At 72.7% G+C, this 111171-nt stretch carries 117 protein-coding genes and 6 pseudogenes (2 of these 123 only partly in view); 68 read left to right on the top strand and 55 right to left on the bottom strand.

Annotated features, from left to right (window positions below; all coding sequences use genetic code 11):
* Together ABT006_RS11695 and ABT006_RS11700 are read right to left on the bottom strand one after the other, a co-directional pair.
* Positions 1 to 751: the 5' portion of a 5'-3' exonuclease gene (locus ABT006_RS11695; RefSeq protein WP_350705683.1), read on the bottom strand. The gene continues 149 nt to the left of window position 1, outside the view; the window shows 751 of its 900 coding nt (coding positions 1-751); its start codon is at positions 749 to 751; its stop codon lies off the left edge, out of view.
* 84 nt (positions 752 to 835) lie between these two features.
* Entirely contained in the window at positions 836 to 1063 is a 228-nt protein-coding gene (locus ABT006_RS11700; RefSeq protein WP_350705396.1) for a hypothetical protein, read from the bottom strand.
* 116 nt (positions 1064 to 1179) lie between these two features.
* On the opposite strand from ABT006_RS11700, the gene ABT006_RS11705 reads away from it, so the two are divergent.
* Positions 1180 to 2277 (top strand): DUF4037 domain-containing protein, encoded by a 1098-nt coding sequence (locus ABT006_RS11705; RefSeq protein WP_350705398.1) that lies wholly within the window; start codon positions 1180 to 1182, stop codon positions 2275 to 2277.
* A gap of 16 nt (positions 2278 to 2293) precedes the next feature.
* Here the strand turns inward: ABT006_RS11705 and ABT006_RS11710 are convergent, their stop codons facing one another.
* On the bottom strand, positions 2294 to 3562 hold the full coding sequence (locus tag ABT006_RS11710) for an MFS transporter (protein ID WP_350705685.1): 1269 nt from the start codon (positions 3560 to 3562) through the stop codon (positions 2294 to 2296).
* An 84-nt stretch (positions 3563 to 3646) separates the two neighbouring features.
* Between ABT006_RS11710 and ABT006_RS11715 the strand changes: the two genes are divergently transcribed.
* The 4 genes from ABT006_RS11715 (at position 3647) to ABT006_RS11730 (ending at position 7506) form a co-directional block, all read left to right on the top strand.
* Positions 3647 to 4528, top strand: a complete 882-nt coding sequence (locus ABT006_RS11715) for a winged helix-turn-helix transcriptional regulator (protein ID WP_350705399.1) — start codon at positions 3647 to 3649, stop codon at positions 4526 to 4528.
* A gap of 121 nt (positions 4529 to 4649) precedes the next feature.
* Entirely contained in the window at positions 4650 to 5765 is a 1116-nt protein-coding gene (locus tag ABT006_RS11720; protein WP_350705401.1) for a M24 family metallopeptidase, read from the top strand.
* Positions 5762 to 6904 carry an acyl-CoA dehydrogenase family protein gene (locus tag ABT006_RS11725; protein ID WP_350705402.1) on the top strand — a complete coding sequence of 381 codons (1143 nt, stop codon included), beginning with the start codon at positions 5762 to 5764 and terminating at the stop codon, positions 6902 to 6904. Before ABT006_RS11720 ends, ABT006_RS11725 begins: the two co-directional genes overlap by 4 nt.
* A 95-nt stretch (positions 6905 to 6999) precedes the next feature.
* Entirely contained in the window at positions 7000 to 7506 is a 507-nt protein-coding gene (locus ABT006_RS11730) for an Lrp/AsnC family transcriptional regulator (protein WP_350705403.1), read from the top strand.
* On the opposite strand, the gene ABT006_RS11735 is transcribed toward ABT006_RS11730, so the two are convergent.
* Positions 7436 to 8047 (bottom strand): histidine phosphatase family protein, encoded by a 612-nt coding sequence (locus ABT006_RS11735; RefSeq protein WP_350705405.1) that lies wholly within the window; start codon positions 8045 to 8047, stop codon positions 7436 to 7438. The genes ABT006_RS11730 and ABT006_RS11735 overlap by 71 nt on opposite strands.
* A 171-nt stretch (positions 8048 to 8218) precedes the next feature.
* Between ABT006_RS11735 and ABT006_RS11740 the strand changes: the two genes are divergently transcribed.
* Complete coding sequence (locus ABT006_RS11740) at positions 8219 to 8413, top strand: CsbD family protein (RefSeq protein ID WP_350705407.1); 195 nt, start codon at positions 8219 to 8221, stop codon at positions 8411 to 8413.
* Positions 8414 to 8565: 152 nt separating this feature from the next.
* On the opposite strand, the gene ABT006_RS11745 is transcribed toward ABT006_RS11740, so the two are convergent.
* From ABT006_RS11745 to ABT006_RS11775, 7 genes and pseudogenes are all read right to left on the bottom strand, one after another.
* Positions 8566 to 9966, bottom strand: coding sequence for a phenylacetate--CoA ligase family protein (locus tag ABT006_RS11745; protein WP_350705409.1), 1401 nt, complete (start codon positions 9964 to 9966; stop codon positions 8566 to 8568).
* Between the two features lie 323 nt (positions 9967 to 10289).
* Positions 10290 to 10928: a methyltransferase family protein gene (locus tag ABT006_RS11750; protein WP_350705411.1), complete on the bottom strand. Its 639-nt coding sequence runs from the start codon at positions 10926 to 10928 to the stop codon at positions 10290 to 10292.
* 4 nt (positions 10929 to 10932) lie between these two features.
* On the bottom strand, positions 10933 to 11649 hold the full coding sequence (locus tag ABT006_RS11755) for a cation efflux transmembrane domain-containing protein (protein WP_350705412.1): 717 nt from the start codon (positions 11647 to 11649) through the stop codon (positions 10933 to 10935).
* Positions 11649 to 11978, bottom strand: a complete 330-nt coding sequence (locus ABT006_RS11760; RefSeq protein ID WP_350705414.1) for an ArsR/SmtB family transcription factor — start codon at positions 11976 to 11978, stop codon at positions 11649 to 11651. Before ABT006_RS11760 ends, ABT006_RS11755 begins: the two co-directional genes overlap by 1 nt.
* A 415-nt stretch (positions 11979 to 12393) precedes the next feature.
* Positions 12394 to 12493 (bottom strand): annotated as a pseudogene (locus tag ABT006_RS35095) (cation transporter); the annotation flags it as partial.
* Complete coding sequence (locus ABT006_RS11770; RefSeq protein WP_350705416.1) at positions 12494 to 12823, bottom strand: ArsR/SmtB family transcription factor; 330 nt, start codon at positions 12821 to 12823, stop codon at positions 12494 to 12496.
* A 146-nt stretch (positions 12824 to 12969) separates the two neighbouring features.
* On the bottom strand, positions 12970 to 14379 hold the full coding sequence (locus ABT006_RS11775) for a KamA family radical SAM protein (RefSeq protein WP_350705418.1): 1410 nt from the start codon (positions 14377 to 14379) through the stop codon (positions 12970 to 12972).
* Positions 14380 to 14521: 142 nt separating this feature from the next.
* Between ABT006_RS11775 and kdd the strand changes: the two genes are divergently transcribed.
* The 6 genes from kdd to ABT006_RS11805 all read left to right on the top strand — a co-directional run bounded on the left by kdd (position 14522) and on the right by ABT006_RS11805 (position 21301).
* A complete protein-coding gene (gene kdd / locus ABT006_RS11780; protein WP_502890912.1) occupies positions 14522 to 15583 on the top strand; it encodes an L-erythro-3,5-diaminohexanoate dehydrogenase in 1062 nt (353 codons plus the stop codon).
* A gap of 5 nt (positions 15584 to 15588) precedes the next feature.
* A complete protein-coding gene (locus ABT006_RS11785) occupies positions 15589 to 17157 on the top strand; it encodes an amidohydrolase (RefSeq protein WP_350705420.1) in 1569 nt (522 codons plus the stop codon).
* Positions 17158 to 17224: 67 nt separating this feature from the next.
* Positions 17225 to 18787, top strand: coding sequence for a lysine 5,6-aminomutase subunit alpha (gene kamD, locus ABT006_RS11790; RefSeq protein ID WP_350705422.1), 1563 nt, complete (start codon positions 17225 to 17227; stop codon positions 18785 to 18787).
* Positions 18788 to 18807: 20 nt separating this feature from the next.
* Entirely contained in the window at positions 18808 to 19578 is a 771-nt protein-coding gene (gene kamE, locus ABT006_RS11795) for a lysine 5,6-aminomutase subunit beta (protein WP_466023471.1), read from the top strand.
* Complete coding sequence (kal, locus tag ABT006_RS11800) at positions 19575 to 19967, top strand: 3-aminobutyryl-CoA ammonia lyase (protein WP_350705426.1); 393 nt, start codon at positions 19575 to 19577, stop codon at positions 19965 to 19967. Before kamE ends, kal begins: the two co-directional genes overlap by 4 nt.
* Complete coding sequence (locus ABT006_RS11805; RefSeq protein WP_350705428.1) at positions 19964 to 21301, top strand: glutamate mutase L; 1338 nt, start codon at positions 19964 to 19966, stop codon at positions 21299 to 21301. Before kal ends, ABT006_RS11805 begins: the two co-directional genes overlap by 4 nt.
* A 525-nt stretch (positions 21302 to 21826) precedes the next feature.
* Here the strand turns inward: ABT006_RS11805 and ABT006_RS11810 are convergent.
* Positions 21827 to 22528 carry an alpha/beta fold hydrolase gene (locus ABT006_RS11810; RefSeq protein ID WP_350705429.1) on the bottom strand — a complete coding sequence of 234 codons (702 nt, stop codon included), beginning with the start codon at positions 22526 to 22528 and terminating at the stop codon, positions 21827 to 21829.
* Positions 22525 to 22695 (bottom strand): hypothetical protein, encoded by a 171-nt coding sequence (locus ABT006_RS11815; protein ID WP_350705431.1) that lies wholly within the window; start codon positions 22693 to 22695, stop codon positions 22525 to 22527. The genes ABT006_RS11810 and ABT006_RS11815 overlap by 4 nt, the downstream gene beginning before the upstream one ends.
* Before the next feature lie 125 nt (positions 22696 to 22820).
* On the opposite strand from ABT006_RS11815, the pseudogene ABT006_RS11820 reads away from it, so the two are divergent.
* From ABT006_RS11820 to ABT006_RS11835, 4 genes and pseudogenes are all read left to right on the top strand, one after another.
* Positions 22821 to 23066, top strand: a pseudogene (locus tag ABT006_RS11820) (winged helix-turn-helix transcriptional regulator); the annotation flags it as partial.
* Positions 23067 to 23351: 285 nt separating this feature from the next.
* Positions 23352 to 25121: pseudogene (lnt, locus tag ABT006_RS11825) on the top strand (apolipoprotein N-acyltransferase); the annotation flags it as partial.
* A complete protein-coding gene (locus ABT006_RS11830; protein ID WP_350705433.1) occupies positions 25115 to 25924 on the top strand; it encodes a polyprenol monophosphomannose synthase in 810 nt (269 codons plus the stop codon). The pseudogene lnt and the gene ABT006_RS11830, both read left to right, overlap by 7 nt.
* A 70-nt stretch (positions 25925 to 25994) precedes the next feature.
* Entirely contained in the window at positions 25995 to 26522 is a 528-nt protein-coding gene (locus tag ABT006_RS11835; RefSeq protein ID WP_350705435.1) for an FxsA family protein, read from the top strand.
* A 183-nt stretch (positions 26523 to 26705) separates the two neighbouring features.
* On the opposite strand, the gene ABT006_RS11840 is transcribed toward ABT006_RS11835, so the two are convergent.
* Positions 26706 to 27047 (bottom strand): RNA polymerase-binding protein RbpA, encoded by a 342-nt coding sequence (locus ABT006_RS11840; RefSeq protein ID WP_046564157.1) that lies wholly within the window; start codon positions 27045 to 27047, stop codon positions 26706 to 26708.
* A 221-nt stretch (positions 27048 to 27268) separates the two neighbouring features.
* On the opposite strand from ABT006_RS11840, the gene ABT006_RS11845 reads away from it, so the two are divergent.
* Positions 27269 to 28750 (top strand): peptide MFS transporter, encoded by a 1482-nt coding sequence (locus tag ABT006_RS11845; protein WP_350705437.1) that lies wholly within the window; start codon positions 27269 to 27271, stop codon positions 28748 to 28750.
* 113 nt (positions 28751 to 28863) lie between these two features.
* Here the strand turns inward: ABT006_RS11845 and ABT006_RS11850 are convergent, their stop codons facing one another.
* Both ABT006_RS11850 and ABT006_RS11855 read right to left on the bottom strand, forming a co-directional pair.
* Positions 28864 to 29454, bottom strand: coding sequence for a pyridoxamine 5'-phosphate oxidase family protein (locus tag ABT006_RS11850; RefSeq protein WP_350705439.1), 591 nt, complete (start codon positions 29452 to 29454; stop codon positions 28864 to 28866).
* A 195-nt stretch (positions 29455 to 29649) separates the two neighbouring features.
* Entirely contained in the window at positions 29650 to 30807 is a 1158-nt protein-coding gene (locus ABT006_RS11855) for a coiled-coil domain-containing protein (protein ID WP_350705441.1), read from the bottom strand.
* Positions 30808 to 30912: 105 nt separating this feature from the next.
* Between ABT006_RS11855 and ABT006_RS11860 the strand changes: the two genes are divergently transcribed.
* Positions 30913 to 31422, top strand: a complete 510-nt coding sequence (locus tag ABT006_RS11860; protein ID WP_350705443.1) for an NUDIX hydrolase — start codon at positions 30913 to 30915, stop codon at positions 31420 to 31422.
* Positions 31423 to 31491: 69 nt separating this feature from the next.
* On the opposite strand, the gene ABT006_RS11865 is transcribed toward ABT006_RS11860, so the two are convergent.
* Positions 31492 to 32142, bottom strand: coding sequence for a LysE family translocator (locus tag ABT006_RS11865; RefSeq protein ID WP_350705445.1), 651 nt, complete (start codon positions 32140 to 32142; stop codon positions 31492 to 31494).
* A 33-nt stretch (positions 32143 to 32175) separates the two neighbouring features.
* Entirely contained in the window at positions 32176 to 33165 is a 990-nt protein-coding gene (locus tag ABT006_RS11870; RefSeq protein ID WP_350705447.1) for an NAD(P)/FAD-dependent oxidoreductase, read from the bottom strand.
* A 219-nt stretch (positions 33166 to 33384) separates the two neighbouring features.
* On the opposite strand from ABT006_RS11870, the gene ABT006_RS11875 reads away from it, so the two are divergent.
* Both ABT006_RS11875 and ABT006_RS11880 read left to right on the top strand, forming a co-directional pair.
* Positions 33385 to 33915, top strand: a complete 531-nt coding sequence (locus ABT006_RS11875; RefSeq protein WP_350705449.1) for a GNAT family N-acetyltransferase — start codon at positions 33385 to 33387, stop codon at positions 33913 to 33915.
* A gap of 94 nt (positions 33916 to 34009) precedes the next feature.
* Positions 34010 to 34489, top strand: a complete 480-nt coding sequence (locus ABT006_RS11880) for a DnaJ family domain-containing protein (RefSeq protein ID WP_350705450.1) — start codon at positions 34010 to 34012, stop codon at positions 34487 to 34489.
* Positions 34490 to 34495: 6 nt separating this feature from the next.
* Here ABT006_RS11880 and ABT006_RS11885 read toward each other — a convergent pair whose 3' ends face one another.
* The gene (locus ABT006_RS11885) at positions 34496 to 35071 is read right to left on the bottom strand and encodes a maleylpyruvate isomerase N-terminal domain-containing protein (protein ID WP_502890914.1); all 576 of its coding nucleotides are present in this window, start codon (positions 35069 to 35071) and stop codon (positions 34496 to 34498) included.
* Between the two features lie 317 nt (positions 35072 to 35388).
* Here ABT006_RS11885 and ABT006_RS11890 point away from each other — a divergent pair, with 317 nt between their 5' ends.
* From ABT006_RS11890 to ABT006_RS11900, 3 genes are all read left to right on the top strand, one after another.
* Entirely contained in the window at positions 35389 to 36219 is an 831-nt protein-coding gene (locus ABT006_RS11890; RefSeq protein WP_350705452.1) for a nitroreductase/quinone reductase family protein, read from the top strand.
* 164 nt (positions 36220 to 36383) lie between these two features.
* Positions 36384 to 36848 carry a DUF6194 family protein gene (locus ABT006_RS11895; protein WP_350705454.1) on the top strand — a complete coding sequence of 155 codons (465 nt, stop codon included), beginning with the start codon at positions 36384 to 36386 and terminating at the stop codon, positions 36846 to 36848.
* A gap of 277 nt (positions 36849 to 37125) precedes the next feature.
* A complete protein-coding gene (locus ABT006_RS11900) occupies positions 37126 to 37713 on the top strand; it encodes a hypothetical protein (RefSeq protein WP_350705456.1) in 588 nt (195 codons plus the stop codon).
* 798 nt (positions 37714 to 38511) lie between these two features.
* Here the strand turns inward: ABT006_RS11900 and ABT006_RS11905 are convergent.
* Complete coding sequence (locus ABT006_RS11905) at positions 38512 to 39684, bottom strand: erythromycin esterase family protein (protein ID WP_350705458.1); 1173 nt, start codon at positions 39682 to 39684, stop codon at positions 38512 to 38514.
* A gap of 68 nt (positions 39685 to 39752) precedes the next feature.
* On the opposite strand from ABT006_RS11905, the gene ABT006_RS11910 reads away from it, so the two are divergent.
* Complete coding sequence (locus tag ABT006_RS11910; protein WP_350705460.1) at positions 39753 to 40550, top strand: TioE family transcriptional regulator; 798 nt, start codon at positions 39753 to 39755, stop codon at positions 40548 to 40550.
* Positions 40551 to 40651: 101 nt separating this feature from the next.
* Here ABT006_RS11910 and ABT006_RS11915 read toward each other — a convergent pair whose 3' ends face one another.
* The 5 genes from ABT006_RS11915 to ABT006_RS11935 form a co-directional block, all read right to left on the bottom strand.
* Positions 40652 to 41833 carry an RNA polymerase sigma factor gene (locus ABT006_RS11915; RefSeq protein WP_502890924.1) on the bottom strand — a complete coding sequence of 394 codons (1182 nt, stop codon included), beginning with the start codon at positions 41831 to 41833 and terminating at the stop codon, positions 40652 to 40654.
* 50 nt (positions 41834 to 41883) lie between these two features.
* The gene (locus ABT006_RS11920; RefSeq protein ID WP_350705463.1) at positions 41884 to 42207 is read right to left on the bottom strand and encodes a YciI family protein; all 324 of its coding nucleotides are present in this window, start codon (positions 42205 to 42207) and stop codon (positions 41884 to 41886) included.
* Between the two features lie 48 nt (positions 42208 to 42255).
* Positions 42256 to 42864, bottom strand: a complete 609-nt coding sequence (locus ABT006_RS11925; protein ID WP_350705465.1) for a dihydrofolate reductase family protein — start codon at positions 42862 to 42864, stop codon at positions 42256 to 42258.
* Between the two features lie 166 nt (positions 42865 to 43030).
* Positions 43031 to 43321, bottom strand: a complete 291-nt coding sequence (locus ABT006_RS11930; RefSeq protein WP_350705467.1) for a site-specific integrase — start codon at positions 43319 to 43321, stop codon at positions 43031 to 43033.
* Positions 43322 to 43346: 25 nt separating this feature from the next.
* Positions 43347 to 44129: a transposase family protein gene (locus ABT006_RS11935; protein WP_350705469.1), complete on the bottom strand. Its 783-nt coding sequence runs from the start codon at positions 44127 to 44129 to the stop codon at positions 43347 to 43349.
* 180 nt (positions 44130 to 44309) lie between these two features.
* On the opposite strand from ABT006_RS11935, the pseudogene ABT006_RS11940 reads away from it, so the two are divergent.
* The 6 genes and pseudogenes from ABT006_RS11940 to ABT006_RS11970 form a co-directional block, all read left to right on the top strand.
* A pseudogene (locus ABT006_RS11940) lies at positions 44310 to 44405 on the top strand (hypothetical protein); the annotation flags it as partial.
* Positions 44406 to 44466: 61 nt separating this feature from the next.
* Positions 44467 to 44880 (top strand): annotated as a pseudogene (locus ABT006_RS11945) (hypothetical protein); the annotation flags it as partial.
* 464 nt (positions 44881 to 45344) lie between these two features.
* Positions 45345 to 45782 carry a hypothetical protein gene (locus ABT006_RS11950; protein ID WP_350705471.1) on the top strand — a complete coding sequence of 146 codons (438 nt, stop codon included), beginning with the start codon at positions 45345 to 45347 and terminating at the stop codon, positions 45780 to 45782.
* 125 nt (positions 45783 to 45907) lie between these two features.
* A complete protein-coding gene (locus ABT006_RS11955; protein ID WP_350705473.1) occupies positions 45908 to 46366 on the top strand; it encodes a hypothetical protein in 459 nt (152 codons plus the stop codon).
* 303 nt (positions 46367 to 46669) lie between these two features.
* Positions 46670 to 47710: pseudogene (locus ABT006_RS11965) on the top strand (tyrosine-type recombinase/integrase).
* Positions 47707 to 48042 carry a helix-turn-helix domain-containing protein gene (locus tag ABT006_RS11970; protein WP_350705478.1) on the top strand — a complete coding sequence of 112 codons (336 nt, stop codon included), beginning with the start codon at positions 47707 to 47709 and terminating at the stop codon, positions 48040 to 48042. Before ABT006_RS11965 ends, ABT006_RS11970 begins: the two are co-directional and overlap by 4 nt.
* 10 nt (positions 48043 to 48052) lie before the next feature.
* Here ABT006_RS11970 and ABT006_RS11975 read toward each other — a convergent pair whose 3' ends face one another.
* Entirely contained in the window at positions 48053 to 48367 is a 315-nt protein-coding gene (locus ABT006_RS11975; RefSeq protein ID WP_350705480.1) for a hypothetical protein, read from the bottom strand.
* 50 nt (positions 48368 to 48417) lie between these two features.
* Here ABT006_RS11975 and ABT006_RS11980 point away from each other — a divergent pair, with 50 nt between their 5' ends.
* The 3 genes from ABT006_RS11980 (at position 48418) to ABT006_RS11990 (ending at position 49517) form a co-directional block, all read left to right on the top strand.
* Entirely contained in the window at positions 48418 to 48663 is a 246-nt protein-coding gene (locus ABT006_RS11980) for a hypothetical protein (protein ID WP_350705482.1), read from the top strand.
* A 297-nt stretch (positions 48664 to 48960) separates the two neighbouring features.
* A complete protein-coding gene (locus tag ABT006_RS11985; RefSeq protein WP_350705484.1) occupies positions 48961 to 49137 on the top strand; it encodes a hypothetical protein in 177 nt (58 codons plus the stop codon).
* The gene (locus ABT006_RS11990) at positions 49134 to 49517 is read left to right on the top strand and encodes a hypothetical protein (protein WP_350705485.1); all 384 of its coding nucleotides are present in this window, start codon (positions 49134 to 49136) and stop codon (positions 49515 to 49517) included. The genes ABT006_RS11985 and ABT006_RS11990 overlap by 4 nt, the downstream gene beginning before the upstream one ends.
* A 189-nt stretch (positions 49518 to 49706) precedes the next feature.
* On the opposite strand, the gene ABT006_RS11995 is transcribed toward ABT006_RS11990, so the two are convergent.
* Complete coding sequence (locus tag ABT006_RS11995; RefSeq protein ID WP_350705487.1) at positions 49707 to 50180, bottom strand: Clp protease N-terminal domain-containing protein; 474 nt, start codon at positions 50178 to 50180, stop codon at positions 49707 to 49709.
* 6 nt (positions 50181 to 50186) lie between these two features.
* Positions 50187 to 50390 (bottom strand): helix-turn-helix domain-containing protein, encoded by a 204-nt coding sequence (locus tag ABT006_RS12000; RefSeq protein ID WP_350705489.1) that lies wholly within the window; start codon positions 50388 to 50390, stop codon positions 50187 to 50189.
* A 72-nt stretch (positions 50391 to 50462) separates the two neighbouring features.
* On the opposite strand from ABT006_RS12000, the gene ABT006_RS12005 reads away from it, so the two are divergent.
* Both ABT006_RS12005 and ABT006_RS12010 read left to right on the top strand, forming a co-directional pair.
* Positions 50463 to 51131: a DUF998 domain-containing protein gene (locus ABT006_RS12005; RefSeq protein ID WP_350705491.1), complete on the top strand. Its 669-nt coding sequence runs from the start codon at positions 50463 to 50465 to the stop codon at positions 51129 to 51131.
* Positions 51132 to 51398: 267 nt separating this feature from the next.
* Entirely contained in the window at positions 51399 to 51935 is a 537-nt protein-coding gene (locus ABT006_RS12010; RefSeq protein WP_350705493.1) for a site-specific integrase, read from the top strand.
* Between the two features lie 6 nt (positions 51936 to 51941).
* Here ABT006_RS12010 and ABT006_RS12015 read toward each other — a convergent pair whose 3' ends face one another.
* From ABT006_RS12015 to ABT006_RS12025, 3 genes are all read right to left on the bottom strand, one after another.
* Positions 51942 to 52412, bottom strand: a complete 471-nt coding sequence (locus ABT006_RS12015; RefSeq protein WP_350705495.1) for a hypothetical protein — start codon at positions 52410 to 52412, stop codon at positions 51942 to 51944.
* Positions 52413 to 52654: 242 nt separating this feature from the next.
* A complete protein-coding gene (locus ABT006_RS12020) occupies positions 52655 to 53332 on the bottom strand; it encodes a response regulator (protein ID WP_350705497.1) in 678 nt (225 codons plus the stop codon).
* A gap of 41 nt (positions 53333 to 53373) precedes the next feature.
* On the bottom strand, positions 53374 to 54255 hold the full coding sequence (locus tag ABT006_RS12025) for a sensor histidine kinase (protein WP_350705499.1): 882 nt from the start codon (positions 54253 to 54255) through the stop codon (positions 53374 to 53376).
* 76 nt (positions 54256 to 54331) lie between these two features.
* Here ABT006_RS12025 and ABT006_RS12030 point away from each other — a divergent pair, with 76 nt between their 5' ends.
* From ABT006_RS12030 to ABT006_RS12055, 6 genes are all read left to right on the top strand, one after another.
* The gene (locus tag ABT006_RS12030) at positions 54332 to 55024 is read left to right on the top strand and encodes an ABC transporter ATP-binding protein (protein WP_350705501.1); all 693 of its coding nucleotides are present in this window, start codon (positions 54332 to 54334) and stop codon (positions 55022 to 55024) included.
* Positions 55021 to 57390, top strand: a complete 2370-nt coding sequence (locus tag ABT006_RS12035) for an ABC transporter permease (RefSeq protein WP_350705503.1) — start codon at positions 55021 to 55023, stop codon at positions 57388 to 57390. The genes ABT006_RS12030 and ABT006_RS12035 overlap by 4 nt, the downstream gene beginning before the upstream one ends.
* A gap of 323 nt (positions 57391 to 57713) precedes the next feature.
* Positions 57714 to 58154 (top strand): hypothetical protein, encoded by a 441-nt coding sequence (locus ABT006_RS12040; RefSeq protein WP_350705505.1) that lies wholly within the window; start codon positions 57714 to 57716, stop codon positions 58152 to 58154.
* Positions 58155 to 58493: 339 nt separating this feature from the next.
* Positions 58494 to 59966 (top strand): SMI1/KNR4 family protein, encoded by a 1473-nt coding sequence (locus ABT006_RS12045; RefSeq protein ID WP_350705507.1) that lies wholly within the window; start codon positions 58494 to 58496, stop codon positions 59964 to 59966.
* A gap of 650 nt (positions 59967 to 60616) precedes the next feature.
* A complete protein-coding gene (locus ABT006_RS12050) occupies positions 60617 to 61030 on the top strand; it encodes a hypothetical protein (protein ID WP_350705509.1) in 414 nt (137 codons plus the stop codon).
* 518 nt (positions 61031 to 61548) lie between these two features.
* Positions 61549 to 61773 carry a hypothetical protein gene (locus ABT006_RS12055; protein ID WP_350705691.1) on the top strand — a complete coding sequence of 75 codons (225 nt, stop codon included), beginning with the start codon at positions 61549 to 61551 and terminating at the stop codon, positions 61771 to 61773.
* Positions 61774 to 61789: 16 nt separating this feature from the next.
* On the opposite strand, the gene ABT006_RS12060 is transcribed toward ABT006_RS12055, so the two are convergent.
* Complete coding sequence (locus ABT006_RS12060) at positions 61790 to 63511, bottom strand: leucine-rich repeat domain-containing protein (protein WP_350705511.1); 1722 nt, start codon at positions 63509 to 63511, stop codon at positions 61790 to 61792.
* 455 nt (positions 63512 to 63966) lie between these two features.
* On the opposite strand from ABT006_RS12060, the gene ABT006_RS12065 reads away from it, so the two are divergent.
* Together ABT006_RS12065 and ABT006_RS12070 are read left to right on the top strand one after the other, a co-directional pair.
* Complete coding sequence (locus ABT006_RS12065; protein WP_350705512.1) at positions 63967 to 64218, top strand: DoxX family protein; 252 nt, start codon at positions 63967 to 63969, stop codon at positions 64216 to 64218.
* Positions 64215 to 64337 (top strand): hypothetical protein, encoded by a 123-nt coding sequence (locus tag ABT006_RS12070; RefSeq protein ID WP_350705514.1) that lies wholly within the window; start codon positions 64215 to 64217, stop codon positions 64335 to 64337. The genes ABT006_RS12065 and ABT006_RS12070 overlap by 4 nt, the downstream gene beginning before the upstream one ends.
* Positions 64338 to 64484: 147 nt before the next feature.
* On the opposite strand, the gene ABT006_RS12075 is transcribed toward ABT006_RS12070, so the two are convergent.
* Together ABT006_RS12075 and ABT006_RS12080 are read right to left on the bottom strand one after the other, a co-directional pair.
* Complete coding sequence (locus ABT006_RS12075) at positions 64485 to 66524, bottom strand: amylo-alpha-1,6-glucosidase (RefSeq protein WP_350705515.1); 2040 nt, start codon at positions 66522 to 66524, stop codon at positions 64485 to 64487.
* A complete protein-coding gene (locus ABT006_RS12080) occupies positions 66521 to 66898 on the bottom strand; it encodes an SCP2 sterol-binding domain-containing protein (protein ID WP_350705517.1) in 378 nt (125 codons plus the stop codon). The genes ABT006_RS12075 and ABT006_RS12080 overlap by 4 nt, the downstream gene beginning before the upstream one ends.
* 210 nt (positions 66899 to 67108) lie before the next feature.
* On the opposite strand from ABT006_RS12080, the gene ABT006_RS12085 reads away from it, so the two are divergent.
* Positions 67109 to 67486, top strand: coding sequence for an SCP2 sterol-binding domain-containing protein (locus ABT006_RS12085; protein WP_350705519.1), 378 nt, complete (start codon positions 67109 to 67111; stop codon positions 67484 to 67486).
* On the top strand, positions 67483 to 69546 hold the full coding sequence (locus ABT006_RS12090; RefSeq protein WP_350705521.1) for an amylo-alpha-1,6-glucosidase: 2064 nt from the start codon (positions 67483 to 67485) through the stop codon (positions 69544 to 69546). The genes ABT006_RS12085 and ABT006_RS12090 overlap by 4 nt, the downstream gene beginning before the upstream one ends.
* Positions 69547 to 69629: 83 nt before the next feature.
* Here the strand turns inward: ABT006_RS12090 and ABT006_RS12095 are convergent, their stop codons facing one another.
* From ABT006_RS12095 to ABT006_RS12110, 4 genes are all read right to left on the bottom strand, one after another.
* Complete coding sequence (locus ABT006_RS12095; RefSeq protein ID WP_350705523.1) at positions 69630 to 71090, bottom strand: hypothetical protein; 1461 nt, start codon at positions 71088 to 71090, stop codon at positions 69630 to 69632.
* A 159-nt stretch (positions 71091 to 71249) separates the two neighbouring features.
* Positions 71250 to 72803, bottom strand: a complete 1554-nt coding sequence (locus ABT006_RS12100) for a glycosyltransferase family 39 protein (protein ID WP_350705525.1) — start codon at positions 72801 to 72803, stop codon at positions 71250 to 71252.
* Positions 72804 to 72890: 87 nt separating this feature from the next.
* On the bottom strand, positions 72891 to 73571 hold the full coding sequence (locus tag ABT006_RS12105; protein WP_350705527.1) for an ABC transporter ATP-binding protein: 681 nt from the start codon (positions 73569 to 73571) through the stop codon (positions 72891 to 72893).
* Positions 73568 to 74638 (bottom strand): ABC transporter permease, encoded by a 1071-nt coding sequence (locus ABT006_RS12110; protein WP_350705529.1) that lies wholly within the window; start codon positions 74636 to 74638, stop codon positions 73568 to 73570. The genes ABT006_RS12105 and ABT006_RS12110 overlap by 4 nt, the downstream gene beginning before the upstream one ends.
* A gap of 178 nt (positions 74639 to 74816) precedes the next feature.
* On the opposite strand from ABT006_RS12110, the gene ABT006_RS12115 reads away from it, so the two are divergent.
* Together ABT006_RS12115 and ABT006_RS12120 are read left to right on the top strand one after the other, a co-directional pair.
* A complete protein-coding gene (locus tag ABT006_RS12115; RefSeq protein ID WP_350705530.1) occupies positions 74817 to 76016 on the top strand; it encodes a sensor histidine kinase in 1200 nt (399 codons plus the stop codon).
* Positions 76013 to 76645, top strand: a complete 633-nt coding sequence (locus ABT006_RS12120; protein WP_350705532.1) for a response regulator — start codon at positions 76013 to 76015, stop codon at positions 76643 to 76645. The genes ABT006_RS12115 and ABT006_RS12120 overlap by 4 nt, the downstream gene beginning before the upstream one ends.
* Before the next feature lie 56 nt (positions 76646 to 76701).
* On the opposite strand, the gene ABT006_RS12125 is transcribed toward ABT006_RS12120, so the two are convergent.
* Positions 76702 to 77976 carry an MFS transporter gene (locus ABT006_RS12125; protein WP_502890916.1) on the bottom strand — a complete coding sequence of 425 codons (1275 nt, stop codon included), beginning with the start codon at positions 77974 to 77976 and terminating at the stop codon, positions 76702 to 76704.
* 11 nt (positions 77977 to 77987) lie between these two features.
* Here ABT006_RS12125 and ABT006_RS12130 point away from each other — a divergent pair, with 11 nt between their 5' ends.
* The 6 genes from ABT006_RS12130 (at position 77988) to ABT006_RS12155 (ending at position 81149) form a co-directional block, all read left to right on the top strand.
* A complete protein-coding gene (locus ABT006_RS12130; RefSeq protein ID WP_350705536.1) occupies positions 77988 to 78485 on the top strand; it encodes a MarR family winged helix-turn-helix transcriptional regulator in 498 nt (165 codons plus the stop codon).
* 56 nt (positions 78486 to 78541) lie between these two features.
* Positions 78542 to 79060: a DUF2087 domain-containing protein gene (locus ABT006_RS12135; RefSeq protein ID WP_350705538.1), complete on the top strand. Its 519-nt coding sequence runs from the start codon at positions 78542 to 78544 to the stop codon at positions 79058 to 79060.
* A 52-nt stretch (positions 79061 to 79112) separates the two neighbouring features.
* Positions 79113 to 79586, top strand: a complete 474-nt coding sequence (locus ABT006_RS12140; protein WP_350705540.1) for a MarR family winged helix-turn-helix transcriptional regulator — start codon at positions 79113 to 79115, stop codon at positions 79584 to 79586.
* 76 nt (positions 79587 to 79662) lie between these two features.
* On the top strand, positions 79663 to 80076 hold the full coding sequence (locus ABT006_RS12145; RefSeq protein ID WP_350705542.1) for a DUF6069 family protein: 414 nt from the start codon (positions 79663 to 79665) through the stop codon (positions 80074 to 80076).
* 58 nt (positions 80077 to 80134) lie between these two features.
* Complete coding sequence (locus ABT006_RS12150; RefSeq protein ID WP_350705543.1) at positions 80135 to 80647, top strand: GNAT family N-acetyltransferase; 513 nt, start codon at positions 80135 to 80137, stop codon at positions 80645 to 80647.
* A gap of 70 nt (positions 80648 to 80717) precedes the next feature.
* Positions 80718 to 81149 (top strand): Hsp20/alpha crystallin family protein, encoded by a 432-nt coding sequence (locus ABT006_RS12155; protein WP_350705545.1) that lies wholly within the window; start codon positions 80718 to 80720, stop codon positions 81147 to 81149.
* Between the two features lie 50 nt (positions 81150 to 81199).
* Here ABT006_RS12155 and ABT006_RS12160 read toward each other — a convergent pair whose 3' ends face one another.
* Complete coding sequence (locus ABT006_RS12160) at positions 81200 to 82192, bottom strand: helix-turn-helix transcriptional regulator (RefSeq protein ID WP_350705547.1); 993 nt, start codon at positions 82190 to 82192, stop codon at positions 81200 to 81202.
* A gap of 24 nt (positions 82193 to 82216) precedes the next feature.
* Here ABT006_RS12160 and ABT006_RS12165 point away from each other — a divergent pair, with 24 nt between their 5' ends.
* Both ABT006_RS12165 and ABT006_RS12170 read left to right on the top strand, forming a co-directional pair.
* A complete protein-coding gene (locus ABT006_RS12165) occupies positions 82217 to 82375 on the top strand; it encodes a hypothetical protein (protein ID WP_350705549.1) in 159 nt (52 codons plus the stop codon).
* A 47-nt stretch (positions 82376 to 82422) separates the two neighbouring features.
* On the top strand, positions 82423 to 83421 hold the full coding sequence (locus ABT006_RS12170; RefSeq protein WP_350705551.1) for a tyrosine-type recombinase/integrase: 999 nt from the start codon (positions 82423 to 82425) through the stop codon (positions 83419 to 83421).
* Positions 83422 to 83526: 105 nt separating this feature from the next.
* Here the strand turns inward: ABT006_RS12170 and ABT006_RS12175 are convergent, their stop codons facing one another.
* The 4 genes from ABT006_RS12175 to ABT006_RS12190 all read right to left on the bottom strand — a co-directional run bounded on the left by ABT006_RS12175 (position 83527) and on the right by ABT006_RS12190 (position 87327).
* The gene (locus ABT006_RS12175) at positions 83527 to 83898 is read right to left on the bottom strand and encodes a VOC family protein (RefSeq protein WP_350705553.1); all 372 of its coding nucleotides are present in this window, start codon (positions 83896 to 83898) and stop codon (positions 83527 to 83529) included.
* Between the two features lie 63 nt (positions 83899 to 83961).
* Positions 83962 to 84447, bottom strand: coding sequence for a cation:proton antiporter regulatory subunit (locus ABT006_RS12180; protein ID WP_350705555.1), 486 nt, complete (start codon positions 84445 to 84447; stop codon positions 83962 to 83964).
* Positions 84447 to 85973 carry a potassium/proton antiporter gene (locus ABT006_RS12185; protein ID WP_350705557.1) on the bottom strand — a complete coding sequence of 509 codons (1527 nt, stop codon included), beginning with the start codon at positions 85971 to 85973 and terminating at the stop codon, positions 84447 to 84449. The genes ABT006_RS12180 and ABT006_RS12185 overlap by 1 nt, the downstream gene beginning before the upstream one ends.
* A gap of 55 nt (positions 85974 to 86028) precedes the next feature.
* Positions 86029 to 87327, bottom strand: coding sequence for an ArsB/NhaD family transporter (locus ABT006_RS12190; RefSeq protein ID WP_350705558.1), 1299 nt, complete (start codon positions 87325 to 87327; stop codon positions 86029 to 86031).
* A gap of 473 nt (positions 87328 to 87800) precedes the next feature.
* On the opposite strand from ABT006_RS12190, the gene ABT006_RS12195 reads away from it, so the two are divergent.
* From ABT006_RS12195 to ABT006_RS12205, 3 genes are all read left to right on the top strand, one after another.
* The gene (locus tag ABT006_RS12195) at positions 87801 to 88757 is read left to right on the top strand and encodes a HAMP domain-containing sensor histidine kinase (RefSeq protein WP_350705560.1); all 957 of its coding nucleotides are present in this window, start codon (positions 87801 to 87803) and stop codon (positions 88755 to 88757) included.
* The gene (locus ABT006_RS12200) at positions 88754 to 89401 is read left to right on the top strand and encodes a response regulator (RefSeq protein ID WP_350705562.1); all 648 of its coding nucleotides are present in this window, start codon (positions 88754 to 88756) and stop codon (positions 89399 to 89401) included. Before ABT006_RS12195 ends, ABT006_RS12200 begins: the two co-directional genes overlap by 4 nt.
* Positions 89402 to 89543: 142 nt before the next feature.
* Positions 89544 to 90002 (top strand): Rv0361 family membrane protein, encoded by a 459-nt coding sequence (locus ABT006_RS12205; protein WP_350705564.1) that lies wholly within the window; start codon positions 89544 to 89546, stop codon positions 90000 to 90002.
* Between the two features lie 5 nt (positions 90003 to 90007).
* On the opposite strand, the gene ABT006_RS12210 is transcribed toward ABT006_RS12205, so the two are convergent.
* The 4 genes from ABT006_RS12210 to ABT006_RS12225 form a co-directional block, all read right to left on the bottom strand.
* Positions 90008 to 90721 carry a thymidine kinase gene (locus ABT006_RS12210; protein ID WP_466023435.1) on the bottom strand — a complete coding sequence of 238 codons (714 nt, stop codon included), beginning with the start codon at positions 90719 to 90721 and terminating at the stop codon, positions 90008 to 90010.
* 58 nt (positions 90722 to 90779) lie between these two features.
* Positions 90780 to 92168 carry an MFS transporter gene (locus ABT006_RS12215; protein WP_350705566.1) on the bottom strand — a complete coding sequence of 463 codons (1389 nt, stop codon included), beginning with the start codon at positions 92166 to 92168 and terminating at the stop codon, positions 90780 to 90782.
* 17 nt (positions 92169 to 92185) lie between these two features.
* Positions 92186 to 92953: a glycerophosphodiester phosphodiesterase family protein gene (locus tag ABT006_RS12220; RefSeq protein WP_350705568.1), complete on the bottom strand. Its 768-nt coding sequence runs from the start codon at positions 92951 to 92953 to the stop codon at positions 92186 to 92188.
* A gap of 225 nt (positions 92954 to 93178) precedes the next feature.
* Positions 93179 to 93955 carry a lysophospholipid acyltransferase family protein gene (locus ABT006_RS12225; protein WP_350705570.1) on the bottom strand — a complete coding sequence of 259 codons (777 nt, stop codon included), beginning with the start codon at positions 93953 to 93955 and terminating at the stop codon, positions 93179 to 93181.
* A gap of 196 nt (positions 93956 to 94151) precedes the next feature.
* Here ABT006_RS12225 and ABT006_RS12230 point away from each other — a divergent pair, with 196 nt between their 5' ends.
* From ABT006_RS12230 to ABT006_RS12245, 4 genes are read left to right on the top strand one after another with little or no spacing between them, the layout of a single operon-like run.
* A complete protein-coding gene (locus ABT006_RS12230) occupies positions 94152 to 95567 on the top strand; it encodes a cytochrome ubiquinol oxidase subunit I (RefSeq protein WP_350705572.1) in 1416 nt (471 codons plus the stop codon).
* A gap of 15 nt (positions 95568 to 95582) precedes the next feature.
* Entirely contained in the window at positions 95583 to 96581 is a 999-nt protein-coding gene (gene cydB / locus ABT006_RS12235) for a cytochrome d ubiquinol oxidase subunit II (protein ID WP_350705574.1), read from the top strand.
* Between the two features lie 25 nt (positions 96582 to 96606).
* Positions 96607 to 97644, top strand: a complete 1038-nt coding sequence (locus ABT006_RS12240) for an NAD(P)H-dependent flavin oxidoreductase (RefSeq protein ID WP_350705575.1) — start codon at positions 96607 to 96609, stop codon at positions 97642 to 97644.
* A gap of 30 nt (positions 97645 to 97674) precedes the next feature.
* Complete coding sequence (locus ABT006_RS12245; RefSeq protein ID WP_350705577.1) at positions 97675 to 98319, top strand: MarR family winged helix-turn-helix transcriptional regulator; 645 nt, start codon at positions 97675 to 97677, stop codon at positions 98317 to 98319.
* A 61-nt stretch (positions 98320 to 98380) separates the two neighbouring features.
* On the opposite strand, the gene ABT006_RS12250 is transcribed toward ABT006_RS12245, so the two are convergent.
* On the bottom strand, positions 98381 to 99070 hold the full coding sequence (locus tag ABT006_RS12250; RefSeq protein WP_350705579.1) for a hypothetical protein: 690 nt from the start codon (positions 99068 to 99070) through the stop codon (positions 98381 to 98383).
* A gap of 71 nt (positions 99071 to 99141) precedes the next feature.
* Complete coding sequence (locus ABT006_RS12255; protein WP_350705581.1) at positions 99142 to 99603, bottom strand: peroxiredoxin; 462 nt, start codon at positions 99601 to 99603, stop codon at positions 99142 to 99144.
* Positions 99604 to 99764: 161 nt separating this feature from the next.
* Between ABT006_RS12255 and ABT006_RS12260 the strand changes: the two genes are divergently transcribed.
* Positions 99765 to 100493: an SDR family NAD(P)-dependent oxidoreductase gene (locus ABT006_RS12260; RefSeq protein WP_350705583.1), complete on the top strand. Its 729-nt coding sequence runs from the start codon at positions 99765 to 99767 to the stop codon at positions 100491 to 100493.
* Between the two features lie 220 nt (positions 100494 to 100713).
* Entirely contained in the window at positions 100714 to 101682 is a 969-nt protein-coding gene (locus tag ABT006_RS12265; protein ID WP_350705585.1) for a peptidoglycan-binding protein, read from the top strand.
* A gap of 126 nt (positions 101683 to 101808) precedes the next feature.
* Here ABT006_RS12265 and ABT006_RS12270 read toward each other — a convergent pair whose 3' ends face one another.
* On the bottom strand, positions 101809 to 102642 hold the full coding sequence (locus tag ABT006_RS12270) for an SCO4651 family lipoprotein (protein WP_350705587.1): 834 nt from the start codon (positions 102640 to 102642) through the stop codon (positions 101809 to 101811).
* A 254-nt stretch (positions 102643 to 102896) separates the two neighbouring features.
* Between ABT006_RS12270 and ABT006_RS12275 the strand changes: the two genes are divergently transcribed.
* The 3 genes from ABT006_RS12275 (at position 102897) to ABT006_RS12285 (ending at position 106495) form a co-directional block, all read left to right on the top strand.
* Positions 102897 to 103340: a helix-turn-helix transcriptional regulator gene (locus ABT006_RS12275; RefSeq protein ID WP_350705589.1), complete on the top strand. Its 444-nt coding sequence runs from the start codon at positions 102897 to 102899 to the stop codon at positions 103338 to 103340.
* Positions 103341 to 103350: 10 nt separating this feature from the next.
* Positions 103351 to 103761 (top strand): VOC family protein, encoded by a 411-nt coding sequence (locus ABT006_RS12280; protein ID WP_350705591.1) that lies wholly within the window; start codon positions 103351 to 103353, stop codon positions 103759 to 103761.
* Between the two features lie 340 nt (positions 103762 to 104101).
* Positions 104102 to 106495 (top strand): ATP-binding cassette domain-containing protein, encoded by a 2394-nt coding sequence (locus ABT006_RS12285; RefSeq protein ID WP_350705593.1) that lies wholly within the window; start codon positions 104102 to 104104, stop codon positions 106493 to 106495.
* 126 nt (positions 106496 to 106621) lie between these two features.
* On the opposite strand, the gene ABT006_RS12290 is transcribed toward ABT006_RS12285, so the two are convergent.
* Entirely contained in the window at positions 106622 to 107830 is a 1209-nt protein-coding gene (locus ABT006_RS12290; RefSeq protein ID WP_350705595.1) for a saccharopine dehydrogenase family protein, read from the bottom strand.
* On the opposite strand from ABT006_RS12290, the gene ABT006_RS12295 reads away from it, so the two are divergent.
* Entirely contained in the window at positions 107789 to 108745 is a 957-nt protein-coding gene (locus ABT006_RS12295) for a helix-turn-helix domain-containing protein (RefSeq protein WP_350705597.1), read from the top strand. The two genes, ABT006_RS12290 and ABT006_RS12295, sit on opposite strands and share 42 nt — an antisense overlap.
* Before the next feature lie 591 nt (positions 108746 to 109336).
* Here the strand turns inward: ABT006_RS12295 and ABT006_RS12300 are convergent.
* From ABT006_RS12300 to ABT006_RS12310, 3 genes are all read right to left on the bottom strand, one after another.
* The gene (locus ABT006_RS12300) at positions 109337 to 109915 is read right to left on the bottom strand and encodes a TIGR03086 family metal-binding protein (RefSeq protein WP_350705599.1); all 579 of its coding nucleotides are present in this window, start codon (positions 109913 to 109915) and stop codon (positions 109337 to 109339) included.
* A gap of 51 nt (positions 109916 to 109966) precedes the next feature.
* Positions 109967 to 110770 (bottom strand): ArsR/SmtB family transcription factor, encoded by an 804-nt coding sequence (locus ABT006_RS12305; protein WP_350705601.1) that lies wholly within the window; start codon positions 110768 to 110770, stop codon positions 109967 to 109969.
* A 92-nt stretch (positions 110771 to 110862) separates the two neighbouring features.
* Positions 110863 to 111171: the 3' portion of an AAA family ATPase gene (locus ABT006_RS12310; protein WP_350705603.1), read on the bottom strand. Its footprint extends 294 nt past the window's final position; 309 of the gene's 603 nt are visible here — the last part of the coding sequence; its start codon lies beyond the right edge, outside the window; the stop codon is at positions 110863 to 110865.

The raw sequence follows: 111171 nt of genomic DNA on the forward strand, positions 1-111171 counted from the left end.
GGACCACCTTCGGCGCCACGGCCAGGTAGTCGCGCGCGGCGGCGAGCTTGGTGCGCAGCCCGGGGGCGAAGCCGGAACTCGGGTCGTCCAGGGCGGCCAGGATGCCCGCGATGTCGCCGTAGCGCTCCACGAGCCGGGCGGCCGTCTTCTCGCCCACGCCCGGCACCCCGGGCAGCCCGTCGCTCGGGTCCCCGCGCAGGGCGGCGAAGTCGGCGTACCGGGCGGCCGGCACCCCGTAGCGGGACCGCACAGCGTCGTCGTCGCAGTCCTCCAGCTTGGCCACGCCCCGCCCGACGTAGAGCAGCCGCACCGGGCGGTCGTCGTCGACGAGCTGGAACAGGTCCCGGTCGCCGGAGACGACCTCGACCGGCGCCGGCTGGGTCACCGACAGCGTGCCGAGCACGTCGTCGGCCTCGTAGCCGGCCGCGCCGACGTGGGTGATGCCGACGGCGTCGAGCACCTCCAGGATCAGCGGCACCTGTGGGCTGAGCGTGTCGGGCACCACCTCGCCGCCCTCGGGCGCCAGCCGGTGCGCCTTGTACGACGGCAGCAGCGCGACGCGCCACTCGGGTCGCCAGTCGTGGTCCATGGCGCAGACCATCCGGTCGGGCCGGCGGGTGCGGATCAGGGCCGCCAGCATGTCGAGGAAGCCGCGCACCGCGTTGACCGGGCTGCCGTCGGCGGCGCGGGCCGCGGACTCGGGGATGCCGAAGAAGGCCCGGAAGTAGAGGCTGGGCGCGTCGATGAGCATGATCGGGGATCGCTGTGCCACGCCCGACAGCCTGGCACACCGCGCCGACGTTCGGGGGGTACGGCACGGCGGGACAGCCGACGGTCAGGGGCGCTCGTCGCTGGAGTAGAGCGTCTCGCGGCGGGCCAGGTACTGCACCGCGTAGCTCGCGACCAGCAGCGCGACCGCGAGCGCCACCTCGATCCAGGCCGCCGTGCCGTTGGCGATCGTCAGGCCGACGATCAGCAGCACCAGGCCGGCGACCGCGAGGATCCCGGACCAGAGCAGCCGGCGGCGGCGCGCCGCGGCGCGGTCCGGGTCGTTCGGTGCCACGGCTGTCGCTCCTCTCCGCCGGCGAGGCGCTCGCGGCTCCAGGCTATCGGCACGACCGGCCGGCCGCGCCGGAACCGTGCTGCGAGCGCCCCGACGAGGGGCGCAGACTGGCCGGTGTGACGTTCCTTCCCGGCCTGACGCTCGGCCGACGGTTCCACGCCGAGGTGCTCGCGCCGATCCTGCGCCGGCGCTTTCCCGGCCTGCGCTACGCGGCCGGCCTGCTCGACGGCGGCTCGGAGCTGCTCGGGCTGGACACCGCGCGCTCCACCGACCACGACTGGGGGCCGCGGGCGCAGCTCTTCGTGGCGGCGGCCGACGCGTGGCGGATCCCGCGACTGCACGCCGCGCTGGACGCCGACCTGCCGGCCGACTTCCTCGGCTGGCCGACCCGGTTCGCCGGCCACGGCCGCCTCGGCGTGGTCGACCCGGCGGGGGTCCGGCACGGGGTGAAGATCGACGAGCTGGTCGGCTGGTGGCGCGACCGGCTCGGCTTCGACCCGGCCGCCGGGGTCACCACGGCCGACTGGCTGGCCACCCCGACGCAGCGGCTGGCCGAGGTGACCGGCGGCGAGGTCTTCCACGACGGCCTCGACGGGGCGCTCACCGGGGCACGGGGCGCGCTGCGGTGGTACCCGGACGACGTGTGGCGGTACGTGCTCGCCGCCGGGTGGACCCGCGTCGCCCAGGCGGAACACCTGCCCGGCCGCTGCGCCGAGGTCGGCGACGACGTCGGCAGCCGGGTGGTCACCGCCGGGCTGGCCCGGGACGTGATGCGGCTCGGCCTGCTGCTGCGTCGCCGCTGGCCGCCGTACGACAAGTGGCTGGGCACCGTGTTCGGCCGGCTGCCCGGCGCGGGACCCGTGGTCGCGGCCCTGGCCGACGCGCTGGGCCCGGGCGACTGGCCACGCCGGGAGGACGGGCTGGTCCGGGCGCTGGAGACCGTCGCCGCCTGGACCGACGACACCGGACTGGCGGCGCCGGTGCGCGCCCGGCCGCGCCCCTTCCACCGCCGGCCCTTCCTGGTCCTGGACGCCGGCCGGGTCGCCGCCGCACTGCACGCCGCCGTCACCGACCCGGCCCTGCGCGGTCGGCCGCCGGTCGGCGCGGTCGACCAGTTCGTCGACAGCGTGGACCTGCTGACCCACGCCGACCGGGCCCGCCGGCTGGCCGGCGCGCTGCCCGACGTGCCCGACGGGCCGGACGGGCCGGGCTGAGCGCGGGGTCGGGCCGTCAGCGGCCCGCCGGCGCGGGGCTCGCCCGGCGGTCGCCGGCCGCCCGGTCGTGGTCGGTGAGGTCGCGCAGGCGCCGGACGGGGGACAGCAGCAGCGCCAGGGGCGCGCAGACCGCCGCGAACGCGAAGACCAGCAGGGCGGCGCGGGTCCCTGCGACGCCGGCGAGTGCGCCCGCGAGCAGGCCACCGACCGGGATGGCTCCCCAGGAGACGAACCGGACGGTCGCCATCACCCGGGAGAGCAGCTCGGGCGGGCTGGCGATCTGGCGGTAGGTCCGGGTGGTCACGCTGAGCACCACGACGCCGGCCGCGAAGACGACGTTGCCGACCGCGAAGGCGACGTACGCCGGCCAGCCGGTGCCCCAGGGGACGACGAACGCGCCGCCGACCGACACGAAGCCGGCGACGACCAGGGCCCGGGCGGTCCCGATCCGGGCGGTGATCCGGGACGTCAGCGCGGCCCCCACGAGCGAGCCGATCCCCTCGACGGCGAGCAGCAGGCCGACCAGGCCCGCCGGGGCGTGCAGCTCGCGTACCAGGTGCAGCGGGTAGAGCGCGAGCTGCGCCCCGCAGACGAAGTTCACCGCCGTCGCGGCCCACATGCCGGGGCCCATCACCGGGTGGTACGCCACGTAGCGCCAGCCCTCGCGGATCATCTCCCCGACCGGCGGCCAGCGGTCCGGCGCGTCGACGCGGCGGGCGGGCAGGGAACGGAGCAGGGCCGCCGAGACGAGGTAGCCGGCGGCGTCGACGAGCAGGGTCGGCACCGCGCCGAGCGCCTGCACCGCGAGGCCGCCGAGCGGCGGCCCGCCGAGCTGGGTGGTGGCGTGCGTGGCGGAGGTCAGGCTGTTGCGGGACTGGAGCTGGTCCCGGTCGACGATGCTCGGCAGGAAGGTCGAGTTGGCCACGTCGAAGAGCACCGTGGCGAAGCTGACCACCAGCGCGGTGACCACCAGGTGGGCGACGGTCAACCGGTCGGACCACCATGCGACCGGCACCGACGCGACGGCCAGCGCGCGGGCCAGGTCGGCGCCCACCTGCGTCCCGCGCAGCGGCAGCCGCTGCGTGAGGACGCCGGCCGGCAACCCGATCACGAGCCAGGCGACGTAGCTGGCCGCCGCGATGAGGCCCATCTCGAACGCGGTGGCGTCGAGCACCGTCAGCGCGGTCAGCGGCAGCGCCACGGCGCCGACCGCCGACCCGACCGCGCTGGTCGTGCCGGCGGCCCACCACCGCCAGAACACCCCGGCTGCATGCCCGACGCCCATGTCGTCCGCCCCCGTCCGCGAGCCAGTGAGTTCCAATCTGAAACGGACTATAGTCGAGGGCGACGGAGCGGACGGGGGTGGGATGTGCGGCGGGCCGACCTGGCGGACGCGGACTGCGGCATCGCGCAGGCGCTCGGCGTCCTCGGCGACTGGTGGACGTTCCTCATCGTGCGCGAGGTCGCCGGCGGGACCACCCGCTTCGACGCGCTCCACCGCGAGCTGGGCGTCAGCCGGCGGGCGCTGACCGAACGCCTGGCCGGGCTCGTCACGCACGGCGTGCTGGAGAGACGGCCCTACTCGGCGCACCCGCCCCGCTTCGACTACCTGCTCACCGCCAAGGGCGAGGGCCTGTTGCCGGTGCTCATCGCCCTGCAGGACTGGGGCACCCGGTACGTGATGGGCGATGGCGACCTCACCGCGACCGCCGACGCCGCCTCCGCCGAGGCGCGCCGCGTGCACGACCTCGTCGGCCGGCGGCTGCCCGACGTCGTCCTGCCCGGGCACGACGGCCGGCCGGTCGCGCCGGCCGACGCGCCGGGCTGGAGCGTGCTCTACTTCTTCCCGGGGGCGTTCGCACCCGGGGCGCGGGCCCTTCCGCCGGGCTGGGGGGAGATTCCCGGCGCGGCCGGCTGCACGTTGGAGTCCACCAGCTACGCCGCCCGACACGCGGACTTCCGGGCCGCCGGCGCGCGCGTCCTCGGAGTGAGCACCCAGCGACCCGACCAGCTCGCCGACTTCGTGGCGCACGCCGAGCTGCCCTTCCCGCTGCTGTCCGACCAGGACGGCCGGCTCGCGGCGGGCCTGTCGCTACCCACCTTCCGCGCCGGCGGCGTCGAGCGGTTCAAGCGCCTGACCCTGCTGGTCGGCTCCGACGCCGTCGTCCGCGCGGTGCAGTTCCCGGTGACCGATCCCGCCGGCTCCGTCGACGAGATGCTCGCCCTCGTCCGGCGCCGGGCCGCCTCCTGAGCGTCCGGCCGGGAAGTGCCCGTCGGCGCGTCGGGCCGCCGCCCGCGCCTCGTCCGGGGAGCGCCCGCCGGAGCGCCGGGTGGGCTGGGTCGGTGCCCGAACGACCGTTAAGCTGGCCGGTGTGGGATCCGAGAAGCTGTACCCGCCGCAGCGGCTGGCCGCCGCGCAGCGCGCCACCGCCGCCGCCGGGCTGGACGCGCTGCTGCTCACCCCCGGCTCAGACCTGCGCTACCTGACCGGCTACGACGCGCACGCCGGCGAGCGCCTGACCTGCCTGGTGCTGCCCGCCGAGGGCGAGCCGACGCTGGTCGTGCCCACCCTGGAGCGGCCGGCCGCCGAGGCGTCCCCGGCCCCGGCCAACGGCGTGCGGATCGTCGACCACGCCGACGGTACGGACCCGTACCCCCTCGTCACCGCCGCCCTCGGCGGGCCGGTGGCGGCGGTCGGGCTGGCCGACCGGATGTGGGCCGAGCAGGTCCTCGCCCTGCGCGCCACGTTGCCCGGCGCCACCCAGCGGCTGGCCTCCGAGGTGCTGCGCGAGCTGCGCATCCGCAAGTCCCCGGCGGAGGTGGCGGCGCTGGCCGAGGCGGGCGAGGCGATCGACGCGGTGCACGACCGGATGGGGGAGTGGCTGCGGCCGGGGCGCACCGAGACGGAGGTCGCCGCCGACATCGCCGCGGCGATCCGGGCCGCCGGGCACGTCACCGTCGACTTCGTGATCGTCGCCGCCGGCCCGAACGGCGCCAGCCCGCACCACGGCACCTCCGACCGGCCGATCGGCGCCGGCGAGCCGGTGGTGGTGGACATCGGCGGCACGATGCCCTCGGGCTACCGCTCCGACTGCACCCGCACCTACGTCGCCGGTGGTCCGCCGCCGGCCGAGTTCGCCGACTACTACGAGGTGCTGCGCGCCGCACAGGCGGCGGCGGTGGCCGCGGTCCGCCCCGGGGTGACCGCCGAGGCCGTCGACGCCGCCGCGCGGGAGCCGATCGCCGCCGCCGGCCACGGCGCGGCGTTCCTGCACCGCACCGGCCACGGGATCGGCCTGGACGGCCACGAGGAGCCGTACGTGGTGGCCGGCAACGCCCGCCTGCTGGAGGCGGGGATGGCGTTCTCCGTCGAACCGGGCATCTACCTGGCGGGCCGGCACGGCGCCCGCATCGAGGACATCGTCGTCTGCACCACGGACGGCGTGCAACGGCTCAACACCACCCCCACGGAGCTCATCGCGCTATGACTGTCGACCGGATCCTCCCCACCGACGAGGCCCACGACCTGCTCGACCTCGCCGCCGAACTCGCCGACCGGGAGCTCGCCCCGAAGGCGGCCGGGTTCGAGGAGCGCGCCGAGTTCCCCCGCGAGGTGCTGCGCACCCTCGGCCGGGCGGGCCTGCTCGGCCTGCCGTACGCCGAGGAGCACGGCGGCGCCGCCCAGCCGTACGAGGTCTACCTGCAGGTGCTGGAGATCCTGGCCAGCCGCTGGCTCGCGGTCGCCGAGGCGGTCAGCGTGCACACCCTGTCCTGCTACCCGCTCGCCCAGTTCGGCACCGACGAGCAGCGCAAGCTGCTGCCGGACATGGTCGGCGGGGAACTGCTCGGGGCGTACTGCCTCTCGGAGCCGCAGGGCGGGTCGGACGCGGCCAGCCTGACCACGAAGGCCGTACGCGACGGCGACTCCTACGTCGTCACCGGCACCAAGGCGTGGATCACCCACGCCCGGGTCGCGGACTTCTACAACATCTTCTGCCGCACCGGCGGGCCCGGCCCGAAGGGCATCTCCTGCCTGCTGGCCGACCGGGGCACGCCGGGCATCGCCCCGCAGGCCGCCGAGCGGACGATGGGCCTGCACGCCTCGCCGGTGGCACAGGTCGCCTTCGACGACGCCCGTGTGCCGGCCGAGCGGCTCATCGGCGGGGAGGGGATGGGCTTCACCATCGCCATGTCCGCCCTGGACTCGGGGCGCCTCGGCATCGCCGCCTGCGCGGTGGGGCTGGCCCAGGCGGCGCTGGACTACGCGGTGGGCTACGCGAAGGAACGGCAGCAGTTCGGCCGGGCGATCATCGACTTCCAGGGGCTGGGCTTCACCCTCGCCGACCTGGCCACCCAGATCTCCGCCGCCCGGGCGCTGATGCTCTCCGCGGCCCGGCTGCGCGACGCCGGCCGGCCGTACTCGATCGAGGCGGCGAAGGCGAAGCTGTTCGCCACCGACGTGGCGATGCGGGTCACCACCGACGCGGTGCAGGTGCTCGGCGGCGCCGGCTACGTGACCGACCACCCGGTGGAGCGCTACATGCGCGAGGCCAAGGTGCTGCAGATCGTCGAGGGCACCAACCAGATCCAGCGGCTGGTCATCTCCCGGGCGCTCGCGAAGGGCTGACGGTGCCCCGACGGGCCGGCACGACACGTGCGCCGCGTCGTGCCGGCGGGGGTGCGTCGTCGCAGCCGGGCGGTTTTCCCGGTAGGTTGCACGCCGTGGAGGAGATCGACCGCGCCATCGTCGCCGCACTGACCGCTGACGGTCGGCTGTCGTACACGGATCTGGCGGAGAGGGTGGGCCTGTCGGTGTCCGCGGTGCACCAGCGGGTGCGCCGGCTGGAGCAGCGCGGCGTGATCAAGGGGTACGCCGCCCGGGTCTCCTTCGAGGCCCTGGACCTGCCGCTGACCGCGTTCGTGGCGATCCGGCCGTTCGACCCGTCCCAGCCGGACGACGCGCCGGAGCGGCTGGCCCACCTGCCGGAGATCGACTCGTGCTACTCCGTGGCGGGGGAGGACTTCTACCTGCTGCTGGTGCGGGTGGCCAGCCCGACCGACCTGGAGCGGGTGCTCCAGGAGATCCGGACGGCGGCGAACGTGACCACCCGCACGACGGTGGTGCTGTCGACGCCGTACGAGAACCGGCCGCCGAAGATCAGTGCCGAGCTCCAGGCTCGGGCGCGTTCCCGTTCGGCGGGGGAACCGGCTGGTTCCACCGCTGGATGACCCGCCGGCCGTGCTCGTGGCCGAGCACGCTGACGGTGGCGGTGTCCAGCCGCAGCAGCCCGCCGGCCGACGGCGGCAGGCCGACCCAGCGGGCGCCGAGCACCCGCAGGCTGTGGCCGTGCCCGACGAGAGCCACGGTGCCCCGGTCGAGCAGCGGGTGGACCCGGGCGAGCACCCGGTCGACGCGCTCGCCGACCTCGCTGGGGGACTCCCCGCCGGGGCAGCCGTCCGTCCAGAGGTTCCAGCTCGGGTGGTCGTCGTGGATGTCGGCGGTGGTGCGGCCCTCGTAGTCGCCGTAGTGCCACTCGGCGAGGTCGTCGTCGGTGCCGGTGACGGGGAGGCCGGCGAGTTGCGCGGTGCGCAGCGCCCGGGCCCGGGGGCTGGTGAAGACGGCGGCGACGTGCCGGCCGGCGAGGAACTCGCCGAGGGCGCGGGCCTGCCGTTCGCCGTCGGGGGTGAGCGGCAGGTCGGTGTACGAGGTGTGCCGGCGGCTGGCGCTCCAGGTGGTTTCGCCGTGCCGGATCAGCAGGATCTCTCCCATTCGTCCAGTCAACCAGAAGCCCGTCACTCCCGTTCACCTAGTGTCCTAGGATGCCTTAGGGGGTGTGCACCCCACCACACGGCACAGCCCAGGTTTCCACCCGCCGGGTCCGGGCACGCAGTCGGACGAGGGCGCGGAAGGCCCGGCCCGGCGCAGGAGCAGGGAGGCGACATGAGCTTCACCGAGAAGGCGAAGAACAAGGTCGAGCAGCTGACCGGCGCGGCCAAGGAGCGAATCGGCGACGTCACCGACAACGAGCGGCTGCGGGGCGAGGGCGCCACGCAGCAGAGCGACGCGCGTGCCCGGCAGGCCGGCGAGCGCATGAAGGAAGCCGGCCGCGACGCGAAGGACGCCTTCACCCGGTGACCCGTGTGCGGTGACGGCCCCCGGCGCACATGCCGGGGGCCGTCACCTCGTCCGGGGGACCGGTCGTAGCTTCCAGCGAAGATGCAACGACTAGGCAATTGACCTTGGTTGGAAGGTCGCGGGCGTCGTGGGCGAGGCTGTCGTGGCAATCGTCATGGGGTGTCGACCGCGGACCTGGAGGTGGGCGCGGCGGCAGGGATGACGGCGCGGTATTTGCCGCCGGCGTTCTGTTGCGGCGGCTCGCTGGCGCGCTCGATGGCGACGTGGCCGAGGCCGTGGCGGGCCAGCAGGTCGCGCATGCGGGTCTCGACCTGGTGCCAGAGGGCGTCGGAATCGGCGCCGGATGCGGGGAGCAGCCGGATACGCAGTGTGGTCGGCGCGGTCTGGACGATCTGGAACAGTTCCAGGCCGGGTACCGCTTCCAGCAGCGTGGCCAGCGGGAGTGGGGCGAGGACGACCGGCGCCTCTTCCCCCGCCCCGGCCCGGCGAGGGAAGGTGAGCAGGTCGGCGGCGCGGCCCTGGACGCGGACGGCCGGGCCGGGGTTGCCGCACGGGCAGGCGTCGGGGCGCGCGAGGACGGCGTCGCCGAGGTCGTAGCGCAGGATCGGCTGCACGTGGTTGGCCAGGTTGGTCAGCAGCACGGTATGCGACGGCTCGCCGGGCGTCACCGGCTGATGCTGTTCGTCAACGGGCTCGAGGATGGCCCAGTCGGCGTTGAGGTGCATCCAGCCTTCGGAGCAGCCGTAGCTGAGGAACGGGCACTCGTTGCAGGCGTAGCTGGTGCGCACCTTCGCCCTGAGCGCGGTCGCGATGCGCGCGTACTCCGGGGTGGGCAGGCCTTCGGCGCTGAGCGTCACGAGGGCGGGGTTGATGTGCAGCCGTCCCGCCTCGGCCTCGCTGGCCAGCAGCGCGCCGATGCTGGCGTACGGGGCCAGCACCGTCGGGCGGAACGCGTTGAGCTCGGCCACGAGGTCGTCCAGCGGCTGGTGCACGCTGAAGGCGGCGACGCGGGAGCGACCGCGCAGGCGGGCAGCGGCCACGGTGGAGGCGAAGTGCCCGCCGACCGGCGCCACCAGCGCCATCCGGGCGCCGCCGCGCATGATGTGGGCCACGTCCCGGATGCTCAGCCAGCTGGCCAGCATCCGCGCCATCATCGCGGAGGTCACCGCGCCCGCGCGGGCGTCCTGCAGGAAGATGCCGTGCGTGCCGGTGGTGCCGGAGGTGGTGGTGAGCGTGTAGCGGCCGGCGAACGGCTCCCCGACGCGCGCGGGGTCGTCGGCGAACGCTCGCGCCTGCGCCAGGGTGACGGCCGGGTCGGTGACCCAGTCGTCGAAGGCGGCCATCAGCTCGCTCTTGGTTGTGGCCGGCAACAGGGCCACGTCGTTCGCCCCGGCCGGTAGGCCCCGGTACAGGTGCCGGTAGTAGGGCGAGTGGGTGCGCGCCCAGGCTACGAGCTCGGTCAGGCGGGCTCGCTGCCGGGCGGCCATCGCCTGCTCGCCGCCGGCCTTCGCGGAGCGGGCGTCGGCCAGCAGCCGCAACTTTGAGACCTTCATGTGCTGTGGTGTCCTTCCTCGTTGGCACCGTTGGTGGTGGCGCTGGACGTGGTGCGGTGGGCGACGGCAGGCAGTTAGTCGCCGCTGCTCCGGGGTGGCTTGCCGCTTGCCGGGGTGCAGGCCGTGCCGAGGCAGCTCGGTCAGGAACTCTTTGGCGGTGGACCGATCGCGTGATCGAACCGGGGCGCGGTAGGCGGGCCGGGCCGGCACCACCGTGGCTCCCCGGTCGGCCATCTGTTGTGGCCACCGTGCAGTCGGTCGGCTCGGGTGTGGCCGGGCCTGACCGGCCACCGTCTCCGTACCTGTCAGGTCGGGGACGGCTCCTACCGGCGGCCGGCGACCTTGGCGGGTTTGGCGGGTTTGGCGAGGCGGCCGATGCCGGGCAGGAACCGGCCCACCCGCGAGGCATAGGCGGCGTAGGCGGCGCCGTGCGTGCGGGCGAGGTATGGCTCCTCCACCGCGCGGACCTGTAGCTGGATCGACACGACCAGGACCACGGTGGCGGCGAGGGAAATCGGATTCGGCGCCATCAGTGCCAGTCCAAGGCTCGTCACGATCATCGCGGTGAAGATCGGGTTGCGGGCCAGCGCGAACGCGCCTCCGGTGACCAGGTCGGTACGTTCGCCAGGGTCGACCCCGACCCGCCACGAGGTGCCCATGCCTGTCTGCGCGGCCAGGGTGGCGATCACTCCGGCGACGGCGAGCAGCAGTCCGATGGTCCGCGTCGTGGGCCGGTCGAGAGTGTCGACCGGGTTCATGCCGGCGAGCGCGGCGACCGGGCCGGCTGTGCCGAGCAGCAGCGCGGCGACGAAGAGCAGTTTGGCCCACCAGCGCAGCGTGCCGGCCGGTCCGGCGTCCAGCCGCAGTCCCGTGTCGCCGGTGCGGCGCCACTGCGCGAGACTGCGCCACCCGAACGCCAGTCCGAGGGCGAACAGGTAGATCGGTAGGGCGATGGCGGCCATCGGCTCACTCCCTGCCGGCGCAGCAGTCGTCACCGCAGCCATGCACGGGCGCGGAGGGGGCGGTTACGGCGGATACTGTGGTGGCCGGTGCGCAGCAGGCGTTCCCGCGCCACGCCTCGCGGCCTTCCTTCACCGCGACGGCGGCGATGACGAGGGCGGCGACCGGGTCGGCCCACCACCAGCCGAACAACGAGTTGACGGCCAGGCCGACCAGCAGCACCGCGGACAGGTAGGTGCACAGCAGGGTCTGTTTGGAGTCGGCCACCGCCGAGGCGGAGCCGAGTTCACGGCCGGCGCGGCGCTGCACGGCCGACAGCACCGGCATCACGACCAAGGACAGCGCGGCCAGGATCAGGCCGACGGTGGAGTGCTCAGCTCGGTCGGCGCCGGTCAGAGCCCGCGCCGACTCCACCGTCACGTAGGCCGCGAGGGCGAAGAACGACACTGCGATGATCCGCAGCGTGGTGCGTTCGCGGCGTTCGTGGTCGGCGGCGGAGAACTGCCACGCCACGGCGGTCGCCGAGACGACCTCGATGACCGAGTCCAGCCCGAAGCCGATCAGTGCGGTCGACGACGCGAGAGTCCCCGCGGTGGTCGCCACCACCGCCTCGACGACGTTGTAGGTGATGGTCGCGGCGACCAGCAGCCGCACCCGCCGGGCAAGCACCGTCCGCCGGGTCGCCGGCGGCCCGGCGGGTGCCAACCGGATCGGGGTGGCCATCAGCAGCATCCCTGCTCGGCTGCGACGGGACACGCCGCCGGATCCACCGCCAACACCAACCCGAGCAGGTCGCCCAGAGCATGGGCCAGCCGGGCGTCGGTCAGCTCGTAGCGGGTGTGCCGCCCCTCTGGAACGGCAACGACCAGCCCACAGCCGCGCAGACACGCCAGATGGTTGGACAGGTTCTGTCGGCTGGTGCCCAGCACCTCGGCCAACTCCGCCGGATGCCCCGGCCCCTCGCGAAGCGCCAGCAGAAGCCGGGTCCGCACCGGATCAGACAAGGCATGGCCGAAGCGCGCCAGCACCTGTCCGTGCGTCAACGTCTCCACACCCGAACCGTACAGCAGCCACTGTATTCAGCAAAGGCTGTACCGCGATGAGGGTGGATCATCAGGCGGCGAACACGTAATCGTTGGTTTTTCGCTGGAAGCTACGGCCGGCCCCGGTGGGGCGCAGCTTCCGGCCCGGAGCAAGGTTGAGAAGCTGCGGCCTGGTCTACGTGGTGTCCGGCCCGTAGCGTGCCGTCCGTTCGCTGACGGTCGATGTCTGGGCGGTGCGGCGCCGGTGGTGATCAGCGCGGGTGCGCTCGTGCGGGTCGCCGACGGCCCGCCAGGAGGCGCCCATCGGCGGTTGCGCGCGAGCGTCGCCGCGACGCTACCGAGGCGACTGCCAGGCCGGCTGCCACCGGCGAGCCGGCCTGGCAGTCGTCCGTGTGGCCGCCGGCCGCCGGTCCGGCCGGGGTGAGCGCGGGCGCGCAGCAGGTGTCACCGCGCCACGCTTCGCGGCCTTCCCTGACCGCCGCGGCGGCGATGACCAGCGCGGCGATCGGGGCGGCCCAGGGCCACTAGCAGCAGCCCTGCTCGTCGGAGTTCGGGCAGGCGGCCGGGTCTACCGTCAGTACGAGACCGAGCAGGTCCGCGAGGGCGTGCGCCAGCCGGGCGTCAGCCAGTTCGTACCGGGTGCGGCGGCCCTGCGGCACCGCGACCACGAGACCGCAGCCGCGCAGACACGAGAGGTGGTTCGACAGGTTCTGCCGGGTCGTGCCCAGCAGTTCGGCCAGTTCCGCTGGGTATCCCGGCCCGTCGCGCAGCGCCAGCAGTAGCCGCGCCCGGGTCGGGTCCGAGAGGGCATGACCGAAGCGGGCCAACACCTGTCCGTGCGTCAACGTCTCCACACCGTGGATAGTACATCTGATGGTGTACTGATCGAGGTGGCGGCCGTCTCGACGCGTACGGCACAGCGGGGTGAACCGTCGTGGCTTGGAGACGCGCCACCCCCGGAGCCGGTGGTCGGCGCCGGGGGCGGCGGGGTGCGGGTGGGTCAGTCGTCGACGCGGTGGTCGGCCCACCACTTCTGCCCGGTCTCGGGCAGGGTGTCGATCGGGTCGTAGTAGGCGTAGCGCTTGTTGAGCGCCTCGGTGTCGGCGGACTCGATCGAGGTGCGGTAGTTCTTGGTCCAGTAGGAGATGCCGCGCTCGCGGTCGTACTCGGTGAGCATGTGCACCCAGCGCTTGCCGACGAAGGGGACGTCGCAGACGATGCGCGGGGTGGCGTAGCCGGGCAGGTAGCCCATGATGTCGTGCTGGAGCTGCTGGGCGTGCCAGACCGGGACCCGCCAGTGCTCGGCGTTGGGGATCATGTCGCACATGTAGAAGTAGTACGGCAGGATGCCCGCCTCGCCCTGGAGGGCGAAGCAGAGGTCGAGCAGGTCGGGGGCGGTGGCGTTGACGCCGCGCATGAGCACGCCCTGGTTGCGGACGTCGCGGACGCCGACGTCGAGGGCGGTCTGGGCGGCCCTGGCGACCAGCGGGGTGAGCGACTGGGCGTGGTTGACGTGGGTGTGGATGGCCAGGTTGACGCCGCGGCGGGCGGCGGTGCGGGCGACGCGTTCGAGGCCCTCGACGACGTCGGGCTGGAGCCAGTGCTGGGGCAGGCCCATGAGCGCCTTGGTGGCGAGCCGGATGTCGCGGATGGTCTCGATCTCGAGCAGCCGCATCAGGTAGGACTCGAGGTTCTTCCAGGGCACGTTGGCCACGTCGCCGCCGGAGACGACGACGTCGCGGACGCCGGGGTGGGCCTTGAGGTAGCTGATGTGGGCGTCGTAGCGGTCGACGGGCTTGAGGGTGAGCTTGAGCTTGTCGACGGTGGGGGTGGAGTTGCCGACGAGGTCCATGCGGGTGCAGTGGCCGCAGTACTGCGGGCAGGTGGAGAGCAGTTCGGCGAGGACCTTGGTGGGGTAGCGGTGGGTGAGGCCCTCGGCGACCCACATGTCGTGTTCGTGCAGGGAGTCGCGGCTGGCGTACGGGTGGGAGGGCCAGTCGGTGCGCCGGTCGGAGGCGACGGGGATCATGTAGCGCCGGATGGGGTCGGCGAGCAGCGCCTCGGTGGTCATCGGGGCGAACGGGACCATGGTGTTGAGCATCTGCGGCGGCACCAGCATGGACATGGTGGCCAGGGCCTTCTGGTCGGCCTCGAGGTCGGCGTAGAAGGTCTCGTCGACGAGGTCGCCGAGCACGGTGCGTAGCTGCTTGATGTTCTTGACGCAGTTGACGCGCTGCCACTGCGCGTTCTCCCACTGGTCGCGGGTGACGTGGCGCCAGCCGGGGAAGCGGGTCCAGTCGGGTTCGACGAGGGGTGCGCGGCGGTATTCGTAGGGCTGTCCGGCGGTGGGGACCGCGACCGGCGCGGGGCGGGACGCTGGGATGGTCTCCACCGGTTGTGTCTGGGTCACGGCCCCTCCTCGGGTGGTGCGGTTGATCAGCGATTCCGAAGGCTACTGGAAAATATCCGGTGAAGAAATTAGTCTGCCGGAAGTTTTCCCGCTACGCGAGCCCTGGCCGGGGCTTCGGGCGGCTTGACAGGGGGTGGTCTGCGTGACGTCACCGGTGGGTCTGCACCGCGTTGTCGAACCGGCGGGGGTGCTGCCGCAGGCGGCGTGGCGGCTCGACGCGAGCCCGGAGATCGCGGCGAACGAGGTCCGCATCCGGGTGGAGCGGTTGAACCTCGACGCGGCGAGCTTCCGGCAGTTGTGGGAGAAGCACGGCGGTGACGGCGACGCGGTCCGCGCCGAGGTGCTGGAGATCGTGTCGACCCGGGGGAAGATGCAGAACCCGGTGACCGGTTCCGGCGGGATGCTGATCGGCACGGTGGAGGAGGCGGGGCGGCGTTCCCCGCTGGGGTTGAAGGCGGGGGAGCGGGTGGCGACGCTGGTGTCGCTGACGCTGACGCCGCTGACGATCCTCGACGGTCTGGCGCGGTGGGACGGGCGCAGCGAGCAGGTGCCGTGCGACGGGTACGCGATCCTGTTCGCCCGGTCGATCGCGGCGGTGCTGCCGGCGGACCTGGACCCGCAGTTGTCCCTGGCGGTGCTGGACGTGTGCGGGGCGCCGGCATTGACCTCGCGGGTGGTGGCGCGGCACGTGGCGGACCGGGAGCGGGCGGGGAACACGTCGCCGGTGCGGGTGGCGGTGATCGGCGGCGCGGGCAAGAGCGGGTCGTTGTCCCTCGCGGCGGCGCGGCGGGCGGGCGCCGGCCGTACGGTCGGGGTGGTGCCGGTGGCGGCGGAGCGGGACGCGCTGACGGCGGCGGGTCTGGCGGACGCGGTGGCGTTGGCCGACGCGCGGGATCCGGTGGCGTTGTCGTCGGCGGTGACCACGGCGCTGGGTGCGCCGGCCGACGTGACGGTGGTCTGCGTGGACGTGCCGGGTTGTGAGCACGGGGCGGTGCTGGCGACCGCGGACGGCGGCACCGTGATCTTCTTCTCGATGGCGACGAGTTTCGCGGCGGCGGCGTTGGGCGCGGAGGGTCTGGCGGCGGACGTGACGATGCTGGTGGGCAACGGCTACGTGCCGGGGCACGCGGAGCTGGCGTTGGGGTTGTTGCGGTCGGAGCCGGGGGTCCGGGCGCTGTTCGAGTCGCGGTTGGCGGCAGACTGAGTGTCATGACGAACCCCTCGACTCTGTACCGCGGCGGCGTGCTGCACTGTCCGGCCGATCCGAGTGCGACGGCCCTGTTGGTGACCGACGGCAGGATCTCGTGGTTGGGGGCGGACGCGGACGCGCCGGCGGCCGACCGGGTGGTGGACCTGGACGGGGCGTTGGTGACGCCGGCGTTCGTGGATTCGCACGTCCACGCGACCGACACGGGGTTGGCGTTGTCGGGGCTGGACCTGTCGGCGGTGCGGTCGGCGGGGGAGTTGCTGGACGCGGTGGCGGCGTTCGCGGCGGGGTTGCCGTCGGACGCGGTGGTGCTGGGGCACGGGTGGGACGAGTCGAGTTGGCCGGTGCCGGAGCTGCCGGACGCGGCGACGCTGGATCGGGCGGCCGGGGGCCGGCGGGCGTACCTGTCGCAGGCGTCGATCCATTCGGCGTTGGTGTCGGCGGCGCTGCTGGCGGCGTGTCCGCAGGCGGCGGCGTCGGCGGGGTTCGACCCGTCGGGTTGGTTGCGGCGTGACGCGCACCACGTGGTGCGGGCGGCGGCGTTCGCGTCGGTGACGCGCGCGCAGCGGGTGGCGGCGCAGCGGGCGGCGTTGGCGCACGCGGCGTCGCTGGGCATCGCGGCGGTGCACGAGTGCGGCGGGCCGGAGATCTCCGACGAGGAGGACTTCACGGGCCTGCTGGCGTTGTCGGGCGACGGCGTGGCGGAGGTGTACGGGTACTGGGGCGAGCTGCTGGGTGCGGCACGGGCCCGGGAGTTGGGCGCGGTCGGGGCGGGCGGTGACCTGTTCGCCGACGGGGCGTTGGGCTCGCGTACGGCGCATGTGTCGCGGGACTACCTGGACGGCGACGGGGGCTGCGGGCACGGGTACGTCTCGGCGGAGCAGGTGCGGGAGCATCTGTTGGACTGCGCGGCGCACGGCATGCAGGGCGGGTTCCACGCGATCGGTGACGCGGCGATCTCGACGGTGCTGGAGGGTTTCGCGGGCGCGGCGGAGAAGCTGGGCACGGATCGGGTGCGGGCGGCACGGCACCGGGTGGAGCACGCGGAGATCATGAACAAGCGGCTGATCGCCGGGTTCGTGGAGTACGGGATCGTGGCGAGCATGCAGCCGGCGTTCGACCGCTTGTGGGGCGGTGCGGGCCGGATGTACGAGTCGCGGTTGGGTCTGGACCGGTCGTTGGAGTCGAACCCGATGGGGGCGATGCACGGGGTCGGGGTGGCGTTGGCGTTCGGGTCGGATTCGCCGGTGACGCCGTTGGATCCGTGGGGTTCGGTGCGGGCGGCGGTGTGGCACCACAATCCGACGCAGCGGATGAGTGTGCGGGCGGCGTTCGCGGCGCACACGCGTGGCGGGTGGCGGGCGGTGCACCTGGACAACGAGGGTGTGTTGGCGTTGGGGGCGCCGGCGACGTTCGCGGTGTGGTCGACGCCGGCGGGGGTGGAGCGGGGTCTGCCGGTGTTGTTGGCCGAGGACCTCGAGGCGCGGGGTCCGGAGGATCCGACGCCGTTGCCGGTGTGTCGGCGCACGGTGCTGCGTGGTGACGTGATCTATGAGGAAGGGTCGGCGTGAGCGAGTGTGGCGGGTGGTTCGGTGGGGGCGCGGGTCGCGTCGTCGCCGGCCGGAGTGAGGTGACGGTGTGACGGGCAAGCTTGACCTGGATCCGCGGTTGGTGACGCGGGCGCGGGAGTTGGCGCGCCGCGCCGGGCAGCCGGTGGTGGATCTGGCGCGCAGCCACACGACGGTGTCGGTGGAGCGGGCGGTGCTGCGGTTGGCGGGGGTGACCGGCGCCGACCCGGACGGTATTCCGTGGGTGAACCGCCTCGTCGACGCGGTGGTCGCGGACGTGGGGTTGGGGCACGGGGTGGCGGTGCCGGTGTTCGACGCCATGGCGCGGGAGCAGATCGCCGACGTGACGTTGCTGGCGCAGAAGGCGGCGGCGGGGTCGGTGCGGTTCGAGGTGCCGTCGGGGAAGGCGGCCACGGCGGCGCGCAAGGCGGCGCGCAAGGCCGTGGCGGCCGGGATTCGGCTGGTCGACCGGCGCCGCGTCGAGCGGGACCGTCTGGTCAAGCGGTACGGGGATCCGAAGCAGCGGCCGTGGATCTACCTGATCGTGGCGACGGGCGACATCTACGAGGACATTCCGCAGGCGCAGGCGGCGGCGCGGGCGGGTGCGGACATCATCGCGGTGATCCGGTCGACGGGGCAGTCGCTGCTGGACTACGTGCCGGAGGGCGCGACCCGGGAGGGGTTCGCCGGCACGTACGCGACGCAGGAGAACTTCCGGCTGATGCGGGCGGCGTTGGACGAGTCGTCGAAGGAACTGGGCCGGTACGTGCGGCTGACGAACTACGCGTCGGGGCTGTGCATGCCGGAGATGGCGACTCTGGCGGGCCTGGAACGGCTCGACATGATGTTGAACGACTCGATGTACGGGATCCTGTTCCGCGACATCAACCCGATCCGCACGTTCGTGGACCAGCGGTTCTCGCGGCAGGTGCACGCGCGGGCGGGGATCATCATCAATACCGGTGAGGACAACTACCTGACCACCGCCGACGCGGTGGACGAGGCGCACACGGTGACGGTGTCGCAGCTGCTGAACGAGTTCTTCGCGCACGAGGCGGGGCTGCAGGACTGGCAGTTGGGCCTGGGGCACGCGTTCGAGATCAACCCGGATGTGCCGGGGTCGTTCCGGTTGGAGTTGGCGCACGCGCTGCTGGCGCGGGAGTTGTTCCCGGACGCGCCGCTGAAGTGGATGCCGCCGACGAAGCACATGACGGGGGACGTGTTCCGGGGGAACCTGCTGGACGGGTTCTTCAACCTGGTGGGCACGATGACGGGTCAGGGCATCCTGCTGGTGGGGATGATGACCGAGGCGGTGGTGACGCCGTGGTTGTCGGACCGGGACATCGCGCTGCAGAACGTGCGGTACGTGCTGGGCGCGGCCGGTGGGCTGCACGAGGATTTCGTGCCGGCGCCGGGCGGGTTCATCCAGCAGCGGGCCAACCGGGTGCTCGGTGAGGCGGTGGATCTGCTGGAGCGCATCGGGGAGCAGTCGCTGTTGACGGCGATCGCCGAGGGCACGTTCGGGATCATGAAGCGTCCGGCTGACCGGGGCAAGGGTCTGGCGGGGGTGGCCGCGCACGAGGCCGACTACTTCAACCCGGCCACGGAGATCCTGGAAGGGGATGCGGCGTGAGCGCCGTCGAGGTCGGCGCGGTGGCGCCGGGCGGCGGGGCCGCCGAGAAGAAGATCGTGCGGCCGTACGGGGACACCACCGGCGACGGCATGGTGCAGGTGTCGTTCACGTTGCCGGTGCCGCACGACAAGCGGGCCGAGGGCGCGGCGGTGCAGTTGGCGAACAAGATGGGCATCGACCCGGCGATGCTGGTGCACGCCAAGCCGATGAGTGAAGGTTTCACCTTCTTCGTGGTGTACGGGCGGGTGAACCACCTGGTGGACCTGTCGGCGGTGCAGGTGGTGGAGCGTGACTTCCCGCTGCTGTCGGCCAAGGAGGTCAACGCGGTGGTGAAGCAGCGGTTGCGGCGCAAGTTGTCGGTGGTCGGGGCGTGCATCGGCACGGACGCGCACACCGTGGGCATCGACGCGATCCTCAACGTGAAGGGCATCGCGGGGGAGAAGGGCCTGGAGTACTACCGGGAGTTGAAGGTCACCAACCTGGGTGCGCAGGTGAGCGTGCCGGAGCTGGTGGAGGCGGCCCGGGCGGAGAAGGCCGACGCGGTGCTGGTGTCGCAGGTGGTGACGCAGCGCGACGCGCACCTGCACAACACGCGGGAGATGTCGGCGGCGTTCCGGGAGGCGATGCCGGCGGGACGCCGGCCGCTGCTGATCGTGGGTGGGCCGCGGTTCGACGAGACGATGGCCGGCGAGTTGGGCGTGGACCGGATCTTCGGCCGGGGCACCACGCCGGGCGAGGTGGCGAGCTATCTGGTGCACGCGTTGATCACGGAGAAGAAGGCGAAGGCATGAGTGATTCCCGGGTCGGTCTGACCGTCACCCACCGGCGGTATGTGCCCTACTCGCACGCCCACTACGCGGGCAACCTCGTCGACGGGGCGTACGCGTTGGGGTTGTTCGGGGACGTGGCGACGGAGGTGTGCATCCGCACCGACGGCGACGAGGGGTTGTTCGCGTCGTACTCGGACGTGCAGTTCCGCGGCGCCATGCGGGCCGGGGACGTGTTGGAGGTGACGGCGACGGTGACCCGGGTGGGCACCCGCAGCCGCACGATCGACTTCGAGGCGCGGGTGGTGTGCCGGGGCCGCCCGGACCGGGGCGAGTCGGCGGCGGAGGTCCTCGACGAACCGATCGTGGCGGTCACCGCGACCGGCACGGTGGTCGTCCCGCCGGCGGCGTGAGGCACGCGGTCTGCGCCGACGTCGGGTCCACGTACACGAAGGTGGCGGTGGTGGACCTCGACGGCGGCGCGCTGGTCGCGGCGGCGACGGCGCCCACGACGGTGGGCACGGACGTGCTGCACGGCCTGGACGCCGCGGTCGGGGCGGCCACGGCCGGCCTGCCGGTGGGTGACGTGCCGTGGTACGTGTGCTCGTCGGCCGGTGGTGGGCTGCGGCTGGCCGTGGTGGGCTACGAGCATCTGGTGACCGCGCAGGCGGGCCGGCGGGTGGGTCTGTCGGCGGGCGCGAACGTGGTGCACGTGGCGGCGGGGCGGCTCGGCGCGCCGGAGCTGGCGGGGCTGCGGGCGGCCCGCCCGGACGTGGTGCTGCTGGTCGGCGGCACCGACGGCGGTGACGCCGAGACGTTGACGCACAACGCGACCCGGCTGGCGAAGGCCCGCTGGCGGGTGCCGGTGGTCCTCGCGGGCAACGTCGACGTCCGCGACGACCTGCACGCCCTGCTGGCCGGCGCGGGGGTGCCGGTGACGGTGGCCGACAACGTGCTGCCCCGCATCGGGGTCCTGGCGCCGGCGTCGGCGCGGGCGGCGATCCGGGAGGTGTTCCTGCGGCACGTCATCGGCGGGAAGCGGCTGTCGCGGGGGCCCCGGTTCGCGCGGCTGGTGCGGGCGGCCACGCCCGACGCGGTGCTGACCGGCGTGGAGGTGCTCGCCGACGCCCTCGGCGGTGACCTGGTGGTGGTGGACGTCGGTGGCGCCACCACCGACGTGTACTCGGTGTTGACGCCCGACGAGCGGGCCAGCGGGCCGGGCCGGGAGGTGGCGGGTTCGCTGTGGCGGGCCCGGACCGTGGAGGGGGACCTGGGCATGCGGTGGAGCGCGCCGGGGGTGGTGCGGGCCGCCGTCGAGGAGCGGCTGCTGAGCGACGCCGAGGGCGACGACCTGGCGGCCGCGGCGGTGGTGCGCGCCGACGACCCGGGGTTCCTGCCCGCGGGGGACGTCGACCGGGCCGTGGACGCCCGCATCGCGGCCCTGGCGGCGACGGTGGCGTTGCGGCGGCACGCCCGGGGCGCGGCGACGGGTGAGCGGGCCGGCCGGGACCTGCGGGACGTGCGGCTGCTCGTCGGTTCCGGTGGGGTGCTGCGGCACGCCGCGCCGGCCGACGCGGCGGGTGTGCTCTCCGCGGTGTTGACCGACCACGCGGGCGGGTGGCCGCTGCCGCGTGCCGCCCGGCCGGTCGTGGACACCGACTACGTGCTGGCCGCCGGTGGGTTGCTCGCCGCCGAGCATCCAGCGGCGGCGGGGGCGCTGCTGCGTCGCCACCTGGCCACGGATTGAGACTCGCCGACGCGACACGCCGTGTTGCAACACACGACAGGCCCGGGTGGGTTGACAGCGGCGGGGGTCCACGCCGTACCGTCTTTGAGTCCTACTACGGGAAGCGGCTGTTGTTCGCTTCGTCCCTTCGTCCGCTGGCCGAGCGACATGTGCAGTGCGTCGCGGCGGCCAGGTCCAGCGGGCGGGGGTCGGCGGGGCGGCGCGAACCGGCCGCGGTTACCGGTGTACGGGCAGGGTGAGGTGCACGGCCAGTAGACAACGGCCAGGCGGGGGCAGCCAGTCCGCGTCGGGTCGGTCCGAAGGTCGGCGTAGCTCGTTCTCGCCCCACCGGCCGGGAAGGGCCTGGGAGCATCGGGGCGCGGCGCAAGCCGCGCCCCGATTTTCGTCTCTGCGGCCAGGCGTCGTTCAGCGGGCGGATCCTGTGCCGCCGGCCCGGTGTCGCCTGCCGGCCGGGACGGGCTTGCAGTGGGCGATGCAGGTCCAAACGGCGGTCGGCGTTGCCCGGCTCGATCTGACCACTGGGTTTCAGCGGTCGGCGGGTGGGGCCTGGGTCCGGTAGGCGTCGAGTTGGTCGGCGAGGCGTCGCGGCTGGCTCAGCGCGATCAGGTGCCCGCCGGGCAGCACGTCCACGTCGACGCCGAGGCGTTCGCGGGCCAGGCGGCGCTGGAAGTCGGCGGGGAAGAACCGGTCGTCGCGGCCGGTGACCACCCGGGTGGGCACGTCGGGCCAGCGGCGCAGCGGGTTGGGGCGGGTGAACACCGCCGGCGACTCGTCGGGCGCGTCGACGGCGGTGAGGCGCGCCACCACCGGCTCGGGGACGTCGTGGAAGAAGTCCACCGCCAGGTCGACGTGGTCTCCGGGGGTGCGGCCCTGCGCGACGGCGTGGTCGGCGCGGGCCTGCGCGTGCCCGGTGGCCGCCCACCACTGCCCGGCCGTCTCGCCGGGGGCGGGGATCATCGGGTTGACCAGGACGACCATCGTCACCCGCGGGTCGTCGGCGACCAGTGGGGCGGTGAACGCGCCGAGGGACTGCGCGACCAGCACCACCCGGTGCCGGTCGCCGATCGCGGCGCGGACGGTGGCGGCGTACTCGGGCAGCGCGGCGGTGTCGTCGGCGGCGGGCAGGTCCACGGCGACCGCCTCGCGGCCGCGGCGGCGCAGCTCGTCGACGAGCAGGTGCCAGTAGTCGGCGCTGCCGCCCGCGCCGGGGATCAGCACGTAGGTCACGACCGGCCCCGGGCGGCGACGTGGAACAGCATCGGCAGCATCCGGGGCGTGCCGTCGGGCGCGACGTGGGCGACGCGGGCCAGCTCCGTGGAGGCCAGCAGTCGCCGCGCCACCGGATGGTCGAGCAGTCGTACGTCGCCCTGCGGCAGGGCGGTGGTCGCGGTCACGGGGCCTCCCTCAAAAACCGTCGCTCCTACATTAGGAGTGCTCGCTTCGTTCGGGCAAGCACCACGGCTACGCTGGGCGGGTGCGTTCCTACGACGATCTGTGCGGGCTGGCCCGCGCGCTGGCCGTGGTCGGCGAACGCTGGGCGCTGCTGGTCGTCCGGGAGCTGCTGCTCGGCCCGAAACGCTTCTCCGACCTCAGCCGTGGCCTGCCCACCATGAGCCAGAACGTGCTGTCCGCGCGGCTGCGCGAGCTGGAACGGGCCGGCGTGGTGACCCGCCGCACCCTCGGCCCCCCGGCCAGCGCCCGCGTGTACGAACTCACCCCGCGCGGCCGGGAGCTGGAGGAGAGCCTGCTGGCGCTGGGCCGGTGGGGCAGCCGGCAGCCGCTGCCCGCCACCGGCCGGTTGAGCGTCGACGCCCTGATGCTCGCCCTGCGCACCACGTACGACCCGGGCCCCGCCGGCGGGCCGGTGGCGCCGGTGGCGCTGCGGTTGGGCGCCGACCGGTTCGTCGCCGAGGCCGACCGGGCCGGGCTGCGGATCAGCCGGGACGACGGCGGCGAGCGCTGTGCCGCCGTCGTCGACACCGACCCGCGCACCCTGCTGGAGGTCGTGTTCGGCTACCGGCCCCGCGACGAGGCGGAACACCACGGCGCGCTGCGCGTCACCGGCGAGCGGCGGGTCGCCGAGCGATTCCTCGGCTGCTTCACCCGCCCGGTCGCCACCGGCGACGCCGGTGCCGCGCCGGCCGCCGGGTAGCCTTCCGCTCTGTGATCGAGGTGAGGTGCCCGTGACGACCGTGGACAGCAGCCAGCCGCGTGCCGACGCCCCGCGCGTGCCCGATGTGGCGCCGCGGGCACTGCCGCTGCGGGTGGCCGCGCCGATGGCGGTGGCCGCCGGGCTGGCGCTGCTGGCGGCGTTCCCCCCGTACGGGGTGTGGCCGCTCGCGCCGGTCGGCGTGGCGCTGCTGGCCGCGGCGACGCACCGCCGCCGCGTCCGGGCCGGCGCCGGGCTGGGCTTCCTGACCGGGGTGGCGCTGTTCGCGCCGCTGCTGAGCTGGACGAACCTGCACACCGGTTACCTGCCGTGGACGCTGCTGTCGCTGCTGCAGGCCGCCTACCTGGCGCTGCTGGGCGCGGCGAGCGCGTACGCCTCCCCACTGGCCGACCGCCTGCGGTGGGCCTGGCCGGCGCTGACGGGCGTGCTGTGGGTGGGGCAGGAGGCGCTGCGCGACCGCACCCCGTTCGGCGGGTTCCCGTGGGGGCGGCTGGCGTTCAGCCAGGACGACTCGCCGCTGCTGCGGCTGGCCGCGCTGGGCGGCGCGCCGCTGGTGACGTTCGCGGTGGCGCTGACCGGGGGGCTGCTCGTCGCGGCGCTGTGGCGGCCGTGGGACGGACGGCGGCGGTGGGCGCCGATCGCCGGGCTGACCGCCGGCGCGGTCGCGGTGCCCGTCGCCGGGCTGCTGGTGCCGGTGGCCGCCGCCGGGGCCGGCGACACCGTCACCGTGGCGATCGTGCAGGGCAACGTGCCCCGGCTGGGGCTGGACTTCAACGCCCAACGCAAGGCGGTGCTCGGCAACCACGTCGACGCCACCGTCGAGCTGGCCGAGCAGGTCGCCGCCGGCGGTCAGCGCCGCCCCGACCTGGTGGTGTGGCCGGAGAACGCCAGCGACATCGACCCGCTGCGCGACGCCGGCGCCGGCGCCCTGATCTCCCGGGCCGCCGACGCGATCGGCGCGCCGATCCTGGTCGGCGCGGTGCTGCGCGGCCCCGGCGACGGCGAGGTCCGCAACGCCGGCATCCTCTGGCGGCCCGGCACCGGCCCCGACCTGGGGCAGGTCTACATCAAGCGGCACCCGGTGCCGTTCGCCGAGTACGTGCCGATGCGCGACCTCGCCCGGATGGTCAGCAAGCAGGTGGACCGGGTGCGGGCCGACTTCGTGCCCGGCACCGAGCCGGGCGTGCTGCGCACCGGCCCGGCCGTGCTCGGCGACGTGATCTGCTTCGAGGTCGCCTACGACGAGGTGGTCCGCGACACCGTCACCGGCGGGGCGCAGCTGCTGGTGGTGCAGACCAACAACGCCACCTTCGACGTGGCGGAGGCGCGGCAGCAGCTGGCCATGGTGCGGCTGCGGGCGGTCGAGCACGGCCGGCCGGCGTTGATGGCCTCCACGGTCGGAGTGTCCGGGTTCGTTGCCCCCGACGGGCGGGTAAGCGACGCCACCGGGTTCAACACTCGCGCGGTCGTGGTGCGGCAGCTGCGCCTGGACGACGGGCGCACCCTGGCCACCCGGGTCGGCCTGTGGCCGGAGGCGGCGCTGGCCACCCTGGCGGTGGCGGCCCTGGTCGGCGCGGCCGTGCTGCGCCGCCGGCACCGCGCCGGATGACACCAGCCGGCAATCCGACGGAGGGGAAGCGACGGTGGGCGAGACGACCGACACCCGAGGGCCACGCGCCGGCCACCCCGGGCTGGGTCGGGTGCTCGTGGTGATCCCGACCTACGACGAGGCCGACAACGTGGCGTCGATCGTGGCGCGTGTGCGCCGCGCCGCCCCGGCCGTGGAGATCCTCGTCGCCGACGACAACAGCCCCGACGGCACCGGCGCGGTCGCCGACGCCCTGGCCGCCGCCGACCCGCACGTGCACGTGCTGCACCGCGAGGGCAAGCAGGGCCTCGGCGCGGCGTACCTGGCGGGGTTCGCGTGGGCCCGCGAGCGTGGTTTCGACGCCGTGGTGGAGATGGACGCCGACGGCTCGCACGCCCCCGAGGACCTGCCCACGCTGCTGGCGGCCGCCCGCGACGCCGACGTGGTGATCGGCTCCCGGTGGACCACCGGCGCGCGGGTGGTGAACTGGCCGCTGCGGCGGCTGCTGCTGTCGCGCTGCGGCAACCTGTACGCGCGGCTGGCGCTGGGCATGCCGGTGTCCGACGCCACCGGCGGCTACCGGGTGTACCGGCTGTCCGCCCTGGACGAGATCGACCTGGGGTCGGTGTGTTCGCAGGGCTACTCGTTCCAGGTGGAGCTGTCGCGGCTGGCGCACCAGGCCGGGGCGCGCATCGTCGAGGTGCCGATCACGTTCGCCGAGCGGGAACGCGGCAGCAGCAAGATGAGCCCGCTGATCGTGGCGGAAGCGCTGTGGCGGATCACCGCATGGGGTCTGCAGGATCGGCGGCTGGCGGTGCGGCGGGGCCTGCACGGCACCCCCGACGGTCAGGTGCGGTGGCCCTGAGCGTCGGCGTGTCATGCTGGACGCAGTGCCTGCGCGGACCGACCGCGCCGCGGATGGCGGATGAGGTGAGATGCGCCGAGGACTGAGGTACGTGCCGCTGGGCCTGTTGCTGGCGGTGCTGCTGGAGCTGGCGGTGTTCGTCGTGGTGGGCCGGGCGATCGGGTTCGGCTCGGCGCTGCTGGCGGTGTTCGCGGTGTCGCTGCTCGGGCTGGTGCTGCTGCGCCGGGAGGGGATGCGCGCCTGGCGTGGCTTCCGGGCCGCCGCGGAGGCCGGCCAGCCGCCGGGTCGGCAGGTCACCGACGGTCTCGTCGGGCTGGTCGGCGCGCTGCTGCTGGCGACCCCCGGCCTGGTCAGTGGCCTGGTGGGGTTGTTGCTGCTGGTGCCGCCGGTGCGTCGGCTGGCCCGCGGCGGGGTGCAGCGTGCCGCGGAGCGCCGGGTGTCGTCGATGGTCGCCGGTGACCTGTTCGGGCCCCGCCGGGTGCGGGTGCGCCGGGGCGCCCCGCAGCCCACGCCGCGCCCGACGGCCGAGCCGCCGCCGACCGTGGTCGACGGGGGCCGGGCCATCGAGGGCGAGATCGTCGAGCCCGGCCGGAACTGATCCGGGCACCGGACTCATCCCGGACACGACGGCCGCAACGGGCCCGAGGCCGGCCGGTGGCATCGTCTCCAAGGACTCCGAGCCGCAACGGGCCGGGGGCGGACACGGCGGCCGCAACGAGCCCGGACACGACGGCGCCCCGGGAGTGTGGCTCCCGGGGCGCCGTGGTGTGTGCGGTGCGGGTCAGGCGCGGCCGCGGCGGGTGCGAACCTCCTGCAACCGCTCGGCGAGGATGTCCTCCAGCTCGGCGATGGAGCGCCGCTCCAGCAGCATGTCCCAGTGGGTACGCGGCGGCTTGGCCTTCTTCTGCTCCGGCTCGCTGCCGTCGACCAGCCGGGCGACGCTGCCGTCGAACTTGCACTCCCAGGTCGTGGGGACCTCGGCGTCGACGGCGAACGGCACCTCGAACTGGTGACCCTTGGCGCAGAGGTACTCGCGGGTCTGACGCGGCGCGAGCTCCGTGTTGCGGTCGGATTCGTAGCTCACCGCGCCCAGACGGCTTCCGCGCAGCATACGCTCGCCCATGATCGACTTCCCCTCGTTGGTGGTGCTGGTCTTCTCTGTGTAACGGTCCGTTCCCGCCGGGCCATTCCCGCCCCGGGCGCTGCCGCGCCGCCGGGCGAGCCTGAACCAGGGTAGCCGGCCATGCCAGCCGCCCGGCGGGGTCGTCCCCGGCCGGGTCGGTTGGGTGGAGTGTTTCCGTTGCCAACGGGGATGTTAACCGCCCGAGTGGAGCGGAGGTCGCGATGGTGGGTGACGCGCCGGTGCAGTCCCGTCCGCCCTCCGGGCGGACGTTCTTCGGGCACCCGCGGGCGCTGTCCACCCTCTTCCTCACCGAGATGTGGGAACGGTTCAGCTTCTACGGCATGCGGGCGATCCTGGTGCTGTACCTGACCGCGTCCGTGGCCGACGACGGGCAGGCGATGGGCGAGGCCAGCGCCAGTGCCGTCTACGGCACCTACAACGCGATGGTCTACCTGATGGCGCTGCCGGGCGGCTGGGTCGCCGACCGGCTCATCGGCGCCCGCCGCAGCGTCCTGTGGGGCGGGGTCGTCATCGCCGCCGGGCACTACGTGATGGCGATCCCGACGCGGTGGAGCGTCTTCGCGGGCATGACGCTGATCGTCGTCGGCACGGGCCTGCTCAAGCCCAACATCTCGACGATGGTCGGCGACCTCTACGACCGGGACTCCCCACGCCGCGACGCCGGCTTCTCGATCTTCTACATGGGCATCAACATCGGGGGGTTCGCCGCCCCACTGGTCACCGGCTTCCTCGGCGAGAAGGTCAACTGGCATCTGGGCTTCGGGGCCGCCGCGATCGGCATGACCTTCGGCGTGCTGCAGTACGTGCTGGGCCGCCACAACCTCGGCGACGCGGGCGCGCGGCCCGCCGACCCGCTGCTCGGCGCCGACCGCCGCCGCGCGCTGACCCGCGTCGGCGCGGTCGCCGCCCTGGTCGCGCTCGCGGTCGTCGTCCTCGCCGTGGCCGGGGCGTTCACCGTCGACACCGTGGTCAACCTGCTCGCCGCCGCCACCGTACTGATCACCGTCGGGTACTTCGTGCGGATCATGGTGGACCGGGAGCTGAGCGCCACCGAACGCAGCCGGATGAAGGCGTACGTGTGGCTGTTCGTCTTCGCCGCCGCGTTCTGGCTGATCTACGACCAGGCCGGGTCGGTGCTGAACATCTTCGCCGCCGACAACACCGACCGCGACGTCGCCGGGTTCACCTTCCCCGCGTCGTGGCTCCAGTCGGTCAACCCGATCCTGATCATCATCGGGGCGCCGCTGTTCGCGCTGCTCTGGCTGCGGCTTGGCCACCGGGTCTCCACCCCGGTGAAGTTCGCGGTGGGCCTGGTGCTCAACGGCCTGTCGTTCGTGCTGATGGCCGCCGCCGCCCAGGCCGCCGTCGGCGGCGACCTGGTCTCGCCGTGGTGGCTCGTGGCCGTGTACGCCATCCAGGTCGCCGGCGAGCTGTCGCTGAGCCCCGTCGGCCTGTCCGCCACCACCAAGCTGGCGCCGGTCAAGTACGCCAGCCAGATGATGGGGCTGTGGTTCCTCGCCACCGCCGTCGGCGACGCGATCGGCGGGCAGGTGGCCCGGCTCGCCGACACCTGGCCCGAGCCGACGTACTTTCTCACCTTCGGCCTGGCCTCGGCGGCCCTCGGGCTCGGCGCGGTGATGTTCGCCCGGCACATCCGCGCCCTGATGGCCGGCATCCACTGACCCGGGCGGCGGGGCCGTGCCCGTGCCGTCGCGGCAGGCCCGCCGGGCGCCGCCGGACAGCCCGGCCGCACGCCCGGGCCCGGCGCGGCCGGGACCGGGTGTGCGGCGGCGGGTCAGGCGGCCGGGGTCGGGGGCAGCGGCAGCGGCAGGCCGGGCAGCCCGTCGATGCTGCGGGCGACGTGCTCCTTGCCGGCGAAGTAGTCGCTCAGCGAGGCGTCGTCCTCCCGGGCGAACCGCTTGCCGTGCAGGTCCCGGTCGGCGTCGTAGGTCATGAACGGCACCGCGTAGCCGCAGGTGTCGCGGATCAGTTCGGCCCGCACCACGACGATCGCCCGCAGGCCGTGCACGCTGGCGTCGACGTCCGGGAAGTGGCCCATCAGCTCGGCCCAGCGGGGGTCGTCGCGGAACACCGGCTCGCCGCGCCCGTGCACCCGGACGATGTTCGGCGGCCCCTGGAACGCGCACCACATCAGCGTGATCCGGCCGTTCTCCCGCAGGTGCGCGATCGTCTCGGCGTTGCTGCCGGCGAAGTCCAGGTACGCCACGGTGTGCGCGTCGAGCACCGCCCAGGAGCCGCGTAGGCCCTTGGGGGACAGGTTGATGGTGCCGTCGCCGGACAACGGCGCGGTGGCGGTGAAGAACAGCGGCTGCTCCTCGATGAAGGTTCGCAGCCGGCCCTCGATGCGTTCGTGTGTCTTTCCCACCCGGCCATCATCGTCCCGTCGCGACTGTCGCCGTTGCCCCGCGGTCGGTGGCGTCCCACCCCCCGGACACCGCCGTCCCCGCCCGGACGACGGGCGCGCCCCCACCGGGAGAGGCGTGCCGGCCCCGCCGGAGCCGGGCCGGCCCGGACTGTCGGCCAGTCGGGCCGGCGCAGACCGTCGGCTCGTCGGGACGGTTCAGGTGGTCGGCCGGCCCGCGTCGCGGGGGCCGAGGTGGGCCAGGGCGGCGGCGAGGTGGCCCACCTGCTCGGCGAGCTGGGCCACCCGCCGGTGCGCCTCGTCGCGGTCGGTCTCGGCGGCGCGCAGCCGTACCGCCAGCTCGTCGAGCCGGCCCTGCGCGGCGGTCGCGGCGTCCCGCGCGGCGGCCAGCTCCGCGCCCAGCGTGTCGTGGCGGCCGGCGAGCGCCGCCAGGTCCGCGCGGGCGCGGTCGGCCTCCGCCCCGGCCTGCGCGCGCGCCGCCTCGGCCTCCTGCCGGGCCCGCGCCGCCTCGGCGGCCGCCGTCCGGGCCGCGGCGGCCTCGGCCCGCGCCTGCTCGGCCTGCTCGCGCGCCTGCTTGGCCTGTTCGCGCGCCTGCTCGGCCTGCTCGCGGGCCGCCTCGGCGTCGGCGTGCAGGCGCTGCGCCCGGTCGAGCGCCTCGGCGGCGTCGCGGGCCGCCCGGTCGGCGTCGCCGCGGGCGGCGTCCCGCTCGCCCGTCAGGTCGGCGGCCCGGCGGCGCTCCGCGTCCAGGTCGGCGCGCAGGGCACGCAGCTCGTGGCGGGCCGCGTCGCGGTCGCGTTCGGCCTGTGTCCGCAGCGCCTCCGCGGCGCTGGCCTGCCGGCGGGCCTCGTCGCGGGCCGCCTCGGCCCGGTCGGCGCGCTCGGCCGCCGTCGTGGCCTGCTCGGCGGCGCGTCGGGCCTCCTCGCGGGCGGTGTCCCGCTCGGCGGCGGCCGACCGGGCCTCCTCGCGGGCCCGGACGGCCGCCGCGGCGGCGTCCTCGGCGTCGCGGCGGGCCTCGTCCCGCTCGGTCTGCGCCGCCGCCACCTGGGTCGCCGCGTCGGCGCGGGCCTGCGCCAGCTGGCGTTCCACGCCGACCGGGGACAGCTCGGCGTGCAGCGCCTCGGCGAGGGTCTCCGCGACCTGCTCCAGCCGGTCCACGGCCTCCCAGGTGCGGGCCACCTGGCCGGGCAGGCCGGGGGCGTTGCGGTGCCGCATCCGGCTGTTGCGTGAGGCCCGCTGGCAGGCGCCGTCGTTGTCGCGGCAGTAGCGGAACGGCCGGCCCGCGCCGACGCGCTGCGGCACCTCCCGACCACAGTGGGCGCAGGGGCGGGTGTCGGCGGCGGCGGGCTGGGCGTCCATCGAGGGCGGATTCTACTGCGCTGCCCGGCCGCAGCCGGCACAGCGGCCGACCCCTGTGCGGGATGGTCCGCCGGCACCGCGCCGCCGCCGACTAGCGTGTCCGGTGTGGCCGTCTCCCCGTACGTCGCGAAGCTGCGCGCCCACGTCGGCACGGACCTGCTTCTGCTGCCCAGCGTCAGCGCGGTCGTCCGCGACGACGCCGGCCGGCTGCTGCTGGCACGGCGCGCCGACAACGGCCGCTGGTCCCTGCCCGCCGGCCTCATCGACCCCGGCGAGCAGCCGGCCGACGCCGTCCTACGGGAGGTGTACGAGGAGACCGGCGTGCACGTACGCATCGGCCGGGTCGGCGGCGTCGCCACGCACCGGGTCGTCTACCCCAACGGCGACGCCTGCGAGTACCTGAACGTGTGGTTCCGGTGCCACGCGGTGGGCGGCGAACCGCGGGTCAACGACGACGAGTCCCTCGAGGTGGGCTGGTTCGACCCGGCCGACCTGCCCGAGCTCGACGACTGGGCGCGGCTGCGCATCGACACCACCCTGCGCGAGGACGCCCCCACCTGGCACGCCCCGCCCGGCGAGCGGCACCCGGCGCTCGACCAGCCCGACGCGCTCTGAACGGACCGTCAGCGCCCCGGCTACCTGCCCACCGTGTCGGCGGTGGGCACGGCACGTCGGGGTGTGGCGTCAGGGCATGGCGACGGCGGCGCGGGACCTGTCGGCGGCGATCCGCACCGCCAGCGCCGCCAGGACCGTGCCCGTCAGCAGCCGCTGCACCCTCAGCCACAGCGGCCGGCGGGCGAAGAACCCGGCGAGCGCACCGGCGGTGAGCACGATCAGCGCGTTCACCGTGAGCGCCACCGCGATCTGGGTCAGCCCCAGCACCAGGCTCTGCGCCGCGACGTGGCCCCGGGCCGGGTCGATGAACTGCGGCAGCAGCGACACGTACAGGATCGCGATCTTCGGGTTGAGCAGGTTGGTGACCAGGCCCATCGTGAACAGCCGCCGAGCCGGGTCGGGCGGCAGCGGCGCCGGCGTGAACGGCGACTGCCCGCCGGGGCGCAGCGCCTGCCAGGCCAGCCACAGCAGGTACGCCGCCCCGGCCAGCTTGACCGCCGTGTAGAGGGCGGGCACCAGCACGAACACCGTGGCGATGCCGGCGACCGCGGCGACCAGGTAGACGCCGAACCCGGCGGCGACGCCGAGCAGCGAGACCAGCCCGGCCCGTCGACCCTGGGTCACCGACCGGGAGACCAGGTAGACCATGTTCGGGCCGGGGGTCAGCACCAGCCCCAGCGCCACCAGCGCGATACCCACGAGCGCACCCGTACCGACCATGTCGACCCCCGTCCCACTCGGCTGCCGCCGACACTACGCCCGGGCTCCCGTCGGCCGGCGTCCGGCATCGGGCGCCCGGCGGGCCGCGACGGCCGCGCGGGTCTCCTCGGCGACCAGGTCGGCGTTGATCGCCGCGCCGGCCGCCGAACCGGCGGACACGGAGGTGACCACCTGGGCGCGCGGGTCCGTGACGTTGCCGGCCACCCACACGCCGGGGACCGCGGTCGCCCCCGTCGGGTCGGACGGGACGGCGCTGCCGATCACCTGGCCGCCCATCTGCTGCTCCACCGCCGCGAGGCCGAGCGACGTCAGCACGTCGGCGCGGGCGTGGAAGCGGGGAGCCACCACCACCGCCCCGCACGGCAGCACCTCGCCGCCGGCCAACCGCACGCCGATGAGCGCGTCACCGGCGACCTCGAGCGCGGCGACGGGACCGTCGACCACCCGCACGCCGCGGGCCGCGAGCTGCTCGTCCTCCTCGGCGGTGAACGCGCATCCGCCGTGCCGTACGACCGTCACGTCGGCGCTCCAGTGCCGCCACAGCAGCGCCTGGTGCGCGGCCAGCGGGCCGGTGGCCAGCACCACCAGCGGCTTGTCGCGCGCCTCCCACCCGTGGCAGTACGGGCAGTGCAGCACGTCGCGGCCCCACCGCTCGGCCAGCCCCGGCACGTCGGGCAGCTCGTCGACCAGGCCGGTGGTCACCAGCAGCCGCCGGGCGTCGACCGTGCGGCCGTCGGCGAGGGCCACACGGAACCCGCCGCCGTCGCGCGGCACCGCCGAGCGGACGGCGCCGTGGACGAACTTCCCGCCGTAGCCGGCCACCTCGGCCCGGCCGGCCGCCAGCAGCTCGCCCGGTGGCGTGCCCTCGCGGGCCAGGTAGTTGTGCACGTGCCCGGCCGGCGCGTTGCGCGGCTCGCCCGCGTCCACGACCAGCACCGAGCGGCGGGCCCGGGTCAGGGCCAACGCCCCGCTCAGCCCGGCCGCGCCGCCGCCCACGACCACCACGTCGTACGTCTCACGCACGGAACTCTCCCTCCGTCGTCGGCGGATCCCACGCCCGCCGCCGACCCGACTGTCCGCCGGGAGCGACGCGAGCGGCAAACATCGTTGCCGGAACGGCAAAACTCGGGTGCGGTCGGGCCGAGCCCGCCGCCCGACGTCGGCGGTGCGACCGGGCCGGCAGCGCGGGGGGCGCCCGGCCCGCGCCCCCACGGCGGCGACGGCAGCGGGGAGACTGGGCCGATGCTGCGCGCACCGGCCACCCCGACCCTGCCGGAACTGTCGTTGCGTCCCTGGCGCGACGACGACGCCGACGCCCTGGTGGCGGCGTACCGGGACCCCGTGCTGCTGCGCTGGACCCGGGCGCCGGTGACCACGACCGCCGAGGCGCGCCGCTTCGTGGCCGCGGCTCGACGCGACTGGGACGACGGGTGCCGGTTCAGCTTCGCCGTGATCGAGCCGCACCCCGCCGGCGAGACCCTGGTCGCCCAGGTGGTGCTCAAGAACGCCGCCGCGGGGCGCGGGGACGCCGAGGTCGGCTACTGGACGGCCGCGCCCGCCCGGGGCCGGGGCATCGCCCCGCACGCCCTGGACGCGGTCACCGGCTGGGCGTTCGCCCGGTTCGCCGGCCTGCGGCGGCTGGAACTGATGCACCAGATCGACAACCCGGCGTCCTGCCGGGTCGCCGAGAAGGCCGGCTACCGCTTCCAGGAGGTGCTGGCGGCCCGCCCGCCGTTTCCCCGCGACGGCCACCGGCACGCCCGCTGGGCCTGACCGCCGGGAATGCCCGGCACCGCCACCGCGCTGTCCCTTCCGGCGGCCCCGACAGCGGGGGCCGCGTTACCGTGGGCCGGGGAGGTGTCGGCGGGTGGACAACTGGGAAGCGACGGTCGAGGCGCGGATCCGCGCGGCCCAGGAGCAGGGCGAGTTCGACAACCTGCCCGGCGCGGGCAAGCCGATCCCCGGCCGTGGCGAGCCGTACGACGAGTCGTGGTGGATCAAGAGCTTCCTGGAACGGGAGAAGCTCCCGACGGACCTGCTGCTGCCGACCCCGCTGCAACTGCGCCGCCGCGTCGAGCAGGTGCCCGACGAGGTGCGCGACCTGCCCACCGAGGAGTCGGTGCGCGCCTTCGTCGCCGACCTGAACGCCGCGATCATCTCCTGGCTGCGCATGCCCACCGGTCCGCGGGTCACCGTGCGGCCGGTCAACGCCGACGACGTCGTACGCCGCTGGCGAGCCGAGCGGCATCCCGCCGCCGCGCCGGCACCGGAGCCCGCGCCACCCGCCCCGCCGCGCGGCAGACCCCGTCGGGCCTGGCGCCTGCCCTGGCGCCGCCGGGCGGCGTAGCCCGCGTCACGCCACCGCGGCCCGCCACGACCACGAGGTGCGCCGCGGCCGGCCGGGCAGCTCGCCGCGGCCGGTCAGCCACCGCAGCACCTGCGGCGCCGGCCCGGCGGGGGCGTCCGGGAAGAGCCGACGCACGACGCCGGCGCTGAGCCGCTCCGGCGGCTGCCACGGCACGCCGAGACCACGGGCGATGTCGTCGGTGTGCAGCAGCGTCTCCGCCACCCCCATCGCGGCGAAGCCCGCCGGGTCGCACGGGCCGAAGTGCCAGGCTCGCGTCTGCGGCGCGGCGGCGTCGACCGCCACCCGCAGCAGCCCACCGCAGGCGGCGACGACCCGCAGCACCTCGGCCGGCCCGGCGGCGGGGGAGACGACCAGGTCGAACGGCAGGTATGCCGCATCGGGTCGCCCGGCGACCTGACCGGCGTACGCCAGCAGGTCGTGCGCCACGTGCGCGGCGGTGGTCCAGCAGCTCCACTCCAACCCGCCGGCGGGCACGCTCCAGTCCCGTCCGGTGTGCGGGCCGAGGACGGCGGTCATCTCGGCCACCGCGCGGTCCACGTCGGCGCCGGTCAGTTCGATCATCCCCCGACCGTGCCAGCGTCCCACCGCCGGCGCAACCGAACATCGTTGCCCTCGGCCGCCGCGGGCCGCTAGGGTCGGACCCGTGACTGCCGGGTCGGCCATGGGCCACGAGCGGACAGGGCACCCGGCCATCCGGTGAGCCGGGGGCGGGCCCGCGGCCCGCCGATGCGCCACATCTTCCGGTGTCGACGTCGCGTCCACCGCCTCGCGCGCCCCTCCCACCGTCCACGCCGGCGCGACTCCACCTTCGCCGCCACCGGTCGCCGGACGGGCGATCCACCGTGGCCCCACTCCTCCTGCACAGCAGAAAGCAGAGCATGCCCAACGACTTCAACCAGCAGATCATCGACGAGTTCCGCGCCAACGCCGGCCGCGTCAGCGGCCCCTTCGAGGGCGCCCGGCTCATCCTGCTCACCACCACCGGGGCCCGCTCCGGAGCCCCGCACACCACCCCGGTCGGCTACCTGCCCGACTCGGACCGCATCCTGGTCATCGCCTCCGCCGGAGGCGGCCCGAAGCACCCGGACTGGTACCACAACCTGCGCGCCGACCCGCTCGCCACCGTGGAGGACGGCGTCTTCACCTACCAGGCGCGCGCGGAGGTGCTGACCGGGGACGAACGCGACGCGGTCTTCGCCCGGGCCGTGGAGGCCGACCCGGGCTGGGCCGCGTACCAGGCGAAGACGTCGCGGGTGATCCCGGTGCTGGCGTTGCGCCAGGTGGCGGGCGGGCCGCCGAACGCGTCGTCCTGGGGCGCGGCGCTCAAACTGGTCCACGACGCGTTCCGGCGGGAACTCGCGCTGATCCGCGACGAGGTCGACCGCTCCGGCCCGGGCCTGGGCGCGCAGCTGCGGGTGAACTGCCTGACCGTCTGCCAGGGCCTGCACCACCACCACACCAACGAGGACGACGGCATGTTCGCCGCCCTCGACGGGCAACGCCCCGACCTCGCCCCGACCCTGGCGCGGCTGCGCGAGGAACACCAACGGATCGCGGCGCTCGTCGCACGCCTCCAGCAGGTCGTCGGCGCCCCCGACGCCGACCCGGCCGGGGTCCGCCGGGAGGTCGCGCGGCTCACCGTCGAGCTGGAGGCCCATCTGGCGTACGAGGAGGAGCAGCTCATCCCCGTCCTCGACGCGACCGGCTAGCGGCCACCCGTGGTGCGCGCGCCCCCGGCGGCATCGCCCGCCGCCGGGGGCGCGCGGTCGTTGCGGCGCGCGGCCGGTTGCGCCCCGAGTTGAGGGTTAGCGCTTGCAAACATGGACAAACGGCACGCATGTCTCAATAAGCATTTCAATGAAAAACTTGAGGCATGGACGTCGACGACATGAAGCGCCACATCTGCCGGACCTTCGCCGGAGTGACCGCACCCGAGGCGGGCGGGGACACCTTCTTCCTCTACGACCCGCAACGGGACCTGCCGGCCGAGCGGCAGTTGCCGTTCGCGACGATCGTGACCGGCGACCACTACGACACCGTCTCCGCGTTGAGCCGGCCGGGCTTCTGGCGGCTCAACATCGGATTGACCCGGTCCGGGTACGCGGCCCTGTTCGGGGCCCCGTCAACACGGGGCGAGCACGGCGAGACGGACGCGCGCGTTGACCACGCGGCGACGGACGTCGTGCTGCCGCATCCGGTCTACGCGGCGCAACACTGGGTGTGCGTGGTGAACCCCGGCGAGGCGACCCTGGGCACGGTGCGCGCGCTGCTGGCCGACGCGTACGACTTCGCGGTCCGCAAGCACGCCAACCACCGGGCCCGCCGCACCCCGTCCTGAGCGGACGGTCTCCGGGCCGGTCGGCGCGTTCCACCTCGGGTGTCGCACCGCGGGGTTAGCTTCGGCGGGTCGGCCCTTGAGGGCCAACGGCAGTGGATCCGGCGCTAAGCCGTAATTGCCTGGTCGGCGGGTTGTAGTGCCCGGTAGAGGGTGGAGCGGCCGACGCCGAGTCTGCGTGGTCTACCGACTCGTGCCGACGGGGTGAGCCAGCACGCGGCGGGGGTAGTGTCCGAACCGACGATCGATCGGCGAGCAGGCACGGTGAGCAGCAGTGACGATGACACTCGCATTCTGTCCAGACACGACCGCCGCGGACTGGCTCGTCCGGTCTGGCACGCCGGCCACCCAGTTGATGACCTTCGGCCCGGCGGGCTTCGAGGCGTTCGGCCGGCTCCGTTTCATCCCTGATCCTGTCGCGCCCGGTCAGGACGAGGCGGACGTCGACGTTCCCGCCGGGCATCCGTCGGACATCACCCAGGCACGTCGGGCGCTGCGCCTGCTCGCGCGGTTCACCTCCACCCCGCAGGACTGCTACTTCTGCGTGTGGGAGGGGTATTCGGATATCCCGCTGCCACCGGACGTGCGGCACGGCCCACTCGTCGAGATCCCCCACCGCCGGTACGCGCTGCTGCGCGGCGCGCTGCACGACGTCGACGCCTGGGAAGCCGACCTCGGTGGCGGTCGGCCGATCGCTCCGCCGGCCTTCGTCTGGCCGGCCGACCGCCGCTGGTGTTTCGCCAGCGACGTCGACCCGCACTGGGCCGGGATCGGCGCCGAACAGGCCGCCATCGACGCGCTCATCGGTGATTCACAGTTGGACGTCGTCCCGGCCCACCCGGCAGATGAACAACCTCAGTACCGCTGAGCCGTGTGGAGCCCGACTCGCGATACAGCGCCAGGGGCGTAACCCGGATCGCCCGCTGCGGGATGCCCCGGCGAGGCACCGCGAGTGGGGTGTCCAGTGGAGACGGTCGGCGGGGTAGTCCGCGTCGACCACCCCGCCGTCGCTGCCACCCGGCTCGGCCACGACGCCGGCGGCACGGGGGCCGGTACGCCTGGCCGACATGACGCCGGCTAGCGCAACAGCCCGCGCTCATCGACGAGACGAGTCGGATTCCCCGTGAAGACGTCCACCGTCGTCCGCCCGTACGCCAGATTCAGGGTGTCCAGTCGATAGCTCCAGGCCCCACCTCGGGCCATCGGCCATGAGAAGCGGTAGTTGGCCTGCCAACGCACCCACTCGCCACGCCTCAACCACACGGCCGGTGGCCGGCGCCACCGGCGAGGCATACCCCAGGGTGTCACCACCAGCTCCACGCGCAGCCGGCCGTCGATCTCCTTCAACAGCACGTCGGCCCGGTCCGGCTGCCCGTCCCGTGACGACTCCCGCGGCTCGAATCCGCGCCCTCGTCCATCAACACCTCGTGGACGGCGGGGCACCTGAGCGTCGGCAGGACGAAACCCACCGGCGCCGCGTTCCGGAGCGCCGCCGGTGGCCCACCCCGGGACCGCTTGGTCCACGACGTCCGCACCCACTGCGCCGTGACATCCACAAACCGATCATGGTAATCGTCGGGCTGGTCGCCGATGGCTGCCACGTCGGGCCGCCGAGGCGCTCCCGGACGTCCGGTCGCCACCTGGACCGTCGACGACCTGTCGACGGTCACGCCACCGGCCACCACGTCTGCCCCGCAGGGACGTCCCTGACGAACACGATCCCGTCATTGCTTGCCAGGTGGGCCGGGTCGAGCGGGGAGTAGCCGAACCAGGGGGACACACGGGGAGCGGGCGTCACGTCGCCGAGGGCGACGGCCAGCCGGCGGGTGTCGACGACGTATCGGTCCTCCGGGAGCGCGTACAGGTGCCCTTCGATGGTGTCCGGGGGTGGGGTCTCCACACCGTGGTGGCGGATCGTGCCGAGGGCCGTGGCCAGGAAGGCGTACCCGTCGCCCAGTCGGGCGCTGACGATCGCCCCGGCGCTCCACCATTGCACCGGCAGGCCGCCCATCCGCATCCCGCTCTTGTTCCGCTGCAGATGCCCGTTGTGGGCGTACGCCAGCGCCGGGCCCCGCTCGGCGATGGCGAGCAGGTTGGCGGCCATCATCGAAGCCCGCGCGCCCAGCAACCGCGCCATGCGGCTCGGTGACGGGTCGGCCATCCAAAAGTGGTACCGCAGCAGGCCGGTGGCGGTACGACCGTACATGCGTGCCCGGTCCCAGTCTCCCGGTGCGGATGCCGCGACCAGGTGTGGCGTCTGCGCGTCGAGCAGGGCTACCAGGTCGTCGGCGAGCAGCCGCAACTGTTTGGCCTCGGGCGTCTGCCCCACGGACCGGGACGGGTCCATCATCGCGGCGGGATTGGTCCACCGGTCGTCGGTGCCGAGCAGGCGGTCGAGCGTTTCGGGGGTGCAGGGGAGCAGGTCGGCGTCCACCCGGGCGGTGAGGTAGGCGTGGAGTGCGGTGAGGGCCTGCCGGGGGCTCGCGGCGCCGGTGATCTCCAGCGGGCCGTCGAAACCGGCGAAGCGCAGCCGCTCGGACGCGGGCCGGCCGTCGTTGTACGCGCGCATCCAGCGCACCAGCTCGCGGTTGGCTGCGGACGCGCCGAACCCGTGGCTGAAGCCGCGCTCCATGGCCTCGTCGAGGGTGCCCGTGCCCGACGTGACGTAGTCGTCCACGACCAGGCCCGTCAGGCAGTCGCTCTCGATCGCGATCGTCCGGTAGCCCTCCTGCTCGACGAGGTGCCGGAAGAGATCGTTTCGCACGTCGAGCAGAACGTCCTCGCCGTGGGTGGGCTCGCCCAAGGCGAGCAGCCGCGGCCGAGCCGACAGCAGCCCCATGACAGAGGCAGCGTCAACGACATGAGCGGTGTCTTCGATACCGGTGGTCATACCCCTAAACGGTATCGTTGAACCGACGGTTGAAAGTTATGCGCGAAATCGGCAGGGAAGTGCGGCGAAACCTTCAAAACAGCGGACAGCTCAGGCCGGTCGACCTGGCGCGCCGGCACGGTCTGTCCACCCAGGCGATCAGGAACTACGAGGCGGCCGGCATCCTTCCGGACGCCGAACGCACCCCGCACGGCTACCGCACCTACACCCCGCTGCACGCGTACGCCCTGCGCGCTTTCCTCGCCCTCGTGGCCGGGCACGGCCACCAGACGGCCGCGGCGGTCATGCAGGCGATCAACCGGGACGCGACCGAGGACGCGCTGCGGCTCATCGACGAGAGTCACGCCCAGCTTCTCGACGACCGCCACACCCTCCAGGCCGTCGAAGCCGCGCTTCACGACCTCAGTCCCGTGCCCCACGAACGCGGCGACACGTTCGTCGGCCCCCTGGCGAGCAGGCTCGGCATACGCCCAGCCACCCTGCGCAAATGGGAACGCGCCGGCCTGGTCCAACCGCGCCGCGACCCGCAGACGGGCTACCGGGTCTACAGTGCGGCCGACGTGCGTGACGCCCTACTCATCCACCAGCTCAGACGGGGCGGCTACCTGCTGGAGCAGATCGCCCCGCTGATCGTCCAGGTCCGCTCCGCCGGAGGCGTGGCACCCCTTGAATCGATGCTGCGCGACTGGAATGCCCGCCTCTCAGCCCGCAGCCGCGCCATGCTCACCGGTGCCGCGGCACTGGACGCCTACCTCGGCTGCCGGCCGGACCCCGCCCGGGGGCAGGCCGATCTGCGACCAGTTGCGGATCGTTGAGGCGGGTGGCCGTGGAGATCGGCCGGATCAAAGGATCTGCGCCCGCAGGGCACCTCGTGGCCCGGCCGCCGCTTCGCGCGCCGGTTCGGTGGGGATCCCGGCTACCCCAACTGGTGGCGGCGGCGGGTCAGGTAGGCGGTCTCGGCGGTGTTGCCCGCCAGCTCGATGGCTTTGTCGTAGGCCGCGCGCGACTCCTGGCCGCGGCCCAGCCGGCGCAGCAGGTCGGCGCGGGTGGCGTGGTAGGCGTGATATCCGGCCAACCTGTGCTCGAGGCGGTCGACGGCCGCGAGTGCCACGTCCGGGCCGTCGAGCTCGGCGACCGCGATGGCGCGGTTGAGGGTGATGATCGGGGAGGGGTCGAGGCGGACGAGCTGGTCGTAGAGGGCGAGGACCTGTGACCAGTCGGTGTCGCGGATGTCGTGGGCGGAGGTGTGCACGGCGTTGACCGCGGCGAGGATCTGGTAGCGACCCGGAGCCACCCCGGCAGCGGCAGCGGCGAGGCGTTCGCGCACCAGCCGGTGGCCCTCGGCGATCAGCGCCTTGTCCCAGGCGCCACGGTCCTGCTCGTCGAGCGCGACCAGTTCGCCGCTGGCCGAGACCCGGGCGGTGCGGCGGGCCTCGGTGAGGAGCATCAGCGCCAGGAGCCCGGCCACCTCACCGTCGTCCGGAAGGAGGGCACGGATCAGGCGAGTGAGCCGGATCGCCTCGGCGGTCAGGTCGTGCCGTACCGGATCGGTGTCGGAGCCGGTCGCCAGGTAGCCCTCGTTGAAGACGAGAAAGAGGACGGCGAGCACGCCGGAGACGCGGGCCGGAAGATCCTCGGCGGACGGCACCCGATAGGGGATGCGCGCCGCCTTGATCTTTGCTTTCGCGCGGGTGATCCGCTGCCCCATGGCACTCTCGGCCACCAGGAAGGCGCGGGCGATCTCGGGCACGGTCAGACCGCCGACCATGCGCAGCGTCAACGCCACGCGGGCTTCCATCGCCAGCGCCGGGTGACAGCAGGTGAAGATCAGTCGCAGCCGGTCGTCGTCGATGGCGCCGAGAGGCTCGGGTGGGGTGTTGTCGTACACCATCTGAGCCTCCTTGTGCTTGTCGTCGCGCTTGTTCTCGCGCCGGATCCGGTCGATGGCCTTGCGAACGGCGGTGGTGGTCAGCCAGGCGCCGGGGTTGGGCGGCACGCCGTCGGCCGGCCACCGCACCACGGCGGTCGTGAACGCCTCGGCCGCTGCCTCCTCGGCGACGTCGAGGTCACCGAAGCGCCTGGTCAGGGCGGCGACCATCCGGGCCCACTCGTCGTGGTGGGCCCGGATGATCGCCTCCTCGACGTCGCTCACCGGAACGGCCGCACCTCGATCTTCCGATCGCAGATTTTCGACGCCTCGGCGGCGAGCTTGAGCGCCACATCCAGATCGGGGGCCTCCCACACCCAGACGCCGGCGAGGTACTCCTTCGACTCCACGAAAGGCCCGTCGCTGAACACCGCCTGCTCGCCCCGGTTGTCGATGACCGTGGCCGCGTCGGTGTCCGCGAGTCCGCCCGCGAAGACCCAGTAGCCCTCGGCGATCAGTCGTTCGTTGAACGCGCTGATGGCAGGCTGTCTGTCCGTGCTGCCGGGATTGCTCTTGTCATCGATCACGGAAACCAGGTACTGCATCTGAAGATCATCTCCTGTCAACAACGCGTGGTTCGGTGGTCAGGGACTTCAGGCCGTTGCATACCGCGGGCGCCCGGCCGGCCGGTAGACCTGGATCGTCACGCCCTTCGAGTCGACCCGCGACTCGATCAGGTCGAGCGCAAGATCCGGACCGGTCTCCGCGAACAGTCTCGCGCCCTGGCCGAGGATCACCGGGATCGCGATCAGAGTCATCTCGTCGACCAGGTCGTTCTCCAGCAGCCACCGGGTCAGGGCGCCGCTGCCGTGCACCTGCAGTTCACCCCCGGGCTTGGCCTTCAGCTCACTGATGGCCGCCGTGGGGTCACCGCGGAGAACGGTCGTGTCCTCCCAACGCGGCGCGGTGAGCGTGGTCGAGGCAACGTATTTGGGGGCCTCGTTCATGGCCACGCCGATGGGATGTGCGCGCATCTGGTCGATTGATCCCCAGGAGCCGGCGAACAACTCGTAGGTGCGCCGGCCGAACAGGAACGCCTCGGCGCGCTGGTAGGTCTGCGTGATGTACGTCCTGGTCTCGTCGTCACCCTTCCCCCGGGCCCATCCGCCGCGCTCGAATCCGTTCCTGCGGTCATCCGACGCGGCGCCGTTTCCCTGCATCACTCCATCGAGGGTGACCTGGGTCATGGTCGTCAGCTTCATGATCGCGGTTCCTCACCTCGGCGCCGCCCCTTGCGGGCGGCCTCACCCCTGCTACGAACACCACTGCCCCGATCCGACACCGCCACCCGGATTTCTTCTGAGGAACTTTCCGGGACGCCGGTCGTCAGCGATCCGGCAGCACGACATGGCGACCGGCTCCACTTCGTCAAGCGCGCCCAGTGCCGACAAGCTCTTGGACCAGGTCGACCGCGAAGATCCTGACCAGTGGTCGTGGGGCGTCGAACGGCTCGGGCGCGAGGGCGGCCTCGTCGGTGGCGTAGCCGCCGAAGGATGCGGGGGTCAGGCCGAGCACGGCGTCGGCTTCGATGGAGACGCCGTTGTTGATGAGTTCGGTGGCGTGGGCGTGGCGGAGTTGGTGGATGTCGATCCCGACACCGTCCTGCTCGCAGCAGCCGGGCCAGCGGTGGTGGCGGCGTCGTAGGAAGGCGCCCTCCACCGGTGGTGTTTCCGTTGAGCCTTTTTCATCCTGCGTAGTGGTTGGCTTCGACGTGGTATAGGACGAGGATGGCCTGCACGATCGTGGTCGCCTGCCGTGGGCAACAGCGCAGCTTGGCCAGGCTCTTCCAGGTCTTGAGAGTGGCGATCGCCCGTTCGCCGCGGGCGCGGATCTTCGCGTGGGCGCGGTTCACGGCCGTCTGTCGGCGTGACAGCTTGGGCCGGTAGTGGTGCCGCTTGAACGGAGTGTGCACGCTGCCGCGGGCACCTTGATAGCCCTTATCGGCGAAGGTCATCACGTCGACTCTGGTCAGCGCCTCGATGATGCCGTGGGTTCGGGCTGCGGTCAGGTCATGGACCGAGCCGGGCAGAGCCGGCGAGGCCCAGACGAGGCGGCCAGCCGCGTCGGCGATGACCTGCACGTTCACGCCGTGCCGCTTGTGTTTTCCGGAGTAGTACGGTTTCTGGTCGGCGACCCGGTCGATCGGGATCAGGGTGCCGTCCAGGATCGCGTACGCCAGTCGGCGGATCCGGTCCATGGCGGTGTCCAGCTCGTCGGCGGCCGTCGCGAGCAGGGCTACAGCTTCCTGTACGTACCGCCATGCGGTGCTCACGCCGATCTCGAACCCGGCAGCGAGGCGGGTGTAGGTGTCACCGTTGCGCAGGTGAGCCAGGGCGAGCAGTGCCTGCCGTCCCGCGTCGAGGCGCCGCCATCTGGATCGCCGCTGGTTGCGGTGGCTGCGGATACGGTCAGCGAGGTGGTTCAGGGTCCGGCTGGACAACGAGATCGTGGACGGGTAAGACAGCACAGGCGAGGCTCCCGTGTTAGGGCATCGGGTTTTGGTCGATTTGCTGTCTTACCTGGAGCCTCGCCCTCATCGAACCATGGCCCCCGCCTACCCGCGCTGACCTGCAAGATCAGGTTGAAAAAGGCTCGTTGATGCTGCGACGGAGCAGTTCGCCGGGGGTGTAGCCGGTGCGGGCGCGTCGACCTCGGGGAGACCCCTACCGCCAGCGCGGTCCGGGAGATCGCCGAGGAACTGGGCGTCCGGCTCTTCGACCGATCGGACTGGTCGGTGGGGTGAGATGACGCTTCGTGGTGACCGCTGGGGTGCGGGCGGAGGGGGAGGTGCGTCGAGTTTATCGGCAGGCAACGATGACGAGTTGTGGCCCGGACTGGTCGACGCGGTGCCGGAGGTCTTCTCCGCCTATGTCGACGAACCGGCGTTCAGCTTCGAGGGCATGCTGGAAGCGACGGTCTGTCTGTGGCGGCAGCACGGTGAGGAGCAGTGGCATGCCGGAGAGATCGACTTCCCTGACGGTGATGACCCGGACGGTGCCAACCGTCTGTTCAGGGTGCTGGTAGAGGGCACCCCGGCGGCGTACCAACGCTTCGCCGAGGACTACTACGAGACGGCCGTCGATCTGGAGGCAGTCGGCGAGATTTTTGCTGTGTGCCCGCTGACCGACGAGCTGGTGCGCCGCTTGAATGCTGATCTCGTGGTGGCCGATCTTGCCGAGGATCTCGCTGAGATTGGCTACCCGTCCCGGCCGGTGTAGTGGTTCCAGGTGCCACCGGCAGAGGCGTAGTGGCGTTGCGTGCTGGTGTGGTGGAACCGAGGGCTTGGGCGACGACCGGTGCCGGGGCTTGGAGTATGAGTTGGCGCAGGGCGGCGAGGCGGCTGGGGGACGGTCGGGACGCCGAGGTCGCGGATGAGCGGGGCGATCGTGCGGGTGGTCAGGGCGCGGCGGCCGGGGAAGAGCCAGCGGGCGTCGCGGGGCGGCTGTGGTCGCACTACACCCCGGTCGACACCGATCGGCCCACGGACGTGAAAGCGTCGTTGCCGAGCTGCTGGAGCGCATGGGCCGCGTGGACGAGGCCGTGGAGCTACTGCTGTCGGGCTAGGACCTCTTATAAAGGGTGAACGTACACCGCCGTAAAGTCACACCGCCATTCCGTGTTATGGCCCGAATCTGACACGATATTTGTGAGGCGTGCCGCTGACCAAGTCGGAGGTGTGGAGATGCTGGAAATGTTCTCCAAACGGAAGGAAGCCCTCAACCCGCAGTTCGCCCCCAAATTTTACAAAGTGCCCGAGGAGCCACGGGGTGTCCTCGGGCTCGTTAGTGGACATCGCGAATCGGGCGTCCGTGCCTATTTCCACCGCTTGGTTGGGAGCGAGCCTGATGGGGCCGTCAGGGAATGTGAAAAGGTCCTTGCGCGTCAGGGGAGCGGATTCAACGTCGTATGTGACGCCCCACAGGCCGCCGGACACTTCATAAGCTTCGTCGTCGCCGTTGAAGTCCTCGCGGCGAATCCTCACCAGCGCAACCTCTATCATTTTACCCATACCGATCCCTCCTCGCCCAGAATGCGCTACTTGCGCTGGTGGGTTTGTTGCCAACGTGCGACGTGCCTGAAGTTCTCCCCGCCTCCGGCGGCCTTCGTTCTTCCCTTCTGAGCAAATTTGGTTCGCGCGCAACCATATCTGCCCCACGGTCAAACTTATCCGCTATTCGCGCAGTTTGGTCGCTACGCAACTCATTTATACATGGCGGGATAGTCCGATGTGCTCAAAACGCGAAAATGGATCGGCAGCGGGTGGACTGTCTATCGCGGTGTGCCACGGCAAGGCGGTCGTTCTCGCCCAAGCGCCAAGTCCCTGACCACATCATCGAGACCACCGAGGTCGCCGCACTGCCGAACCAGATCAACGACCTCACCGTCACAGTGATCGCCGGCATCGAGGCGCTCCAGGCGTCCGCTGACTGCAGCCGCGGCCGTCGGCCGGCGCCGGCCGCACGCTGGCACGCTCGCCGCGCCGAGAGTGCAGCCGGCCCTCCCGGCTGGCTGCGACTCGGTCACCAGCAGAGCCAGATGACGGCTGACGCTTGGGGCCCAGTCGTAGATTTCGGTCCGAAATCAACGGCAACGCTGGTCAGCCGGTGGCGGCACGAGCCGCAGCGCCGCTCCCGTGGTACCGCTCTGACCAGCGTTGCCGTTGATTTTTCGCTGATTTCTACATCCGCCGCGTATTCGATTTGATGCGAATACGCGACGGTTTGCATGTGCGGTGGAGCCACGTTGAGGCCGGCGGGACGACGTGGGCACCGACGTTCGGGCATGCCGGAGACATCACGCTAGGCCCGTCTACCTGCCGATGTCTATCGGGGTCCACGTACCAGCGTTGACCTGCTGGTTTGACAAGGCAGTCGCATTGGATGCGAAGATCTCGCATCTGATGCGAGTGGTTGGACGCTACCGTCGGTGGGTTCTGAACGCGGTACGCCCGGCGCTGCGGCGCTGCACCTGGTTGACGGGGTCCGGCTGCTGCGCCCCGATGAGCAGGTGTTCACCGCGATGCTCGACGGCTGGCGCAACCAGCAGTTGGCGCGGAACCTGTCGTTCGGCACGGTGGAGAACCGGCAGCGCGTCGTGCGGGCGTTCGCCGACCATGCCCAAGCGTTGCCGTGGCGGTGGACCCCGCAGCCGGTCGACGAGTGGTGCACCGACCTGCGGGCCGTGCGCCGGCTGCGCCGGTCCACCTTGCGCGGCTACCAGGAGGCGGTCCGGCTCTTCTGCGCGTACCTGACCGACCCCGCCTAAGGCTGGGTCGACGAGTGCGAGAAGCGGTTCGGCACCTATCCGGTGCAGGTGGTCCACGAGTGGGACGCCGCAGTCCACGTCGCCGCCGCCGAGGGCGATCCGGCCAAGCGCGGGTTCACGCTCGATGAGCTGCAGACGCTGCTGGACCACGCCGACGAGCAGGTGAGTCGGATCCGGGCGGCGGGGCGTAAGGGCTGGCTGCCGGCCTTCCGTGACGCCACCCTGTTCAAGGTCGCCTATGCGTACGGGCTGCGGCGCAACGAGACCCGGATGCTGGATGTGGCCGACTTCGGCCGCAATCCGCACGCCGATGAGTTCGGCAACTACGGTGTGCTCTACGTGCGTCATGGCAAGGCGATGAAGGGTTCGGCGCCGAAGCGGCGCAGCGTGCTGGCCGTCTGGGACTGGGTGCCCGAGATTCTCGTCGAGTGGGTCGACGACATCCGGCCGATGCTGGCCATCGAGGGCAACCCGGCGTTGTGGCCCTCGGAACGGGCGACGCTGGTCGGCCTGGCGCAGATCAACGCGCGCCTGTCGGCCTACCGCGACGCCTTGGGCCTGGACGCCGGGCTGGACTTCCACTCGTTGCGCCGCTCGTATGTCACGCACCTGATCGAGGCCGGCTGGGATCCGCTGTTCGTGCAGCAGCAGGTCGGCCACGAGCACGCCTCCACCACGGCGATCTACACCTGCGTGTCGTCGGACTTCCGCACCCGCACGCTGCGGCAGGCTCTCGACGCGACCATGGACGCGGCACTACGACCGGCCCGGAGGGCGAGATGAGCATGAAACGGCAGGTCAGCTACCGATGGAGGCTGCGGGAGATGATGGCCACCCACGGTGTGTTCACCGCCACCGAGCTGGTGCCGCTGCTGCACGAGCGCGGCATCGACCTGTCCGCCTCCCAGGTTCACCGGCTGGTCACCGGCACCCCGGAGCGGCTGTCGCTGCCGGTCCTGGCTGCGTTGTGCGACATCCTGGACGCCAGCCCCGCCGAGCTGATCGTCACCTCGGCGGCCAACGTCGCGCCGCGCAAGGCCGTCGCCGGCGACGCCCTGGCACCGGTGGACCTGGCCACGGTTCGGCCCCGGCGGGCGCGCGTGCGACCGGACTGATGGATCGCCCCTACGCCACCGCGGAGCAGTACGAACGCTGGTTCATCCGGGTCTGCGCCCGCTGCGGCCGGCGCGGCAGCTTCGCGGCCCGCTGGCCCGACGGGCACGTCTGCCGCACCTGCCACGACCGGGCGTTACGCACCCGCGGCCGCTGCCCCGGCTGCGGCCACGACCGCGTCCTGGCCGGGATCCGCACACCGGACCGGGCCACGATCTGCACCAGCTGCGCCGCGTTCTCCACCTCATACTCGTGCGCGGAGTGCGGGCAGGAAGGCAAGCTGCACGCCGGCCGCCGCTGCACCCGGTGCATGTTCGCCAGCCGCATCGTCGAGCTGCTCGACGATGGCTCGGGCAGATCCGGCCGGACCTGGTTTCTTGGCCGAGCTGCTGACCAGGATGGACAACCCGCTCACCGGACTGAGCTGGATCTCGCCGCGGCACGGCCGCACCGCGCCGGCCGCGGACATGCTGCAGGGCCTGGCCCGCGGCGACATCGAACTCACCCACGAGGCGTTCCACCGCCTACAGCCATGGCGGGCGGCCGCCCACCTGCGGGAACTGCTCATGCAGCGCGCCCATGGTCGACAAGCAGGTGCTGCTGTTCGAGCGGTGGCTACTTGAGCACCTGGACAGCATCGTTGACGCCGGGCAGCGCCGGCTGCTGCACCAGTACATCACCTGGCACAGCCTTCCCTGGCTACGCCGCCGCGCCGAACGCGGGCCCGTCAGCGGCCGCACCCGCTCTGAACTGGCCAACAGGTCCTATGCGCCGGAGACTTCCTCGCCTGGATCCAAACGCACGAGCTCGCCCTCGCCCGGCTCCAGCAGGCCGACCTCGATCGCTGGCTCGTCGACCATGGGCCGCACCAGCGGCAGAGCCTCAAACCGTTCCTGGCCTGGGCTGCCCGCGCCGGACACATGCCGCGGCTCAGGGTCCCCACGCACCGGCCCGGCCAACAGACCCCGATCACCCAGCACCGGCGCATCACGCTGCTGCGCAAGCTGATCACCGACGACGCCGGTGGGCTGCGCACCCGCGTCGCTGCGATCCTCGTCCTGCTCTACGCCAACCGCTTGGCCGCATCCTGCGCTTGACCATCGACGACATCCACACCGACGGGCCCGACGTACTCCTGTGCCTCGGCGACCCGCCGATCCCGGTCCCCGAACCCGTCGCCGAGCTGCTCCTGGCCCTGCGCGACCAGCGGACCAACATGCGCACCGCCACCAACCGCGAAGCTCGCTGGCTGTTTCCCGGCCGCCGCGCCGGCCAACCGCTGACCACGGAGGCGATCGCCCCACACATCCGCGCCCTCGGCGTCCCTACCGTCCCCGGCCGCCTGGCCGCACTCCGCCAACTCGTACTCCAAGCCCCGGCACCGGTCGTCGCCGAAGCCCTCGACTTCCACCACCACACCACCCACCGGCACCACGCCGCGGCAGGCGGCACCTGGAACCGCTACAGCCCGTTATGACGATCCACCTGGCGGCTCTATTCCAGAGTGGCTGCTCGCGGCTCTCCACGGCAGCGGCCAACCAACCCCTCATCACCGCTGGTGAGGCCGGTCAGCACGCACAGACATACTGATTTGGCCGATGTGCGGACGGGCGGATCTCATCGTCCGTTGCATGCCCGGGTTGGATACCAACGCCGACAGCAGAGGTCAAGTCCTGTCCGTCGTTGCCGCCGTCCGGGCGCGGACGGCGGGGCGGTCCACGCCGAGCTTGGTGAAGACGTCGGTCGCTGGATCGGTGCGATCGCGCTCCAGGAGTCCGGCCAGTAGGTGGGTTGCGGTGATCTGACGTGCGCCGGTGCGTTTGGCCACGGCGAGAGCCCGGGCGAGCGTGGCCTTCGCACCCGAGGTGAATGGCATCCGTTTCGACGCTACCGGGGTCGAGGCACGCTCGACGCCGCGGGCGTCGAGGCCAATCGCGGCAAGGGCTGCCTCATCCAGAGCTGCGAGCGCGGACCGCGCTGAGTCGACATCGACACCGAGTATCCGCGCCGCCTCAATGTCGTGGAGCACGCCGAGGAGCAGATGCTCCGTACCGACGCGCCGGTCGCCGTGCTGGCGCGCCTCCGCCGGTGCGTGTGTCACGACCGCGGCTCGGGCGCCGGCTGTGAATCGTTCGAACATGGCAACTCACTTCCCATGCTTGGTATGGGCTGATTGGCGCGAGACGCCGAGCGCGTCGCCGATCTGCTCCCAGGACCAGCCTTCAACCCGGGCGCGAGCTACCGCAGCGGCTTCGACCTGCTCGGCGAGCCGGTGCAGGGCACCGACAGCGCGGAGCAACACGGCGGGGTCTTGGGTACGCAGCCGGGCGCTCAGCTCTGACTCCTCCATGGCTGTCAGTTTGGATTGACAAGGACGTATTGTCAATCCAAACTGACAGCCCGCGATCATCTGGAGGACTGCATGACCAAGACCCCGTTCATCTGCGGCATCACCGCCGGCCCGCTGTTCGTGCTCAGCTTCCTGATCCAGGGCGCCACCCGGGACGGCTACGATCCCTTGCGTCACCCGGTCAGCTCCCTCGCCTTCGGCGACCACGGCTGGATGCAGACCGCTACGTTCCTTCTCGCGGGCGCGTTGACTGCCGTCTTCGCCGTCGGGCTCCGACAGAAACTGCGCCACGGACCCGGCCGATTGTGGGGCCCACTCCTGATCGGCATATGGGCGCTAGGCCTGGTCGGGGCCGGGGTATTCACCACGGACCCGGTCAGCGGGTACCCGCCCGGCAGCCCGGACCGATTGCCTGCCTACGGCAGCACCCACGCCGCCCTGCACGACGGCGTATCACTGGGCGCCTTCGTCGCAATCATGGCGGCTTGCCTTGTGTTCACCCGTCGGTTCATCGCCGACAGCCAGCGGGGCCGGGCGCTGCACTCGGGCATCACCGCCATCGTCGTCCTGGTCACGCTCGGACTGTCGAACGCTGCCTTCGCCCAATCCCAGAGCCTCGTCGCGTTCGGCGGCCTGTTTCAACGCATCATGATCGTCACCGCCTGGCTATGGCTGACCCTGCTCGCCCACGGCACCTACCACCGCGCTGAACGCCCAAGCGCCACCACCGCCGTCCGATAGCCCATCGCTCACCCATCTGGCACCCGGTAGTCGAACTGGAAGGCGACCCGCCCGTCATCGTCCGGATCTGCCGCTGACATGGCGCGCCAGTCGTCTCGACAGCATCACTGTCAGTCCGGCATCCAGGTCGGCCGCCGCATCGTCAGACCATGATCGTCGGCGGCAGATCTGGCCAACAGCACCAGGGCCGGCGCGACTCACCGTGATTGCTGGAGCGGGCATCAACGCGAACACAAGACAGTTGGATTACGCGACCCTGCCAGTCCCATGGGCCGACCCGGCCAGCAGACCCCAATCACCCAGCACCGCCGTCTCGCGCTGCTGCGCAAACTGATCACCGACGAGACCGGCGGACTGCGCACCCGCATGGCCGCGATCCTCGTCCTGCTCTACGCCCAACCCCTCAGCCGGAGGCTACGCCTGACCATCGACGACATCGACACCACCGGCCCCGACGTCCTGCTGCACCTCGGCGACCCGCCAACACTGGTCCCCGAACCTGTCGCCGCACTGCTGCTGGCCCTGCGCGACCAGCGGACCAACATGCGCACCGCCACCAACCACGACGCCCGCTGGCTGTTCCCCGGCCGCCGCGCCGGCCAACCCCTCACCCCCGGCACGATCGCGCCGCTCATCCGGGACCTCGGCGTCCCGACCGTCCCCGGCCGCCTCGCCGCGCTGCGCCAGCTCGTGCTCCAGGCCCCGGCACCAGTCGTCGCCCAAGCCCTCGGCTTCCACCACCACACCACTCAGCGGCACCACGCCGCCGCCGGCGGCACCTGGAACCGCTACGGAAAGATATGAGGCCGGCTAACGCAACAGCCCACGCTCATCGACGTGACGAGTCGGGCTGCCCATGAAGACATCCACCGCCGTCGGGCCACACGCCAGATTCAACGTGTCCAGTCGATAGCCCCATTCTCTGAGCCGGGAAGAGAAGCGGTAGTTCACCTGCCAACGCACCCACTCGCCGGGCTCCAGCCACACCGCCGGCGGCCGGCGCCACCGGCGAGGCATACCCCACGGCGTCACCACCAACTCCACCCGCAGCCGACCATCGCTCTCCTTCAACAGCACGTCGGCCCGGTCAGGCTGCCCGTCTCGGAACGACTCACGCGGCTCGAACCCGTGCGCCTCGTCCATCAACACCTCGTGGACAACAGGGCACCGGCGCAAAGGCAGGACGAAACCGACCGGCGCCGCATTCCGAACCGCCGCCGCTGGCCCACCCCGCGACCGCTTGGTCCACGACGTCCGCACCCACTGCACCACAACGTCCACGAACCGATCATGAGGAGCATCGCCCAGGCGAGCAAGCGACATCCTGGTGCATCACCGAAGGTGAGCATCGCTGCTCACCAAGATGCGAATACGCGATAGATCAATTACACGACCCTGTCAGTCATCCGCCGGCAATACGCCGGTCGGGCGACCAGTGGCTGGGGCTGTTCCAGGCCCGCAGGCCCGCCGGTAGCGACTGTTTCGGACCATCGATCATGCCGTCCCACATGCGTGGGGTGCGATCAGGTGTCACCGGGCGTGACGAGGCCGGTCTCATAGGCCAGGACGACCGCCTGCGCACGGTCGCGGAGGGCGAGTTTGGCGAAGATCCGCGCCACGTGGGTCTTGACCGTCGCCTCGCTCAGGGTCAGCGCCTGGGCCAGTTCGGTGTTGGAGAGACCGCGGCCGAGGAGCGTCAGCACTTCCAGTTCGCGCGGCGTCAACGCGGCGAGATCCCGGTGGACGGCGGGGGTCGGTCCGTCGCCGGCCGATCGGTCGGCGCTGGCGAAGCGCTGGACGAGCCGCCGGGTTATCGAGGGCGCGAGGAGGGCGTCGCCGGTGTCGACGAGGCGTACGGCGGCGGCGAGGTGATCGGCGGTGACGTCCTTGAGGAGGAAGCCGCTTGCGCCGATTGCCAGGGCGGCGTAGACGTATCGGTCGAGGTCGAACGTGGTGAGCATGAGCACCCGGCAGCGGGCGCCGTGCTCCAGGATGCGTCGGGTTGCCTCGAGCCCGTCCATCGTCGGCATGCGGATGTCCATGAGCACGACGTTGGGACGCAGCCGCTGCTCGGCCGCCACCGCCTCGGCGCCGTCAGCGGCCTCGCCGACCACGTCGATGCCGCGGGCGGTGAGGATCAGCCGGAAGCCGGTGCGTATCAGCTCCTGGTCGTCGGCGATGAGCACACGGGGCGAGGGCAAAGGTGCCGGCCCGGGCGGTCTGGCAGGGCCGGGCTGGGCCTTCACGGGTGCTCCACCGGGATGCGGGCGCGGACCCGGTACCCGCCGCCGAGCCGCCGGCGGGCGTCGAGATCGCCGCCGTAGACCGCAACGCGCTGTCGCAGCCCCAGCAATCCCCGCCCGGCGCCGTCTCCGCCGCGCGGTGCAGGCTGGTCGCCCGTCAGCACGCTGGGACCCCTGGTCAGCACCTCCACCCGCAGCGAGTGCTCGGCATAGCGGATCGTCACCTCCGCCTTCCCTCCAGCGCCGTGCTTCAGCGCGTTCGTCAGTGCCTCCTGCACGATCCGGTACGCGGTGACGTCGATCCCGGACGGCAGTGGCCGGCGCTCACCGGAGATCCGCACCTCTACCGGCAGGCCGGCGAACGCGATTCGGTCGATCAACGGGCTGAGCCTGCTCAGGCTGGGCTGCGGCGCCAGGTCGGCTCCGTCCGTGCCATCGTCGCCGTCCGCCGCGGGCGCCAGCAGGCCGAGCAGGTGCCGGAGCTCGGTCATCGTGGTCCGTCCGGCACCCTCCACTGCCGACAGCGCCGCTGCGGCATCGTCGGGCATGGTCGTGAGTACCTCGCGCGCGGCGGCGGCCTGCACGATCATGAGGCTCACGTTGTGGCTCACGATGTCGTGCAGCTCCCGGGCGATGCGGGCACGCTCGGCGTCGACCGCGGTACGGGCCGCGCCCTCCCGCTCCCGTTCAAGGAGCCAACCCCGCTCCTCCAGCGCCCGACGGTGCTCGCGCCGGGCCCGGACGAGTGCGACACCGAGCCATACCGCGGTCGCGCAGGCTGCGACGAGCGCGCCGACCAGCCACACCGCCCCCAATCCCACCCAAGGATCTTCGCAAACGCGGATCGGCACCACATCATCCCCGGTGTCCAGCCGGTACATCCCTGGGATGACAGCCCCGGCGGTTTACATCCCGGGACCGACGACCGGGCACCACCCGCGGCCATAGCGTGCTGCCATGACCACTGACACCTGCGTCGTGCGGCTGGACAACGTCCGCAAAGAGTACGGCGACACGACCGCCCTGGACGGCGTGTCGCTCGAGATCCGCACCGGTGAGGCGGTGGCGGTGATGGGCCCGTCGGGCTGCGGCAAGTCCACCATGCTGAACATGATCGCCGGGTTGGACCGGCCGACATCCGGGTCGGTGCGCGTCCACGACGAGGAGCTGAGCCGCCTGAACGAAACGAAGCTGGCGCTGTTCCGGCGGTACCGGATCGGCATGATCTTCCAGTTCTTCAACCTGCTCGACGACCTACCGGCGATAGACAACGTGGCGCTCGCCGCCCAGCTGACCGGTGCCAAGGCAGGCCCGGCACGCAAGCGGGCCATGGAACTGCTCGACGAACTCGGCATCGCCGACCGGCGCAACGCGTATCCGGCGGCCCTCAGTGGTGGCGAGCGCCAGCGCGTCGCGGTGGCCCGGGCCCTCATGAACCGCCCGGCACTGCTGCTCGCCGACGAGCCGACCGGTGCCCTGGACAGCCGCTCCGGCGAGCAGGTGATGGACCTGCTGCTGGACCTCAACCAGATCGGACAGACCTTGCTCATCGTCACCCACGACGAGCGGCTCGCGACGCGGTGCGCGAGCCGTGTGGTCGAACTGGCCGATGGCCGGATCACCCGCGAACGCAGTCTGGAACGCGCATGAGTGCCGTGTGGCGGGCCTCGCGGGCCGCGGTCCGGCGACGCCGGGTGCAGACGTTCGTCATCGGCCTGGTCGTCCTGCTCTCCACCATGACGATCGTCGTGGCGCTGGCGCTGCTCGAGGCGTCCTCGGCGCCGTTCGACCGCGCCTTCGCCAGGCAACAGGGACCACACGCGATCGCGGTGTACGACCCGGCCAAGGTCAACGACGCGCAGCTCACCGGCCAGCGAACCGGCGTGGCGGCCGCGGCGGGACCGTTCGGGCAGGTAACGCTCGACCTTACCGAGGGCGGCGGGCCCGGCCCACGGGGTCCGCTGACCGTCGCGGGACGCGCCGACCCGGGCGGCTCGGTGGACCGTCTCAGACTCTGGCAGGGGCGCTGGCCCACGGCCCCCGGCGAGATCGTCCTCAACCAGCCCGATCCCGGCGCCGACTCGAGGGGATTTCCGCCGGACAGCGGAGAGGTGACCCTCGGCGGCAAGCGGTACACCGTCGTCGGCCGGGCCCACAGTCTCAGCCAGACCGCCGACGCCTGGGTGTCACCGGAACAGATGACCGCCCTGCACCCCACGTCGGTTCAGATGCTCTACCGGTTCACCGGTGACGTGTCTACGAAGGCCGCGGTCGACGCCGACCTGGCCGCCGTCACGGCCGGCCTGCCGGCGGGCGCGCTGATCGCCGCGCAGCCGTACCTCGTCGTCAAGGAGAAGGTCGCCTCGGACATCGGCGTCTACGTGCCGTTCCTCGCCACGTTCGGCATGCTCGGACTGATCGTCGCGGTCGTCATCGTGAGCAACGTGGTCAGCGGCGCGGTCGTCTCCAGCTTCCGGCACATCGGGATCCTCAAGGCGCTCGGATTCACACCGCGCCAGGTTGTCGCCGTCTACCTGGTCATGGTGTCGGTACCCGCCCTCATCGGCTGTGTCCTTGGCACCGTCGCCGGCACCCTCGCCGCCCAGCCGCTGCTGAGCGACGGGTTCGAGGGCCTCGGACTCGACGTCGGCATCTACGTCGGCGTCTGGATCTGGGTCGCCGGGCTGGTCGGCGTGCCGGTACTCGTCGCCCTGGCGGCGTTCGTGCCCGCCGTCCGGGCACACCGACTGTCAGCCGCCGAGGCGATCAGCGCCGGCAGCTCCCCACGGGCCGGGCGTGGGACGCGGATCCAGCGCTGGCTCGCCGGTGTCCGGCTGTCGCGTCCGGTCACCCTCGGGCTGGGCCTGCCGTTCGCGCGACCGGGCCGGACCGCCTTCACCGTCGTCGCCGTCCTGCTCGGCGTGACCACCGTGACGTTCGCGACCGGGCTGGCCGACACGCTGACCCGGATCTCCACGATCGAAGACCGGGCCTCGGGACAGATCGGGGTTCGGCCGTCCGACGGCCGGACGCGGATCGCCCCTGAGGGTCAGCTGCCGCCCACGGGACCGCAGGCCACCACCAGTCGGACCGACGCCCAGGTCGAGCAATTGCTGCGCGGGCTGCCGGACGTCGCCCGGGTCACCCCCGTCTTCAGATTGTCGGTCCCCACCATCGGGCAGACCCAGCCGCTGATCGTCAACTTCGTCCGCGGTGACTACTCGTCGATGGGCTACCAGGACGAGCTCACCGCCGGACGCTGGATGACGCGGGTGCACGAGACAGTCGTGCCGTCGGAACTCATGCGTGAGCGCGGACTGAACGTCGGGGACAAGCTCACCCTGGAGCTTGGCGGACGGCGGACGGTGCTGACCGTGATCGGCGAGACGATGGACGGCGCGCCCGGACCGCCCGGCATGTTCGTGGACTGGCGCGTCCTCACCGAACTCGCGCCGGACCGCGCCGTCAAGCCACACGAGGTGTACTACCAGGTCCAGCTCAAGCGTGGCGGCGATGTCGCGGCGTACGTCGCCGCGGTCAAGGCGGCCGACCCGGCGATCGACGCGTGGGACACCTCCCAGCTCAGCGACTTCGCGGTGACCGTGATCGGCTTCTCGTCGGTGCTCTCGTTGCTGCTGTCCACCGTCGCGGCCCTCGGCGTGTTCAACACGGTCGTGCTCAACGTCCGGGAGCGCCGCCGCAGCCTCGGCATGCTCAAGTCGATCGGGATGACGCCACGCCAGGTCGTCACGATGGTGCTGACGTCGATGGCCGTCGTCGGCGCGGCCGGCGGTGTGCTCGGCATCCCCCTGGGGATCGTCGCGCACCGGTACATCGTGCCGGCCGCCGCCGACGCGGCCCGGATCGCCATCCCACACTCGGTGCTGGAGGTGTGGCAGGCACCGACGCTCGCGCTCATGGCCCTCGCCGGCGTCGTGATCGCGCTCCTCGGTGCACTGGTCCCGGCCCGCGGCGCGGCCCGGCTCACGATCGCCGAGGTGCTCCACAACGAGTGAGCTGTCGCCTCGGGGCCTCCGGACGCACGGATACCGCAGGCCCCGAGGCGACAGGGGCGAGAACAGGCAGGGCACTCTTCTGCCGCTGACGTGGCGCACCGATAGCTCAGTTGTCATCACCGTCGTTGAGTCACCCTCCGCTACCCGCCCGGCCGGCCATCCTCGTGGCCCGCAGATCGGCGCCAGCATCATGGAGTTGGCGTTACTCAACGTGACTGCCGGATCAGCCATGAACACGAATACGAGGCGGGTAAGGCGCCGATCCGCCGCTGCGCTGGGCCGACCCACGCGCGAAGCTGCTCGACCTCACGGACTGGAACGCGGTGCGCAGCGATGTCCTCGCCGGCCTCGGCCTGACCGCACCGCTCGAGCAGCACCTGGCCGAGTACACCGCGACGCTGGACGCCGGATGGCGGCAGCTGGCCCTGCGCATCGATGAAGCCGGCCCGGATGCCAGCGTCCGAGTGGTGCCCGATGGAGAAACAGGCCGGATCCGGCTGTCCGTGCAAAGGTTGGAGAAGCTGGGCGACCCTCCCTCGCTGATCGACCTGCGCAAGCGCGTCGCCGCGATGATGCCGGTCGTCGACCTGCCCGAACTGCTGATGGACGTGCACTCCTGGACCGCCATGCTCGACGCCTACACCCACGTCGGCGGGCTGGCCACCCGCATGGGCCAGCTCCCGGTGACCATGGCCGCGCTGCTGGTCGCCGACGCCTGCGACGTCGGCCTGGTCCCGGTGATCCACGCCGGCAACCAGCGCTGACACGCGACCGGCTCGCACGTGGACCAGAACTACATCCGGGCGGACACTCACGCCGCCGCCAACGCCAGACTGGTCAACTACCTACCGACTTGTGAGGCGGTTGCCTGGTCGCCTCAGTCGACGGGCTGCGGTTCCGGGTACCGGCTGCCATCCAACGTTCCCCCGCGGGCCGGGGGCGGGGGCAACGGAGACCCCACCGCGCAGATCTTGATCGGTTGGGCGGGGTCCATCACGAAGGGCGGGTCGGTAGGCTTGGCGTGATCATGGGGAGGGTCCTTGTCCTGGCCGGGCGCTGGTGCGTGGATAGTTGCCGCTACCTCGACGAATGCGAGCTGGGAGGTGGCCGCGGCGGCCATTTCCGCGGCGTCGAAGGCGCGGGTGGCGGTGCTTCATGTCGCCGACCGCAGACATGACGGCAACGCTCCTTCTCACCTGCTGAGGGAGAGCCTCGCAACGTACGTCGAGGTGCATGGCGGTGGGGCGGGCGCGCCACGGCCCGACGACCTCGTCGGGATCACCCGGGCCCTGGCACGGAACCATGACCTAGTCCTGGTGAGCGCAGCCCACGGCCTCCTCGTTCCGCTGGGTCGCGATGGCTGGACCCTCGCAGACCTGGCCTGGGCACTGCAGGCACCGGTCGTCGTGGTGACCGACTCTGGAGCGGACTCGATCAATCACACCACGCTTGCACTCGATGCGCTCGCCAGCCGTGACCTACCCGCCTCCGTCATCGCCATCGGCGACGGCGACGGCGATGGCTTCTCAGGGTTGCCGGTCAGGCTGGCCGGTCGAATTCCCGACAGCGCCGCTGGCCAGCCTCAACGGTTTCGCGCGGAGGCGGCAGGCTGGCTTGCCCCGTTGCTGCAGGCGACCGGCGGTACGGCGGCGGCTGCCCAGGACGCGCCCTCCCGGCCTGCCGCGGCCGAGCGGCCCGATGACGCGGCGCCGGCGGCGACGCGTGACGAAGAAGCGCCACGTTCGACGAGCATCGGCAAGCGGCTGCTGATCGCCCTGCTCGCGGTTTTTCTCCTGTTGGTGTTGCTACTCTGCGCCGTCACCAACCTGAGACCGGCGGGCAGAAACGTCGACGACGCGACCGGGTCCGTCGACCCGGGTTCCGAACGCCGGCCGGTGCCGTCCTATCGCGTTGTTCCCAGCACGGGCCGTGCGGACGTGCCGTCCCGGCCTTCGGCCGCCCAGGTCTGCCCGCAAAATGCCGGGACCGTGGTCGCCGCCGAGCCCGACGCGGCGACCACCGCCCGGGTCAACGCCGCCTGGAAACGCATCGAGAAATGGCTAGCGACGTATGCGCCCCGCACGCGGGCTTCGCTGCGGCCGCCTGCGCCACCGGAGCGGATCGCCGCGCTACAGGCACGGATGTCGGTCGCCTTCCCGGCTGATCTGGTGGCGTCGCTGCGGCGGCATGACGGAGTCGCGGCCCTTGACGGCTTTGATCTGCCACCGTTCTACCGACCGCTGCCACTCGACGAGATCGTGGGCGCCTGGGAGGTGACCTGTTCCGTCCTGGCGGGCGGACCATCGGATGATGACTGGTGGCACCAGGCTTTCGTGCCGTTCGCGACGGCGGGCGACGGCGGCTGTCTGCTGGTCGACGTGCGGCCCGGCGGGCATGGCAGGGTGGGCGAGTTCTACCCCGAGGAGGGCACCGGCTTCGACCGTTGGCCCGCGTCGATCGCGGAACTCTTGGAGGGTGTGGCGCGGTCGTTGGAGACTGGCGATCCCTACATGCAGCACTACCGCCCGGTCGTCAATGCCGACGGCCGCCTGGAATGGACGATCGAGACGCCGTAACGGCCCGGCCGACTGGTGAGATCGCCTGCTCAACTGTCGCGAGTTCGGCCTCCATGAGGCCGCCCTTGCCCACGTTTCCGTGACAGAACAGGTGGCTGCGGTCGCCGGCGCCACCGGTGCGATCAGCGCCCGGGGGATCAGCGCCAGGCCGGACGGCGTCTACCGGGCCGGCGCCACCTTGTCTTGACCGTCGGCCTGGGCTCCGGCCACCGCGTCGTCGGGCAGCTCGCCACGGCAGCGGGGGAACCGGCCGGTGCGCGTGTAGAACTTCAACCACAGGGGCGAAGACCAGCCTCGTGGCCTCATGCCGTCGTACGACGAGATCCATCTCGTCCGGGAGCAGCGTGCAGTGCTCCACCAGCGCATCGGTATCAAGGGGTGCTCTGCGCACGATCGCTCATCGTGCCGTCGCAACAGCACCCTCAGCAGAGATCAACTAATTGGCGGCCGATGACACGTTCGTCACCGGCACCTCAACAAGGAGGCGCTGCGACAGTGCGGCGAGGCCTGGTGCGCACGATGGCGAGGCCCTCGGCCGGTCCCGCGGCGGGCTGAGCGCGAAGATCCACTTCGCTGACCGACCCGGCCTACGGCTGGGTCGGCGAGTGCGAGAAGCGCTTCGGTACGCACCCGGTGCAGGTGGTCCACGAGTGGAACGCCGCAGCGCACGTCGCCGCGGCCGAGGGGATCCGGCCAAGCGGGCGTTCGCGCTCGACGAGCTGCAGACGCTGCTGGACTACGCCGACGAGCAGGTCACCCGGATCCGGGCGACGGGGCGTAAGGGCTGGCTGCCGGCGTTCCGCGACGCTGCCCTGTTCGAGGGAAGAAGAAAGCCACCACCGGCGAACCGAGCTGCCCGGAATGCCGGCGCGCTCCCGGGCGGGCCGCGCGTCCACACCAATTATCGGATTGCCGGTAACGATAATCCGATAATTGGTGTGGACAAAGCCGACAAACCGGCGGTACATCATAATGACTGTTATGTGTCCAAGGTGAGCGGCGGATGCGAGAAGACGCTCGTCAGCTTCATGCCCTGGCTCAGCGCACCTGATGTGGCGCAGTGAGGTTGACGCCTCGGCTCGATGGATCTGATGCCGGCTCAGTGAAAGTGGTGCCGTCGCTGTCTCACTGGCGTTCGCCAGGGCGAGCCGTTGGGATCCTGCTGGTTCGTCTCGTTCGAGCCGTGCCGGGGTGTCAGTAAGGATCTTGCGACCAGGGGCCAATTAGTTGATCTTCGATTGAATCCTTGAGTTTCGGGGCCGAAATCGGGCCGAGATCTGATCTATGGATGATCTTGGACGGGCATCCAACAGTCCATGGGCGGGGTCAAGGGGTGAGTGCAATCGTTAAGGCGTGATGAGTTGTGCGAGGCGTTGGGCCTGGCTGTCAGTCATCGCCGGGCAGCCCATCCGCGTGCTGGAAGCCCCGGATCACGATCACCACCAGCAACGGCACCCGCACCAGTGACTACCGGCTCCTGACCACGCTGCTCGACCCGGACCTCCACCCCGCCGCGTAGCTGATCACGCTCTACCACCAGCGCTGGGAGATCGAAACCGCCTACCTCGAACTGAAATCCAGCATCCTCGGCGGACGAGTCCTGCGAGCACGCACCCCTGACGGCGTCGATCAGGAAATCCACGCTCTGCTGATCACCTACCAGCTCCTGCGCACCGCGATGGTCGACGCCACCGACAGCCGTCCCGGTCTCGACCCGGACCGGGCCAGCTTCACCACCGCGCTGAACGCCGCCACAGCAACGAACGAGACTCCGCGACGCTACGGGTTATTTTCTGCAAGCCCTTAACTGAACGGCGTTGGCTCTAGTAGGAGCGGAAGTCGAATCGGGCCGCCGGGTGCGCGGCGGTGATCCGGTCCCGGACCGCCTCGGGCAGCCGGTTGTATCCGAGGTCGACCGCCGCCAGCTCGGGCAGCTCGTCGAACTCCGCCGGCAGGTCCTCGAGCTTGTTGAAGGACAGGTCCACGACGCGCAGCCGGCGGAACGCCCCGATCCCGGCGAGGTGTTCGGCCCGCAGCTCGCCGCGGTCCTTGTCCGGGCCCCACCGGTCGATCCGCAGCTCCTCCAGCGCGCCCAGCGTCATGCCGAACAGCTGCCGCAGCACGGAGTGCGCCGGCTGCGCCGGGTGCGGGCCGATCCGCCCGCTGAAGCCGAGCACCCGCAGGGCGGGCAGTTGGCCGAGGTCCGGCAGCGGGACCGTGACCAGGCCAAGGCTGTCGCCGAGGTCGAGCTCCTCGAGGCCGGTCAGCCGGAGCAGCCTGTCCGGGATCGCGTCGAAGTAGTTGCGGCTCAGGTCGAGGCGGCGCAGGTTCGGGAAGGTCGTGACGGCGTCGGGGAAGATTTTCAGGTACCCGCCGCCGCCGGCCGCCATGGACACCTCCTCGATGCCGGTCAGGCCGTGCGCGGACTCCGGGAACACGAGGTTGGTCCCGTCGGCGACCAGCCGCCGCAGCCCGACCAGGCCACCGAAGGAGTCCGGCAGCACCAGCGGCGCCACCCCGGGCACGTTCCGCCACGGGGTCGACCGCACCGGGCCGCCCGACATCGCGGAGATGTCCAGCTCCTCCAGCCCGGCGAGCCGGCCGACGGCCGCCGGCAGGGCGAGGGCGTCCCCGTCCCCGATCTTGTTGCCGGCCAGCCGTAGCACCCGGAGCGCAGCCAGGTCGCCGATCGAGTCGGGCAGGGCGGTCAGCCCGCAGTGGCACACCGACAGGTGCTCGAGCCGGATGAGTTTGCCGATCGCCTCGGGCAGTTCGCCGATCCGGTTGCCGTCCAGCACCAGGGTGCGCAGCCACGGCATCCGCAGCACCTCGGCGGGGAACCTTCGCAGGTCGCGCCCGGTCAGGTCGAGGTGCTCGACCCGGTCGGCCACCGCGCCGGACACGTGGTCGCGCGCCCGTTCGGACGCGATCCGGGCTCCGGGCCGCAGCACCGGCAGCCCGGCCCGCAGCCGGTCCAGGAACACGTCGAGCATCAGCTCCTGCTCGTCGGCGTCCACGACCTCGGGCACGAAGGCGTCGACGATGGCCTGCCCGGCGAAGTCAGCGTCCTCGGAGTCGCCGTAGTTGTCCACCAGGCGCGCGCCCGGGGCGGTCACGACGACCGGGTGGTCACGCTCGATCACCCACGGCGTGTCGACGGTACCGGCCTGGAGGGTACCTTCGCTGTGCTCGCCGTACACGAAGTGGGTGAAGGCGCCGTCGTGGATGGAGATCTCCGACCCGCCGCCCTCCAGGGTCTCGGCCTCGGTGCGACCGGCGACGTAGAGCCCGGGGTGCTCGTCGTACAGCGCAATCCGCCCGGTGACCGTCAGATCGCCGGTGACCACGATCAGCTCGACGGCGTCCTCGCGGTCCGCGGCGGACAGCTCGCGGACGGCGTCCAGGAAGTCCCCGTCGAGGGTCAGGTCGCCGTCGAAGAACAGCGTGCCGCCGTAGTTGCCGTCGAACGCGGCGGACAACGCGCCGCCCAGGCGGGTATCGGCATCGTCGAAGGACGTGAACACCTGGGTCGCGGGCTTCGCCACGCGGGTGATCATAGGGTACGCCCGCGCCAGCCGTGCGCACAGTCTATTGTGGAGAGACGGGTCGAGCCGTCCAACCGGGCGGCCTCCCGGGGGGTCAGACGGGCATCCTGTCCAGCAGATGCGCCTGCTCGCCGGCCACCGCCGCGTGCAGCATCGCGTGCATACGCATCCGCGCCGCCCGGCACGACGCTGGCCACCTGGTCCCGCAGCGTCGTCACACCCGGCAGCAGCGCCCCGTGCCGCGAGTACGCCCGCGCCAACAACCACAAGAACCGCAGGGCCAATCCGGACAAGGTCCGAGCCAACACCTCTGGTCCTGCTACCGAATCAGGCCGCAGGAGTACGACGCGCGGCGCGAGGCCCAGGACCACCGGTGCGCCATCTGCGGCAAACGCCAATTCCGCGACCGGAACGCTCAGTTGGACGCGGCGGGCCCGGGCTGGTGCGCTGGCGGCATGAACGTGCTGTTGTGGGTGACTCAGGCGTTGCTGGCTCTGCTCTTCCTGGTCGCCGGTGGGCTCAAGGTGCTTCGGCCGCCCGCGGCGTTGCGCGGCATGATGCCGTGGGTGGAGGACGTCTCCCGGTCGACAGTCGTCGGTATCGGCGTCGTGGAGCTCCTCGGGGCCGTCGGCCTGATCCTGCCCGGCGCGACCGGCATGGCGCCCTTTCTCGCCCCACTGGCCGCCATCGGCTTCGCGGTCCCATGATCGGTGCGACCGGCACGCATCTGCGCCGGGGCGAAGGCCGACTCATCGGCGGCAACCTGGTGGTGCTGCTGCTGGCCGGCTTTGTCGCCTACGGACGACTGGGGCCGTGGCCGATGTGACGGGGAGAGCCGGAGGTGTACGCCGACCTCCACGAGCGGTTCTCCCCTGGGAACCCCGACTGAGGTCATCCGCCGATCGAGGACGACGTGCGTATCGCCGACGAGGGTTGGGGACTGGTCGACGATCCCGGCGGTGCCCGGCCGCGGTCAGGGTCGCTTCGGGTGGGCGCGTCCGAGGGCACCGGCTCTGCCCCACCGTCCGGGGATGTGGAGCAGTTCGATCCGGCCCATGCTCGGGGGCACGGCCGGTCTGGTCACCAGGTGCTCGCCGCGTGGCTCCATGCCGAGCATGGTTCGCAGCAGCAACAGGGGCGTGCCGGTGGACCACGCCTGCGGGCTGCACGCCGTGGGGTACAGCACCGGATATCTGGTCAGCGTCCGCTCGTATCCGCCGAACGCCTCGGGCAGCCGCCCGTCGAAGTGTTCCGCGGCGTCGATGATCCCCTCGGCGATGTGCCCGGCCTCCTGGTGGAACCCGTAGCGGCGTAGCCCCCAGGCGATGAACGAGTTGTCGAACGGCCACACCGTGCCGACGTGGTAGCCGATCGGGTTGTAGCGTCCCTCGCCGCTGCCGAGGGTCCGTACTCCCCAGCCGGAGAACAGTTCGGGGCCGAGCAGGTGTTCGGCGATCTTTCCAGCTCGGGATTCGTCGACGATGCCGCTCCAGAGCAGGTGGCCGATGTTCGAGGAAAGGGCGTCGACCTGGCGGCCGTCGCCGTCGAGGGCGAGGGCGTAGTACTCGCCGTCGGAAACCCAGAAGTCACGGTTGAAGCGTTCCTTGAGGTCGGCCGCCTCCCGTTCGAGGCGGTCGGCGTACGCGGGGTCGTGCCAGAACTCGCGGGCCAGCCGCGCACCGCGGATCTTGGCGTCGTACGCGTAGCCCTGCAACTCACACGTCGCCCGGGGCAGGCCGGCCAGCCGCCCGTCCCGGAACGAGATCGAGTCCCAGGAGTCCTTCCAGCACTGGTTCTCCAGCCCGTTGCGTTCGTTGCGGCGCTGGTACCAGACGTAGCCGTCGCCCATGATGTCGCCGTACTCGTCGATCCAGCGCAGGGCGGCTCTCGCGGAACGCTCGAGAGACCGCACCAGGGCGCTGTCGCCGGTCCACCGCTCGTATTCGTCGAGCAGGATGACGTAGAGAGGTGTCGCGTCGGCGCTACCGAAGTACGGCGAATGCGGCTGCTCCTCGAACGCGGTCGTCTCCCCGTACCGCATCTCGTGGAGAATCTTCCCCGGCTCCTCCTCCCGGAAGTCGTGCAGGACGACACCCTGCCTCAGGGCGAGCATGTGCAGCGTCGTGGCGGCGAGATCGGGCGCGAACGGCAGCGCCTGGATGCTGGTGAGGATGCTGTCCCGGCCGAAGATCGCCATGAACCACGGCAGGCCGGCGGCGGGGATGGCATGTGCGCCGGCGGCCAGCGGCGCGAAACGCAGCGCGGAGAGGTCAGCCAGGCTGCGCCGGTAGGTCGTCGCCAACGTGGGGGAGTCGCAGGTGAGGCGGGGCGCCTCCGCGAGCCAGTCGGCCAGGTCCTGTCGTATCTCCGCTCGAGTTCGGCCGGGTCTGCCCTCCAGGCTCTCCCGAAGGTCGCGTCCGCCCAGGCCCAGCGCCTGCACGTGCAGGTTGGTGATCCACTGGCCGTGCGGTCCGAGCCGAACGTCGTACGTCAGCCCCTGCTCGTCGACGCGGGCCGGCGCGGTGGACGAGACCAGGGTCTCCCGGCAGAACCCCTCCCGCTGATAGCCGAGGCGTAGGCACCCGGCGTCGATCCGGGTGTAGTACGTCCCGGACTTGTTCCGCACGTCCTTGATCTCGAAGAGGTCGGCGAAGTCGCTCTCGACGTCGATCCGGATCCGCAGGTCGACGGGCTCGGGTTCGTGGTTGATCACCGTCAGCCGCTCGGTGAAGCTTCCACCGATGGAGCGGTCGCGAACCGCCGAAACACCGACGTCGACGAGCGGACTGGGGAGGGCCGGAGCGACGACCATTCGACTCTCGAAGAATTCGATTTCCTCGACGGTGAGCGCGTTCACCCGCTCGTCGTTGATGGACAGGATCCATTTCGACAGGAATCGCGTGTCGAACGAGAAGAAACCGGTCGGGATGGTGGGGGACGCGTCGATGTCGCCCGTCTCCTCGCTGACCACGAACGTGTTGCCGTCCAGCAGCCGGACGAGGCCGTCGCTCATGCCACACGTCTCCGCTCACGGCCGAAGTCCCGAGGGTGGCGGGCTCCGGGCGGCGCCGGTATGAGCCGGCCGAAGACACGGAACAGCCGGACATCACCCTCCGTTCTGATCTCGTTGCGCAACCACGCCGGGTACATCTGTGCCTGGCCGCCGATGATCCGGTCGAAGGTCGCCCGGCTGCCGTAGAAGACGCAGTCGGCCTCGCCCCCATCCCGGGAAACGCGGACATCGCCCCGTTCGATCTCCACGAACCAGCGGTCGACGCCCTGCTCGTGCGTGAGTTCGAACCGCATGGTCGCGGTGGCGTCCTCGACGAGGGTTTCGTGGCCGCGACGGGCGAGCGCCTGGAAGAAGCTCGTGGTGGGATCCGACACGTCCGCCTCCCTCCGGTGGGTGCCGGGCCAGGATGAGCCGCGTACCCACCCTGACCGGGAGCTAGGCGCTGCCGCACCACCCGGATCGGGTGAATTTTCCGCGTCGCTCGCGGCCGCAGCCCAGGTTTCATCCGTTCCGGGTGAGGCCGGCCCACCCAGGCGCGAACGACGCTGCTCCTCGTCACGGCGGATTTCTACGGGGGTGGTGCCATGTCGGAGGCGACCAGGACGTTCTTCGAGGCGCTGGAACGACACGGCCACGAACGCCTGCTGAAGAAGACGGACGGCACCATACGCTTCGACCTCGAGCGCGGCCGCGAGGTCGACCACTGGTTCGTGGAGATCCGCGGCGGCGCCGTCCGGGTGTCACAGCAGAACCGCGATGCCGACATCGCCATCCGCTCCGACAACGACTTCTTCGACCGGATGGCGCGCGGCGAGGCCAAACCGCTCCCGGCCTGGCTGAGGAACGACATCACGTTCGAGGGACAATTCCGGCTCATCATCCTGCTGGAGCGGCTCTTCGCGCCGCCGCCCGGCGCGCGTCACCCGCGCATCGCCGCCCGTGACCGTGGGAGGCAGGGTTGAAGGCCGACAGCGTCAGAATTCTCGACGGCAACATCTTCGTGCTGAGCGACGGCAGTGGCGACATAGACGCGAAGCCCGCCGTCCCGTGCGGGTACTTCGCCTTCGACACCCGGTTCCTCTCGCGGTGGCTGCTGACCATCAACGGCGAACGGGTCAGCCCGCTGGCCATGGACGATTCGTCGTACTTCGAGGTGCGGTTCTTCCTGGTGCCCGGGGCTCCGACGCACTACGTGGACGCCAAGGTCTCGGTGATCCGGGAACGATCGGTGGTCGGCAGCTTCGAGGAGCGGTTGACGGTGCTCAACCATTCCGGGGAACCGGCCGAGTTCACGGTCCGGGTGGACGCGGCCTGCGACTTCATCCCGCTGAACGTCGTCGGACAGGACCGTACGCCACCCGGTCGGCTGTACCGGCGCGTCGAGGACGGGCGCCTGCACCTCGGCTACGTGCGGGAGAAGTTCCGGCGGGAGACGGTGATCTCCACGACTGAGCCGGCGCAGGTCGACGAAGAGGGGCTGACCTTCCACATCCGGATCGAACCGCACGGTCGGTGGGCCACGACGTTGCATGTCCGGGGGCTGGTGCTGCGCCCCGACGGTCAGGACATTCGAGACCACGTGCATCCCAGCCGCGTGCAACGTGACAGGGCGGAGCTTGAGGGCGACCTGCGGCAGTGGCTCGGCAAGGCCCCGCAGCTGAGCTGCGACTGGAAGCCACTGGAGCGGACGTACCGGCGCAGCCTGGTCGACCTTGCCGCGCTCCGGTTCTCGCCGTTGACGCTACCGGCCGAGCCGCTGCCCGCGGCGGGGCTGCCCTGGGACGCCACCCTCACCGGCCGCGCCCCCATCCTCACCAGCCTGCAGGTGTTGCCGTTCGTACCGGACATGGCCGTCAACACCCTGCGGATGCTCGGCATCGACCAGGGCAGCGTGCTCGACGACGTGCTGGACGAGGAGCCGGGCAAGATCCTGCGCGAGTTCCGCTACGGCGAGCTGGTCGCGTTCGAGGAACGCCCGCACGCGCCGTACTTCGGTGCCGCCGACAGCACCCCCCTCTACGTGATCCTGCTCGACGAGTACGAGCGGTGGACGGGGAACGCCGCCGTGGTGCGCGAGTTCGAGGACGAGGCGCGCGCGGCGCTGCACTGGATCGACGAGTACGGCGACATCATGGGCGACGGCTACGTCTGGTACCAGCGCCGCAACGAGCGGACCGGGCTGGAGAACCAGTGCTGGAAGGAAACCGCGAACGCGATCTCGTTCCGGGACGGCCGGTTGCCCAGACTGCCCCGGGCGACGTGTGAGTTGCAGGGCTACGCGTACGACGCCAAGATCCGCGGTGCACGGCTGGCCCGCGAGTTCTGGCACGACCCCGCGTACGCCGACCGCCTCGAACGGGAGGCGGCCGACCTCAAGGAACGCTTCAACCGCGACTTCTGGGTCGCCGACGGCGAGTACTACGCCCTCGCCCTCGACGGCGACGGCCGCCAGGTCGACGCGCTCTCCTCGAACATCGGCCACCTGCTCTGGAGCGGCATCGTCGACGAATCCCGAGCACCGAAGATCGCCGAACACCTGCTCGGCCCCGAACTGTTCTCCGGCTGGGGGGTACGCACCCTCGCGCAGGGGCAGGGACGCTACAACCCGCTCGGCTACCACGTCGGCACGGTGTGGCCGTTCGACAACTCGTTCATCGCCTGGGGACTGCGGCGCTACGGCTTCGACGAGGAGGCCGGGCGCATCGCCGAGGGGATCATCGACGCGTCCCGGCATTTCCAGGGGCGCCTTCCGGAGGCGTTCGGCGGATACGACCGCGAGTTGACCCGGCACCCCGTCCAGTATCCCGCGGCGAACAGCCCACAGGCCCTGGCCACCGGGGCGCCCCTGCTGCTGGTGCGTACGCTGCTCGGTCTCGAGCCGTACGGGGATGACCTGGTGGTCGCGCCGGCACTGCCCGAACGGTTCGGTCGGATCGAACTGCTCGACATTCCCGGGCGGTGGGGCCGCGTCGACGCCATCGGCAACGTGAGGTCCCCGGAGGCGAACGCGGTCGGCGGCTGAGCCAGGCGACGTCGCGTCCGGGGGTCCAGGAACGGTGGGCCCCGCGGCGCTGTTCCTCACCCACGGCGCGCCGCGGGAGGCGGTCAGGCGCGCGCGCCGCCGAAGCCCAGCAGGACGGCGAGGCCCAGGGCGCTGCGCGGGGCGTACGGCACCCGCCACAGGCCGCCGTGCGCCGCGGCGTACGCCTCGTCCTGCCACGGGTGCGGCAGCGACGGCCCGCCGGTGCGCAGGGCGTGCACCAGCAGCGCGGCCATCAGCGTGTTGCTGGTCGCCGGCTCGAACACCTCGATGCCGAACCGGTGCGCGCCCGCGTACGCGGCGGCCAGCGCGCGGTTGCGCAGCACCGAGCGGGTGCGGGTGGGCGGCGCCACCGCGAACGACACGGTGGACCCGGCGTCGCGGGCCACCGTCGCCCGCCACCGCTGCAGCCGCTTCGCCAGCGCGTAGTTGGGTCCCTGCTGCGGGACGAGGCTGTCGTTGACGCCGGGGTCGACGCCCGGCGGGTAGTTGCGGTGCAGGAGCCTGCCCCCGGAGGCGACCCGCAGCGACCGGCGAACGATCCCGCGCGCCGCGTAGCCCCGTTCGGCGTGGCGTACCGCGTCGCCGGGGACGGCGAAGACGTCGGTGGGGGTGGCCAGGAAGGCGAGCGCCACGTCGTCGCGGCGGTCCTGCAGCCGCAGCGTGAGCGCGTCGACGGCCGTGGCGACCCGGACGTTGGTCGCGCCGTCGGCGTAGACGTAGTTGCCGAGCACGAGCCGGCCGTCGACGCCGAGCAACCAGTCGGCCACCTGCGGGAGGTTGTGCAGCAGGTCGGCGCCGGCGTGGGCGGCCAGCGCCTCGTCGTCGGGGCCGGTGCCGGCGGGCACGGGCAGGTGGAGCCGGCCGCCGTAGCGGCGCGTCGTGTGCAGCAGCCGCCGCCAGATCTCCGGCCGCGGCAGGTCGACGGCGACCACGTCGCCGCCCCAGCGCAGCACGGACGGCAGCGGGCCCATCTCGGCGCCCGCGCCGAGCACCACGATGCGCTGGTCGCGCAGGTCGAGCCAGTCGGGGTTCGTCATGACGGCGCGTACGGCCTCGGCGCAGGACGGTTCGACGACGCCGGCGGTGACCCAGGCGTCGAGCCGGCGGCGCAGTTCGTCGCCGCGCAGCCGCTGGCCCCGGTACGGCAGGGACAGCTCGCGTTGCACCTCACCGGTGCCGGCGACCGTCGCGGTGTGCAGCGGCGCGACGTCGGTGGCGGTGGTGAACACCTCGCCGAGGCCGATCTCGGTGCCGTCGGCGCGGACCACGGTCATCCGGCTGTGCAGCGCAGCGAGCCCGTTCCGGGCGATGGTGACCGCGGCGTCGCGGGAGAGTAGTCCGGCCTCGACGAGCCGCCGGAAGTGCCCGAGGTATCCGTGCCGCCAGTTCGTCTCGTGTTCGGCTGAGCGCGCGCCGACCGCGTCGACGGCACGCAGCGCGTCGGCGACGACGGCCCGCCCGAGCGCGGAGGTGCTGCGCCCCGCGTCGGTCTTGGGGAACACCACCCCGGTCGGACCCTCCACGGCCACCGTCCCTTCCGCCCGGCCCGTCGGGCCGCCCTCGGTCGTCGGGTGCCACTCTGCCGTACCCGGCTGCGCGGCGCAGAGCGGGCCCTGCGCCGCGACCGGGCCCGACGCGGGCGTACGGGCCGCGAGTCGCCAGAGCCGGCCCCCGGTCGCCGGTCAGCCGCGGTGGCGTACCTCGGTGTCCCAGATCGCGGCCCACGGACGCCGCAGGCCGCGGCAGACCCAGATCGGCCCGCCGTTCTCGTCGTTGTCGACCTCGATCCGCTGATCCACCCGGCCGGCGAGGGTGACCTCGGTGAACCAGCCGCGCAGCCGGTCCGGCCGTGCGAACCCGACCGCGAGCACCACGTCGGCGGTTTCCGGGGGGCGGCCGAAGGCGGCCATGCTGTTGTGGCCGGAGTAGGCGGGCGGCAGGTCGCGCGCCGGGCCGTAGCGGGCCACGGCGCCGGCCTCGCCGTAGTTGGCGGTGAGGATGACGGCCCGCTGCCGCTGGTCGGCGGGCAGGCCACGGTGGACGGTGGCGAGCGAGTCGGCGAAGGCAGGCCAGCCGATGGTCTCGCCGGCGTCGTAGTTGGCGGCGACGACGAAGCCGGGCAGCCGGTCGGCGGGCAGGACGGGCAGCAGCAGCACCGCGCTGCTGACGGCGGTCAGCACGGCGCCCACGGTCAGCAGGGCCCGGCGCGGCAGGGCGCGACCCCGGGCGGCCCAGCCGGCGGTGACGACCGCCCCGGCGGCGGTGAGCACCAGCAGCAGCGGGGCGTCGTAGTAGCCCTTGCCGCCGGCGAGCAGCACGATGGCGACCACCACGAGCCAGGCCCACCCGACGGCCCGATACGCCCGCCAGGCCGGCCGGCGCAGCAGCGTCACCAGCCCGGCGACCCAGATCGGCACCGTGAAGGGGCTGATGATGACGACCTGGAGGACGAGCGCGTCGAGCCGGCCACTGTAGGAGCTGTCGCCGTCGGCGATCGAGGCGGCCACCGACAGTTGTGGGAAGTCGTGTGCCGCCTGCCATGTCACGGTGGGCGCGGCGAGCAGCAGGAAGAGGGCCGCGGCAGCGAGCACCCACCGGTCGCGCAGGAGCGGCCGCGGTCCGGCGATCAGGAGCCCGGCCAGCAGGCCCACGGCGAGCAGGGCCGGCAGCAGCTTGTTGAGCATGCCGACGCCGAGCGCGAGCCCGACGCCGAGCGCCCAGCGGCTGTCCCCGGTGCGCAGCATCCGCACCGTGCCCAGGGCGGCCGCCAACCAGAGCAGCAGGTCGACGCTGGTGGTGCTGAGCAGGTGACCGCCGGCGAGGACGATGCCGGCGGTCGCGGCGAGAAACGCGGCGTACGTCTGCGCGCCTCGCCCGGCGCCGAACTCGCGGGCGATCGCGGCGACCAGCAGGACCGCGGCGCCGCCGATCAGCGCCGACGGGGTGCGCAGCGCCACCAGGCTGCCCGGGGCGATCGTGTCCGTCAGCCGGGCCAGCGCCGGGACCAGGGGGCCCTGGTCGACGTAGCCCCAGTCGAGGTGCCGGCCGCAGAGCAGGAAGTACAGCTCGTCGCGGTGGTAGCCGTAGCGGCCGGACAGCAGCAGGAGCACCGCCGTCGTGGCCGCCGCGACTGCCCAGGGGCCGGTGGCCCGGGGACCACGTGCGGCGGGACGGCCGTCCGCGGGCGTCGCGCGGTGGGGTGTCCGGGTGGCGACGTCGGCGACGGGATCGGCCATCCGCACATCATCGCCCCGCACGGCCGGCCCGCGCTGCCCCCGTCGGGGTGGATCCCGCGGGCGTCCGCGCCGGCTGCCCGCGGCGGGTCAGGTCCGTGTCGGGACGCGCAGTCGGCCGTCGACCATCTCGGCGACCTCGTCGACGCGGTCGAGGTGCCCCCGGTCGTGGGTGACCAGGACGGTGGCGGTGCCGCGCTGCCGGGTGAGTTCGGTGAGCAGGTCGATGACGGCCGCGCCGCGCTCGTGGTCCAGCGCGCTGGTGGGCTCGTCGACGAGCAGCACCGCCGGGTCGTTCATCAGGGCGCGGGCGATGTTGACCCGCTGGCGTTGCCCGCCGGAGAGCTGGTGCGGACGGCGGTCGGCCTGCCCGGTCAGCCCTACCGCGGCCAGTAGGCGGGCGGCGCGGTCGCGTCCGGCGCGGCGGGAGCCGCCGCTGAGGTGGGCGATCACCTGCAACTGTTCGGCGGCGGTCAGCGAGGCGATGAGGTTGGGCTGCTGGAAGACGATTCCGACCTTCGCGCGTCGCAGGGCGGTCGTCTGGCGCCGGCTGAGGCCGGTGGTGTCGGTGCCGGCGATGACGATCCGACCCGAGTCGGGGTTGATCAGGGTGGCGGCCACCGCCAGCAGGCTGGACTTGCCGGACCCGGACGGGCCGATGACGGCGGTGGTGGTGCCGGCCGGCACGCTCAGGTTGACGCGGTCGAGCGCGGTCAGCCGGGTGTCCCCGTCGGGGTAGGTCAGTGTGACGTCGGACAGTTCGAGGCTCATCGGGCGCTCCCCAGGGCGGTCAGCGGGTCGACGGAGGTGATACGGCGGACGGAGAGGGCGGCGCCGGCAGCGCCGAGCGCGATCGTCACGGCGGCCGGCAGCAGGACGGATCCGGCGGTGAGCGCGAACGGCACGGTGCCGGCCGCCGCGGCGCCGATCGCGACGGCGAGCGCGGTGCCGACGGCCGTGCCGGCGAGCAACAGCGCCAGGGCCTGCCCGAGGGCGTCGCGCAGCAGGTGGCCGGTGGTGGCGCCGAGCGCCTTCAGCACGGCGATGTCGGGGCCGCGCTGGATGGTCCACACGGTGAAGAACGCGCCGATGACCAGGGCGGAGATCGCGAACAGCATGCCGCGCATGAGCTGGAGCGAGCCGTTCTCGGCGGTGTGCGAGCCGATCGCGGACAGCGCCGCCGTGCGGGTCACGGTGCGGGTGTCCAGCTGCCGGTCGGCGTCGGCCAGGTCGGCGTCGGGGGCGGTGGTCAGCGCGATGACGGTGGCGGAGTCGTCGGCGGCGCCGGGGGCCAGGTGCTGCCAGTCGGCCAGGTCGGTCCAGATGACCGGGGTGTGGCTGTGGGAGGCGTCGCCGGCCACCGTGGCGACGGTCAGTCGCCGACCGCCGACGACCACGTCCTGGCCGGGCCGGGCGGCCAGGGCCTCGGCCGCTCCCTCGGACAGCACGGCCTGCCCGGCGGAGACGGCGCCGGGGGCCAGGTGCGAGTCGGCCGTGACGCCGAACGCGGACAGCGCGGCGGTGCGGTCGCCGGCGCTGACCCTGGTGGTGGTGATGCCGAGTGGGGCGGCGCTGCGCACCCCCGGGACGGCCCGCCAGCGCAGCCACTGCTCCCGGTTGACGGTCGACTCGGTGAAGGAGAGCTTCTGCCCGTCGGCCGGAGCGGAGAACACAAGGTGGTCGGCGGGCAGGTCGGTGATGGCCGAGGTGCTGTCCCGGCCCAGCCCGGCGGTCAGGCCGGACAGCAGGACGACCAGCAGCGTCATCAGCGTCACGACCGTTCCCATCAGGGCGAACCGGCCCTTGGCGAACCGCAGATCTCTCCACGCGACGAACACGAGCGCAGCAACCTTCCGTTGGTGGGTGGGCCACGGTGGCGGCCCGGCACCAACCCTCGCCCGATCCACGCCGGTCGGCATCGCGCCGCGGATCGGGCCGGTGGCGTCGAAGTGCGCACGCAAGGATCAACCCTTTGGTTGATGGCGGCGGCCGTGTACGCCCTAGCCTGGAGTCATCGTGAACCCGGAATCGCTTGCCCGGCCGTTGCGGGTGCTGCGCGTCTGCCTGCACCTGCTGGTCGGGGGTCTGCTCGTGGTGGTCGCCGGACGTGCCCTGGCGGGGCAGGCCCCGCACCGCACCGCCGTGCTCGCCGCGTCGGCGACGCTGGCCGTCGGCTACGCCGTCGGTGCCGCGTTGCCGCCGGTCCGCCGGTCCCGTCGCGCGGCGGCGGCGTGGCTGGCGGCGCTGACCGTCGGGTGGCTGGTGCTGCTCGGCCTGACCCCGGACGGGGTGTGGCTCGCGTTCCCCCTGTTCCTGCTGCACCTGCACCTGCTGCCGGTCCGGTGGGGGATCGTGGCGGTGGCGGCGACGACGGCGGCGGCGGTGGGTGGCGTGGTCGCGCACCAGGGGGCCGTCACGCCGGGCGTGGTGCTCGGGCCGGTCCTCGGCGCCGCCGTCTCCGTCGGCACGGTGCTGGGCTACCAGGCGTTGTACCGGGAGAGCGAACACCGCCGGCGGTTGATCGAGCAGCTGACCGCCACCCGCAGCGAGCTGGCCGCCGCCGAGCACGCCGCCGGCGTCCTGGCCGAACGCGAACGCCTGGCCCGCGAGATCCACGACACCCTCGCGCAGGGGCTGTCCAGCATCCAACTGCTGCTGCGCGCCGCCCAGCGGGCCCTGCCGGAGCGGGTGGACGTCGCCGGCGACCATGTCGAGCAGGCCCGCCGGACGGCGCAGGACAACCTGGTGGAGGCCCGACGGTTCGTGCGTGCCCTGGCGCCGCCTGGTCTCGACGGCGGCTCGCTGCCGGCGGCGCTGCGGCGGCTGTGCGCCACGACCGCCGCCCGGTCGGGGCTGGCGGTGGACTGTGACCTCGACGGGACGGCGGTGCGCCTGCCGACCCCGCACGAGGTGGCGCTGCTGCGCATCGCCCAGTCCGCGTTGGCCAACGCCGTGCGCCACGCCGGGGCCACCCGCGTCGAGGTGACGCTGCGGTACCGGGAGCACGGCGTCGTCCTGGCCGTGGTCGACGACGGCAGCGGCTTCGACCCCGGCGCCGTCGCCGGTCGCGGTGACGGCGGGTTCGGGCTGGCGGCGATGCGGGCGCGGGCCGAGGAGCTGGGTGGCACGCTGACCGTGGAGTCGACGCCCGGCCGGGGCACCGCGCTGACCGTCGCCTTCGCCCACCCGTACGACGGGGCACCGGCGGGCGCATGAGCGATCCGATCCGGCTGCTGCTGGCCGACGACCACCCGGTCGTCCGGGCCGGCCTGCGCGCCGTCCTCGCCACCGAACCCGACCTCGAGGTGGTCGCCGAGGCCGCCACCGCCGAGCAGGCCGTCGCGCTCGCCGAACGGGACCGGGTGGACGTGGTGCTGATGGACCTGCAGTTCGGTGCGGGCATGCACGGCGCCGAGGCCACCGCCGCCATCACCGCGCGCGCGGGCGGCCCGGTCGTGCTGGTGCTGACCACGTACGACACGGACGCCGACATTCTCGCCGCGGTCGAGGCCGGCGCGTCGGGGTACCTGCTCAAGGACGCCCCGCCCGAGGAACTCGCGGCGGCGGTGCGCGCCGCCGCCGCCGGCAGGTCGGCTCTCGCGCCGGCGGTCGCCCACCGGCTGATGGACCGGATGCGCGCTCCGGGCACCGCGTTGAGCCGACGCGAGACCGAGGTCCTCCAGCTCGTCGCCGACGGGCTGTCCAACCAGCAGATCAGCAGGCGGCTGCACGTCAGCCACGCCACCGTCAAGACGCACCTGGTCCACGTCTACGGCAAGCTCGGGGTCGACTCCCGTACCGCCGCCGTCGCCGCCGCCCGGGCCCGCGGGTTGATCCGCCGCTGACCGGTGGGCGACGTCGGGGACCGGCACGATCCGGTCCCCGACCACGGGGACCTTGTTCACTGCACGGCGGCCGCCAGGCCGTCGCGCGGCGCGGTGGTGAGTCGTCGTACGCCGGGCACGACGGCGGTGCCGGCGCAGGCGACGAGGACCAGCGCGCCCGCCGTGAGCAGCGGCAGGCCCTCGCCCCAGGCCCGCGCCGCGATCGGCGCGAGGGCGTAACCCAGCGGCATCGCGCCGAGGGAGACCAGCCAGTCGTACGAGGTGACGCGGGCGAGGACGTGGGGTGGGAACTGCCCCTGCACGACGGTCTCCCACACGGGGTTGAGGTAGCCGAGGGCGGTCAGCGCGACGCCGTAGGCGACGACGACCAGCGGGGCGGGGGCGGCGACGGCGAGCAGGGCCAGCGGCGCGGCGTAGCTGGCGAGGCCGAGGTTGGCCACCAGCACCGGGCGGCGGGGACGGATCCGGGCGGCGAGCAGCGAGCCGACGAGCATGCCCACCGCGCCGGCCTGGAGCATCAGCACCCAGACGCCCTCGCCGCCGAGGCGTCCCACGGCGACCGCCGGGCCGAGGGTCGTCAGGACGGCGGCGGCGCCGTTCCAGACGCCGTGGCCGAGCAGGCTGGTCCAGAACCAGTCGCGGCTGCGGACCTCCCGCCAGCCGTGGGTCAGGTCGGCGAGGACGCTTCGTTTCGGCATCGGCACGTGGCGGACCCGGACGACCGCGAGCAGCAGCGCGCTGAGCGCGAACGTCGCGGCGTCGAGGACGAACGCCCAGCCGGGGCCGGCGGCCCAGATCAGCGCGCCCGCGAGGGCGGGCCCGGCGAGGCGGCTGGCGTTGGCGGTGACGCCCATCAGCGCGTTGGCCTGTTGCCGTTGCGTCGCGTCGACGGTGCCGGCGACCAGAGGCGAGGCGGTGGGCAGGGCGAACGCGCCGGCGGCGCCGCCGACGGCGGCGGCCACCGCGATCACGCCGAGCGAGGCCTGGCCGAGGAGTTCGAGACCGACGACGAGTTGCGCGACGCAGCGTACGAGGTCGGCGAGGATCGCGACGCGGCGGGCGTCGAGCCGGTCGGCGAGCACGCCGCCGAGGGGCAGCAGGAGCAGGCGGGGCACCATCGCGCAGGCCAGCACGAGGGCGAGGGCGCCGGTCGAGCCGGTCGCGCGGAGCACGGCCAGGGCCAGGGCGGCGGGCACGACGGCGTCGCCGACGGCGGAGACGGTGCGGCCGAGGAAGAGCAGCCGGAACGGGCGTACGCGGAGGGGATGGGTCACCGGACCACGATACTTCGGCGTCGAATCTTTCGACAACGAATATTTTGGCGCCGGCATAGGGTAAGTCCATGACCGACCGCGATCGCGTCGACCGTCACGTCGAGCGCTGGCTGCCGATCCTGCCGACCCTCGACCCCGACGTCGAAGGCGCGGTGACGCGGATGCAGTTCCTCACCCGGCACCTGCGCGAGGTCAAGGAGCGGACCCTCGTCGCCTTGGACCTGCAGGGTCACGAGTACGACACCCTGCACGCCCTGGCCGGCCGAGGGGGCCGGGCCGCGCCGTCGGACCTGGCGCGGGACATGGCGATGGCTCCCGCCTCCGTCACCGCCCGCGTCGACGCGCTGGTCCGGCGCGGCTTCGTGCACCGGATCCCGTCCACCACCGACCGGCGGCGGGTCGACGTGGAGCTGACCGAGGCGGGCCGGGCCGCCTGGCGGGGGGCCATGGACGTCGGAGGCGCCGAGGAGCACCGGCTGCTGGCCGCCCTCGCCCCGGACGAGCGGCGACTACTGTCCGACCTGTTGCGTCGGGTGGTGCTGCGCGCCGAGGCCCCGACCGACTGACCGCCGGGCGGAAATGCCGTGGCGGCGGGCGTACGCCGGCTGGCAGGGTGACCGGCATGACAGCGCAGGGTCTGGCGGGAGCGCTCGCCGACGACGTACGACGGCGGGTCTTCGCGGCGATCGTGTTGGGCGGCGCCGACGCCCCGGCGGTGGCCGAGCGCACCGGGCTGCCCGCCCGGCAGGTGGTCACCGCGGTCCGGCGGCTCGTCGACGCGGGCCTGGTGGCTGACGGCGACGGTGAGCTGCGGGTGGACGCCGACCGGCTGCGGGAGGCCGCCCGTACGCCGGCGGAGCCCCGACCGGCGGGGGAGCCCGCGGACCGGGTGCTGCGCACGTTCCTGCGCGAGGGCGTCCTGGTCGGGTTGCCGGCGCAGCGCGGCCGGCGGCGGGTGCTGCTGGCGCACGTCGCGACGGCCTTCGAGCCGGGGGTGCGCTATCCGGAGCGGGCGGTGGACGAGGTGCTGCGGCGGTGGTGCGAGGGCGGGGGTTCCGACCACGTGACGCTGCGGCGGTACCTGGTCGACGAGCAGTTGCTGGCCCGGGAGCAGGGCGTCTACTGGCGCGTCGGCGGCTGATCGTCCGCGCCGCGAACCGTCTGTCCCCGGACCACCTTGTTAGCCTCGGCGCATGACCTCGTGTGCGCCGGGCGGCACCCCCGACCTCATGTTCATGCTCTCCTGGGCCAGTCACGCGTTGATGGCGGAGCATGCCGCGGGCCTGGCCGAGCTCGGCATCTCGCCCCGGGCGCACTGCGTGCTGCTCAAGGCCCGGGCGGGTGGGCTGACGCAGCGCCAGCTCGGCGAGCTGTGCGGGATCGACAAGACCACGATGGTCGTCACCCTCGACCAGTTGGAGACAGCCGGGTTGGCGCGGCGGCGCCCGTCGCCCAGCGACCGGCGGGCCCGTCTCGTCGAGGTCACCGAGGAGGGCGAGAAGGTCCTCGACCAGGCGCAGCGGATCGCCGCCCGGATCCAGGACGACGTGCTGGCGGCGCTGCCCGAGGCCGATCGCGCGGTCTTCCTGCGGTCGATCGCGAGCCTGGTCGGCGACCGGCTCAGCGGTGCCGGGGCCTGCGGCCCCGGCGGGCGCGACGGATGCTAGTTCCGCGACAGATAGTCCCGGCCAAGACGATCTGATACGGTCGCATCCGTTGGCGTCCCCTCACCCAGGAGCAGCCGTGCCCGCGACCGCAGAAACCGCCCCCACCACCCCGTCCGTCCGCCGGCGCGCGCTCGGCGTCGGCGCCGCCGTCCTGGCCTGCGCGCTGATCTGGACCGTCGGCGCGATCGCGGGGGTCGACTACACCGTCGAGAACCCCGGCCAGCCCGCCTTCACCGTCGGGCTCGCCCCCGTCGTCGTCTTCTCCCTCGTCTCTGCCCTGGTCGGCTGGGTCGTGCTGGTCGTGCTGGAGCGCTTCCTCGGCCGACGGGCCGCCGTCGTCTGGGCGGTCCTCGCGGTGGTGCTGGCCCTGCTCTCCCTCGCCCCGGTCTTCGCCACCGAGGCCACCGCCGGGGCCAAGGTCGCCCTGGGCGCGATGCACCTGGCGGTGGCCGCGGCGCTGATCCCGCTGCTGCCGGCCCGCCGCGCCTGACCTGCCCGTCCGCCGCCACGGCGGATATTCCCCTTGCCGGGCCCGTGATGATCGGTGGGTGACGACGACAGACTGGACCGTGGCCCCGACCGATCCCGACCACCCGGACGCGGCGGTCCTGCTCGAGGCCTACTACGAGGAGATGGTCCGCCGTTACCACGGCCGCCCGGTCCGCCCGGGCGAGGTCGCGGTGGCGATGGCCGACGACCCGAGCCACGACCTGACCGCCCCCACCGGATTCCTCCTCGTCGCCCACCGCGACGGGCGTCCGGCCGCCTGCGCCGGGCTGCGGTTCCGCCCCGGCTGGGCGGAGCTGACCCGGGTGTACGTGCGTCCCGCGCACCGCGGTCGCGGCGGCGGCGCGCTTCTGCTCGCCGCCGTGGAGGAACGGGCGCGCTCCGCCGGCGTCGCCCGGATCCGGTTGGACACCCGCAGCGACCTCGTCGAGGCCCGAGCCCTGTACGCCCGGCACGGCTACCGGGAGATCCCGGCCTACAACGACGACGTCTACGCCGAGCACTGGTTCGAGAAGGTCCTCCAGTTGACGACGGCCGCGCCACGCGCTAAATAGAGAAGTGGCAAGTTGAGTCACTAGGACTCAACTTAGGACCTTCGGCCAGGAGAACCGAGGAGGCAGGACCATGCTGATGCGCACCGACCCGTTCCGTGAGATCGACCGGCTCACCGAGCAGTTCTTCGGCACCGCCGCGCGCCCCGCGGTCATGCCGCTGGACGCCTACCGCGACGGTGACTGGTTCTACGCGGCGTTCGACCTGCCCGGCGTCGACCCGGACAGCATCGACTGCACGGTGGAGCGCAACGTGCTGACCGTCCGCGCGCAGCGGCAGCGGCCCACCGGCGACAGCGTCGAGCTCGTCGCCGCCGAACGCCCGATGGGCACCTTCACCCGGCGGCTGTTCCTCGGCGACACCCTCGACACCGACAGGCTCGAGGCCGGCTACGACAACGGGGTGCTGACCCTGCGGATCCCGGTGGCGGAGCGGGCCAAGCCCCGCCGAGTCACCATCACCGCCACGGCCGACGGCAACGGCCGCAAGCAGATCAACGCCTGAACACCCGACCGGGGGGCGGGACGACCGGCGCGACCGCCCCGCCCCCCCGGTCATGCCCGGCGGCACGCCGCGGGCGGATAGAGCGCGGCCAGGGCGTGCGCGGTGGCGGCGAGCCGGTCGCGCAGCTCGGCCGGCGCGAGCACCTCCACCTGCGCGCCGAGCTTGAGCAACTCCACGTGGCCGTGCTTCACCGACTCGATCGGCACCGTCGTGTGCACCCAGCCGGCCGGGTCCGGCTCGGATGCCCCCGCCCGCGCCGCCCGGCTCATCGCCGGCGGCAGGACGTGCGCCGCCAGCTCCAGCGCGGCCGTCGTCATCCGCACCCGGGCCTCGTCCCGGTACACGCCGCGTTCGTACCGGTCGGCGTGCTCCTGCCAGCAGCGGGCCAGGTCGAAGCCGTCCGGCCGGTCGAACCGTTCGTCGAGGACGGTCAGCGCGAGGACCGCCGCGACCCGGTAGGTGCGCACCTGCCCGCCCGCGTCGGCCACCAGGTACCAGCGGCCGGCCTTGAGCACCACGCCCAGCGGGGCCAGCGTCCGGGTCACCTCCCGCGGAGCCTTCCACCGTCGGTAGCGCACCTCGACACGCCGGTCCTCCCACACCGCCCGGGCCAGCTCAGCCAGGTGCGGCGTGGGTTCGGGCTCCCGGAACCAGGTGGGGGCGTCGAGGTGGAACCGCTGCCGGATCCGGCCGCCCCGGTCGGCCAGCTCCGCCGGCAGCGCGGCGCGCAGCTTCAGCTCCGCGGCGGCGAGCACCGACCCGAGGCCCAGCTCGGCGGCGGGGCCGGGCATGCCGGCCAGGGACAGCGCCTCCGCCTCGCCGGCGGTCAACCCGGTGAGCCGGGTGCGGTAGCCGTCGACCAGCCGGTAGCCGCCAGCGGGGCCGCGATCGGCGTAGACCGGCACCCCGGCGGCGCCGAGCGACTCCACGTCCCGGTAGACGGTGCGCACCGACACCTCCAGGGCCTCGGCCAGCTCCGGGGCGGTCATCCGGCCCCGGGTCTGCAGGAGCAGCAGCAGGGAGACCAGCCGACTCGCGCGCACCGCCCGACGGTACCGCCCCGGGCGGTGGTAGACCGGTGGCCGGGGGCGGTCGAGCCGTGCCGGGGCACCCTCGTGACGGCCAGCCGCGGCGCCTGGTTCGCCGAGGCGGTCGGCTTCCGCCGGCGCTGGCGGATGGTCGGCCGGCGGGTCGTCGAGGAGCCGGCGGCGGTGCCGATCATGTAGGGCGCGCCTCCTCCCGTTTGCCATCCGGAGCTGAGAGCCTTTTTCACATGCTGTCCCCGAACGCCCCGGCGCGGTCCCGCCAGTCGCCCGCGCCGGCCCTGCCCGTCGGCCCCACCGACTTCACCGAGGCGTGGCTGCGCAACCGGCGGCTGTCCGAGCACACCCGCGACGCGTACCGGCGGGACGTCGCCGGGTGGCTCGCCTGGTGCGCCGCCCGCGAGCTGGACCCGCTGCACGCGAACTTCCTGCACGTCAACGAGTACGCCCGGGGGCTGGAGGCGACGCTGGCCGCGCGCAGCGGCAAGCCGCTCACCCCGGCCACGGTCGCCCGCCGGCTCTCGGCCCTGTCGAGCTGGTACGACTTCCTGGTCAAGCTGCGGGCCGTGGACGCCAACCCGGTCGCCGGCGCCGACCGGCCCCGCATCGACCGGGACCACTCCGCCACGGTGGGGCTCAGCCCGGAGGAGGTGGACGCGCTGCTCGCCGCCGCCGAGGCCGAAACGGGGCCGACCGCCGCCCGCAACCGTGCCGCGGTCGCGCTGCTGGCCGACCTCGGGCTGCGCGTCGGGGAGCTGGTCTCGCTCGACCTGGCCGACCTGGGCGCCGAGCGGGGCCACCGCAGCGTCCGGTTCGTCGGCAAGGGCGGCAAGTCCCGCCGCCGCGCCCTGACCCCCGGCACCGCGTACGCGGTCGACGCGTACCTGGCCCAGCGGGCTGCCGCCCAGGGCGTGGCGGTGCACGAGCTGACCGGCCCGCTGCTGGTCACCGCGACCGGGGCCCGGCTGGACCGGCACGCCGTGTTCCGGCTGGTACGCCGGCTGGCCCGGGCGGCCGGCATTCCGGCCTGGGCGAAGCTGTCGCCGCACTCGCTGCGGCACGCCTTCGCCACCACCGCCCGGGCCGAGGGGGTCCCGCTGGAGGACGTGCAGGACGCGATGGGCCACGCCGACCCGCGCACCACCCGCCGCTACGACCGGGACCGGCACAACCTCGACCGCGACCCCGCGTACGCCATCTGGGCGGCCCGGGCCCGCCGCCGCGGCTGACACCGACGTCCGCGCGCCCGGTGGTGCCGCGCGAAGGAAACGCCGCGCGGCACCACCGGGCGCCTGCCGTGGGCCGCCCTGCGGGTGTCCTCCGCCTGGAGTGGGTCAGCCCTGCGGGCGGGGGCAGATGCAGAACGGCTGCCCGGCCGGGTCGGTCAGCACCACCCACCGGTCGCCGCCGGGCTGGAAGTCCGGCTTCGTGGCGCCGGCGGCGACGAACTCCTTCTCGGCCTGCGCGAGGTCATCGACGTACAGGTCGAGGTGGTAGCGCTTGCCGGCGCCCTCGTCCGGCCAGGACGGCGGCCGGTACCCCTCGACCAGGCCGAAGCCCACGGCCACGCCCCCGGCGGTGACCATCGCGTACTCCGGCTGGCTGTGGGTGATCTCCCCACCGAGGACGCGCTGCCAGAACGCGGCGTGGGCGACGGGGTCGGGGCTGTCGAGGTTGACCATGGCGAGGTCGGCGGTGACTGTCATGCCCGGCAGTCTGCCGCGCGTACCTGACATCCACTGTCAGGTACGCGCCCACCTCGCGGCGGTCTACGGGTCCGCGAGGGCGAGCAGGCGGCTCAGCCCCCCGATGCCCTCCTGGGTGCCGGCCGCGACCAGGACGTCGCCGTGGGCGAGGACGTGCCCGTCCCCGGGCGCGGTGATCGTCCGGCCCGCGCGGAGCACGGCGATGACGGTCACGCCGCCGGTACGCGCGATGGCGTCGGCCAGGGGCCGGCCGTCGTAGGGCGACGCGGCCGTGACCGGCAGCTCGGCGACGCTGATCGCCTCGGGGTGCCGCTCCAGGTGCGTGACGTGGTCGACGGTGGCGACCGGATGCAGCAGCTCGGCCACCTCCTGCGCCTCCGCCGGGCTGAGCGACAGCGACCGCTCGACGGTGTCCGGATCGCCGGGCGCGTAGAGGACGAGGTCGCGCCGCCCGCCGCGGTGGCAGATGACCCCGAGCAGCTGCCCCTCACTGGTGTGCACGGTGTAGCCGACGCCGATGCCGGGCAGCGGGACACGTTCGATCTGCATCATTGCCTCCTGTCCTGGGATGGTGCGGTGTGCGCCTGGCCGGTCTCGCCGAACCAGGTGGCCAGCCGCCCGGCGCGCGCGACGGCCCGCAGGCGCCGTTCGGTGGCGTCGCGTACGGGTGGGGTGGTGAGCACGACGAGCTGGTCCCCGACGCGTAGCCGGGTGTGGTGGTCGGGCACGAAGGTGTCGTCGCCGCGCACGACGAGGGTGGTCGCGGCGGGCGGCGGCAGCCGCAGCTCGGGCAGGTAGACGCCGTGCAGGCGGGAGCCGGCCTCGACGGTCACGTGGATGAGGTCGGCGTCCATGGCGTCCAGCGGCGCCAGTTCGATCTGCAGGTCGGGCCCGACGTCGCGCGACGCGAGGCGCAGCCGGCGCGCCAGCCAGGGCAGGGTGGGCGCCTGGATGACCGTGAACACCACGACGAGCACGAAGACGATGTTGAAGACCTGTTCGCTGCCCGGAGCCCCCGCGACGACCGGGATGGTGGCCAGCACGATCGGCACGGCGCCGCGCAGTCCGGCCCACGACAGGAAGGCCTGTTCGCGCAGCGGGATGCGGAACGCGGCCAGCGAGACCAGCACGGACGCGGGCCGGGCGAGCAGCAGCAGGGCCGTGCCGACCACGATCGCGGGGACGATCGCGGCGGGCAGCTCGCTGGGCGTGGCCAGCAGGCCGAGCATCACGAACAGCCCGATCTGGGCGATCCAGCCCAGCCCTTCGGCGACCGAGTGGGTGGCTCGCCGGTGTGCCAGGCCGGAGTTGCCGAGCACCAGCCCCGCCAGGTAGGCGGCGAGGAACCCGCTGGTCTGGGTCAGGCCGGCGACCGCGAACGCCAGCACTCCGCAGGCGACCGTCGCGATGGGGTACAGGCCGGAGGTCGGCAGGGTCAGCCGCCGCAGCAGCCACACGCCGGCCGCCCCCGTCACCACGCCGATCGCCCCGCCGGCGACCAGCTGGTAGGCCATCGCGCCGATCAGGGGCAGGGGGGCGACGGTGTCGAGGGTGGCGGCGCTGAAGGTGAGCACCAGGATCAGCGTCGGGGCGTCGTTGAGCCCCGACTCGGCCTCCACCAGGCTTGTCAGTCGTCGGGGCAGCGGCACCGACCGCAGGACGGAGAACACCGCCGCCGCGTCGGTGGACGACACGATCGCCCCCAGCAGCAGCGCCATCTGCCAGTCGACGTCCAGCAGCAGGTACGCCGCCCCCGCGGTGACCGCGACGCTGACGAACACGCCGACGGTGGCCAGCACCGACGCGGGCGCCAGCACGCCGCGTACGTCGCTGAACCTGGTGGTCAGGCCGCCCTCCACCAGGATGACCGCCAGCGCCGCCAGGCCCAGGGCCTGTGCCAGGGCCGCGTCGTCGAAGGGAAAGCCGGCGACGTCCTGGCCCAGCAGCAGGCCGACGCCGAGGTACGCCAGCAGGACCGGCATGCCCAGCCGGGTGGCCAGCCGGGCCGCGCCGACGCTGGCCAGGACCACGCCGGTGCCGACGGCCAGCGTCACGTACAGCTCGCCGAGGTTCACGTCGACCCCCTCGCGCCCGGGGCGGACGCGTCGTCGCGCCCGCCCCGGGCGCCGGCTACGCGGCGAAGTAACGCAGCCACACGTACCCCCACGCGATCACCGTGGTCAGCACCGTCGTGATGATGCCGTACCGGGTGAACTGCCAGAAGCTGATCGGCTCGCCGGCGCGGGCCGCGATGCCCAGCACGACGATGTTGGCGCTGGCCGCCACGGCCGTGCCGTTGCCGCCCAGGTCGGCGCCGAGGGCGAAGGACCACCACAGCGCCTCGCCGGTGACGGGATCCGGGGCGCCGGCGACGAGGTTCTCCACGATCGGCGCCATGGTCGCCGTGTAGGGGATGTTGTCGAAGAACGCGCCGAGCACCGCCGAGCCGAAGATCAGGCCGGTGGCCGCCGTGAAGAAGTTGTCGCCGACGGCGTCACTGGCCCATTCCCCGATCAGCCCGATCACCCCGGTCTCGGTGAGACCGGCGACCATCACGAACAGCCCGGTGAAGAAGACCAGCGTCGGCCACTCGACCTCGGCGAGGTACGCCGACGTGTCCGCCCGGGTCACCAGAACCATCAGCCCGGCGCCGAGCAGCGCGACGACGGCCACGTCGACGTGGATCACCGTGTGCAGCATGAACCCGGCCATCACCAGGCCGAGCACGACCAGGCAGCGGACCAGCATCCGCGGGTCGGTGATGGCGGCGCGGGCGTCCATGTCGCGTACGGCCTCGAACCGTTCGGGGTGGTGCACGAACGAGCGGCGGAACATGACCCGCGCCAGCACCAGGAACGCGAGGAACATCAGCAGCGTGACCGGCGCCATGTGCACCAGGAAGTCGTTGAAGCTCAGCCCGGCCCGGCTGCCGATGATGATGTTGGGCGGATCGCCGATCAGGGTCGCGGCGCCGGCGATGTTCGAGGCGAGCACCTCGGCGATCAGGTACGGCGCGGCGGGCACGCCCAGCCGGCGGCACACCGAGATGGTGATCGGGGCGACCAGCATGACGGTGGTGACGTTGTCCAGGAACGGCGACAGGGCGGCGGTGATCGCCATGAGCAGCACCATCAGCCGGAACGGGCGCCCCCGTGAGCGCTGTGCCGCCCAGATCGCCAGGAACTCGAACACCCCGGTCTGTTTGATCACCCCGACGATGATCATCATGCCGAGGAGCAGGAAGATGACGTCCCAGTCGATGCCGGCGTGCTGCTCGTAGAACACGTGCGACCCGGGCACGAGCCCGAGCACGGCCATCAGGCCGGCGGCACCCAGCACCACCGCGACCCGGTTGATTTTCTCTGTGGCGATGAACACGAACGCGACCACGAAGACGGCGGTCGCGGCCAGGGCGGGCCAGACGCTCACGGGCGCCCGCCCGGCGGGCCGTTCTCCGTGATGGTGGGCCGGTGCCCACGGGCGAGGATCGCGGCTTCCGGTGGCACGGGTGCTGACAGCACCAGGTGACGGTTCACGGGGTCCTCCCAGGAGGGGTTCGGCGCAACGCGGCAGCGCACCGCCAGGCGGTGCATCCGGGTGCGCAGGGGTGGGGCCCGAGCGATCCGGGCCTTTCTTCATGGTCATTCGCCCGGTGCGGGCCGACATCGGGGCTGACACCCATTTGCCGCCGTCGCCGCCGGCGGTCGGCCCAGCCCGGCGCGGGTCGCGGCGGGCAAATGGGTGCGGGCACGCATTTACACCACGCGCGCCGCCGGGCAGGCTGGATCATGAAGAGGGGGACCGCTGCGGAGCGTGACCACCCGCCGCCCGCCGGCCTGCGGACAATTGCCGATGTCGGCGCGGGCCGGCGGGGCACCAGGGCCGGGAAGGGAGGCGTCGTCGTGTCGCTGTTCTGGCGGATCTTCCTGCTCAACGCGGCGGTCCTCGTCACCGCCACGTTGCTGCTGCTCGGCCCGGTCACGGTCTCCACCCCGGTGCTGCTCACCGAGGCCGTCGTCCTGACCGTGGGCCTCGCCGCGATGCTGGTCGCCAACGCCGCGCTGCTGCGGGTCGGCCTGGCGCCGCTGCGCCGCCTGACCCGGGCCATGACCACCATCGACCTGCTCCAGCCCGAGCCGCGCCCGGTCCCGGCCGGGCAGGCCGGCATCGCGGAGCTGATCCGCGCCTTCAACGCCATGATCGACCGTCTGGAGGCGGAACGGGCGACCAGCGCTGCCGCCGCCCTGTCCGCCCAGGAGGCCGAGCGCCGCCGTATCGCCCAGGAGCTGCACGACGAGGTCGGCCAGACGCTGACCGCGGTCCTGCTCGAACTGAAACAGGTCGCCCGCCACGCGCCCGACCCGGTTCGCGCGCAGCTCGCCCAGGTGCAGGAGACCACCCGCGACAGCCTCGACGAGATCCGCCGCATCGCCCGCCGGCTACGCCCCGGGGTGCTGGAGGAACTCGGCCTGATCAGTGCCCTGAAGGCGCTCGTCACGGAGGTCACCGGGCACACCGAGCTGGCCGTGCGCCAGCACCTCGGCGCGGACCTGCCGGCCCTCGACGGCGAGGCCGAGCTGGTGATCTACCGGGTCGCCCAGGAGGCCCTCACCAACACCGTCCGGCATGCCAGGGCCACCACCGTCGAGGTGTCCCTGGCCGCTCAGCCGGGCCACGTGCAGCTGCGGATCCGCGACGACGGCCGGGGCGTCGGCGACGCGGCCGAGGGCGCCGGCATCCGCGGCATGCGCGAGCGGGCCCTGCTCATAGGCGCTCCGCTCGCCGTGACCTCCGGCCCGGCCGGCGGCACCGAGGTGCGGCTGCGGGTGCCGCTGACCGACCGGGACGGCCGGCCGTGACGACCCGCATCCTGCTCGCCGACGACCACGCCCTGGTGCGCCGCGGGGTCCGGCTCATCCTCGACAGCGAACCGGACCTGACGGTCGTGGCGGAGGCCGGCGACGGCGCGGAGGCCGTCGCCCTGGCCCAGGCCGAGCGCCCCGACCTGGCCATCCTCGACATCGCCATGCCCCGGATGACCGGCCTGCAGGCGGCCCGGGAGCTGTCCCGGCAGCAGCCGGACCTGCGCATCCTCATCCTGACGATGTACGACAACGAGCAGTACTTCTTCGAGGCCCTCAAGGTCGGCGCCAACGGCTACGTGCTCAAGTCCGTCGCCGACCGTGACCTGGTGGAGGCCTGTCGCGCCGCCGTACGCGACGAGCCGTTCCTCTATCCCGGCGCGATCAACGCCCTCATCCGCACCTACCTGGAACGCACCGCGCGCGGCGAGAGCCTGCCGGCGCGGGCCATCACCGAACGCGAGGAGGAGATCCTCAAGCTCGTCGCCGAGGGCCACTCGTCGAAGGAGATCGCCCGCCTGCTGTTCATCAGCGTCAAGACCGTCGAACGGCACCGGGCCAACCTGCTGCAGAAGCTCGGCCTCCGGGACCGGCTCGAGTTGACCCGCTACGCCATCCGGGCCGGCCTCATCGAGCCGTGAGCCGGCCCGGCGGGCCCCTGCGGGTGGACGCGTCGGCGGGTTCGCGGGGCGCGCGCCGACGGGGGACGACACGACGCCCGTCCGGGCCGGGCCGGGCCGACTTTTCCTGCGGGCGGCCCCACCGGTTCTCTACGGTCGACGGGTGGGCGCTGAGCAGCCGTGGAGCCGGCCGGCCCGGCGGCGCCGCCCGATGCGCACCGGGCTGGTGTTCGCGGGCGTCGCCGTGCTGCTGTGCTGCGTCGGGGTGGCCGGGCTGGGCGCCTGGAACGTGCAGGTGGTCACGCAGGCCAGCGGCCCGGTGCGGGAGACCGCCGACGGGTTCCTGCGCTCGGTCGCGGCGGGCGACACCGACGGCGCGTACGACCGGCTCTGCGCCGATGCGCGCACCCGGTGGAGCCCGATCGGGTTCACCAGCTGGCTGCGCACGCCGCCGGTGGTCAGCGGCTACGAGATCCTCGACGTGTCGGTGGCGACGCGCGGCGGCCGCCCGCAGGGCACGGTGACGGTGCGGCTGACCCGCGACAACGGGCTGACCGAGGAGCGGAAGCTGTCGGTGGTGCGGGAGGGCGGCGACTGGCGGGTGTGCGGTGACCCGTACTGACGCCGTCAGCGGCGCGGGCCGAGCTCGCCGGCCCGGTAGTGCCGCCGGCACAGCACCTGGTAGCGCACCTGCGCGCTGTCCACCGTGTCGCCGATGACGACCTGTTCGCCCTCGCGGACGACCCGCCCGCCGACCACCCGGGCGTTGAGCAGCCCTTCCCGGCCGCACCAGCAGAGCACCTCGACCTGGATGCGGGCCACCTCGTCGGCGAGTTCGAACAGCCGCTGCGCGGCCGGGAACAGGCAGGACCGGAAGTCGGTGGCCAGCCCGAACGCGTACACGTCGACGTCGTAGCTGTCGACCAGCTCGGCCATCTGCTCGATGTGCTCCAGGTTGTAGAAGGAGGCCTCGTCGCAGATGAGGTAGTCGACGCGGACCCCCTCGGCCCACGTGTCGCGCACCAGCGTGCGCAGGTCGAGGTCGTCGGTGACCTCGACGGCCTCGTGGGCCAGCCCGATGCGGGTGGTGACCTGCGGGCCCAGCGAGCGGTCGATGCGGGTGGTGACCAGACCACGGCGGCCCTGCCGGGCGTGGTTGTGGTTCATCTGCAGCGCCATCGTGGACTTGCCGCAGTCCATCGGCCCCCAGAAGAACTTCAACGCCGCGGCGTGCAGCGGACGCCCGTCCACGCCCCGCGCCGCGGCGCACCGGGCGGGGGAGTCGTCGGGGCCCAGCGGCGGGCGCGCCAGACAGGTCGGGGCGGCGGCGTGGTCGGTCACGGTCGGGCAGCCTAGCTGATCGACGCCCCCCGATCTGGCCGGTGCGGTCCGCGCTGCCTCACAGCACCCGGGGCGGGGTGTTGCCGGCGGCGACGATCGCGCGGCGGATCGGCACGGCCAGCAGCAGCAGGAACCCGACGACGAAGAAGATGAGCAGGGAGACCAGGCCCACCCGGTACGAGGAGGTCAGCTGGAACACCAGGCCGAAGGCCAGCGGGCCGAGCCAGCTGGTGCCCTTGTCGCTGATCTCGTAGAAGCCGTAGTATTCGCCCTCCTTGCCGGCGGGGATGAGCTGGCTGAACAGCGACCGGCTCAGCGCCTGGCTGCCGCCGAGCACCAGGCCGATGGCCGCGCCGAGGACCATGAACGGCAGGGGCGCCTCGGCGGGCAGCCGGAACGCGCCGAGGATCACCCCGGTCCACAGCACCAGGCTGATCAGGACGGTCTTCCAGGCGCCGATGCGCTTGGCGAGCGCGCCGAGCAGCAGCGCGCCGCCGAAGGCGAGGAACTGCACCAGCAGGATGGTCACGATCAGGGTGCTCTGGCCGAGCTTCAGCTCCTCGGTGCCGTACTGGCTGGCCAGGGCGATGACGGTCTGGATGCCGTCGTTGTAGACCAGGAACGCGAGCAGGAAGAACAGCGTCAGCGGGTACGCCTTGATCTCCCGCAGGGTGCGGCCGAGCTGCCGGAACCCGTCGGTGACCGGGTTGCCGCCGGCCAGCGCGGCGGCGGTGGGGTGTTCGCGCAGCCAGCGCAGCGGAATCAGGGTGAACGCCGCCCACCACAGCCCGGCGGACACGATCGACCAGCGGGCCAGGTCGAGGGTGCGCTGGTGGTTGCCCTCCTCGCCGAGCATGCTGACCGCGACCAGGTTGAGTGCCAGCAGCAGGCCGCCGCCGAGGTAGCCCAGCGCCCAGCCGCGGCTGGAGATGCCGTCGCGGTCGTCGGGGCCGCCGAGCTGCGGCAGGAACGAGTTGTAGACCACGACGCCGGCGCCGAAGGCGATGTTGGCGACGAGGAACAGCAGCCCGCCGAGCAGGTACCGGTCGCCGGTGACGAAGAGCATGCCGACGGTGGCGCCGGCGCCGGTGAAGGCCGCCGCGGCGAGCAGCCGCTTCTTGTGTGCCGACCGGTCGGCGACCGCCCCGATGACGGGCAGCACGAAGACGGTGAGGAACACCGACAACGACACCAGGTACGGGAAGTACGAGCCGGCGGCGACCTTGATGCCCAGCGGGTACACGTACCCGGTGCAGGTGTCGGCGCCGAGTTCGCAGCCGGCGGCCAGTTCGGTGACGGTGGTCAGGAACGGGCCGAGGAACACCGTGATCACGGTGGTGGAGAAGGCGGACATCGCCCAGTCGTAGAAGTACCAGCCGGTGCGTTCGCGGCGGGTGCTCGCCGGGGCGGGGGTGTCGCCGACCGTGGGGGTGGCGGTCTCGGCCATCGGGGGTCCTTCGGCGCTCAGGCGGCCCAGTGGCCGCGGCTGCGGTAGACGTCGCGCAGCACGCCGACGTGATCGGTCATGATGCCATCCACTCCAAGATCAAGTAACTCGTGCATCTCGGCAGGTTCGTCGATCGTCCAAACGTGCACCTGTAGGCCGAGTCGGTGGGCGTAGCGCAGGAACCGACGGTCCACCACGCGCACCCGCCCGTAGCGCACCGGCACCTGGGCGGCGACGACCGACGGGGGCAGCCGCAGCGCCCGGCCGGTCAGCGAGGCCATCCGCAGCCGGGCCACCCCGCGCATGCCGAGGCTGGTGGCGATCCGGCCCTCGGTGCTGGCGCGCAGCCGGGCCAGCCGGGCGTCGCTGAACGAGGCGAGCAGCACCCGGTCGCCGGCGTTGGCGCGCGCGACCGTGGCCACGGTCGGGTCGACGCCCCCGTCGGCCTTGACGTCGACGTTGAACCGGACCTCGGGCCAGGCGTCGAGGACCTCGTCGAGGCGGGGCACCACGGCGGCGCCGCCGACGCGTACCGAGGCCAGGTCCGCCCAGCGCAGGTCGGCGATGCGCCCGGGCTCGCCGGTGACCCGCGTCAGGGTGGCGTCGTGGAAGACCACCGCCACGCCGTCGGCGGTGCCGTGCACGTCGGTCTCCACGTACCGGTAGCCGAGCCCGATCGCGCGGGCGAACGCCGCGGCGGTGTTCTCGTCGCCCTCGGCGGCGCCGCCGCGGTGGGCGAAGGCCAGCGGCGCGGGGGCGTCGAGGTAGGGGTGACGGGTCAGCACGCGACGCAGTATGCCGGTCTCCGGTTGCCGCGCGGCGACCAGCCCGTGACCGTTGATCGCCGCTGCGGGCCGCCTCCCCGAGCGGCCACTGTGGAAGCGGGTCGCGCGGGGATCCGGGAGTCCGGCGTGGTGTCGCCGCGTCGATCCGCCGGGCGGGGCCGGTTCGTCCCAGCGGTGGCCGGGACGAGGCTCGCGCCGCAGGTGGCGGCCGGGACGAGTTCGCGCTCAGGCGGTGGGGCGACGGCGGTGCGAGCGGCTGGTGTCGGCGGGTCGGCCGGGGTCGACGTGGCGGGGCCGGTCGGGCTCGTCGGGCCGCAGCGGGGCGAGGCCGTCGGTGATGGCGTCGATGATCCGGTCGGTGGCCCGCCGGGCCGCGCCGGGCGTGACGGGCGTGATGTCGCCCAGGTCGACCGGGTCGCCGAAGTGCACCCGGACCACGGGGCGCCGCCACATGGCACGGGCGACGCCGCGCAGCAGACCCTTCGGGGCGCGGTAGGGCAGCACCTCGTGCGACCCCCACTGGGCGATCGGGATCACCGGCGCGGCACAGGCCAGGGCGAGGCGGGCCACGCCGGTCTTGCCGCGTTCGGGCCACATGCCGGGGTCCAGGCCGATGCGGCCCTCCGGGTAGACCAGGATCACCGAGCCGCCGGTGACGGCCGCGGCGGCGTCGTCGAGGGCGTGGTGTACGGCGCTGGTGCCCCGGTCGACGCGGATGTGCCCGGCGCGGCGCATCGCGGCGCCGATGACGGGGGCGCGGAACAGCCCGCCGGTGGCCATGATCCGGGGGGCGACGCCCCGGGCCCGGCAGGCGGCGGCGAGGACGACCGGGTCGAACGGGCTGATGTGGTTGGCGGCCAGGATCAGCGGGCCCCGGCGCAGCGCCTCGGGCACGTCCCCGCTGACCTTCAGGCGGGCCACGAGCGCGACGACGACGCGGGCGAGCAGCTGCGCGGCGCGCCAGATCAGCGGGGGCTGCCACGTCGGGTGGGCGGTGTCCATCAGCCGGCAATGGTCGCACGCGCGGGCCGGGCGGCGGGGGCGGGGGCGTCGGTTCGGCGACCGTCGGGGCCGTTCGGCAGAGGTGATCAGGGTCATTGGTCCCGGGCCGGTTAGGGACCCCCGCCCCTGCCCGTTCGTCTACGACGGGAAGTAGTATTTACTACGTCTCGTAGTATGCACAGCTGGGGGTTCTCTGGTGGACGCGTTGGACGTCGCCCGCTGGCAGTTCGGTGTCACCACCGTCTACCACTTTCTCTTCGTGCCGCTGACCATCGGCCTGTCCGTGCTGGTGGCGATCCTCCAGACGATGTGGCACCGCACCGGCGACGAAAAGTACCTGAAGCTCACCAAGTTCTACGGCAAGCTCTTCCTGATCAACTTCGCCATGGGCGTGGTCACCGGCATCGTGCAGGAGTTCCAGTTCGGCATGAACTGGAGCGACTACTCCCGCTTCGTCGGCGACATCTTCGGTGCCCCGCTCGCCATCGAGGCGCTGGTCGCGTTCTTCCTGGAGTCGACCTTCATCGGCCTGTGGATCTTCGGCTGGGACCGGCTGCCCAAACGGCTGCACCTGGCCACCATCTGGGCCGCCGCGATCGGCACCAACCTCAGCGCGTACTTCATCCTCGCGGCGAACTCGTTCATGCAGAACCCGGTCGGCTACCGGATCAACCCCGACACCGGCCGCGCCGAACTCACCGACTTCATGGCGGTGCTGACCAACAAGGTCGCCCTGATCACCTTCCCGCACACCATCGCCGGGGCGTTCCTGGTCGCCGGCTCGCTGCTGGTCGCGGTCGCGCTGTGGCACCTGATCCGCAACCGCGACTCCGCCGACACCCCGGCCTACCGGTTCGCCGCCAAGTTCGGCTCCTGGGTCACCCTGGTCGCCACCGCCGGCGTGATCATCACCGGCGACATCCAGGGCAAGATCATGACCGAGGTGCAGCCGATGAAGATGGCCGCCGCCGAAGGCCTCTACACCACCGAGAGCCCCGCCGCGTTCTCCGTGCTCACCGTCGGCAGCCTCGACGGCAGCCGCGAGCTGTTCGCCATCAAGATCCCGTACCTGCTGTCGTTCCTCGGCACCGGCGACCCCAACGGCACCGTCCAGGGCATCAACGACCTGCAGGCCCAATACGCCACCCAGTACGGCGCCGGCAACTACGCCCCGATCATCCCGGTCACCTACTGGAGCTTCCGCTTCATGATCGCCTTCGGGTTGGCCGCCGCCGCGATCGCCCTGCTGGTGCTCTGGAGCCAGCGCAAGGGCCGCACCCCCACCAGCAAGTGGCTGCTGCGCGCCGGCTTGGTCATGCCGCTGCTGCCGCTGGCCGCGAACTCCTTCGGCTGGATCTTCACCGAGATGGGCCGCCAGCCGTGGATCGTCTTCGGCGAGATGCTCACCCGCGACGGCGTGTCCCGCAGCGTGTCGCTGACCGAGGTGCTCACCTCGTTCACCGCCTTCACCCTGATCTACGCCACCCTCGCCGTGATCGAGGTCAAGCTGCTGCTGCGCTACGCCAAGGCCGGCGTACCCGACCTCACCCCGGCGCCGGAGACCGACGACACCGACGACGACGCCGAGCGCCCGCTCGCCTTCGCCTACTGATCACCGGAGCCCACCGTGGAACTCACCACCATCTGGTTTCTGCTCGTCGCGGTCCTGTTCACCGGGTACTTCATCCTGGAGGGCTTCGACTTCGGCGTCGGCATGCTGCTGCCCGTGCTCGGCCGCAACGACCGGGAACGCCGCGTCCTGATCAACACCATCGGCCCGGTCTGGGACGGCAACGAGGTGTGGCTGATCACCGCCGGCGGCGCCATGTTCGCCGCCTTCCCCGAGTGGTACGCCACCCTGTTCTCCGGCTTCTACCTGCCGCTGCTGCTGATCCTGCTGGCCCTGATCGCCCGCGGCGTCGCCTTCGAGTACCGCCACAAGCGCCCCGAGGCGTCCTGGAAGCGGCGCTGGGACACGGCGATCTTCGTCGGCTCGCTCGTGCCGGCGGTGCTGTGGGGCGTGGCGTTCGCCAACATTCTGCGCGGCGTGCCGCTGGACGCCGACCACGAGTACGTCGGCGGCCTGCTCGACCTGCTCCACCCGTACGCCCTGCTGGGCGGCGCGACCACCGCGGCGCTGTTCCTCACCCACGGCGCGGTGTTCGTCGCGCTGAAGACCGTGGGCGACGTCCGCGAGCGTGCCGGCGCGCTCGCGGTGCGCCTGGGCGTGGTCACCGCCGTGCTCGCGGTGGCGTTCCTGTCCTGGACGTTGACCATCCGCTCCAGCGCGGCCGCCGTCGTGTTCGCCGTCGGCGCGGCCCTCGCCCTGCTCGGCGGTCTCGCCGCCGCCCGGGTACGCCGGGAGGGTTGGGCGTTCGCCGGCACCGCCGTGGCGATCGGCCTGGCCGTGGCGACGCTGTTCGCGGCGCTGTTCCCGAACGTGCTGCCGTCCACCCTGGACGCGGCGGGGACGCTGACCGCCACCAACGCCGCCTCCACCCCCTACACCCTGAAGATCATGACCTGGGTGGCGGTGGTGTTCACCCCGATCGTGCTGGCCTACCAGGGCTGGACGTACTGGGTGTTCCGCAAGCGCATCGGAGTGGCCCACATCCCGCAGCACTGACCCGGCCCGGCACTAGGGTGAGGCGATGACCGGCGACGCGTGGACCGACCTGTTCGGCAGCGCGACGCCGGTCGTCGCCGCCCCCCTCGCCGGGGGCGCCACCACCTGCGCCCTGGTCCGCGCCGTCGCCGTAGCCGGCGGCTTCGCCTTCCTCGCCGCCGGCTACAAGACACCCGAGGCGGTCGCCGCCGAGCTGGCCGAGCTGCGCGCCACCGGGACGCCGCACGGGGTGAACCTGTTCGTGCCCGGCGCCCGCGACATCGACGAGACCGCCTTCCGCCGGTACGCCCACCAGATCGCCGCCGAGGGCGTACCGTACGGGCTCGACCTGGCCGGCGCGCCGCTGGTGCACGACGACGACCACTGGCCGGACAAGATCGACCTGCTGCTGGCCGCCCCGGTGCCGGTGGTCAGCTTCACCTTCGGGCTGCCCGACCCGGCGACGGTGACCGCGCTGCGCCGCGCCGGCACCCGGGTGCTGGTCACGGTGACCTCGGCCGACGAGGCGCTCGCCGCACGCGAGCTGGGCGTCGACGGCCTGGTCGCCCAGGGCACCGAGGCCGGCGGGCACAGCGGCACCCACACCCCGCACCGGCCGGCCCCGCCGACCTCGACCCGACCCCTGGTCCACGACATGCTGCGGGCCACCGGGCTGCCGGTGGTGGCCGCCGGCGGCGTCGCCGGCCCCGACGACGTCCGTGCCCTGGTCGCCGCCGGCGCCACCGCGGTGGCCGTCGGAACGTTGCTGCTACGCACCGACGAGAGCGGGGCCAGCCGCACCCATCGCGACGCCCTGGCCGACCCGGCCCGCACCGGCACCGTGCTCACCCGCGCCTTCACCGGACGGCCGGCGCGCGGGCTGCGCAACGCCTTCATCGACCGGTACGAGCCCGTCGCGCCGCTCGGCTATCCGGAGCTGCACCACCTGACCCGGGGCATGCGCGCGGCGGCGGCCGCGGCCGGGCACGCGGACCGGGTGCACCTGTGGGCCGGCACCGGCTACCGGCACGCCACCACCGGCCCCGCCGCCGCCGTGGTCGAGCGGCTGACCGCGACGCTCTGACCGGGCGGCGCCGGCCGGGCCACGTCCGGCGTGACCCGCGCACCCGGGCCGGGACGTGCCCGGCCCGGATCACGCCGCGGCGGGGGTGCCGTTCCCGGCCGCCGCCAGCTCGGCGTCGGCCCGCTGCTTGACCAGGGTGAGGACGCGGCCGGCCACGGCCAGGTCCGCGGCGGGGACGTCCCCGTACAGCCGGGCGGTGACGCCGGCGACCGCGTCGGCGACGCGGCGCCGCACCTCCCGGCCGGCGTCGGTGAGCGCCAGCCCGGACCCGCCGGCGGGCAGCGCGCGCAGCAGACCGCCGGCCGGCTGGTCAGCGACGGCTTCGGCGGCATCGGCGCCCGCGGCTACCACTACCGGATCCTCGCGGCCCTCGACGAGTTCGGCCCCGCCAGCCAGGCAGACCTCGGCCGCCGAGGCGGCATCGACCGCAGCGACGTCGTCGCCACCGTCAACGAACTCGCCGCGAAGAACCTCGTCGTCCGCGCACCCGACCCCGCGGACCGACGGCGCAACGTCATCACCATCACGCCCGCCGGACGACGCGAACTCCAGCGCATGGGGGAGACCCTCGCCGGCGTCCAGGACACCCTGCTCGCCCCGCTCACCCCCACCGAACGCGACCAGCTCACCCGCCTGCTCGGCAAACTCCTCGCACACCACCGGCAGCACCACTGACCGGCGAAACGCCGGCGGGGCGGACGGCGCCACCGCCACCCGCCCCGCCGGCGCCCACCGCTCAGTGGGCCTCGCGCAACTCCGCCAGCCGCGCCTCGATCTCGGCCAACTCCGCGCGCAGCTTCTCCGCCTGCTGCTCCGCCTCGGCACGCTCCGCCGCCATGATCTGCTCCACCGCCTCGTGCACCCCCGGCACGTCGACCAGCGCCACCATCCGCAGCGCCTCCGCCGGCTTGACCACGTACGGCTTCGCCAGCGACTTGCTGCCCTGCTGCGCCGCGACCGTCCACTCGCCATCGGCGTACGCCAGCGTGACCGTCAGCCCCGTCGGGCCCTTCGGCTTCGCCACCTTCACCGGCCGCCGCGCCGGCTTCGCCTCCGCCGTCTCCACCTTCGGCTCCTCCCGCTGCTCCCGCGGCGCCGGCACCGGCGCCCGGTCCAACACGAACTCCGGCTCCGCCGGCACCGGCTCCGGCTCGGGCTCCGGCTGCGGCTCCGCCACCTTGCGGCCCACGCCCCGCGGCGCCACCGCCACATCGGCCGGTGAGAAGGGCAACTCGTCGCGACCGAACCGGACCACCACGAACTCGTCGGAGGCCGCCGGGTCGGTCAGCTCCACCACCTGCCCCACCTGCCCGGCGATCTGGCCCGCCGACGCGGTGAACACCACCTTCGGTTTCCGCCCCGCCGCCAACGCCTCCCGGAAGGTGCGCACGTCCTCGTCGGACAACCCCTGGCCAGCGCCACCCATCAGCAACCTCTTCCCTCGTACACCTGTTCAGACGCCTGCCTTGATACCAGCCGGCCCCGACACGCGCGAGATCAACCCCCCAGCGCCCGCAGCGCCGCGTCGGCGTGCGCGTTCATGTTCAGCTCACTGTGGACCACCTCGATCACCCGCCGGTCCGTGCCGATCACGAACGTCATCCGCCGCGTGCTCAACGCGCCCAGCGGCAGCCGCCGCCGCACCCCGAACCGGTCCGCCACCACACCGTCCGGGTCGGACAGCAGCGGATAGTCGAACCCGTGCAATCGGGAGAACTCCGCCTGCCTCGCCACCGGGTCCCGGCTGATGCCCACCCGCTGCGCGCCCACCGCCGCGAACTCCGCCGCCAGGTCCCGGAAGTGGCAGCTCTCCGCCGTACACCCACGGGTCAACGCCGCCGGGTAGAAGAACAGCACCACCGGGCCGGCGGCCAGGAACTCCGACAGGCGCCGCGGCGTACCCGTCTCGTCGGGCAGCGCGAAGTCCTCCACCACGTCCCCGACACCCACACCCGCCACCGCACACCTCCACCGTCGTCACCCGGGTCGCGCCGAGCGTATGCGGCGACCGGGCCGCCCACCCCCACACCCACCACCGCCGCGTGTGACCTTCCCCTCCCGCATCAGGCGTGCCGGTCGCGGTAACGTCGGCCCAGCAGCCACGGCAGGGGAGAGGCGCATTGAATCCCGTCACCGTCATCACCGGCGGCAGCCGCGGCATCGGCGCGGCCACCGCCCGCCGCCTCGCCCACGCCGGCCACCACGTCGTGTTCGGCTACCGCCGCGACCGCGAGGCCGCCGACAAGGTGCTCGCCGACCTCCACGCCGCCGGCGTACGCGGCCTCGCCGTGCCCGCCGACACCCGCGACCCCGAGCGGGTCGCCGCCCTGTTCGACGCCGCCGCCGATCTCGGCCCGATCACCGGCCTGGTCAACAACGCCGGCGTCACCAGCCCCATCGGCGCCTTCGTCGACCTCGACCCGGCCGACCTGCGCCACGTCGTCGACGTCAACCTCGTCGGCTACGTCCTGTGCGCCCAGCAGGCCGCCCGCCGGATGGGTAGCGGCGGCGCCATCGTCAACGTCTCCTCCGCCGCGGCCACCCTCGGCAGCCCCGGCGAGTACGTCCACTACGCCGCCGTCAAGGCCGCCACCGACACCCTCACCACCGGCCTCGCCAAGGAACTCGCCCCCCGCGGCATCCGCGTCAACGCCGTCGCCCCCGGCATCATCCGCACCGACATCCACGCCCTGTCCGGCCAACCCGACCGACCCGACACCGCCGCCGACCGCATTCCCCTCGGCCGCCCCGGCGAACCCGACGAGGTCGCCGCCGCCATCGCCTGGCTCCTCGGCCCCGACGCCACCTACACCACCGGCACCGTCCTACGCGTCGCCGGCGGCCTGTAGCCGTCGGCGTCTCGGCGCGCCGCTGGTGCTGCGCCTGCGCCTGCGCACCGCCCTCGCCCGCCGTCCCCGGCTCGTGAGTGGAGGCGGCCGGGCAGGGGCGCCGCCACCCGATCGGTAGGAAAGTTTCACCGATTGCCCCGACCGATACAGATCATTTACGATCGACGCCCATCACTCGACCGGGTGCCCGGACACCACGGGCCCGAACAGGGGAGACCCGATGAGCGACGACCTGGAAACACGCCGCCTGCTCGACACGCCCGCCCGGCGCCGCACCCTCCTCACCGCACTGGGCGCCGGCGTCGGCATCGGCGTCGTGGGCATGCCGAGCCCCGCCATGGCGGCGGCCGCCGGCTGGAGCAACCCCACCCTCGGCACCCTGACCTCCGGCTACAAGACCCCCAGCCGCCCCACCCACACCGGCTGGGACGTCGCCAACAGCCAGGGCACCCCCGTCTACGCCACCGCCGACGGCACGGTCCGCGACATCAAGACCAACTCGTACCCGGGCGACACCACCAGCGGGCCCCTGCCCGGACGCACCGGCAACAGCGTGCACCTCAACCACGCCGACAGCTACTTCTCCTACTACGGCCACCTCCACCGCGTCCTGGTCAGCGTCGGCCAGCGGGTCAGCTGCGGACAACTGATCGGCCTCATGGGCAACACCGGCAACTCCAGCGGCCCGCACCTGCACTTCGAGATCCACCGCCCCCGGCTGACCTCCACCGACCCCCGGATCTTCCTCGCCAACCGCGGCATCACCCTCGGCGCGACGGCCCCCGTCGGCAGCACCGGCTACCCGAGCGTCAGCCAGGGCGCCTCCGGATGGGTGCCCCGCACCATCCAGTACCTCCTGCGGGCCCGCGGCATCTCCGTCGTCGTCGACGGCGTCTTCGGACCGGCCTGCACCTCCGCCGTCAAGTCGTTCCAGACCAGCCGCGGCCTCTACGCCGACGGCCTCGTCGGCCCGATCACCTGGACCGCCCTCATCCTGCCCCTGCGGGAAGGCAACTCCGGCGACCTCGTCCGCGGCCTCCAGACCGCCCTCAACGCCCGCGGCGCCAACCTCCTCGTCGACGGCTCCTTCGGCTCGGTCACCGCCAACGCCGTACGCGACTTCCAGAGCCGCAACGGCCTCGTCGCCGACGGCATCGTCGGCCCCGTCACGTGGAGCGTGCTCATCTGACCCCGGGCACCGGCAACCGCCGTGTCAGCCCGCCTTCTGGTCGCGCCTGCGGCTGCACGACGTCCTCGTGAAACGGCGCTGCCCGGCCGGAGAGATCACCGGCCGGGCAGCGAAAATTGGCTCTGGTCAGTTGCCGGTGGACGCGCCCTTCAGGCCCTCCAGCATCTCGGCGAAGTCGGCGGTCTCCGCGGCGGCGGGCGTCTCGACGTTCACCGCCTTGCCGTAGTCGGTGTAGTCGACCGTCATGTCGCCCATCTTGCCCATGTCCAAGCCCGCCCGGCGCGGCCGGTACTGCTCGTCGACCCAGAGGTCGATCGTGAGCTCCTTGACGCCCTGCTTGGCGTACTGCTGCTCGACGCCCTTCCGCAACTCGGCGTCGAGCTGCCCGAGGTAGGTCGCCACCGGAGCAGTGACGGTGTAGTGCACCGTGCGCGCCCCGTTCACCGTCTCCTCGCCGACGACCGTGACACCCTCGAGGGCGAGCAGCGTCTTCACCTGCTTGGTCGGGTCGACGTCCTCGAACTGCTTGGTGAAGTCCATCCCCGCCTGCTCGGCGGCCGCGGTCAGGTCCAGCTTCATCCAGCGCTTCCCGCCGATGCTCGCGCGGTCCTTCGCCGGGATCTCGACGTAGACCACGCTGCCGATCATCCGGACGGTGGTCGGGGTGCCATCCGGACCCGCCATCGTCATCTCGGCCTTGACCGGGTCGCCCAGATCGACCACGCCCTGCACCGAGACCTTCTCGCCGCCCGCCGTGCCCTGCATCGTCACGGTCACCGAGTCGCTCTTGTCGGTGGCGTCGATCGTCTTCTGCAACGAACCCTTGAGATCACTGGCGAGCAGCTCCAGCACGCTGGGCTGCTTCGGCGCGTCCGAGCCGGGCTTCGCGCCGCAGGCAGTCATCGCGAGTGCCGTGAGCGCGGAGACCGCCAGAACAGTGGTCTTCTTCCAAAGTGACACGTGACAGCTTCTTTCCCCGAAGGACTCTGAAGATCTCTCCAGATAGAGCGACGCCACGCTATCCCAAGCGGTCAACATCGAGGCGCATCCCCGCCGAAACTTTGGTGCGAAGCGACCCGCCGGCACGGGAGCGGCAGCCACAATCGGCACATACCGCCCACCCGTGGCGTCGGCCGTCGCCCCCGGGCGCCACGGCCCGACACCGGGCCGCGCCGACCAGCGACCTGGTGTCGACCGCGACGTACGATCCGCAGGTGACCAGCAGACCGGACCTGGAGCAGCGCCTGCGCGACCTCGCGCGGCTGCGCCGCGTCCGCGACCGGATCGACCGGGAGTACGCGCAGCCGCTGGACGTCGAGGCGCTCGCCCGCGGCGTGCACATGTCGGCCGGACACCTCAGCCGCCAGTTCCGGCTCGCCTACGGCGAGTCGCCGTACGCCTATCTCATGACGCGGCGCATCGAACGCGCCATGGCGCTGCTGCGTCGCGGCGACCTCAGCGTCACCGAAGTCTGTTTCGCGGTCGGCTGCTCCTCACTGGGCACCTTCAGCACCCGCTTCACCGAGTTGGTCGGCGTGCCGCCCAGCGCCTACCGGGCCCGGGCAAAACCCCCGACGGCGGAGATGCCGCCGTGCATCGCGAAACAGGTGACCAGACCGATCAGGAATCGAGAAGCCCCCGCCCCCAGCCGCAACTAGCGTGACTGCCATGAACCTCACCATTCACTCGAGCTTCCTCCCGCACACCGACCCGGACGCCTCCCTGGCCTTCTACCGCGACATCCTCGGCTTCGAGGTCCGCAACGACGTCGGCTACGGGGGGATGCGCTGGATCACGGTCGGCCCCGCCGACCAGCCCGACACGTCCATCGTCCTGCACCCGCCGACCGCCAACCCCGGCATCACCGACGACGAACGCCGCACCATCCTCGAGCTGATGGCCAAGGGCAGCTACTTCGGCGTCAACCTGGCCACCCCCGACCTCGACGGCACCTTCACGAAGCTGGAGGGCAGCGGCGCCGAGGTGGTCCAGGAGCCGACCGAGCAGCCGTACGGCGTCCGCGACTGCGCGTTCCGCGACCCCGCGGGCAACATGATCCGCATCCAGGAGCTGCGCTGAGCCGCCCGGCGACCGCAGCCATGCCCCAGACAGACGGCGCCGCGAGCTGATGCGCGACAGCCACTGGTTGGTCTGACGCCCAGGCCGGGCGCGCAGCGTGGCCGAGGCCACAGGGACACCCCGGCCCAGAACCGGCCTGGATACGGTGGTGTCGCGAAGAGCACGCCCCGGCCGGCTGACGTCGGACCCAGGCCGACACCGCCGATCCGGCAGACAGCGGCGACCGTCGCCGTGACCGCACCGACACCCAGAACCAGGCATACTGCTCGGGCCGGTCAGATCGAGCCAGGCGACGCCGAGGGAGACCGCCAAGGCGGCTCCGCACGATGATGGAGGCACGATGAGCATGGCCCCGAGGACCGACATGCTGTCGCCCGCGCCGCACGTTGCCGACAGCCACGACCTGATCCGCGTGCACGGCGCGCGAGTGAACAACCTCAAGGACGTCAGCGTCGAGATCCCCAAGCGCCGGCTGACCGTGTTCACCGGCGTCTCCGGCTCGGGCAAGAGCTCGCTGGTGTTCGGCACGATCGCCGCGGAGTCGCAGCGGCTGATCAACGAGACCTACAGCGCCTTCGTGCAGGGCTTCATGCCGACACTGGCGCGGCCGGAGGTCGACCGGCTTCAGGGGCTGACGACCGCGATCATCGTCGACCAGGAACGGATGGGGTCCAACCCGCGCTCCACCGTCGGCACCGCCACCGACGCGAACGCGATGCTGCGCATCCTGTTCAGCCGGCTCGCGCAGCCACACATCGGCCCGCCCAACGCGTACTCGTTCAACGTCCCCTCGGTGAAGGCCAGCGGCGCCATCACCGTCGAGCGCGGCGCCGGCAGGACGAAGACCGAGAAGGCCACCTTCACCCGCCTCGGCGGCATGTGCCCACGCTGCGAGGGCATGGGCTCGATCAACGACATCGACGTGACCCAGCTGTACGACGACAGCAAGTCGCTCAACGAGGGCGCGATCACCGTACCGGGCTACAACATGGACGGCTGGTACGGCCGCATCTTCCGCAACGGCGGCCTGTTCGACCCCGACAAGCCGATCCGCAAGTACACGAAGAAGGAACTGGACGACCTCCTTCACAAGGAACCCACCAAGATCAAGGTCGACGGGATCAACCTGACGTACCTGGGGCTGATCCCGCAGGTCCAGAAGTCCTACCTGTCCAAGGACGTCGACGCGCTACAGCCGCACGTCCGCGCCTTCGTGGAGCGGGCGGTGACGTTCACGACCTGCCCCGAGTGCCACGGCACCCGGCTCAGCAAGGAAGCACAGTCGTCGAAGATCAAGGGGAAGAACATCGCCGACCTCTGCGCGATGCAGATCAGCGACCTGGCCGACTGGATCCGGGACCTCGACGAGCCGTCCGTGCTCCCGCTGCTCACCGGGCTGCAACACCTCCTCGACTCGTTCACGGAGATCGGGCTGGGATACCTCTCCCTCGACCGGCCAGCCGGCACCCTGTCCGGGGGAGAGGCACAGCGCACCAAGATGATCCGGCACCTCGGCTCGTCGCTCACCGACGTCACCTACGTCTTCGACGAGCCGACGATCGGTCTGCACCCCCATGACATCCAGCGGATGAACGACCTGCTGCTGCGGCTACGGGACAAGGGCAACACCGTGCTCGTCGTGGAACACAAGCCGGAAACGATCGAGATCGCCGACCACGTCGTCGACCTGGGCCCGCGCGCCGGCACCGAGGGCGGCGAGGTGGTGTTCGAGGGCACCGTCGAAGGGCTGCGGGCCAGCGACACACTCACCGGGCGGCACCTCGACGACCGGGCCACCCTCAAGAAGTCGGTGCGCTCGTCCTCCGGCACCCTGGAAATCCGCGGCGCGTCGACGCACAACCTCCAGAACGTGGACGTCGACATCCCGCTCGGGGTGCTCTGCGTGCTCACGGGCGTGGCCGGCTCCGGCAAGAGCTCGCTGATCCACGGCTCCGTCGCCGGCCACGACGGCGTGGTGGTGATCGACCAGGGCGCCATCCGGGGCTCACGACGCAGCAACCCGGCGACGTACACCGGCCTGCTCGACCCGATCCGCAAGGCGTTCGCGAAGGCCAACGGCGTGAAGCCGGCGCTGTTCAGCGCCAACTCCGAGGGCGCGTGCCCCGCCTGCAACGGCGCCGGCGTCATCTACACCGACCTCGGGATGATGGCCGGCGTCGCCACCACCTGCGAGGAATGCGGGGGAAAGCGGTTCCAGGCATCGGTGCTGGAGTACCACCTCGGCGGCCGCGACATCAGCGAGGTGCTCGCGATGTCGGTGACCGAGGCCGAGGAGTTCTTCGGCACCGGCGAGGCACGCACGCCGGCCGCGCGCACCATCCTCGGCCGGCTCGCCGACGTCGGGCTCGGCTACCTCAGCCTCGGCCAGCCGCTCACCACGCTGTCCGGCGGGGAGCGGCAGCGGCTCAAGCTGGCCACGCACATGGCCGAGAAGGGCGGCGTCTACGTCCTCGACGAGCCGACCACCGGTCTGCACCTCGCCGACGTCGAGCATCTGCTCGGCCTGCTCGACCGGCTCGTCGAATCCGGCAAGTCGGTCATCGTCATCGAGCACCACCAAGCGGTCATGGCACACGCCGACTGGATCATCGACCTCGGTCCCGGCGCCGGCCACGACGGCGGCCGGATCGTCTTCGAGGGCACACCCGCCGACCTCGTCGCCGCCCGCACCACGCTCACCGGCGAGCACCTGGCGGCCTACGTCGGCAGCTGACCGAGGCCCGTGCGCCCTGGGCCACCTGAACCGCCCCTGACCCGTGCTGGCTCGACCCCTGTAGCTCCCGAGGGTGCGGCAGCCCGACAGCGGGAACCATCCGGGCCGTCACCTGCGGCTGGGCGATCAGACGAACCGCGACGCGCGAGACTCGCGGCACGGTTCGAGCGTGATGTGCGCGGACAGCGCACGGAGGAAGTCGGGCGCGTCGAAGATCTCGCCGGCGGAGGCCACGCCGCTCGTCCTCGTCCGACCGGCGAGAACGCGATGGACCGCTTCGACCGCCAGCGGCGCGCTGATGGCGTAGATGTCCTGGCCACTGGCGACGACGCGTCGCTGCGTGTCGCCGGCACGCACGACGACGTCGACGGTGAACGTCTGCGCGGACCGGCCGAACTCGTCGACCGCAGCCGGTGCGGGCGCGTCCGCAGCGGCAAGGCCCTTGGCCGCGTCGGTGGTCATGTACGTGCGCACCTCGGGGATGGACAGGTGGCTGGGGACCGTGACGACGTCAGCCATCGTGAACCCGCCGAGGACGCTCCGGCGGCCCATCGGAGCGGGAAAGTCCCATTCCACGGTCGGCAGGTCGCACTCGTCGACGTAATACTCCAGCCGGCCACCGGTGTAGCGGACACGTCGGCCATCGCGCCGTTCCCGGGAAACGGTGCCGGAGGCGAGGGTCCCGGCGGTGGGGTGCCAACTACTCAGTCCGTACGCCACGTGCGCCTCGTCGGCCGCCGTCCAATCACCCATCGCCGTCGTGACCAGCAGATCACCGAGTCCGCCGAAGAACGCCATCGCCGGGACCACCGCGACGCCCGCGGCCCGAGCACGGTCCGTGAAGTGCGTGAACGTGTCGAGGTTGGCCTCGATCTCAGCCGCCACGTCCACGTACGGAACCCCGGTGCGCAGGGCGGCCTCGATCACGGGCGCCGCCGTCGAGGCGAACGGACCGGCACAGTTGACGACCGCGACCGCGCCCTTCAACGCCTGGTCGAGCGAGACCGGATCGTCGACCGACGCCACCCGGAATTCGAGCCCCGGATGCGACGCCGCCAGCACCTGGAGCCGGCCCACGTCACGACCGACGAGAAGCGGGACGAGCCCGCGATCACGCAACTCCGTCACCACGAACCGCCCGGTGTGTCCGTACGCACCGAACACCGCCACGGTCTGACCCGAACCCATCTGCAGCTCCTCCATGCTCCGCGAAAGATCGACTGAGAAGATCCTCTCGGCAGCGGCCGGCCCGGGACCAGTGTCCGCAACGCCATGCCCCATACAATTTCGGACATGGCCACTGTCGCGCTCGCCGCCACCGACGCGATGCTGCACTTCGAACTCGCCATGGCCTGCGAAATCTTCGTCCGCGACCCCTCCGGCCTGGCAGACCCCTGGTACGACCTCGTGGTCTGCGGCCCGGGCCCGGTCGGGATCGGCAGATTCCGCATGGAACCCGACGACGGCTTGGACCGACTCGCCCGCGCCGACACCGTGATCATCCCTGGCGTGGAGGACATCGACGCGGACGTGCCACCCGACCTGCTCGACGCCGTCCGCGCGGCCCACGAGGCGGGCGCCCGGATGGTCTCGCTGTGCACCGGAGCGTTCGTGCTGGCCGCCGCCGGGGTGCTGGACGGGCTGCGCGCAACCACCCACTGGGCCCACACCGAGGCGCTGGCCGCCCGCTACCCCCGGGTGCAGGTCGACCCGGACGTGCTCTACGTCGACAACGGCAACGTGCTCGCCTCCGCCGGCAAAGCCGCCGCGATCGACCTGTGCCTGCACCTGATCCGTCGCGACCACGGCGCGACGGTCGCCAACGCCGTCGCCCGCCGCCTGGTGGTGCCGCCGCATCGCGCCGGAGGCCAGGCCCAGTTCGTCACCACCCCGGTGCCCGCCCGCGACGACCACCCCCTCGCCGACCTGTTCCCCTGGGTGATGGAACGGCTGAACCATCCGCTGACCGTGGAGGACCTGGCCCGCCAGGCGAACATGAGCTCGCGCAACCTGGCCCGCCACTTCAAGTCGGCAACAGGCACCACCCCGCTGCAGTGGCTGTCGACGCAGCGGATCCGTCGGGCCCAGGAACTGCTGGAGAACACCGACAACAGCATCGACGCCATCGCCCAGGCGGCTGGCATGGGAACCGCCACGACGCTACGCCGACACTTCAACCGCACCGTCGGCGTACCTCCGGACGCCTACCGTCGCACCTTCCGCAGCGCCTGGAACTCATCAGAATCGTGATCGCCATCCGGTCGGCGGCCTGACAGCCCTGCGGTGTAGCGGGCCGCCCCAACTGCTCGATCGTCGGGCGGCGGGACTCTGATCGGTCCCATTTACCCTGATTGTCCGGTCAGCGATGCGACGACGACGCGAAGCCGACCATGCGGGAGCCTGGGACCCGGGGGAGCGGCACCCCGCCTGCACATCGATCCACTCTTCGCGGCATCGGAAGCCCGGTCCAGGCCCCAGCCGCACGAGGGTGTTGCAGACCGGGAGTTGGGCCGGCGTGCGGCGTTCGGGCAGTGACGCGGACCGCTCGAGCGGTCGCGCAGGCCGGTGACGCCTTCACCCTGAAGCGGTGTGGCCACATGTGGAACGTCTGCCGGCTGATGCCGTAGCACCGCACGCGACGTCGCCCGCAACCTCCTCGGCATGACGCAGGACCGCCAGGCGGCGCAGCGCCTTGGCGGCCTGCTGACCACGCCCAACTTACCGAGAACGACGAGGTCACTCGCCGGTCCGCCCTGATTCGATAATGTACATTATGTCAAGTAGACCGCATGTCGGCCCTCCCCGGCGCCGCTGCGGCCCTCATGGCGCCGGGTGGCAACCTCACGCGGCAGGATGCCGACCGAGGAAGGCGACGAGGCGGTCGCCCGGGGCCGCGCCGGACGAGACCGGCACGGGCGGGCCGAACCGGGACTGGCGGGCCTGCTCGCCGACCAGTGCCGCGGACAACGCGAGCAGCTCGGTGGCCAGCCCGGCGGGGATCTCACGCTCCACGCCGCAGGCGGTGGCGATGTCCCACCCGTGCGCCGCGAACTCGATCGCGCCGCCGCGCGCGGCACCGCCCGCCCACGCGGCCCGGTCGGGGTGCGCGTCGCCGTGCACCGCCGTACGCACGGCGTCGAGCAGGCGCTGAATGCGCTCCCGCGCGACGGCCACAGGGTCAGCCCCGCCCGCCCGGGGTGACGCCGGAAGGATCAGTTCTCCCGTGGCGGCGAAACCGGTGAGGGCGTCAGCGGCGTCGGCGAGATGCAGCACCAACGTCCGCAGGTCCCAGCCGGCGCACGGGGTCGGCCGGTCGAGGTCGGCGTCGCCGACGGCCGACAGGGCTCCGAGCGCGTAGTCGGCGGACCGCTGGAACAGCGCGACACTGTCGGCGAGCCGGGTCGGGGGTGATGCGGTCACGAGGGTCTCCTTCGGCAACGGGTGGCGAGGGTGGCGTGGCGCGGGGCGGTCTCAGGCGTTCGTCGGGGACATCTCCCAGGGTGCCGGAGAAAGGACCTCTCCGGTTTCGAGCAGCGACTTGAGGTTCGCGAGCACGGCGGGCCACCCCTGCGAGATCCCGGTGTGCATCGCCTGGTCGGTGAGGTTCTCGTGGGTCACGGTGAGGCGGACGATGTCGTGGTGCGGTTCGACGAGGAACGTGACGACCGACGGGCCTCCGGGCGGTTCGTCGCCGGGCGCCGCGAAGGTGATCACCAGGCGCGTCGGCGCGTCGGCCTCGACGACTCGCCCGACGACGTCGACGTCGCCTGACCCGTCGACGCGCCGGTGCTCCCAGGTGGACCCCGGCTGCCAGTCGGAGACGTTGGCGTGTCCCCAGTAGGCGGCCGTCAGGTCCGCGTCCGTCAGGGCCTGCCACACCTGTTCGGCGCTGGCGCGGATGTACGTGACGTAGACGTAGGTCGGCGGGGCCGTGGGTGCGGTCATGGCGTGCTCCTCTGCCTGGTTCCTGATGGCACTGATGGTTTGCAGGCGGCGCCTTTCGAAGCCCGAGATCCAACGCTCCTCGATCTCGTGGATCGGCGTCGGGTTCAGGTAGTGCAGCCGTTCGCGTCCGCGTCGTACGACGGTGACGAGATTGGCCCGGACGAGGACGTCGAGGTGCTGGGTCGCCGACTGGCGCGCCATGTCGAGGCGCTCGCAGAGCTCCCGCAGCGTCTGTCCGTTGTGCTCCCGCAGGCGGTCGAGCAGGAGCCGTCGGGTGGGGTCGGCCAGTGCCTTGAAGACCGGGTCCATCTCTCCCGCCTCTGCGTTCACCTCGCCGATTATGCAGGTATCTGCCTGCGTAATCCACCCCCTCCCCACCGATTGGCGTGGCGAGCGCGCCGCGCGGAGAGCCCGGTCCCCGGTCACTCGGGACCCGGCGGGAGACCGACGAGCCGCCGCAGGTGCGCCTCCACCAGCGCGACCCGCTCCGCCACGGGCGCTGGCGGGACGGCGACGAGTTCGTGGCCGTGCTCCCGGTAGACCTGCTCGTGGACGCGGGCGAACGCCAGCGACTCGGCGTAGTCGATCCGGCGGGCGGCGGTGCGGGTCACGAAGCCGAGCGGCTCGACGAGGAACACCGGACGCTGGTAGGCCCCCTCCCGCAGCACCCGCTCCACCTCGGCGGCGAGCGTCGGCCCGACGGGGCGGCCCAGGTACCGGGCGAGCGCCAG

This window comes from Micromonospora sp. NPDC002717, from assembly GCF_040295705.1.
Lineage (GTDB): Bacteria > Actinomycetota > Actinomycetes > Mycobacteriales > Micromonosporaceae > Micromonospora.

What these genes read in the sequence shown, in the direction of transcription:
- ABT006_RS11950 (WP_350705471.1), top strand. Translation starts at nt 45,345, where the DNA reads ATGCTGGAAATGTTCTCCAAACGGAAGGAAGCCCTCAACCCGCAGTTC.
- ABT006_RS11995 (WP_350705487.1), bottom strand. Translation starts at nt 50,180, where the DNA reads ATGTTCGAACGATTCACAGCCGGCGCCCGAGCCGCGGTCGTGACACAC.
- ABT006_RS11740 (WP_350705407.1), top strand. Translation starts at nt 8,219, where the DNA reads ATGAGCTTCACCGAGAAGGCGAAGAACAAGGTCGAGCAGCTGACCGGC.
- ABT006_RS11785 (WP_350705420.1), top strand. Translation starts at nt 15,589, where the DNA reads ATGACGAACCCCTCGACTCTGTACCGCGGCGGCGTGCTGCACTGTCCG.
- ABT006_RS12225 (WP_350705570.1), bottom strand. Translation starts at nt 93,955, where the DNA reads ATGGACACCGCCCACCCGACGTGGCAGCCCCCGCTGATCTGGCGCGCC.
- ABT006_RS12155 (WP_350705545.1), top strand. Translation starts at nt 80,718, where the DNA reads ATGCTGATGCGCACCGACCCGTTCCGTGAGATCGACCGGCTCACCGAG.
- ABT006_RS12295 (WP_350705597.1), top strand. Translation starts at nt 107,789, where the DNA reads ATGGCCACTGTCGCGCTCGCCGCCACCGACGCGATGCTGCACTTCGAA.
- ABT006_RS12030 (WP_350705501.1), top strand. Translation starts at nt 54,332, where the DNA reads ATGACCACTGACACCTGCGTCGTGCGGCTGGACAACGTCCGCAAAGAG.
- ABT006_RS12005 (WP_350705491.1), top strand. Translation starts at nt 50,463, where the DNA reads ATGACCAAGACCCCGTTCATCTGCGGCATCACCGCCGGCCCGCTGTTC.
- kal (WP_350705426.1), top strand. Translation starts at nt 19,575, where the DNA reads ATGAGTGATTCCCGGGTCGGTCTGACCGTCACCCACCGGCGGTATGTG.
- ABT006_RS12125 (WP_502890916.1), bottom strand. Translation starts at nt 77,976, where the DNA reads ATGCCGGCGCCAAAATATTCGTTGTCGAAAGATTCGACGCCGAAGTAT.
- ABT006_RS12100 (WP_350705525.1), bottom strand. Translation starts at nt 72,803, where the DNA reads ATGGCCGATCCCGTCGCCGACGTCGCCACCCGGACACCCCACCGCGCG.
- ABT006_RS12085 (WP_350705519.1), top strand. Translation starts at nt 67,109, where the DNA reads ATGTCGGAGGCGACCAGGACGTTCTTCGAGGCGCTGGAACGACACGGC.
- ABT006_RS11890 (WP_350705452.1), top strand. Translation starts at nt 35,389, where the DNA reads ATGCCCAACGACTTCAACCAGCAGATCATCGACGAGTTCCGCGCCAAC.
- ABT006_RS12180 (WP_350705555.1), bottom strand. Translation starts at nt 84,447, where the DNA reads ATGCAGATCGAACGTGTCCCGCTGCCCGGCATCGGCGTCGGCTACACC.
- ABT006_RS11915 (WP_502890924.1), bottom strand. Translation starts at nt 41,833, where the DNA reads ATGGTCGCCGCCCTGACCAGGCGCTTCGGTGACCTCGACGTCGCCGAG.
- ABT006_RS11900 (WP_350705456.1), top strand. Translation starts at nt 37,126, where the DNA reads ATGACACTCGCATTCTGTCCAGACACGACCGCCGCGGACTGGCTCGTC.
- ABT006_RS11905 (WP_350705458.1), bottom strand. Translation starts at nt 39,684, where the DNA reads ATGGGGCTGCTGTCGGCTCGGCCGCGGCTGCTCGCCTTGGGCGAGCCC.
- ABT006_RS12170 (WP_350705551.1), top strand. Translation starts at nt 82,423, where the DNA reads ATGCTGTCCCCGAACGCCCCGGCGCGGTCCCGCCAGTCGCCCGCGCCG.
- ABT006_RS11725 (WP_350705402.1), top strand. Translation starts at nt 5,762, where the DNA reads ATGACTGTCGACCGGATCCTCCCCACCGACGAGGCCCACGACCTGCTC.
- ABT006_RS12140 (WP_350705540.1), top strand. Translation starts at nt 79,113, where the DNA reads ATGACCTCGTGTGCGCCGGGCGGCACCCCCGACCTCATGTTCATGCTC.
- ABT006_RS12035 (WP_350705503.1), top strand. Translation starts at nt 55,021, where the DNA reads ATGAGTGCCGTGTGGCGGGCCTCGCGGGCCGCGGTCCGGCGACGCCGG.
- ABT006_RS11875 (WP_350705449.1), top strand. Translation starts at nt 33,385, where the DNA reads ATGCTGCGCGCACCGGCCACCCCGACCCTGCCGGAACTGTCGTTGCGT.
- ABT006_RS11895 (WP_350705454.1), top strand. Translation starts at nt 36,384, where the DNA reads ATGGACGTCGACGACATGAAGCGCCACATCTGCCGGACCTTCGCCGGA.
- ABT006_RS12075 (WP_350705515.1), bottom strand. Translation starts at nt 66,524, where the DNA reads ATGAGCGACGGCCTCGTCCGGCTGCTGGACGGCAACACGTTCGTGGTC.
- ABT006_RS11970 (WP_350705478.1), top strand. Translation starts at nt 47,707, where the DNA reads ATGAGCATGAAACGGCAGGTCAGCTACCGATGGAGGCTGCGGGAGATG.
- ABT006_RS11840 (WP_046564157.1), bottom strand. Translation starts at nt 27,047, where the DNA reads ATGGGCGAGCGTATGCTGCGCGGAAGCCGTCTGGGCGCGGTGAGCTAC.
- ABT006_RS12070 (WP_350705514.1), top strand. Translation starts at nt 64,215, where the DNA reads ATGATCGGTGCGACCGGCACGCATCTGCGCCGGGGCGAAGGCCGACTC.
- ABT006_RS12250 (WP_350705579.1), bottom strand. Translation starts at nt 99,070, where the DNA reads ATGGGTGGCGCTGGCCAGGGGTTGTCCGACGAGGACGTGCGCACCTTC.
- ABT006_RS11735 (WP_350705405.1), bottom strand. Translation starts at nt 8,047, where the DNA reads ATGGGAGAGATCCTGCTGATCCGGCACGGCGAAACCACCTGGAGCGCC.
- ABT006_RS11885 (WP_502890914.1), bottom strand. Translation starts at nt 35,071, where the DNA reads ATGATCGAACTGACCGGCGCCGACGTGGACCGCGCGGTGGCCGAGATG.
- ABT006_RS11745 (WP_350705409.1), bottom strand. Translation starts at nt 9,966, where the DNA reads ATGAAGGTCTCAAAGTTGCGGCTGCTGGCCGACGCCCGCTCCGCGAAG.
- ABT006_RS12285 (WP_350705593.1), top strand. Translation starts at nt 104,102, where the DNA reads ATGAGCATGGCCCCGAGGACCGACATGCTGTCGCCCGCGCCGCACGTT.
- ABT006_RS12105 (WP_350705527.1), bottom strand. Translation starts at nt 73,571, where the DNA reads ATGAGCCTCGAACTGTCCGACGTCACACTGACCTACCCCGACGGGGAC.
- ABT006_RS12000 (WP_350705489.1), bottom strand. Translation starts at nt 50,390, where the DNA reads ATGGAGGAGTCAGAGCTGAGCGCCCGGCTGCGTACCCAAGACCCCGCC.
- ABT006_RS11755 (WP_350705412.1), bottom strand. Translation starts at nt 11,649, where the DNA reads ATGGCCACCCCGATCCGGTTGGCACCCGCCGGGCCGCCGGCGACCCGG.
- ABT006_RS12130 (WP_350705536.1), top strand. Translation starts at nt 77,988, where the DNA reads ATGACCGACCGCGATCGCGTCGACCGTCACGTCGAGCGCTGGCTGCCG.
- ABT006_RS12215 (WP_350705566.1), bottom strand. Translation starts at nt 92,168, where the DNA reads ATGGCCGAGACCGCCACCCCCACGGTCGGCGACACCCCCGCCCCGGCG.
- ABT006_RS11955 (WP_350705473.1), top strand. Translation starts at nt 45,908, where the DNA reads ATGGATCGGCAGCGGGTGGACTGTCTATCGCGGTGTGCCACGGCAAGG.
- ABT006_RS11845 (WP_350705437.1), top strand. Translation starts at nt 27,269, where the DNA reads ATGGTGGGTGACGCGCCGGTGCAGTCCCGTCCGCCCTCCGGGCGGACG.
- ABT006_RS12025 (WP_350705499.1), bottom strand. Translation starts at nt 54,255, where the DNA reads ATGTACCGGCTGGACACCGGGGATGATGTGGTGCCGATCCGCGTTTGC.
- ABT006_RS11925 (WP_350705465.1), bottom strand. Translation starts at nt 42,864, where the DNA reads ATGAAGCTGACGACCATGACCCAGGTCACCCTCGATGGAGTGATGCAG.
- ABT006_RS12065 (WP_350705512.1), top strand. Translation starts at nt 63,967, where the DNA reads ATGAACGTGCTGTTGTGGGTGACTCAGGCGTTGCTGGCTCTGCTCTTC.
- ABT006_RS11710 (WP_350705685.1), bottom strand. Translation starts at nt 3,562, where the DNA reads ATGGGCGTCGGGCATGCAGCCGGGGTGTTCTGGCGGTGGTGGGCCGCC.
- ABT006_RS12010 (WP_350705493.1), top strand. Translation starts at nt 51,399, where the DNA reads ATGGGCCGACCCGGCCAGCAGACCCCAATCACCCAGCACCGCCGTCTC.
- ABT006_RS12120 (WP_350705532.1), top strand. Translation starts at nt 76,013, where the DNA reads ATGAGCGATCCGATCCGGCTGCTGCTGGCCGACGACCACCCGGTCGTC.
- ABT006_RS11750 (WP_350705411.1), bottom strand. Translation starts at nt 10,928, where the DNA reads ATGGCCGCCATCGCCCTACCGATCTACCTGTTCGCCCTCGGACTGGCG.
- ABT006_RS11975 (WP_350705480.1), bottom strand. Translation starts at nt 48,367, where the DNA reads ATGCGGCTGGCGAACATGCACCGGGTGCAGCGGCGGCCGGCGTGCAGC.
- ABT006_RS11985 (WP_350705484.1), top strand. Translation starts at nt 48,961, where the DNA reads ATGCCGCGGCTCAGGGTCCCCACGCACCGGCCCGGCCAACAGACCCCG.
- ABT006_RS12135 (WP_350705538.1), top strand. Translation starts at nt 78,542, where the DNA reads ATGACAGCGCAGGGTCTGGCGGGAGCGCTCGCCGACGACGTACGACGG.
- ABT006_RS12240 (WP_350705575.1), top strand. Translation starts at nt 96,607, where the DNA reads ATGACCGGCGACGCGTGGACCGACCTGTTCGGCAGCGCGACGCCGGTC.
- ABT006_RS12280 (WP_350705591.1), top strand. Translation starts at nt 103,351, where the DNA reads ATGAACCTCACCATTCACTCGAGCTTCCTCCCGCACACCGACCCGGAC.
- ABT006_RS12175 (WP_350705553.1), bottom strand. Translation starts at nt 83,898, where the DNA reads ATGACAGTCACCGCCGACCTCGCCATGGTCAACCTCGACAGCCCCGAC.
- ABT006_RS11835 (WP_350705435.1), top strand. Translation starts at nt 25,995, where the DNA reads ATGCGCCGAGGACTGAGGTACGTGCCGCTGGGCCTGTTGCTGGCGGTG.
- ABT006_RS11920 (WP_350705463.1), bottom strand. Translation starts at nt 42,207, where the DNA reads ATGCAGTACCTGGTTTCCGTGATCGATGACAAGAGCAATCCCGGCAGC.
- ABT006_RS11865 (WP_350705445.1), bottom strand. Translation starts at nt 32,142, where the DNA reads ATGGTCGGTACGGGTGCGCTCGTGGGTATCGCGCTGGTGGCGCTGGGG.
- ABT006_RS11855 (WP_350705441.1), bottom strand. Translation starts at nt 30,807, where the DNA reads ATGGACGCCCAGCCCGCCGCCGCCGACACCCGCCCCTGCGCCCACTGT.
- ABT006_RS12265 (WP_350705585.1), top strand. Translation starts at nt 100,714, where the DNA reads ATGAGCGACGACCTGGAAACACGCCGCCTGCTCGACACGCCCGCCCGG.